This is a genomic window from Fulvivirga sedimenti (assembly GCF_020328055.1).
Genome location: NZ_JAIXNE010000001.1, coordinates 1 through 115343 on the forward strand (window position 1 = coordinate 1; position 115343 = coordinate 115343).

Consider the following 115343-nt stretch of genomic DNA (forward strand, 5'->3'; position numbering starts at 1 on the left):
CTTCGGCACGCACATTCTTGCGACTATGTTTTTCTACACACCGAGCGTACCTTTGGCACGCCGAATACCTGATTGTGGATTCCCTGCTCCGACCTTGTCTACACACGGTGCGTACCTTCGGCACGCACATTCTTGCGACTATGTTTTTCTACACACAGAGCGTACCTTTGGCACGCTGAATACCTGATTGTGGATTCCCTGCTCCGACCTGGTCTACACACGGAGCGTACCTTCGGCACGCACATTCTTGCGACTATGTTTTTCTACACACCGAGCGTACCTTTGGCACGCTGAATACCTGATTGTGGATTCCCTCCTGTGATCCTAAGGACAAAATTTTTATCCTCGGAACATCACCTGATTCCGGCAATAAACAATGCGTGCCGAAGGTACGCTACTTCCGTAGCACTGATATCATTTATTGTCGCGTGCTGAAGGTACGCTCCATATAATAAGGATTTGTCCGTGCCATTTTATTCCTTTAAAAGATGAGCGGTACATTCACACAACTACAAATACACATTGTATTTTCCGTCAAAGGGCGACAAATGCTAATAAACGAGTCTATCGAAGAAAAACTATACAAGTTTATCTCCGGGGTAATCAAAAATAACGGGCATAAATTGTTACAAATTAACGGAATGCCCGATCATGTACACATCCTGATTTCCATTAGTCCGAATCAATCAATTTCAGAACTAGTGAAATATATAAAACAAGGCTCAAGTCATATGATTAATTCCAGCAGGCTCATAAGGGATAAATTTAGCTGGCAATCGGGATATGCCGCTTTTTCATGTTCAAAATCACATTCATCCAAAGTGATTAACTACATTAAGAATCAAAAAATTCACCATCAAAAAAAATCATTCCTCCAGGAATATAAGACGTTCTTGGATGAAAATAACGTTATATATGACACTCGTTTCATCTAAACATTCCTGCCTCGCAGCAAATGTCCAAACAGACATTCAGATAAGCATTGAAACTATCGCTCCATTTCGCCCAGATCAATATTCAGGGCGCGGGTGCTGATCTGAATTTCATAGATTGAAATACCCAGGGAGATAAGAAGGGTAATGAGGCTGCCGCCGAAAATATAGTTGCCAATCAACGGATTTTCAGAGAACAGCATAAACATGCTCAGGACGCATAGAAAGAAGCTTACAACACCGAATATCTGCATATTACGGATTAGCAGCAGGCGGAGCTTCAGGTTGTTGATTTGAGCCACCAGGTTACGCTTCTCGGGGGACTGATGATAATCCTTGTTGAGATTCCGGATGAGGGTTGCAATGGCAAGGAACCTGTTGGTATAGGCCAGCAACAGCAATGAAATCGCGGGAAACAATAATGCAGGTGTGGTAATATTGATCTGCATATCTATTTCAGGTTAAAGAGGTCCTGAACACCCGGATAACGCTCTACTGTAAATCCTTCGCCATATTCAGCGCCAATAACATAACCAAATTCACGCGCACGTGATTCCAGAAATTTCATAAATCCCGGTTTTGAAATAAAGGTTTCAGGCTCATCACTCTCCGGGTCATAAAACTGTGATTTGAAACATTGAATTGCTTCAACCTTCCGATCCCAATAATCAGAAATATCCACTACGATATCAGGCTTGATGTAGAGACTTTGGATATAATGATAGACGGCATCCGGCCTCCAGGGCTCCTGCTTGTTGCCATCCTCGTCATGGGTCTCATACTTGCGTAAACCGGCAAGAAAAATGGCTTCCGTCACGAGCTTAGCTGCTTTCCCGTGATCGGGATGACGGTCATGAACGGCATTGGCAATTACAATACCGGGTTGATATTGGCGGATCTTGCAAACCACTTCATGTAAATGATGCTTGTCGACGGCAAAAAAGACATCCTCAAACCCCAGATTATCCCGCACGGAAAGTCCGAGTGTTCTGGCTGCATCAAGTGCCTCGTGATCACGTAATTCGGCGGAACCCCGGGTTCCCATCTCACCTCTTGTAAAATCAACCACACCTACCTTGTATCCTTTTGCAATATGGGCTGCCAGCGTTCCCGAACAGCTGAGTTCGGTATCATCCGGATGTGCCGCAAATGCCAGTATATCTAATTTCATGTCGATTATTTATAAAAAAAACCGGCCCTCAAGGCCGGCAAATTCAATTATGCTATTTCCATCTCCCGGGCCGCGAGGAATCGTTCTGCATCCAGGGCTCCCATACAACCTGTACCAGCGGCGGTCACAGCCTGCCGGTACACCTTGTCGGCCGCATCGCCGGTAACAAAAACACCTTCTACATTCGTTCGTGTTGAACCAGGCTGAACTTTAAGGTAGCCTGCCTCGTCCATCTCAAGATATTCCTTGAAGATATCCGTATTGGGCTGATGACCGATAGCCACGAAAAATCCGCTGATCTCGAGATCCTTTGATTCGCCTGTTTGGTTATTGCGAACACGTACGCCTTTAACTTCTTCCTCATCTCCGAGTATCTCTTCAGTCTCGGTATTCCAGAGAACTTCAATGTTCTTTGAATTCATCACACGCTGCTGCATGATCTTCGAGGCCCGCATTTCATCGCGGCGGACAAGCAGATAAACTTTCGGACAAAGATTCGCGAGGTAAGTTGCCTCTTCAGCGGCGGTATCTCCCCCACCAACAACAGCCACGGTCTTACCACGGTAGAAGAATCCATCACATACAGCGCATGCACTAACGCCCTTGTTATAATATTTTTCCTCTGACGGGAGTCCGAGGTATTTCGCACTTGCACCTGTTGAAATAATCACTGCATCGGCAATGATCTCATAATTATCATCGATTGTAGCTTTGTGGGGATATCCTGAGAAATCTACTGCTGTCACCATGCCATAACGGATATCGGTACCAAATCGCTCAGCCTGCTTCTGAAGATCAACCATCATTTGAGGACCGTTGATACCTTCCGGGTAGCCGGGAAAATTCTCCACATCATTTGTTGTCGTCAACTGTCCGCCCGGTTCACCACCTGTGATCAGCACAGGCTTTAGATTAGCACGTGCTGCATAAATGGCCGCAGTATAACCTGCCGGACCGGACCCGATGATCAATACTTTAACTTTTTCGCTTGATTCTTTCATGTTGCTTTCAATTTAATCCCTTGGGGATGGCCGAGTGCAAAAATACAAAAAAAAGGCCCCAAAAATCGAGGGGCCTGATAACTTTTACTGATGGCGTGATTGCTAGCCTAAATAGGGTTTTAATGCTTTGCTTCTGGAAGTGTGCCGTAAACGACGAATGGCTTTCTCCTTGATCTGACGTACACGTTCACGGGTAAGATTGAATTTTTCCCCAATCTCTTCCAGTGTCATGCTGTGTTCACCATTCAGTCCGAAGTAGAGTGTAATTACATCCGCTTCACGCTGCGTAAGTGTAGAAAGAGCCCGTTGAACCTCCCGGCGCAACGAATCATTCATCAATTCAGAATCCGGGGTTTCTTCCAGATCATTTTCAAGCACATCCAGGAGACTGTTTTCTTCTCCCTGAACAAACGGGGCATCCATGGAAACGTGCCGACCAGAGATTTTCATGGTATCCACTACTTCAGCGGTCGTAACTTCCAGCACCTCCGCCAGCTCATCCGGAGACGGCTCGCGCTCGAATTTTTGCTCCAGTTCAGAAAACGTCTTTGATATTTTGTTCAGTGAACCTACCCTGTTGAGGGGCAGACGAACGATCCGCGACTGCTCGGCCAGGGCCTGCAGGATAGACTGACGGATCCACCATACCGCATAGGAGATAAATTTAAAACCCCGGGTTTCATCGAAGCGCTGTGCTGCTTTAATGAGTCCGAGGTTTCCTTCGTTAATCAGATCTCCAAGCGATAATCCCTGGTTCTGGTACTGCTTTGCTACAGATACCACGAACCTGAGATTTGCTTTCGTTAACTTTTCCAGGGCCAGTTGATCCCCTTCCCTGATCCGCTGAGCAAGTTCAACTTCCTCATCGGGGGTGAGAAGATCCACCTTGCCGATTTCCTGCAGATACTTATCGAGAGATTGGCTCTCCCTGTTGGTGATCTGTTTACTTATTTTTAGCTGTCTCATTCAATAAACGTCGATTTCCCACCAACAATTATGCGGGAAATAAGGTAATGTTCCAAATAGGACAGCACGAAAATTATTAAAAATCTTTAAGAATTTTCTGTTTTCTTTTCAGGCTTTGGCAACAGAACCTTCCGTGAAAGGCGATATTTTCCTGTTTTTTTATCGACGTCGATCAATTTAACGGTAACATCTTCGCCTACTTCCATCACGCCGTCCATGCTCTCCAGTCGTTCCCATTTGATCTCACTGATATGAAGCAGACCATCCTTACCTGGCATGAATTCGATGAATGCACCAAATGGCATGATTGATTTCACTTTACCTTCATAAACCTCACCTACTTCAGGAGTCGCCGCGATCGCCTTGATCCGGTTTACTGCAGCATTCATGTCATCCTTATTCACTGCAAAGATGTTCACAACACCCTTATTATCAATCTCTTCAATAACAATCGTTGCTCCTGTCTCCTTCTGAATCTCCTGGATAACCTTACCACCTGGTCCGATCACCGCACCGATCATTTCACGATCGATTTTCAATACCACAGATCTCGGTGCATTTGGCTTCAGATCCTCACGGGGAGCTTCAATGGTCTTCTTCATTTCATTCAGAATATGAAGACGTCCCTGCTTTGCCTGATCCAAGGCTTTCTTCAATACTTCATATGACAAACCATCTACCTTGATATCCATCTGGGTAGCTGTAATGCCTTCTTCGGTTCCGGTTACTTTAAAGTCCATGTCACCGAGGTGATCCTCGTCACCAAGTATATCCGAAAGAATCGCATATTTTCCGGTTTTACTGTCGGAAATCATTCCCATTGCAATTCCTGAAACAGGTTTTGAAATCTGAATTCCAGCATCCATCAAAGCGAGTGAACCCGCACAAACAGTCGCCATGGAAGACGAACCATTTGATTCCAGGATATCCGAAACCACGCGAATAGTGTATGGGTTTTCCTTGGGCAACTGGCCTTTCAAAGCTCTCCACGCCAGGTTTCCATGTCCTACCTCACGACGGCCTGGACCGCGGTTCGGACGAACCTCACCGGTTGAGAAGGCAGGGAAGTTATAGTGCAGCATAAATTTATTCGAGCCTGAATACATGGCTCCGTCGATCAGCTGCTCATCCATTTTGGTTCCGAGTGTTACCGTAGTAAGTGACTGTGTCTCCCCACGTGTAAATACCGCGGATCCATGTGTCATAGGAAGGTAGTCGACTTCCGACCAGATCGGACGAATCTCGTCCATTTTCCTTCCGTCTAAACGAATGGTTTCGTCAAGTACCAGATTTCTTGCAGCCTCTTTCTGTATCTTTTTGAAATACTGGCTGATCATGAATTCATCGTATTCATGTTCCTCGCCAAGACTGGCAACAAAATCTTCTTTTATTTTCTTAATGCTTTCGGAACGTTCCGCTTTGTTGGGGTTAGCTTTCTGCACAACGGCATATACCTTATCGTACAATTCCTTCTGCATACGCTCCATGAGCGCTTCGTCGTTGTTCTCGTGATTGTATTCACGTTTTACCGTTTTACCGGCTTCCTTTTCAAGTTCTTTCTGAATCTGACACTGAACCTTGATAGCCTCGTGAGCTACTTTAATCGCTTCCAGCATGTCATCTTCCGATACTTCCAGCATTTCGCCTTCCACCATCAGAATGTTATCGATCGTCGCAGCAACGATCATATCGATGTCGGCTTCTTCCTTCTGTGCCATTGTAGGGTTGATCACGAATTCTCCGTTCACGCGGGCTACACGTACTTCGGAAATCGGACCGTTGAAAGGAATATCTGAAACCGCCAGCGCAGCAGAAGCTGCTAAGGCTGCCAATGAATCGGGAAGTGCATTTTCATCTCCCGAGATCAATGATATGGCTATTTGAGTATCCGCATGATAGTCATCCGGGAACATAGGCCGGATGGCTCTGTCGACCAGGCGGCTGATTAATATTTCATAGTCTGATAACCGGCCTTCCCGCTTAAGGAATCCACCCGGAACTTTACCTGTGCTGGCAAATTTTTCCTGGTAGTCAACCGATAATGGTAAAAAATCGACATTTTCCTTCGCATCCTGTGCGGATACGACTGTCGCCAGCAACATGGTGTTACCCATACGCACGACGACCGAGCCGTCTGCCTGCTTTGCTAGTTTACCTGTTTCAATAGAGATTTCTCGCCCGTCTGGCAGGCTGAATGATTTGTTAATAACGTTGAGTTGCATAAAAATTAAATGATTATTCTTTTTTTTCCGATTGGCCGCTTGCCCATACGTTCTTATACGTCGGGCATAAAGAAAAGGGGAACGCTAACGGTCCCCCTTCCACTGTTTTATTTTCTCAGATTCAATTCGCTGATGATCGCACGGTAACGCTCGATATCAACTTTCTGAAGGTAGTTCAGCAATTTTCTTCGCTTACCTACCAGTTTCAGCAATCCCTGCTGTGTAGAATAGTCTTTCCTATTCTTTTTCATGTGTTCTGTGAGGTGATTGATGCGGTAGGTAAAAAGTGCAATCTGGGATTCGGCAGAACCGGTATCCTTTGTTGACTTCAACCGACCATGATTCTCAAACAGCTCTACTTTCTTCTCCGTCGATAAATACATAGCTAGTCTTTTAAAATTAAAGCGCAAAGTTAGTAATCGGGTGAATAAGGAACAAGTACTTATCCTTTTATTTGAGCAGGTTTCCGGGTGAATTTCTTCTGCCACCAGGTTTTAAAACGCTCAATCTGAACATTATAGAAGTCGGAATCAAACAATCTCGCATCTAGTCTTGCTTGTCGCAGGAATATCAATCCAATAGGCAGAAGTATGAAATTGGCTGCCCAAATACCAGCCATTGGAGAAATCAGTTCAGCTTTAGCCCATTTCTCACCGATAATGCTAAGCACATAAAAGATGATGAAGAATACGATAGAGACAAGTACAGGTATGCCAAGCCCTCCCCTTTTGATGATCGAACCGAGTGGTGCGCCGATCAGAAACATCATGATACAAGCGAAGGAATTACTCAGGATCTTGTGCCACTGAATCTCGAAAATGATTTTCTCCTTTTCCAGGCGATCAATCCTGGACTCGTGCGAAAGTACACGCTGCTTGGCCTGTCGCGCGAGTGTGAGTGCCGACTGGACTGTGGTAAGTACCAGTGAATCATCCATCAGGTATTCCTTCAGTTCCGATTCTGTTGGAATACTGTCGAGTTTCAGTCTCGCCCGACTTCTGTCGATTCGCTGGTTGCGAATACGTTCAATCCGACGCTCTACTGCCGTTGGTGACTGACCAAGTCTTGTTGTCGATACAAGGGGTCCGCGGAGGCTGTCGGAACGCATACTCGTTGAGTCTGAATTTACCTTGAGTGAATCCTGTTTTATTCCTCTTGAATCTGCGGCCTGAAGAGAATCCGAAGGTATCGTCAGAACCGAGTCGGCCGTTTGCTGAAGGGTCATCCTGGCGGAGCGCACCGAGTCACGATAAAACTTATGGGAAGCCAGTTCAAACGGCATCCGGATCGTATCGTTTTTCATGTGGTAGAAAAAGGCAGTTTTGTTCAGGCGGTAGAGGTCAACCTGCTCATCCATGATATCCACATTAAGTGAATCAACATCTTCAACGAGTTCGTTCAGATTCCGCATGATTCTGTTGGTCTGAAACAGATTCTTATCAGTTCGGTTCAGCGCGAATGAAGACAGATCGAGGACGAACTGACTATATGAAAAACTGCTACGGGTTAATGGCTCGGCACTATTGTTCACTGTCCGCCCCGAAGTCGCATTACCCTCGATATAGGTATGTCCGTCATAAAGCTCAAGCTTCAGGTACCGTTCATTTAAAATTGTATACATCTTACCGGAATCGGCAAGCGTTACTTTCTTATTGCCACTTACATCCCGGTGGTCGTAGATGATGACATCCCCGATGGTCTGTCCGTCGGCGTATTTCTTATTCACCTTGATGCTGAAATCTGGAATTCCCTGGTAAAATACACCCTCCCTAAGATCCAGAGCGGGCTTTTTTTGTTTAATATCATAAAGAAGGCTGTAGGCTTCCAGGGCAGCTTTCGGCACGAGGTTGTTATTGGAATAGAAGGCCACGGCAGTGAGTCCAAGAACAAAAATAAAGATCGGCACAAGGGCTCGCACCAGTGAGATGCCCGCGCTTTTAATGGCGGTAAGTTCGAAGTGTTCCCCCAGGTTGCCGAAGGTCATCAGGGAGGAGAGAAGTACTGCAAGTGGAAATGCGGTGGGTGATACGACGATTCCAAAATACAGGAATAGCTGGGCCAGCAAGCCGTTGCTAAGTCCTTTCCCCATGAAGTCATCATAGTATTTAAGCATCTGGACGTTGAGCAGGATGAAGACAACGACCACGAAAGTCAGAAAAAATGGCCCTAAAAAGGAGCTGAGAATAAGCTTGTCGATCTTCTTCATGCCGGAGCTGCTACAAAAACATCGCCAAAATTATGGAAACTTTGGCTACCCCCCTACTGTTTCCTTGAGGTTATCAATGAGGCCTTCCCAAAGGTCATAAAGTTCTTCGTTATCATCCATATCGGAATAATCGATCACTTTGATGAAAACGCTTTGGGTGAGTTCATTCAGTTCGAGCCTGAGTTCGAAGTAGGAAGGATCATCTTCATCCTCTTCATCTTCGGGTAAAAATTCATACCGCACATAGTGATTCGTACGGTGTGACACCATGGTTGCGAAATGATCTTCTTCATCCCAGATGAAGTTATACACTTTATCCTCATTGATGGTAACGTCGTCGGCCATCCACTGCGCGAGGCCTGATGCCGAACTCAGATACGGGTAAAGCATTTTTTTTGAGGCGTTTATCTCAAAATCCGCAGTAAATAAATGCTTGCTCATAGGCTAATATAGGACTTTTGGGCACCTTTTCGCCCGGTTGGCTTAATATAAATAAAAATAATCAGGTATTGGAAAATAATTCACAAACTTCGTATGTTTGCGCTCCAATTCAAGGTTGGCTTGGATGGAAAAAGCCCTCCTCCGCCAAGGCTTCGGAGGGTAAAAGGCGAGGTAGCTCCCACCTTCGCTGAAGCTTCGGTGGACGAAGCAGTTGGTTAGGGAGAAATTATTTATTCCACATACGTTTCGCAAGTGAAACTACGGTGGATAAAAGGCGAGGTAGCTCAGTTGGTTAGAGCGCAGGATTCATAACCCTGAGGTCACGAGTTCAACTCTCGTCCTCGCTACGTTTAAAGGCCGTTTTTACGGCCTTTTTTCATTACAGGTACAACATAGGTACAGCATTTCTCCTGAACGCTGGATTCATTTCCGCCAACTCATTCTATCGAAGCAAGGCGAGGAAGGACGGCAGCTACCAAGAATGAGAATTCACCATCGGTTTTTAAAATAAAAAAGGGGACCTGTTAAGTCCCCTTTTTTTCTTAATCCTTCAAATGTTAATGGGACATCAACACACGTCTCGCTTCAGCCTCGAGATCCACATACGGAGTTCCCTCAACGGTTACACCCACAAATTGAATCTTTCCACCTTCAAATTCACCGGGCGACTCATACAGGTCACTTACCGCATCACCACTGTCATAACCAATACAAAGGCCATCCCCGGAAAGCGTAAATTTCGCCGGCTGTGTTTTCATCGGCCCCGAAGCTACGACCTCTTCGTCAATGTACAAATTCATTTTGCCAAGCGATTCACCGTATTCTCCGGCATCTTCCCGAATGAACTCCATACCAACCGTATACTTACCCGGCTTCAGCGTCACGTTTGATACGAATACCTGTTCCGGCTTAATTCCAAGAAAGTTATATACGTAGTAAAGCTTCTTGTCTTTAATGAAGAGTGAATGCCCCCCAAATCTTGACCCATGTGCAAAAATTACTCCGGACGCATTCGGGTCCTCAATCTCAACATTTGCCAGGATCTTGAAATTCCGACCTCTCACATTCACCGCCACCCCTTCAGGTACGGGCGCTGTATTCGGATAGTAAATATAACGATCACGCGGAGGTTCCTGCGCAGGCCTCTCAATTCCCAGCACTTCCGCAGCGCTTCGGTCATCCAACGGCAAAACCTTATTCTTTTCTGCTTCAGCAAACCATGCTGCTTTCAGTTCTTCCAATTTTTCAGGGTTTTCATCGGCGAGGTTTTTTGATTCGGAACGATCTTCCTCCACATGATAGAGTTCCCACTTGTCTTTATCAAAGTTACCTTTCCCTGTCAGTGGCGCATGAATAGCCACTGCTTTCCAGCCGTCTTTCCAGATACCGCGGGTACCAAGCATCGCATAATATTGAACATCCTTCTGCGTAGGCGCATTTGGCTCTGCATCAAAAGTATACGCCATCGAAACGCCAGACAACGGCGTCTGCTTTACTCCATTATATACCTCCGGCATTTCAATGCCGCATATTTCAAGCAGCGTAGGTACAATATCAACACTGTGATGATATTGGTTCCGGATTTCACCACGTGCCTTGATGCCCTTCGGCCAGGAAATGATCAGCGGATCATTCGTTCCCCCGGCAAACTGCGAGTAACGTTTGAACATCTTAAAAGGCGCTGAAAATGCTGCCGCCCATCCGGTGGGAAAGTGATTGTACGTCTCCGGTCCGCCCAGCACATCCAGGTACTTCAGATTCTCTGCCAGGTCGTCGGGATAACCGTTGAAAAATTTATTTTCGTTAACGGAGCCATTCGGACTTCCTTCTCCGGAAGCACCATTATCGGCAGCATAGATGATGATCGTATTTTCAAGTTGGCCGGATTCCTCAAGGTAATCAACGATCCTACCAATCTGAACGTCGGTATATTCAGAAAAGCCGGCATATACCTCAGCCATTCTTGCAAAGAGTTTCTTTTCATCCGCATTCAACTCATTCCACGGACGAACATAATCCGCTGGATTTGCCATTTCATCGGGCAACGGATTGAACTCAGTAATTTCTGTATCCTCCGGCAGAACACCTTTTTCAATCATACGCTTTACAACCCACTCCCGATAGGCATCATAACCGTCATCGAATTTACCGCGATATTTATCGGCATATTCCTTTGGTGAATGATGCGGAGCGTGGTTGGCTCCCGGGTTAAACCACATATACCATGGCTTTGAAGGGTTGGTGGCATTCTGATCACGCAACATCTCAAGTGCCTTGTCGGCAAGATCCTTCGATAAGTGGTATCCCTCCTCCGGTGTATAGGGTGCTTCAATGAAATTATTGTCTTCTACCAGATCCGGGTACCAGTTGTTGGTTTCACCCCCAAGAAATCCATAGAATCTGTCAAAGCCAATAGAAGTTGGCCATTCGGCACGGCTTCCACCTGGTGCCACGTCCTGTTCGGGAACGTTGTGGTTTTTACCAATCCAGAAGGTGCTCCATCCATTTTCACGGAGAATTTCAGCAAACGGAGCGCAATCATCAGGAATTCTCCCGTTAGATCCGGGGAAACCATCGGCCGCTTCTGTGATGGCAGCCATACCGTTGAGGTGATGATTTCTTCCAGTTAGTATGGTAGATCTTGTGGGCGAGCAAAGTGCCGTAGTGTGCCACTGTGTATAAGTCAGTCCATTGGCCGCAAGCTTATCCAGCGTGGGCATGTTGATACGCCCTCCATAGGGCGACCAGGCTGCGAGCCCGGTATCATCATATAGAATAAATAAAATATTTGGCGCATCCTTCGGCGCCTGTTTTGGCAGGTAAGGAGTCCAGTCGGCTTCCGAATCGCGAATATCAAGGGCAATCTTGCCTTTGAATTCAGAATCAGCTGCTGCTTCAGTTGTTTTTTCTTCCGTAGGCTGACAAGAAGAGACAAAAACAACCGCAATCGCAGCAAGAAAGATGTTGAAAAAAAACTTCATAGAATAGGGTTTGGTGATACGTGTGAACAATTAATAATTGAATAATTCGCGAAATGTACAATTACAACTATAATTCCTCCGTATGCGATTCAAAAATTTTGTTCGGAATTATCATTTCATCTGTGAAACCAATTTTAAGGGCATAAACCCCCTTTCATTTTTGTCTCCCTCGCCTCATTTACGCATACCCCCCTACCCCCTGTTTGGGGTAAAAAATAATAATACCCGGACAATCAACGTCCGGATAAAGTAATGCCAATATCCACCCATGTGATATCCCTACGGTACACTTAGGATGGGACAACCTATCACCTATTTCCTACTCCCCATTACTTCTTACCTGATCAACGTACCGTACCAAACGGCACGGGATCGGTAAATAATACCGTTTGCTACCAATACGCCGTCCCGATGGGACGGGACAGCCTATTGCCTGTTGCTTATTACCTAACACGTAACAGATCTGACGGCACGGATATCAATTTACAATTCAATATCTACACATGTGATGCCTCTTAAAGGGTCGGAATAAAATCTGTATAGTGCCTCTAATAGATCCCGGCCCGACTCCGTGCTACCACGGAGTTCCGCCGGGATGACGGCCTGAAGGAGAATCCCTATTCACTATTCCCTATTCCCTATTCCCTATTCCCTATTATTTATTTCCCTCCCGGTGGACAATGCGTCCTCAAATAATTGGTAAACAACGTGTTCAGGTGCGCGCGCGTACCCTCACCTTCGTAGATTCCATGTGACCTGTTTGGATACGGCATTACGCTGAATTGCTTACCATGTTTGATCAGTTCATCAATCAGCATTTCAGCATTCTGGTAATGTACGTTATCATCACCCGTACCATGAATGTAAAGGAGGTTTCCTTCCAGGTTTTTGGCATACGTAATTGGTGATCCGTTCACAAAATCCTCGCGGTTCTCCTGCGGAATACCCATGTAGCGCTCCTGGTAAATATTATCGTATGTAAGCTGGTTGGCAACGGCAGCTACTGAGATGCCCGTTTTGTATATTTCAGGATACTGAAACATCAGATTCAGGGTCGCTGATCCACCGCCGCTCCATCCATGTACCGCTACCCGTTCCGGATCCAGGAATGCATGAGTCTCCAATAACTTTTTCGCACCCATGGCCTGGTCACGTATGTTAACGATGCCTATCTTTCGGTAAATCGACTTCCGCCATGCACGTCCCTTGGGAGCAGGTGTTCCGCGGTTGTCCATCGAAATATAGAAATAGCCATCCTTAGCCATATCACCGTTGTAAAGACCATTGCGGCCTGCACCCCAGCGATTTTTTACCGTTGCGCCCGCCGGTTCAGAATACACATAAAACAACACCGGGTATTTTTTCGAGGGATCAAAATTCTCAGGATACGCCATATACCCATCCATCGTGACACCATCTTCCGTCGTTACCTGGAAAAATTCCACATTGGAATCTTTTCCTCCCTCAGGGTTATAATCTGCAGCAATACTCTTTTCCGGATCTGCCGGCTTGTGAGAAGGAAGCTGTACCCACTCCCGCATCGGACGCGTGAAATAATTTGAGAAACTGTGCAGCGCAAATTTGCCATCAGGCGAGATCTGGTAAGAATGTGTACCTGCCTGATCCATGGGAGTGATCCGCTCGGCCGATCCCTTTCCGTTGATCCTGCTGCGATATAAATATTGCTCAGTCGCATTATCAGGTGAAGCCGTGTAGTAGACATAGCCTCCCTTTTCATCGACCATCAGCGGCTCAATTACATCGAAATCACCTTTGGTAACAAGTGTTTCCTTACTCCCATCTCTGTTCACTGCATAAATGTGCCTCCATCCGTCTTTCTCGGTGATCCAAAGAAAATCCTTTCCTCCTTTGAGCCAATGCCAGCCGTTGCCACTCTCCCAGCTGCTTCGGATGCTTACCCATGCATCATCTGCTTCTTCATAAAAGGATGATACATTGCCTGATGCTACATCTGCATACATCAGCTTGCTTTGGTTTTGCTTCCGGTTCAGCTGCTGAAGAATCAGCTGCTCACTGTTACCCGCCCATTCCATGCGCGGTATGTAATTCTGACGGTCATCGCCGGGAACACTCATCCATTTCGTGTTTCCCGACTGCACATCCACCACCCCTAAACGGGCCGCAGCAGGCGTTTCCCCAACTTTCGGATACTCCACGGGTATCGTGTACGCATAAATGGAATCAGTGGTATTAATCATCAGGAAGTCGCGAATATTATTCGCATCGATCTGCCAGTAAGCGATCTTTTTGGAGTCCGGGCTCCAGCGAAACCCATCCAGACAGCTGAATTCCTCCTCATATGCCCAGTCGAATGTACCATTAATAAGCTTGGGAAGCCCCTTGCTGTCGGTAAGCTTACTGATCTGGTGCGTTGCCAGGTCTTCCACATATACATTGTGTTCACTTACGTAGGCAGCCATTGAACCGTCCGGCGAAATTTTCGCAAACATCAGCGATGATTCCGGTAAACTTTTTCCGAGCTGATCCAGATTTCCCGAATTCAGATCCAGTAACCAGTAGTCTCCGCGCGTATCATAGCGCCATACCCGCTTCGAATTGGTATAGATCAATACCTTCGACTGGTCCTCGGAAATTGAAAAATCACGGACCTTTAAGGCATCCCTGCCTGCTGGCTTAAGCTTGTCGGCCCCGATAAACACAGATTCCGACTGTGTTTTCAGGTCATAAAGGGTAATCTGATCTCCATTCGTTGAATAATAGCCGTCACCTTCAGGCGTCCAGTGGGTCTTGCTGCCTGGCTGTGCAACCGCCAGCACCGGTAAAAGAAATATGAGTATGGGAATTAAAATGCGCTTCATGAGTTGTCGATTAGTTAGGTTGTGCAATATCGGGAATACCGATTTGAAATGAAATTTTTAGGCCCAGGCTTTCCGCAGAAAACGAATCCAGTTTGCTCCGCAAATATTTTGAATATCTTCTTCAGCATACCCGCGATCCCTAAGGATCGGTAGAATTTTTTGAAGATCGGCAATGGTATCAATATCATGCGGACTTTGCTCCTTTCCGAAAGCTCCGTCCAGGTCTGAACCTATTCCCGCATGTTCCGAATTTCCGGCAAGCTGACATATGTGATCGATATGGTCAACTACCGATTCAAGTGAAACACCATCTTCCAGAGGGGTAGATATTTTGCGCTTCCAGGACGAAGAAAGCATCCAGGCGTCAAAAGCTGCTCCAATTACCGCTCCCCTGGATATGAGTTCCCTGAGCTGATCATCGTCAAATTGCCTGTGGTGGGGAACTAACGCCCGGCAGTTCGAGTGGCTTGCCCAAACGGGACCTTTAAACGCATCCAGGGCTTCCCAAAAACTATCATCACACAGATGGGTTGCATCCAGAATAATATTGAGTTCCTCCATCCGTTTCAACAAAGCCCGGCCTCGCTCACCGATTCCCCCCGTCGCATCCGTTCCCTGGGCATAGGTACCTGGTCCGTAATGTGCAGGGCCGATGGCGCGTAATCCACCTTCATAAGCAATATCCAGGTGATCAAGAGTTACAAGTGAATCTGCCCCTTCAAGGCTGCGGATCATACCTATCGCAGTTTGTTCCGGGGCATTTTTCCATGAAGTCAGGTGTGATTCCAGGGCAGGCAAATCGGTGATTTGAACCAGGTGCCCTTCAGCCTCCATGGCGCGGTACCAGGCAAGCTGACCCTGTGTATGTGCCCATGCCTGTTCCGGGGAATGCCAGCTGGCTCCGGGCATAGGATTGCTCCTCCGCGTATATCTCGCAATTTGGGTACCAACCACGACCGCTATATTTCCTTTCTTAAGTGCGGAAAAAGAAACCGTGCCGTTTCCACGGCCGGCCTTATCCGACATGCCGGCTTCCGATTCCCTGATCTCTTCCACACTCCACCGCAGGTCTCGGTTCCATTCCATGGCGTTCATTGAAAGGTCCAGATGAGCGTCGACAAATAAAACCTTTTCGTTATCGTTTTGCATATGCAGAAAGCAATCTATTTAAGCTGAAAAACCGCTTCAATCTCTACGGCAATATTTCCGGGCAGCATCATGCCTACGGCACTCCGAACACCCTTACCAAGGTCCTCACCCCAGAGTTCAACCATCAGATCACTGAACCCATTGATCACCGCAGGTTGATCATGAAATGAGCTCACACTATTGACCATTCCAAAAGTCTTCACAAGACGGTGAATTGAGGAAAGGTCTGCATGCTCACGTATGGTGGAAAGCATCGTCAGACCAACCTGGCGGGCGGTGAGATAACCCTCTTCCACATTGAGATCCATTCCCAATTTACCCTTCACAAGTGAACCATCTTTCCTGCTGGGTCCCTGTCCGGATACATAAAGCATTTTGTCAATGATCAGAACCGGGTGGTAAACGCCGCCTGCCGGCGGAGCCGGGGGGAGCTCCAGGTTCAATGCCGCAAGTCTTTTTTCAATTTCCGACATACTAAATTATTTGATTCAAAAGGAGCACACAAAGCAAACCAACCACCGACACGGTCGTTTCCATTAACGTCCAGGACAGGAGTGTTTCCTTTATGCTTACATTAAAATATTCTTTGAAGAGCCAGAAACCACCATCATTGATGTGCGAAAGTGTGATGCTGCCTGCACCTGTTGCCAGTACCAGGAGTTCGGGCGAAACACCTGTCGTCCCGATAAGGGGCATCATTATGGTGCCCGCGGTCAGGCCAGCCACTGTGGCAGAACCTACGCTCACCCGGATCAAGGCAGCAATAACCCATGCCATCAATAAAGGCGGCATACCGAGGTTACTAAGCGAAGCCCCGAGCTGCTCACTTATGTCGGTCTCAATCATTACTTGCTTCAATGCCCCCGCCCCGGCGATGATGAGCAGAACAACTGCCACTCCTGATACCGCCGTAGCCAATATCTTCATTACATCAACCATCTTTCTACCGGTTCTCACACCCAGAAAATACACAGCAGCCAACACAGACAACAGCATCGCTATCGCCGGATTTCCTATCACCTCTGTAAATAGGCCCGGACCAGTAAATACCTGAAGCAGCGATGCGCCGCCAATCAAAAGAACGGGAAGAAGGGCCACAAATAAGGCTGTACCTACAGAAGGAATTTTATAGCGCTCATCCGTTTCAGCCACATATTCCTTGAGATATGCAGGCTGAATTCGTTTCATGGTCCGTGAAAGCACGAGCTTTGCGACCAGAATGGCTGGAATACCACATATTATTCCATAGATCAGCGTAAGACCAAGATCGGCATTGTACATTTCTGCAATGGCTGTGGGTGCCGGGTGTGGCGGGAGAAAACCATGGGTCACCGACAGGGATGCCAGCATCGGCAGTCCTACATAGAGCAACGGAAGCTTTGTATTCGAGGCAATGGCAATCACGAGGGGAACCAGAATTACGAAGCCCACTGTGTAGAACATAGGAATTCCAACGATGAATCCGGTCACAATCAGGGCCAGTTGGATATGGCGTATGCCGAATTTCTTAACCAGAAAATTAGTAATAGTATTTGCAGCTCCGCTCTCGGCTACGAGTTTACCCAGCATCGCGCCAAATCCAAGAATGATTACCAGGGAGCCCAGCGTACTGCCAATCCCTTTTTGAATCGCATCAACAGATTCTGTAATGTTGAGTCCGCCCGTTACTCCTACGAACAGGCACACAAGAATGAAGGAAATGAATGTGTCCAGTTTTACAACCGTAACCAGCAGAACAAGCAGAATAATCCCTGCAATTAGGGGTAGAAAAACCATGTGTCAGTCGTTTGTCAAGGGTTATCATTAAGGACTGATAATTCAAACTCAGTTTTAATGACCGCGGAAAATACTAAATTAAAACGATCAACACCGCACGGGCAGGAAGTTTTTATACAGGCGGGTGGTTCGAGGCAATGCTAAGTCAGATTAGTTGCTTCTGCATAGTATTTATTCATGAACCGGTTTCAATTTTTGACCTGGATTTTGCGCTTTTTGGTTTCTGTTCCGCCTCCAGTTCGTCGATACGTTTCTGCAGTTCGGCTTCTTTACGGGCGAGTTCCTCCTGTGTAGCCTGAAGCTCTTCCATATTCTGCCGCATCTCCTCTTCCTGTGCCTGCATCTCTTCAGTATTCTGGTTGGCGGTCTGAAGGAGCCGTTGCATCTTCACAGCATTCTGGCTGGTAATCACTGCAGACGCAACAATCTCGCTTATCTTTTCCAGCAATTCGAGATGAATTTTTGTAAAAGGTTTCAAGGATGCGATCTCCAGCACTCCCACGGTTTCTTCATTAAATATCAACGGAATCATGATCAGGGTATTGGGAACTGCCTCTCCCAGACCAGAGGTGATATTGATATAGTTTTGCGGTATTTCCTTGAGGAGAATCGTTTCGCCTTCAAGGAATGCCTGTCCGAGCAGCCCCACATCCACAGGCACCTTTTTTTCAACAAATTTCTTCTTATCGTAGGCAAAGCAGCTCACCAGTTCGAGCATTGCTTCACCTTCATCCTCATTGAGAAAAAAGAGAGCACCCTGATTAGCTTTAAGATACTTAACCAGGCTCGCCAGTAACCGGTCACTCATCTCTACAAGATCGTCCTGATTCTTCCGGATCACCTCAGAGAAAGTTGATATCCCTTCTGAAACCCAGATGCGGTTCCCCTCATTTTCCTTCACTTTAACCATTTGATCCCGCATACTGATCAGTTCACCGGCAATGGTTTCTGTATTCAGATTCCGGTTTTCACGGCTCATTCCTTTCCATTCCACATCGAGGTTTCCACTGGTGATTGACTGAATAAATTCGGCCGCATGGCGGAGATTATCAATGAGGCGGGAAATGACCGTTTCATTATTTTCATTAACATCAGAATTGCTTCCATCATTAAAAACATATTGCTGATTGCTTTCCTTGATCCTTGAGAACAGGTTTTGAATTTTTTTACGGCTTTTTGACAATCGGTAAACCATAATACCCAGCATCATACATCCCATACAAACAAGTAAAAGCTGTGCAAAAAATGCATATTGAGTGATTCGCTGGTAACGTGAATAATTTTCATTTTCCAATTGCTCAAGAAAAAGCCGCATCGAAGTCTGGACTTTGAAGTACTTCGCCCAGAGATCATAGCCGGGATCATTTGCAAACAGGTCGACCGCCTCCTCAGGCTGCCCCTCTGAAATAAACATTACCCCCCGATCCGCCAGAGCGAAATATTCCTTCACCCAACGGTCTACCATGCCAATACTATCCATGTTGGAATAACCAAGGCTCTTCATCTGACTCTGCAGTGAATCCATGTTGGCATTATGTTGTTCCCGGGCAATTTCAAGGGGATTTTTGAAATTTTCCTTCGGAATCATATGATAGCCACGAAACCCGAGATCGATGAGATTTACATTCGTTCCAATCTGATCAATCTGCGCAAGAATTGCCTGCCGCTGCTTGATGAAATCATTGCGCTCGGTGAGTGCGTCGCGACTGATCAGCGCAACGACAAAGTTGTGGAGAATCAATATTACCACGAGGGCGATACCCACCTGGATCATATTTTCAGAACGGAAAAGCCGCTTAAAAAATGAAAGAATCATGGCTAAAAATTATAAATCCTTATTCTACAGTCAAATACCGTATTTTTTTCTACTTTAAATCGTTGATTTCACAACAAACATTCACTGTGTAAGATATTTGGATGAAAAGTGAAAATATTAAGTCACCACACCTGGCATTTCCTTCGAAAGGGTTTTGCCTTACCTTTGTCCTACTATGAAGTCAACACTCCTTTCTGTTCTTATCATCATTACCGGATTTCAACTGCGTTCCCAGCAATATTTCGATACCAACGGCATTCTTAATAAGCAATCATTTGTAACGGTTACTCCCGAAGATATCGGGATCAATGCAGACTCCCTTCACAACGGCATAGAACGTATCATCACTGAAGCCATAGATTCAGGTGCTTTCCCGGGATGCCAGGTTCTGTTGGTGAAAGACGGAATGATCTTCTATGAGCAGGCGTTCGGATACCATACCTATGACAGCCTGATACCCGTGCGAACCGATGATATTTACGACCTGGCATCGGTAACAAAAACCACGGCAGCAACACTTGCCCTTATGAAACTTTCAGATGAAGGCATTTTCGATGTTAACTCCACTTTTGGTGAAATCTTTCCTGACTACAGGCATACAAATAAAGCTGATCTGCCTATGCGTGATGTTCTGGCACACCAGGCAGGCCTCAGGGCATGGATACCCTACTGGTCGGAATCAAAAAGAAAGAATGGTTCATGGAAGCCGCACTCAGTATCGGAAGATTCATCCAAAAATTTCAATTACAAACTTTCAGATGCCAACCTGTTTCTTTACCGCAAATTCCGGGAAAAGAAAATTTATAAAATGATCCGGAAATCTCCCGTCAGCGATCAGAAAGAATACCTGTATTCAGGGTTAACCTTTTATCTGATTCCTGACTATGTGCAGCGAATGACGGCTCAACCATTCGATACATTCCTGGAGTCAAACTTCTATCGGCCTTTAGGCGCAGAAACTCTCGTGTTCAATGCGGGAGAACTGTTTCCCCTGGAGAGAATTGCCCCTACCGAGGTTGATAACTTCTTCAGAATGGATACACTGCACGGGATCGTACATGACGAAGGTGCCGCCATGATGAAGGGTGTTTCAGGCAATGCCGGACTGTTTTCAAATGCACGTGACCTGGGAAAGGTATATCAGATGCTCCTTAACGGGGGTACATACCATCACAGAAGATTTCTGTCGGAAGAGGTCATACATACCTTTACCCGATGCCAGTTTTGCGACTCAGGAAACCGGCGCGGACTGGGTTTCGATAAACCGCTGATCGAATATGACTCCCTGCGAAGCAGTGTGGCAGAAAAAGCAAGTCCGGAAAGTTTCGGCCATACCGGCTACACCGGAACGCTTGTTTGGGCCGACCCAAAAAACGATTTGTTGTTCGTGTTTATGTCGAACCGTGTATATCCCACACGTAATAACAGTACCATTTACAGGTTAAATGTGAGGCCGCGAATTCACAACCTCGTATACGATCTGCTGGATTAATTATTCTCCACCGGGCATGGGCATGGGAACCGTACTTACGGGAGCATCCCAAAGAATTTTCCAATCGCCATCAATCTTCTCCCAAAGAACGAGGTAGTTTCCCTCATCCATAAAAGCGGGCATGGGTGCACCTTCATTGGGTTCAAACCCAAGGGTGTAGGTACCGCGTTCGACAGCAAGATCACCACTTTTCTTTACTTCCTGAACCTGAAGATCGAAGGTCCACGAGCCCATCCCGATTGATTCCTTCCATCTGGCCTTATATTCCTCAATACCTGAAATGGGTGCATCATTCGGAGGAAACTGCATCACATTATCCGCAAAATGCTTTGCTGCCTCATCTATATTTCCTGCTTTATAGTGCGCCACAATTTCGGCATTCTTCGCATCAATAATTTTCATAATATCTGCAGCTGTCTCCTCTTCCATTACCTCTTCGATCACTTCCTCATTCCTGGATTGGTTGTTGCATGAGGTTATGAAAGAAACAATCAGGAATAAATAAATCAGTTTTGAAACATGTTTCATATGGGTTGGTATTAGGTTGGTAATATCTGGAATTTAATAATTTTCTTTAAAAAGAGGAAATCTATTGATTGAATCGCTCAACCTTCATCGCCGCCTCACCATGATCAGGTTTCACCGGAAATTGAAGTTTCCCATCCGTAACTTCAAGAACTTCTGCCATCAGGCCTTTACCCGACAAAGGTGATGTGATACTGATCGTATAAATACCATTGGGTACGCTGAGGGTAATTATTCCGTCATCCACACCAACTGCCTGGATATATCCAGCAAATCTCGTCTTTTCCTCATTCGATAAGGCATAGGTGAGAAACCCGGGTGCGGCCGCAACCACCGACGGATCAGGGTACATTTTCTCCAATGGAAAAGATTCGAGGAATTTTCTCAGTATGAGGAGTTGTGATCTCAGGTTCGTACTCCCTCCTCCCGGAGCCTTGTTCTCCGCTTTACCATCTTCATTTCCCACTGTAAATGAATAATCAAGGTTATTAAATAGTCCACCTCCACTCAGCATGAACCTCCATGCCTGCCGGCGGTAAACCTCATCATCAGAGCCCGCAAAGCCCGATTCATCAAATCCGATCACTTTATTGTAATGGTAATTCCACAGGGCTGCCTCCGGCCAGGCATAGTGAAAATTGATGATGGAAATGCGGTCACTCACTGCCCGAAGAGGTGCCTTGAAATTTGTGTAATTCTGGGCAATGAGGTGCTTCTTGGGTAACGACGATTCCGTTTCCTGAATTGTCTTTGCAATTGCCTCCTGCCAGGTTAACGACTCACTGTCGGCATAATCCGCTTTGTTTGTCCAGTCATTCTCCTTCAGCTCTTCTTTATTCACAATATTCAGGACAGGAACGGTTCGGTCTGACCATGGTTCATTCTGTATTTCAAAGAAGAGATTATTGAATTCATTTAATTCACGAACCACACGTTCCACATACCGTTGCTGCATCTTAAATACCGCCTCATTTTTCATGGTGTGAACATCTCTACGGTCCATTTCAGCTCCACCGGATTTCCAGTTTACCGGGTTTTGCGGGTTGATTTCCCAATGATCATCGGTATATATTGATGAGAACAGCGTTACTTCCACGATAATATCCAGTTCCTCGGCCTGGCGCATAAAATCCCTAAGCCTGGTGAAGTAAGCTTCATTCCATTCGCCTGTATTGTAAATACGCCTTGCACCAATTTCTTCCGATTTCCACGGAACATTGATGAATTCACCCCGCGGTGCCAGGGTATTCTTCGATATTCCAAAGCTTTGTCCGTAAATCTCGAAGTAGCTGCCGGCAAAAATCCGTGTGTAGTTCATCCCTTCTGCTGCCAGTGTTTCCAGGTACTGCACATAATCAAATTCCCTGTTCAATACAGCCCCATAGTGTTCTGCTGAAGTAACGAGTACTGTGGTTTTATCCTTAAAGAGAAAGTAATGACCATTTTCAGGGTGCAGAGTGAGCGGCCTGTTCTGGCCGAATCCGTTGGTAGTTAGCAGCATGACAGAAAGGAACAGAAGTGAAAAACTGGAAAATGATGGCATCGAATAATATTTGAGTGTGTAAAAACGATAAGAATAGAGTTGAACCGGTTCAAAACTTAAATTCCGAAACATCTGTAAAGATCACAATGACTGAACTGTTTATTTTCGGATTGTTCGCATGACGGCAACCGAATGTGGCAGGGATCGGTAAACCAATTTATTTACCGGTGCCATGTTTACAAGTGGAATAATATCATCCGGTGGTTCATTTGCCGTATCGATGAGTAAGCCCCAGCAAAAATTATCGTCCAGCTTTGGCAATTCAAAATCCAGCGCCTCCCAGTAAGAGTTTAATATGGCATAAAATCTTTCCTCCCGCCCTTCCTGGTATAGTTCCAGTGCGATGGCATGTGAAAAATGTCCGAAATCCGGTGAATCCGTTTTAACCCCGTGCCATATTACATCGGTTCCCCCGGGCGTCGACCAAAATGTTTTATCAGAAAATATAAAGCTGTTTTTTCGCTTGAATAGTAATTCCTTTACGAAACTGTATATTTCATCATGACGGTCCACCGCTTTCCAGTCAAACCAATTCTGCTTTGTGTCAAGCGTATAGGCATTGTTATTTCCCAGTAATGTCTTTCGAATCTCATCACCCATCGTTATCATCGGTGGCCCCTGGGACAACAGCAAAATTGTAAAGAAATTCTTGATCTGCTTTTTACGGATCATCGTAGTGACCGGATCATTGGCCGGACCTTCTGTACCGTAGTTATAGCTGAATTCGAGATTGTTCCCGTCCTGATTATTCTCACCGTTCTCCTCATTATGCTTTTCATTGTAGGATACGAGATCATTCATGGTAAATCCGTCGTGGGAGGTAATCAAATTAATACTCCGTTGTGGATCCCTGTCGGCATTTCCAAATAGACGTGCACTTCCGGTAATGACATCGGCCAGATCATGGACGGTGCCATCGTCACCCCGAACAAATTTTCTCACAACATCACGATAGTGGCCGTTCAGGACCGCCCAGCGATCACCCACAAAACTACCTACCTGGTAAAGTCCTGAAGCATCCCATGCTTCAGCAATGATCTTAGTATGAACAAGCCTTGGATCCGAATCAATCGACCAGAGTATCGGCGGGTCCTTCATCGGCAGCCCGTCCTCACCTCTTGAAAGAACCGATGCCAGATCGAAACGAAATCCGTCGATGTGCATTTCCTCCACCCAATAGCGCAGGCTGTCAAGGATCATTCGACGTACCACCGAGTGATTCGCATTGATTGTGTTTCCTGTTCCGGTATCATTGAGATAGGTTGCCGGTTCATCCTTTTTCAAAAGATAATAGCTAAGATTATCAATCCCGCGCAACGATTGGGTTGGACCAAAGGCATCTTCTTCCGCAGTATGATTAAAAACGACATCCAGAATCACCTCGATACCTTCCCGGTGCAGGGCCTTTATCATATCACGAAATTCATTCACAGGGCCCAGTGGATCCTGATTTGAACTATAGGGACGGTGTGGTGCGAAGAAATTGATGGGCTGATAGCCCCAGTAATTAATCTTACCCTCCGGGGCTGACTGGCGGTCAAACTGAAATACGGGCATGAGTTGCACACACCGTATACCCAACTCCTTCAGGTATGGTATTTTTTCGATCAGTCCGGCATAGGTTCCCCGTTTCCTCGCAGGAACCCTTGAACTGGCATCCCGGGTAAATCCCCGAACATGCATTTCGTAGATAACCGAATCGTTAAGTGGTCTGTTCAACGGCTCATCTCCTTCCCAGTCATAGTGGGAGGTATCTACAACGATCGACTTGAGTGCGCTGACTACATTATCCTTGCCATACACAGTAGCCATTTTCCTGTCATAGTGATCATCTATAATAGCCCTTGCGTAAGGGTCAACAAGCACCTTGGTTGGATCGAAGCGGTATCCCTTTTCGGGCTCAAACTGCCCATGAACGCGATAACCATACAACTGTCCATGCCCAATACCTTCGACAAAAATGTGCCAGTAATTTGTAGACTTGTTAATGTCGGGATCAAGAACCAGGGTATGCGTGGGTTCTGTATCACCGGGATTCCGGAAAAGAAGGAGTTCGACGCCTTTTGCGGTGTGCGAATAAATGGAAAAATTCACGCCGTTTTCACTGCAGGTAGCACCTATAGGGGCTGGTCTTCCAACCTCTGTCTTCAGACGATTTATTTTAGCCATGATATACCCTCATTCAAGATTTAGATCCTTTCGGGTCACTCTCAATTTACGATTTTTTCATGGATTGATATGCATAAAAACCCCGTTGTTTCACCATCCGGACACTTATGATTATTAACTATTCCGGACTATTAGTAACTTGTGCTTCAAACAACAAAATATGATGAAAAAGCTTTTCTTATTCGTTACAATTCTATCCGCATTTTCCTGTTCCTCAACACAGGAATCCGAAAAGAAATCACCCGAATCCCCAACACTTGCAGAATATCACCAAAGGCGTGATCCGGATCAGCTGCAAACGGGAAATATTAAAATGATACCGGTGAAAACACCCGTTGGAGAATTCAATGTCTGGACGAAAAGAACAGGAAATAATGAAAACATAAAGCTTCTTTTCCTGCATGGCGGACCCGGTGCGACCCATGAATATTTTGAATGTGCCGACAATTTTCTTCCTTCCGAAGGCATTGAATATTATTATTACGACCAACTTGGCTCGGCCTACAGTGATGAGCCTTCAGATACAAGTCTGTGGAACATCGACAGGTTCGTTGATGAAGTGGAACAGGTGCGTATCGCGTTGGGTCTCGATAAATCGAATTTCTATATTTTGGGTCATTCCTGGGGTGGCATGCTGGCGATTGAATATGCGCTTAAATACCAGCAAAATATTAAGGGTCTGATTATCAGCAATATGATGTCATCCATCCCGGAATACAACCAATATGCGCAGGAAGTGCTCGGACCTCAACTGCCAAAGGATGTGCTGGATGAAATTAAGGCATTTGAAGCTGCGAAGGATTATGGGAATGAGCGGTATCTTGAACTGATCACCACGTATTACTATCCTGAACATGTCCTGCGCATGCCGTTGGAAGACTATCCGGACCCTGTGAATCGCGGACTGGGAAATATAAATCCGGAAATTTATGTTTCCATGCAGGGCCCCAGTGAATTCGGAATATCGGAAGAGGCAAAACTTCGGAACTGGAGCCGGAAGGATGATCTTTCCCGCATCACCGTCCCTACCCTCGTTATAAGCGGTGAGTATGATACCATGGATCCCAGGCACATGGAATGGATGTCTAAACAATTCCCCGATGGTGAATATCTTTATTGTCCGAATGGATCGCACATGAGCATGTACGATGATCAGCAAACCTATTTCACCGGACTGATCCGATTCCTGAAAAATGTAAATGAAACGGAGTGATCCAATTGTTTAATTAAAATGAGGTCGTAATTTCGGCCCTGTCTAAAATCAACAGCTTATGTTTCCGAACATAGACCCAACAACTACATCCTCCTGGAAGTCGCTTCAGGAACATTATACCGGGATGCGCGAAAAGCATCTTCGCGAATTATTTATTGCGGATGAAAAGCGTTTTGAAAGTCTCAGTCTCACGTTTGAAGACATCCTGGTCGACTTTTCGAAGAACAGAATTGACAACAAGACGAGAGCACTGCTTATTTCACTCGCAAATGAATGCAAATTACCGGAGGCTATTCAAGCCATGTTCAGTGGGGAAAAGATCAACGGCACTGAAAAGCGAAGTGTACTTCATGTTGCCTTAAGAAACTTTTCGGGCAGACCCATTTTCGATGGAGACTCCGATGTAATGCCGGAGGTTCAGCGTGTGCTTGGGCAGATGGAGCGGTTTTCTTCCCGTATTATTTCAGGCGAATGGAAGGGTTACACCGGCAGGCCGATCCGTCACCTGGTGAATATTGGTATTGGAGGATCTGACCTGGGACCTGTGATGGTTACCGAAGCCCTGCGCCCCTACCGTCAGGGAAATATGGAGGTACATTTCGTTTCAAATGTAGATGGAACACATCTCGCTGAAACACTCAGAAACGTGGATCCGGAAGAAACACTATTCATCATTGCCTCTAAAACATTTACAACACAGGAAACCATGACCAATGCCCATTCTGCCAGGGACTGGTTCCTGGAATCGGGGGCTGGTGATGAAGACATTTCAAGTCACTTCGTTGCGCTATCAACGAACCGTGAAGGGGTAACTGAATTCGGCATAGATCCGGAAAATATGTTTGAATTCTGGGAGTGGGTTGGCGGCCGCTATTCCCTCTGGTCGGCCATTGGCTTATCAATCGCATGTTACATTGGTTTCGCCAATTACCGTGAACTGCTGATGGGTGCGCATGCCATGGATGAGCACTTCAGGACCACCGATCTTGATTCCAATATTCCTGTAGTACTCGGCTTGCTGGGGATATGGTATAATAATTTCTTCGGATGTGAAACCCATGCCATATTACCCTATGATCAGTACATGCATCGTTTTGCTGCTTACTTCCAGCAAGGTGATATGGAAAGCAATGGAAAATCGACAGACCGAAATGGCAAACACATTGATTACCAGACCGGTCCGATCATCTGGGGTGAACCCGGAACAAACGGGCAACATGCTTTTTATCAGCTGATTCACCAGGGAACCAAGATCATCCCGTGTGATTTTCTTGCACCTGCCATTTCACACAATCCGATCGGAGATCATCATGTTAAGCTGCTCGCCAATTTCTTTGCTCAGACCGAGGCATTGATGAATGGCAAAACAGAAGCAGAGGTTCGCGAGGAAATCGGCAACAATGAAGAACTGATCCCCTTCAAGGAGTTTGCAGGAAACAGACCGACGAATTCCATCCTCTTTAAAAAGCTGACACCCCGAACACTGGGCAGCCTGATCGCCATGTATGAACATAAGATTTTTGTACAGGGTGTGATATGGAATATTTACAGCTTTGATCAGTGGGGTGTGGAACTGGGAAAACAGCTGGCGAAAAAGATATTGCCGGAGCTGGAAAAACCTGGTGAAGTGTCATCACACGATGGCAGCACAAACGGCCTGATCAATGCCTGGAAAAAAATGAAGAGTTAATCAACAATTCTTTTGATACCCGGCTCAAGGTCGGTAAGGCTTGAAATGCGGATCGGGTTTCCTGTTTCTATGCTCGTTCTCGCCGCGATTCCGATCAGGATCGACATGGCGCCATCCCTGCTTCCGGCAGCCCGGTCAAACGGGTCCTTAATTTCGGGATGTTCAAAGATCTGTGCATGGAGCCGTTCATCTCCTCCGCCATGGCCGGATTTGTCGACCGGCACCCGTACTGTTTGAAAGTCATTCCAGAGTTTATGGGTAATGATGAATTCTTCCATGATCTCACCCTCGCCCTGCTGCATTTCCATCCGGTGCATTTCTTCCTGGGAGATTTTCAGGTCCCCCTGATAAGGAATATCAAGCCATGCCTCGATCCGCCCTTTCGTACCATTGAAGGCGACCCGCCACCCTTCGAACGGAGAATACGTGGTTAGCGAATAGTTTACAATTGTGTTGTTTTTGTATTTGATTTGAGCAGACATCTTATCATAAATGTCGATTTCTTCACGAAAGAGGCAGTTATCACGGATATAGCCATCATGTTGTTCGTGATCCACATAGAGATCTGTGAGGAATTGATCGCTCCCTATATCCCAGTAAAAATCACACTGATCCCGGAAGGAACAGGTACGGCAGTTCTTCCCCCGAAATGAATTATTCCTTCCGTAAAATTCAAGGTCACCATAGGCAAACACCTCTTCAGGATCTGAGTCTATCCACCAGTTGAGCAGGTCAAAATGATGTGTGGCTTTGTGAACCCAAAGTGTCCCTCCCATTTCACGCAACCCATGCCATCTGCGGAAATAGCTTGCCCCATGATAGGTATTCAGATACCAGTGAAAATCAACCGAGGTAATTTGACCGATCTCTCCGTTCATCAGAAGCTCCTTCACTTTGGTACTGTAAGGGCTCCATCGGTAGTTAAAGCCTACGATCAACTTCCTCGAGGATCGTCTTTCGGCCTCGAGTATGTCGCGGCACTTGTGCTCATCGGTAGTCAGTGGCTTTTCGGTAAGAACATCAATTCCGGCATTCAGACCCTTAATAATGAACTCATGGTGTGTGGCATCTACGGTCGTCACGATCAGCAGGTCGGGAGATGTCTCAGAGAGCATTTGATCAAAATCGGTAAAGACGGGACAATTCGTTCCGATGAAGGATCTCCCATATTCCAGCCTCCCCGGATTTATATCACTCAGTCCTACGAATTCGAGGATTTCAGCATATTGAGATTGAAGCCGCTTCCCCCAGAATGTAATGCCCCTGATTCCCGTACCCACCAAAGCAATTCTCAGTTTTCGGTTCATGTTGAATTGAAAGCCTGACAACGGAATGGCAGATGACGCAGCCAGCATACTGAGTGATCTGAGAAATTGCCTTCTTTTTACATTCATGGGTTTGAGATTATATCATACCACTCTTCGTATCGTTTATGTACAATTCACCGTTTTTCTTAACGGATATTTCGATACATGCACGACGAATATTTTCATCATTCAGGATGTAGATCACATAATCTGAGGGCTCCACTCCCTCCTTCATATCCACTGAATAGCCCATATCAAGAGTGATTTTCATCGGCCCTTTGATCTTCTTTGAATTCAATATTCTGCCAGCCCGGTATATCTGGATCTTCTTGTCGCCATCCTCAAATTGAGGAAACGTAAAATGCAGCTTAACGTAGGGTAAAACGTCAGCCCTGTTGGATGACTGCTTCTCATTGATATCATAGATCTGATTTGGAGATGGGGGTTTCTTTTTCAGGTAAAAATCAACCTCATAGGAATATTGATCCTCAGCCAGAAATGGCACCTTCGTTTCCTGAAAGAAGGGAATGACGCAGAAAAGTATGGCTATTATCAGCATACATTAAATTTAACGATTGCAAACCGATATAAAAAGCGGGAAACTGACATAAGTCATTGCCGTAAATAATTGGAGTCACCTAATTAGTGGCTATGTACGGCTAGTTTTGGGATTGACAAAATTTTGCCGGGATTAATTCATGCAAACCACATCTACTGTACGCTGTCATCATTGCGGAAGCAAGTGTGAAACCGATCTTCATAAGATTGAGGATAAGACATTTTGCTGCCCGGGTTGCAAGACCATTTTTGAATTATTCGCTGAAAGCGGGAATTCAGCATACTATGAGGGCCGGTCCCTTTCGACTGAGTTGGAGAAATACAGCTTTCTGGACAATTATGAGATTGCCCGGAAACTGATCAACTTTAGCTCAGCGGGCGTTAATCATATCTCCCTAAATCTTCCGGCCGTACATTGCAGTTCCTGCGTATATGTACTTGAGAATTTACCGAAGGTCCATGAGGGTGTGATACGTTTAACCCTTAACTTCACCGAAAAGAAAGCCAGTATCTATTACGATCCGGAATTAATTTCGCTGCGGCAGCTGGCTTCCCTGCTGGACAGCATCGGTTATCCGCCCAATTTTGACACACAGAAATCGGCAACAGAAAATGAAAGTTCCAGGTCACTGGTTATAAAAATCGGTGTGGCCGGTTTTTGTTTTGGAAATATCATGCTGCTCAGTTTTCCATCCTACCTGGGAATGGAATCTGCGGACCTGGATATGTTTGGTCCGTTTTTTCAATCGATAATGCTGTTACTGGCAGTTCCTGTTGTATTTTATGGTGGAAAGGACTACCTGGTTCAGGCATTTAAAAGTATCATTTCAGGGCATATTCATATTGATGTGCCGATCGCCCTGGGGATTATTACCCTTTTTGCCAGAAGCGCGTTTGAGATCATTACCCAGGTTGGAGACGGGTATCTGGATTCGCTTTCAGGACTTGTTTTTTTCCTGCTGTTAGGCCGATGGTTTCAGCAACGCGCCTACAGTCATCTTTCCTTTGAGCGTGACTATACATCCTATTTTCCACTGGCTGTTTTGAAAGAGGTTAATACCGGCGAAACCATTTCAATTCCGGTCGGACAAATTGAAACGGATCATATTCTCATTATTCGCCACAACGAGATCATACCTGCCGATTCTATTCTGCTCTCAGACCAGGCACGCATCGACTATAGTTTTGTAACAGGTGAAAACCGAAGTACCGAGCTTGAAAAGGGAGCATTTTTATATGCCGGTGGCCGTCAGCTGGGGCCTTCGATACGGGTTAAGGCCACAAAGCCCTGCTCACAGAGTTATCTGACCCAATTATGGAACAATCCCGCATTTGATAATCAAAAGGACAACTACCGGCATCTGATGATCAACCAGGTGAGCCGTTATTTTACCTGGATAGTGATTTTAATCGCGGTGGTCGCCGGAGTGGTTTGGCACACTGCCGACCAGAGCAGAATGTGGGAGATTGTCTCAGCGGTTCTCATCGTTGCCTGTCCTTGTGCATTAGCATTGGCTACCCCATTCACCAACGGCAACAGCCTGCGCATCTTCGGACGGAATCATTTATATCTGCGAAATTCAGATACAGCCGAGCAATTGGGTAAAACCGATGTGATCGTTTTTGACAAAACAGGGACCCTAACTTCAGCAGGTGATGGCAAGACCAGTTATGAAGGAAGAAGCTTATCTGTTCACGAGCAACATCTTATAAGCCAACTCGCTGCCCAATCCACCCATCCCATCAGCCGGAAGATCGCTGTCCATATGGTTGAACAGGAGTCTTTACTTCAAATCAAATCATTTGCTGAAATACCAGGCAAGGGCATTGAAGGAGAGGTGGACGGCCATTTTCTTCGAATTGGTTCTGAAAAATGGATTACGGGTTCCCAGCAGAACCGCGGCCGGGTTCTTGTAGAAATCGATGGTGATGTCGCCGGATACTTTCATTTTACGAGCCACCTCAGACCGGGCCTGCAACAGGCGCTGTCGCATCTGGGTAAAGAATATCCGATCATTGTTCTCTCTGGCGACAATGAACATGACAGGTCATGGCTGGCAGAAATCCTGCCCCAGGCAACCGAAATGCAATTTAACATGAGCCCGTTCGAAAAACTGGAATTTATCAAGCAGCTGCAGGTAGGTGGAAAACGCGTCCTGATGATAGGCGACGGACTGAATGACGCCGGAGCCCTTCAGCAAAGTGATGTGGGTTTTGCCGTAACCGAAGATGTAAGCCAGTTTTCTCCTGCCTCTGATGGAATTATCGAGGGCAGCAAACTTATTGACCTTCCCGATTTTCTGCAATTCAGTAACTGGAGTCACCGCATTATTGTATTAAGTTTCATTCTATCATTTCTTTACAACGCGGTGGGTATTTCTCTGGCTGTAGGCGGGTTTCTCACGCCGGTTATCGCGGCGATCCTGATGCCGGTTTCCAGCATTTCCGTGGTGGCTTTTACAACAATTTCGGGTAACTTTTTGGCACGTAAACTACAATTATAATATGTGGGTTCTATTTATTCTGATCAGCGTAAGTCTCCTGGTTGCTTCGGCATTTCTCATTCTTTTCATATGGGCAGTAAAATCCGGTCAGTTCGACGATACCCAAACCCCTTCTCTCAGAATGCTTTTTGATGAAAAAAGAAAATCCACTGATTCTGAGGAAAGTCATAAAACGGCTTGACCCCTCTCAGCCGCTGATTGAAGTCATTTTTACATTTTTGTAGCATGCTTCACCTGATCAGAAAGTATAACAAAGCTGTTCCCAGATATACCAGCTATCCCACTGTTCCGCAATGGAAGGAACCGCAAATGGATCTGGAAAGGTGGAAAGTGCTGCTTAAAAAATCGTTCGAAAAAACGAAAAGCGGTGGTATCAGCGTTTACATCCATCTTCCCTTCTGCGAACAACTCTGCACCTACTGTGCCTGCAATAAACGAATTACGAAAAACCATTCTGTTGAAGAAGGTTATCTGAAATCAGTACTGAAGGAGCTCGAACTCTACATAGAGGTTTTTGGAGAAAAGCCCGTAATTCGCGAACTGCATCTGGGTGGTGGAACTCCCACCTTTTTCCATCCGGAAAACCTTCGTTTTCTGATCACTGAGATCAGAAAAAAATCCGTTGTCCATGATCAGGCGGAAATGTCTTTTGAAGGACATCCGAATAATACTTCACGGGAGCATCTTGAGACTTTATATGAACTCGGTTTTCGGCGGGTAAGTTTTGGTATCCAGGATCTCAATGAAGTTGTACAGCGCGCCATCAACCGAATCCAGCCCTTTGAGAATATATTAAACGTTACGCGCTGGGCCCGTGAGATTGGATACGAGTCGGTAAACTATGATTTTGTTTACGGACTTCCGTTTCAAAATACCAAAAACCTGGCGCTTACCCTTCAGACGGCCCTTAAGTTAAGGCCAGATCGTATCGCATTTTACAGTTATGCCCATGTCCCATGGACAAGTGCCGGACAGCGCGCATATGATGAAAATGATCTCCCGGGAGACCTGGAAAAAGCGAACATGTACTTAATGGGACGAAGGATGTTCAAGGATCGGGGGTATATCGATATTGGAATGGATCATTTTGCACTTCCGTCAGATTCTCTCACCAAAGCGTTAAATGAGGGATTGCTGCATCGCAACTTCATGGGGTATACTGTTGCACCATCTGAGCTGCTTATCGGCTTAGGATGTTCCTCCATCAGTGATGCTCTCACTGCGTACAGCCAGAATGAAAAGAAAGTCGAAGATTATGAAAGAGTTGTAAATGAAGGCAATTTACCTGTTAGCAAGGGTCACTTTCTTACCGTTGCTGAACTTGCCACCCGAAGACAAATTCTTAAAATCGCCTGTGAACGAACACTCACCTGGTCTTCCGTCTCTGAAAAACAAAGAGCTCAGCTTGAGGAAATGGCGGAAGACGGAATCATCGTTCTTTCTGATAATTCATTGAAAGTTACCGATGCCGGTTTGCTTTTTCTTAGAAACGTATGCTCAGTTTTTGACAAACATTTAAATGATCGTCAGAATGAGCGCACGTACAGTAAAGCTGTTTAGACCTTGTAGTCCTCATACCAGCACTCATCAAAGGATTTATCTGAAGGCTTTCCGTCCTTTAAAATCCGTATGACCATCCATATTGTGAAAATATTCAGAATAACGAAAAGAATAAAAACCACCCCAAATGCCAGGTTGGTAAACACACTGATCAGGTAGAATAACAGGATCAGAGTGGTGATTCCTATGGGTTTGTAAATGTTTTCCATCTACAAACCAAAACAGGTCAGATCATAATTTTGTTCGCGGGGATATACATTATCGGACAGGAAAGTTCATGCAGAAGTGTGGAGTGCTGAATCTCACTTGAGACATCCATGATCTTTTCTATTTCTTCATCCAGGATTAGCAAATCAATATTCTGGTTCAAAATATTCGTCTGGATCCGGTCGAAGAGAAACCCTACCTCCAGTAAAAATCTGCAGTGAATCCCATTGTCACCCAAACAATTTTGCTGGATTAATTCCATTTTCTTTTGGGCTTGCTCCTCAAGATAACTGCGTATACTCTTTTTATCGCTCATGTGACTGGTATTTTCAATGAGCCTGTAGGTGATCAGGACATACAGCTGAGCACCCGTCCACCTGCAAAGCGAAACGGCATACGGGATGCTTTTAGAAATAGTGGGATTGAAATCCGTAGGCAATAAAACATTCTTTATCAATACATTATCAGTCATTCGCACATCCCATTTTTATAATATAAGTTTGATAACTAATTTAGATAGACCAATTATTCACATTCAAGATAGGAATCAGTATAAATTGTGATGTTAATCAGTATTTAGCGGTATGGACTACACCAGCGTAAGCGAATCAACTTATTACACTATTTTTGAAGCTTGTCAGGAAGGAATTCTTGTGGTTAACAAAGGTGGGGTCATAGAGATCACCAACCACGCACTCCGGGAGATGTTTGGATATGAAAAGAACGAACTGGAGGGAAAAACAGTAGAATCACTGATTCCAAGAAATTATCATTCAGACCATGTGACACACAGGGATCGCTACATTAAAAATCCGGTTCCACGCAAGATGGGGCACGGGCGGGATTTGGTCGGACTTCGAAAGGACAATACAATATTCCCCGTGGAAGCCAGCCTGAGTACAGTACAACTTTACGGTGAAGAGCATACAGTAGCATATATTATAGATATCACGCCGCGCAAGGAAATGGAAGACGCGCTGAAGCGCAGCGAAGAACAGTTGGTTGCATATGCCACGGAGCTGGAGAAGCGTGTCAAGGCACGAACTGAACAGTTATTAAGTGCAAATAAGGAGCTTGAAGAAGAAATGACTGTTCGTAAGCAAGCGGAAACCGAAGCCAAAAAAGCCCTTGAACGGGAGCGGGAATTGAATGAATTGAAGTCCAGATTTGTTTCGATGGCCAGTCATGAATTCAGAACACCACTCTCGACCATCAAGTCATCAGCATCCTTAATCGAAAAATACAAAAATTCCGACCTGGCCGATAAAAGGGAACGTCATGTACTTAAGATAAAGAATTCGATCGACCACCTGAATGACATCCTTGATGACTTTCTGTCACTGGCCAGACTTGAGGAAGGAAAGATCAGCACGACCTTTATCCCTGTAAACCTTAAGTCAATTCTGGAGGACATCAGCGAGGAATTGAACACGATTCTGAAACCCGGTCAAAAGATATCCATTGAAACCAAACTTACAGAGCCCGTTATCAGTGACGCCAAGATCATTAAAAACATACTGATCAACCTGCTTTCGAATGCAACTAAGTACTCACCGGATAATTCAGAAATTGTAATTGGTGCCCATCATACTGATAAAAACCTGGAGCTTCGCGTGAAAGATGCAGGTATGGGAATACCCAAAGAGGATCAGAGTCATTTATTTGAACGCTTTTTCAGAGCACATAATGCACTCAATATTCAGGGAACCGGTTTGGGGTTACATATCGTTCAGAAATATGTCGATTTGTTGGGCGGTATTATTACCTTTGAAAGTATTGAGAATGAGGGTACCACCTTTATTGTAACTATACCGAAAACATCACATGAGAAGAATTCTGATCATTGAAGATAACGCTGATATCAGGGAAAACATTTCAGAAATACTCGAGCTAGCCGGTTACGAGACCATTACCGCCCCCGATGGTAAACGAGGAATTGAAATTGCCCAGCAGGAGCTGCCCGACCTGATCATATGTGATATTATGATGCCGGAGCTTGATGGATATGGCGTTCTTCACATTCTGAATAAGCGGGAAGAAACCGCACGGATTCCGTTCATTTTCCTGACCGCAAAAACGGAACGTGCGGATATGCGCAAGGGTATGGTAATGGGTGCAGATGACTACATTACCAAGCCGTTTGATGATACCGAACTTATGGATGCGATCGAGGCCCGTCTCAAAAAACAGGATTTGGTTAAGAAGGAATATGAATCCGGAGCCGATGGAATCAAGGACTTCATCAAGGATGTCAAGGATCTGTTCCATTACATTGAAGATAAAGATTTACATAAGGTCAGGTCCTATCGCAAAAAAAATGATGTTTACCAGGCCGGAGATTATCCTCATCACCTGTATTACGTTCAATCCGGCAAAATCAAGACATTTCGAACCAACCTGGATGGAAAGGAACTGATTACAGGGATTTATTCCAAAGGTGACTTTCTGGGGTATGAAGCCATTCTTAAAAATGAATCCTTCTCCGACCATGCCATGGCACTGGAAGACAGCGAATTGCTGATTATCCCCCGTGATGTATTTCAGCAGCTCGTGCTGGCCAACCGGGATATCGCACAGAAGTTCATTGAATTATTGTCACAGAAAGTGGATGAAAAAGAGGAGCAGCTTCTGCACCTGGCATACAACACGGTTCGTCAACGCACGGCGGAAGCGTTACTTACTCTTTACAATAAAATGGATGATCCGGATCATACCTTAAAAATTTCCCGCGAAGACCTCAGCAATATGGTGGGAACAGCAACGGAATCGGTAATCCGTGTTATCTCCGATTTTAAGGACGAAGGAATTCTCGACTCCCAGGGCGGAAAACTTACCATTAAGGAAAAGGAGAAGCTCGAGCAAATCATGAAGTGGCATATCGCCCGTTAATCAGCGACAGATCGTCATTTCTTCCGGGATTCCGATCGATTGAAGCGCGGGACTGAGGTAGGGAATATCCAATGCCAGCCCACGCAGAATAAACAGTATACCGAATGCAATGGCGAGTACAGGTATGGCCCTGGCTGCTTGTACCCTGAATTTTGCCGGAAGAAATCCGGAAGATGCAACAGCTCCTGAAAGCCATGGAACCGTTCCCAGTCCGAAACCCAGCATGAATAAAAAGGCATTTCCACTATTTCCAAGGGCCAGTGATCCCGTCAGTGCTACGTAAACAAGTCCACAGGGAAGCATGCCATTCAGCATTCCACCAGCGATGGACTTAAAGCGGCCGGTGCGCTGAAGAAGAGTTCTGAATTTCTTAACCGGGTCATTTTGCAATGATATGGAGTAAAACCTCGCACGTGCCGCCGGCAAAACGGTAATTAAAATCATTACCACACCCATGGCAACCGATATCCAGCGCTGAAACCCAAACCAAGCCAGCCCGTCGCCAAGTGCCCCCACAAAAACACCCAGTAACACATAGACTGATAGTCTGCCGGCGTGATAAAGAAGGGTCTGCGTTACATTTCGTTTGGGCTGCAAGGCAAATACAACAGGTGTACACATTAGAATGCAATGCATACCTCCTACCAGACCAAGAATAAAGCCCGTTCCGAACATGTTTACAGGTTTACAATCTCTTCCAGATAAAAATCATCACCGGCTACTGACCAGCTCAGCTTTACTTTCCATAAGCCCTGCTCCCAGTCATTAACAGCGATATTCAATTTTCCAGACGCCGGAAATGACACACGCTTATCCATACTTGCATCCGAAGGTCTGAAAAACAAAATTTCACCGGAGTCGACCGTGCTGTCAAAAACATCAATAGTTATTACCCCGGAATTCCGGTCGAGAATGATTTCGGGCTGTTTTTCCAGTTTCCTGGTACGCTCCATCCGATCAATCTGATCCTGATAGGCAAGTTCCTGTTCGTAATAGTCGGCAGAAACCAGGCTAATATCCTGGTTCATGCTTATGACAACCATGGTAACAATAATGCCTATAAATATGACAAAACTGATTGCTATCTTATATCCCCAATTCATAGTTCGTGCGTTTTAATCCGACAAATTCGCCGGTCCCAAAAATTTAATGTTTTTTGTCTCAATTTCCTTACCGTTACCCATGACGGTCACCTTTAATGGAGTTTGCATTCCCTGCAGTCCGGATTTAGGGATGGTTATGAAAAAGATTCCTTCTGAAAGTTCATTCGGCGGGACAATCATCGTATCTCCACCCACTTTCTCAATTTTTGCCCCGGCAGCACCATCAACGATCAACTCGATCGTCATTTCCTCACTCGTCTTATTTATAAACTGAATATTAAAAAGATTTGAAATGTCACCATTTTCCTGTCGCTGGTACAGCTGACCCGGCACCTTGAGTATGGTAGCTTCTACCTCAGATCTTGTAAATAAAAAGAAACTCAGAACCGAGACAAGCAGGATTAACACAGCTGTATATGCTTTCACACGCGTTGTAAAGAGCTTTGTTTTACCCTGAGCGATAGACTCATGTGAGGCATAACGAATGAGTCCGCGTGGCCGGTCCACCTTATCCATTACTTCGTCACAAGCATCAATACAGGCTGTACAGTTTACGCATTCAAGCTGTGTGCCATTACGGATATCGATTCCGGTCGGACATGCGTGAACGCACAATTTACAATCGATACAATCACCCTTGCTTTGATCTGCTTCTTTGTTCTTACTGATCTTTCCCCTTGGTTCACCACGAAGCCAGTCGTAGGCGATAACGATGGATTTAGTGTCGAGCAAAACGCCTTGTAGCCGTCCATACGGACAAACAGCGACGCAGGCCTGTTCGCGGAAATAGGCAAAAACCCAGTAAAAAATCCCGGTAAAAGCCATCAATCCGATGAAACCGGTAAGATGTTCCGTTGGAGGCTGTGATACAATTTCCTTAACCTCTTCAATACCAATCAGGTAAGCCATCACAGTATGGGAGATCAGAATGGCGATCGCCAGAAAAATAACATGTTTTAATGTTTTTTTCCAGATCTTCTCAGTGTTCCAGGGGCCTTTATCGAGTTTCCGCTGCTTATTCGCATCTCCTTCTATCCAGTATTCAATCTTTCGGAATACCATTTCCATGAACAGGGTTTGCGGACAAGCCCACCCACACCAAATCCGGCCGAAAGAAACCGTAAAAAGAATGATAAAAACAAAAAGGGTAATAAGTAACAATGCCAGGAGGAAGAAGTCCTGAGGCCAGAAAATCTGTCCCAGGATCACGAACTTCCTGTCGAAGAAATTCAGCATCAGCAACGGCTCCCCGCCTATCTTAATGAAAGGCCCGGCAAAAAGAATTCCCAGTAACACGATGGTTACCAGGATTCTGTAATTATGAAAGCGGCCAGCCGGTTTTTTCGGGTAAACCCAGATGCGCTTACCCTCGGCATCAACCGTTGCGATGGTATCCCGAAACTCCTCGTCGAACTGATAAAGTTCCTCCGTTCCCTGGCTTTGATTCATATCTAACGTATCGCAACAGTCTGCACACTATCCGGCAAGGCCTCTTCTGTAGGTTCGCCGGCCCGGTACACCTCACCTTGAGGTGCTTTTGGATTAGGTGGATTTGTTCCTACCATGCTCATCACATATGAGGCAACATTCTGCATTTGCTCCGGCGAGAGCAATGGTTCCCAGGATATCATTCCTTTGGCAGGAACACCAACCTTGATTGTTGTAAAAATATCCTGAATTGAACCGCCGTGAAGCCAGTATTCGTCGGTTAGGTTAGGGCCAATACTCCCTCCCCCGTCGGAACGGTGGCACTGTGAACAGTTATTGTCATATACCTGCTTCCCGCTTGCCAGTGCCGCGGCGTCTTCAACATACTGAACAGTTGATTCATCAATTGCCAGTTTCGGAGAATCCTTCAACCTCATAGCCTTCAGTGCCTCAGCTTCTGCAATCTGATTATCATATTCCTCCTGTTGCAATGGCAGCGTATCGGTTACGTGATAAACAAACAGATAAACAACACCGAATGCGATGGTCATGTAGAACAACCATTTCCACCATGGCGGCAGGTGGTTGTCCAGCTCCTGAATACCGTCGTAGTTATGATCCAGCAATACAGTTTCCTCCTCCTCAATCGGGACTGCATCACTTGCCTTTCTCATGAAGCGGCTCCAGAATGAAACAGGTTCGGGTAATTCGATGCCCTGAACCGCTGCCTTTTTCTCATCCTCCTGGCGGACGATTGTCTTCAGCACCTGCAGTACTATCACGGCTACAACCAAAACCAGAACAGCCACAACCAGCACGAATCCTGCCATAAAGTATATGGCCGTGTCGGTTGAAATAGTTGCGTCCTGAGCCATAAGTGCTCCCGGAGCAAGAATCCCAAGGGTGAGCAACAGTCGTTTAATTGTATTTTTCATGAGTGTTCAGGGTTTTGATTAGTAATTTGACCATCATCCATCGGGAGCTGACGCATTTCATTTATATAATTCTTGTCGGCTCGAACCACCCATATGATCAGTCCTACAAAAAAGACGAAGAAGATGGTGAGCGAAATTATAGGCCATATCTCGACCTTATCTATTTGTTCAAAATAATGCTTAAACATGGCTTATTTGTTTGTATTTACCTGACTTGTCGCATCTTCCGCTTTAAGGGTAATATCAGTACCCAGACGCTGCAGATATGCGATCAGTGCTATTATTTCCTTTTGTTTTTCCGGCACAACCACGAGTTCGCCATCATCTGTTGCCAGGGTAACCTGATCCAGGTCCTCACTTAAATTGGCAACGATCAATTCGGCCTGCTCCATGAGCGCTGTGTTGGCAATTTCTTCAAATCCTTCCGCGTACGGAACACCAACTTTGCGAAGCGCCGTAATCTTTCCGGCCGTGGCATCCATATCAATGTCGTCTGTATACAACCATTGATAGGTTGGCATAATGGAACCTTCCGAAGTAAGAGAGGGCTGCCACATGTGTCTGAAATGCCATGAATTCAAATATTTGCCGCCGATCCTGTGCAAATCCGGGCCAGTTCGTTTAGAGCCCCAAAGGAACGGGTGATCATATACAAATTCTCCCGCTTTGGAGTATTCGCCGTAACGTTCTGTTTCAGATCTGAAAGGTCGAACCATCTGCGTATGGCAGCTGACGCAGCCCTCGCGGATGTAGATATCGCGTCCATGTAATTCCAGAGGCGAGTACGGTTTCACACTGGAAATCGTAGGGACGTTCGATTCAATAAGGAAAGTAGGAACCATTTCAATAATACCGCCGATAAGTATGGCAACGAGCGTCAATACGGTAAACAGTACCGGCTTACGCTCAAGCTTGCTGTGCCAGTGGCCATCCTGATGTTTCGGAGCACTTTCAAGTGCAGGTGCCTCAGCAGCTTCATTCGCAATGAATGAACCTTGTGCGGCAGTCTTAATCAGGTTATAGGTCATAATAATAGCCCCTGTGAGGTACAACGCTCCGCCAATCGCACGCAGCACGTACATCGGAAGAATCTGTACAACTGTTTCCAGGAAGTTTTTGTATTCAAGGAAACCATCTGCATTGAATTCTTTCCACATCAAAGACTGGGTAACACCAGCAACGTACATCGGAAGGGCATAAAAGATGATCCCGAGTGTTCCGATCCAGAAATGGACATTCGCCAGACGGGTAGAGAATAGTTTTGTGCCCCACATTTTTGGGATCAGCCAGTAGAGCATTCCAAAGATCAAAAATCCGTTCCATCCTAATCCACCAATATGAACGTGAGCTACAATCCAGTCGGTGAAGTGCGCAATCGCATTCACATTCTTGAGCGACAGCATCGGACCTTCGAAGGTTGACATACCGTAAGCGGTAACAGCAACCACCATGAATTTCAAAACCGGATCTTCACGAACACGGTCCCATGCTCCGCGCAGGGTCAAAAGACCGTTCAGCATACCTCCCCAGCTTGGGGCAATCAGCATCACCGAAAATACAACTCCAAGCGACTGTGCCCAATCGGGAAGTGAAGTATAGAGAAGGTGGTGAGGTCCTGCCCAGATGTAAATGAAAATCAGAGACCAGAAATGGATGATGGATAATTTATATGAATAAACCGGGCGGTTAGCCGCCTTGGGCAGGTAATAGTACATAAGTCCGAGGAACGGAGTCGTCAGGAAGAAGGCCACTGCATTATGACCGTACCACCACTGAACGAGTGCATCCTGAACGCCCGCGAAAGCAGAATAGCTTTTGAAAAGGGTTACCGGCATTTCAAATGAATTGACAACATGCAGAACAGCAACGGTGACAAAAGTGGCGATGTAGAACCAAATCGCCACATACATGTGTTTCTCACGCCGCTTGATAATGGTACCGATCATGTTAATCCCAAAAACCACCCAGATGAGGGTAATAGCGATGTCGATTGGCCATTCAAGCTCCGCATATTCCTTGGATGTAGTGATGCCCAGCGGAAGTGTGATGGCTGCAGCGACAATGATCAACTGCCAGCCCCAGAAATTGATCCAGCTTAACAAGTCACTGAACATTCGGGTTTTTAGCAATCGCTGCATGGAGTAATAGACTCCGGCGAACATCGCGTTCCCAACAAAGGCGAAAATGATCGCGTTGGTGTGAAGGGGCCTGATCCTGCCAAAACTGACATAGGAAGTGTCAAAATTAAAGACCGGATAAAAAAGCTGAATGGCCGCGGTAAGACCCACCAGCATGCCTACAAGGCCAAAGATTACCGTTGCGACGATAAAGTATTTTACGATCTTGTTATCGTAGCTGAACTGCTCTACTTTCATAATGCATTTTTTAAAATATAGTTGTTACGAAGGTAAAGAGCGGGCGCCGCACATGCTGATGACCGAGGTTAGCGCTAAACATGATTTAAATCATAGAGGAAGAATTAATAATTCCTGACATTCCATAAATACCAAATCGCGATGCTCGGAAAACTTAATTCTTTTCAATGTGAAAGACTTTTCCTGTCGGAAACCTATGGCAGGCTGGGTTGCCATTCGGAAGACCGAACCTACGTTATTCCGGTCTCCTATGTTTATTCAGATGGAAAAATTTACGGGTATACCATTGAGGGGCTGAAAATTGAAATGATGCGTAAAAATCCCAAGGTCTGCATCCAGGTAGACCATATCGAAGACCTGGCCCACTGGCAAAGTGTAATTGCATGGGGAGAATTCAGAGAATTGAAGGGCAAAGAAGCGGATGATGCCATACACCTACTTACCAACCGGTTGCATCCGTTCAGAAACTCATCTACTTCACGGCCTAAGCATGGCCTCGAACGCGTACAGGAATCTTATAGTCCGAATTCCCGAATGATTGCCTATGAAATAACGATCAGTGAAATGACGGGACGATTTGAAAAATCTCAATAATCAGCTTTTAACCTCCAGCAGTTCCACATCGCCCTCAGCCGGGATCAGTTTAATTTCCTTCATCGATGCCGGTATCAGGATCACGTCTCCCATACTCGCCGACATATGGTCATCCTGCCAATCCAGCTTCAACGAACCCCGCAGAATAATCAGGATTCGAAATGTCTGCCGGTTTATTCCCAAATGAATTGGTTGATCCAGCCAGAGTTTTGCCGTCGTAAAGTATTCACTATCTACGATTGTGTTTTCCTCATTGCGAAGATTCACATACCGGGTCTTATACTGGTCGTAAAGCATAAAATCCAGGGCTTCAAGTGATTGTTCCACATGCAGCTCCCGCTTATTTCCCATATCATCGGTACGGTCGAAATCATATATGCGGTAGGTTACATCCGAGGTTTGCTGAATTTCAGCCAGCAGTATACCCTTGCCGATGGTATGAATCCGTCCGGCAGGAATAAAAAATACATCACCCGGCTCGGCGGTTTCCCGGTTCAGGATTTCTTCGATCCTGCCTGTCTCCAGCATGGATTGAAACTTCTCCTTATCAAGCGGTTGGTTGAATCCTGTTATCAGTGTGGAACCCGGATCTGACTGAATGATGTACCACATCTCAGTCTTTCCCATTTGCTGATGACGCTCCCATGCAAGTTGATTATCCGGATGCACCTGGATGGAAAGGTCATCCTGCGCATCTAAAAATTTGATCAGTAATGGAAATTCATCCTTGTACCTGGCATATACCTTCTTCCCCAACAGGGCCGACCTGTATTCATGGATAAGATGATCCAGTCGCTTGCCCTTTAATGGACCCTCAGCCACAACCGATATATTGTTATCAACGGTTGAAATCTCCCATGATTCACCACATTTCCCGATATCACCGCATTTCTTATGCAGAATATCGTGTAATTTCCTTCCTCCCCAGATCTTTTCCTTGAAAATTGGGTTAAAACGTAATGGATATAAAGGTATCAAATCAATAAAGCCGTTCTCTTAAAAAACAGGTATCCTAGACACAAGACCGTCCTAAATAGTTAATTTTGTGCCATGAAAATAGCTAAACTTTCGGGAAATGCCGAAATATTTCATACCATCCAGGGCGAGGGAAAATCCTCCGGTCTACCCTGTATATTTCTCAGACTGAGTCTTTGTAACCTGCATTGTACATGGTGCGATACAGATTATACCTGGAATTGGGAAGGAACGCCGTTTTCACATGTGAACGATACTCAACCCGGATATAAAAAATTTTCGAAGGAAGAGCAGATCCTCGAGGCAGGAATTGAATATCTTCTGGAGGAAATCTCGAAATTCAATTGCCCGAATCTGGTGGTTACCGGGGGTGAGCCGCTGATGCAGCAGAAGGATCTGGCAGTGCTTCTGCAAGCCCTCAGGGAAGAAAAGATCATTGAACACATCGAAATAGAGACCAACGGCACCCTGATGCCGATTGCTGACCTGGACCTTCAGGTTGATCAATATAATGTTTCACCCAAACTTACAAATTCCGGCAACCCGGATAAACTGAGGATTCGCCCTGAAATCCTTGATTGGTTTGCGCGATCGCCAAAGGCTAATTTTAAATTTGTTTGCGCCGCCCCTAAAGATCTTTACGAAATAGAGGAACTGATCCGTTCCTTCGGAATTCCTTCAAATAAAGTTATCCTGATGCCCCTGGGGACGAGCATTGACTCATTGGATGAACGTGAGAAATGGCTGACTGAAATTTGCAAAAACAAAGGATTCCGATTCAGCGACCGAATGCATATCCGGTTGTTCGGAAACAAGCGTGGCGTATGACCCTATCTCAGGGAACCCTTGAATTCTATCTTGATCTTTAGCTGAAATTTTTCTATTACCTTGAATACTTCCTTGAGTGTGACCTGTTCAATTTTTGTAAGACTCTTTGGTTCAATAAAATTATTAGGCTCACCGATTTTTCTGATCACATTTTTAGCTTGCCGCTTCAGGCGCATTGCCATCATGTAATAGTAGGCCTGCATCAATTCGAAATGTTCCGCTTTGGTAATAATGTCCTGTTCATATAATTCCACCAGCCGCTCACCCGTATTCGTCTGGTAAATCCGATGCTTCAGTGCGTATAACCGAACCAGGTCAACGATCGGAGTCATGGCCTTTTTGATATTCAATACCTCCTGTTCACCCTGTGAAAAGGTTCTGAAATTCTTAAAAAAAGTAAGGGGCGGCTCGTACTGAAGCGCATTGTTGGCCAGCTGATAGAAGAACATGGCAGACGGGCTGGCAAGATGCTCATGAATAGAAGCGCGCAGTGATGCCATAAGGCTGATGTCCCCGTAAATCGCGCGGCAATCAAAAAAGGTTGAGAAATTCATCACCGATTCCGGCTGAGGTTCGCCAATCCATTTCTCATAATTGGATTTCCAGGCCGATAACGGCTGATTCCATTTAGGATTCCTGGCCATGAATCCACCTGTACAGAAATGAAAACCAACATAATTAAGATTTTCACTTACCTTTTCGGCCAGACGCATGAAATAGGCATGAACCTCCTCCTCCTTTCCTGCCTCCGGATCCTGATAAATAATGGCATTATCCTGATCGGTCTTTAGGGTCTGTTCCTTTCGACCTTCACTTCCCAGGGCCATAAAAACAAAGTTCACCGGGGGCTCACCAAATTCATGTAATGCCTCCTCAACGATTTTATGGGTAATAGAATCAGATACGGCGGTAATTACCTGATTTACGATTTCGGCCCGCACACCACGCGATAAGAGTTGAAAAACAATGTCAGGAACACGATTCCATTTCTTCTTCAGTTCATCCAGCGAAACCGCCAGCTTTACCGACTGGATAAAAACAAACGGGGAAGTCGCATAATCGGTGAGCAACTTGTTTCTGCTCACAACACCCTTATATCCTTTCTCATTAGTTACAAGCAGGTAACGGATCTTCGACCTGAACATGAGCAGAATTGCTTCGTAGATAAGGGCATCCTCGGAAATCTCCACAATCGGGTTTTCCATTATTTCCTGTACAGGATCTGAAATATTTATTCCGGTGGCAATTACCTTTTCACGAAGTGTGATGTCTGTCACAAAACCCAGAAGTTCATTGTTTTCCGCCACAAATACATAACTCGTTTTTTCACTCGTCATGTAGCGAGCCGCTTCCTGAATGCTTTTATCGGGCGATATGGTATGCAGCCTCTTTACCGGAATCGTCTTGAGTGATTTCGAAAAGAAATGATCAGACGCAATGTAATTGGCAACCTCATTACTCTTGACGCGCAGAAAACCCGCGTATTCCTCGTTCAGCATGTTTCGCCCAAAATCCGTAGAGAACCAACGGGCAAAATCCTCATATTTTACCGTAAGATCCTTGAAGATATTCCGGTCAAGGGTATAAATTGTTGTGTCCGGCTGAACTGTAACCGTCCGGATGCTTCGTTTTTTGTTAAATAGCACAGAAATTCCACCATATACCGATCCCGGACCGATCTGTTCAACAACCCGCTTATTGCGATCAGAGTCATAAAAATAGAGTTCATAGGATCCTTCTGCTATCAGATCGATACTCTTCATTTTTGTATAATCCTGGTGATAAAGGACCTTTTCCTTATCGAAATGATGCTTTTCCATGAGGGCCGCCAGGTGCACCAATTCATCTTCAGGAAGCATATCAAAGGGAATTGACATGCGCAGAACTTCTTCCGGTGTAATTACAGCACCCATAATTGAATTAATGTTAGTAGTATCAGGAATAAAGCAAGGCCGCACCCGGTTTTTTTCTCCTTATTTTCGGTCATTCTGTGCTGTTGCTGAATGATCTGGTCAGACACTTCCCCTCTTCTCAATAATTCGAAAAATACCTCAGCGGTAGCATTTACGTCCACCAAAGCATTATGTGCTCCCTGTAGTTTCCGCTTGAATAACATCTGATAAATTTCCCCAAGCTGTGGATAATGCCGGTTGGGCAGATGCATATATTCTGAAGTACCCCGCATTGTGCAAAAGGTTTGATATCCTGCAAGGATGTTCTTCATGCCAGCGCGTTTGAGCCCCATCTGAACCATGCGCAAATCAAGTTCGATAAAATGACCCACAATAAGCGGCTTGTAATGGCGCAGGTCTGTCGTAAACCGTCTGAGTGCCTCTTTTCTGGATATACCTTCCCGACTGGCAAGATCTTCAGAAATTCCGTGTATGTGCTCAGCCCGCTGTTTGATCTCAAAATCATCCGGCCGGATGATTACGTTTCGTTCAACAAGTTTGTTGCCCCTGAGATCACATACAAGCCATGCGGCCTGAACAATATAGGGCCACATCCGTTCATCTTTCGAATTCCAATTCTTTGGTTTATCGGAAGTTTCCGTATCAAGGAACAAGACATATTGATGCGAAAGCATAACCAAAGATACACCATTGCCACAGTTGGAAACAAACCATAATTATTGATTAACTTAGTATAATGTTCGACAGAATTGATGATGCCTCTGATATAGTCCTCAACAAGCTGCTTTCCTGGCGTGACAGCATCGTTAGCATGTTCCCCAATTTTGTGATTGCAATAATTGTAGTCCTGATTTTTTATGGACTGTCCCGGCTGATAAGGAAATTACTGCAGCGTGTACTTCACCGGTTTGTTGATAACAAATCGGCAATCGATCTTTTCCTGGCGATTTCTTCGATCATAATCATGCTCATAGGAATGATGATCGCGCTTAGCGTAATGGATCTGAGCAAAACCGTCACCAGTGTACTTGCCGGTATCGGGGTACTGGGGCTTGCCCTTGGACTGGCTTTTCAGGATGCCGCATCGAATCTTATAAGTGGCATATTTATGGCCTTTCAAAGTCCTATCAGCGTTGGAGATATCATTGAAACCAACGACATACTGGGTACAGTGAAGCAAATTCACCTTCGCTCCACCACAATATTTGATCCCCGCGGACAGGATGTGATCATTCCTAACCGAACCATTTTTCAGAATATATACCGTCACTATAACATCAACCGGGTTCGCAGAATAGACCTTGAATGCGGTATCAGCTATGGGGATAATCTGCGGAAGGTTCGGGAGGTTTCCATCGAAGCAATCAGCAAAGTTCCGACGATCAAGAAAGACCGTGAAGTAGAATTCTTTTTTACCGGGTTTGGTGACAGCTCCATTAATTTTGTTGTTCGGTACTGGATTGACTTCAAACGAATCCCTGATTACATGACAGCTCAAAGTGAAGGTGTTATACTTCTAAAGGAAGCATTCGATCAGAATGGCATTACCATACCATTCCCGATTCGTACACTGGATTTTGGAATCAAAGGCGGCAAGACGCTGGCCACAATGTTCCCCGATCAGAAATAGTGTAACTGTTCAGGGGCACCAAATCTGCTTTCATACATTCACTGTAGCAGACATAAGACTGAGCATGTGTTAATAGTACGTTGGATTGAAAGCGGCAATAAAAAAGGCCACCCGGTTGGGACGGCCTTTCGATTGGCAAGATCAGGATGGATCAGAATACCGCCTTTACACCCAGCATAAAGCTCCTTGGTAAACCAGGACGCAATCCTGCAGGCCTTCTCGCAACCAGGTAGACTTCATCGGTTATATTCCGTATCGATCCAAAAACAGAAATATTCTTGTTGATGAAATAGTTTGATGACAAATCGACTACAAACTGTGATCCAATTATTTGATTGTCCGGGATTTCACCCTGACCAGCAACGGTGCGCATGTCACTGATATATTTCGAACTGAGATTCACATTAAATCGTGTACTTTCAAGGGTAACATTTACTGCCAGCTGATGAGGCGCCATATAGGGCAGCTTATCTCCTTCCTGCACATTACCCCAAGGCTCAAATTCACTTTCAAATGTATTTCTGAACTCTCCGTCGGTGTAAGTATAGACCAGCTGAATCGGCAGTGCCAGTTTATTGTTAACCGGAAGGATATTATAGGTTAAATCCAGTTCCACTCCCTTCACAAGGGCTTGACCACCATTGAATTGATCCGGTGTACCGGCCCCTCCTGAGGCAGCAAGGTCACTACCGAGTAAATTACTGTAATCATTCAGGAACACAACACCATTAACTTCGAGTCCGGCAAACCCATATCTTCCGCCAAGCTCATAATTGATGCTCTCTTCAGGCTCAGTACCTTCACGCGATCCCGGAGGAGAAAATCCCTTGTGAACCCCTATAAATGTATTGAGCCTGCTGCTCAATTTATAATCAACCGACAGCCCCGGGATGAAAATACCTACGATGTTTTCAGAAACAGAAAGCGATGTGCCGGTGCGCTCAGGATCATTAGAGCCATAATCCTCACGCTTAACGCTTATATGTTCATATCGCAAGCCAGGTGTGAAGGTATATCTTCCATTACTCAGGGTATATTGGGCGAAGGTTGCTATGGCGTTTGCAGATTCAATCCGGTTGCTTTCCGTCCCGGGCTCGCCTGATTTGATGAGCTCCATGATTCCGTCACCCATGACATACTCATCAACCCACTGATACCGATCCATCTCATCCCGGTGAATTCGAATGCCCGCTTCGATATCATGCGTCCATTGGGGCGACTGGTACTGCAATCCAATAATCGACTGTACACCTTTGGAGTAGTAGGATCTGTTATTGGCCTTCACTAAAAGGGTATCCATACCCGATCCCCGGATGGTTGACATGGCACTTGTATAATCCCCTGGATTATCGAGTATTGAAGCAATACCTACAGAGGTTGAGCCATTCCCAGGGTCGTTGAATCGAACCTTATCCAGCTTATACCAGTTCCTGTCAAACTGAGTCATGTAAGCAGTTGTAGTCACATCAATATGGTTATTCGGACTAATCACATGCTGAAGACTGAATTGGCGATGACGTGTGTCCATCAGATCCTTCTGTGATCCGGCATATCGCCGGTAAGGCGTTTGATCAAAATCTTCCTGGGTAAGGCCAAGGTATGTCTCATTGGATTCACCGGTAGTCTGTCCGATTTTAAACATCAGAGCCTGGTAAACCGGAGCATCTGGATTGGTATTGATCCTGAATTTCGCAAGGTAATCACGTGAATCAAAACCAGTATCCCCTCCATTATCCAACTCCTTAAATCCGTCGGCCGACATCTGGTAGGTTTCAACCATGAACCCGCCATTCTTAAAGGACGTCCCAACATTGGCATGCACAGTACGCTGGCCGAAATTACCACCAAGTATATTGATTCTTCCCTCCAGTTCATTGGGGATCTGGGTAGAAATGAGATTTAATGCGCCTCCTGTGGTATACGGACCATATTTAATCTGACTGGAACCCTTCCTTACCTCTATTCCCTGCATCCTTCCAACAGTGGGAAAATAATATGCCGCAGGTGCGGCATAAGGTGCCGGGGCAATCAGTATACCATCTTCCATAAGGGTTATCTTGGAACTTCGTTCCACACCGGTTCCCCGCATTCCGATATTTGGACGCAGACCAAACCCTTCCTCTTCCTGAATATTGATCCCGGGTATACTTCTCAGAATGCGGTTGATGTCTGAATAGCTGAATTTCTCGAGTTCCTTTGGTGAAATATATTGTGCCGAACCCGGTACGGAATTCACTCCGGAGGCACCACCTGTCATGCTGGTTCCACGGATAATTACCCCTGAAATTTCTGTAAAGTTCTCAGATAACTTAAAATCAATTGAAACTTCACTTGACCCATCAAGGGTCAGGTTGAGCTTCTTGATATCATAACCCAACAGGCGTGCCACCAACACGTAATTACCCACGGGCACATTCTTTATTTCATAGTTGCCTGCTGCCGATGATGAGGATCCGAAAGATGTTCCTTCCAGGTAAACTGCCACTCCCTGCAATGGCATATTATCTCCCTTTTGATGTACCGTTCCGCGTATCGTAATTTCCTGTGAGATAGCACCGAATGCCAGCAGATACAACATCAGACCCAACAGTAAACGTTTTTGCATCTTATTTTATTTAGACTGATTAAAAATAATAAGGCAAAGATAGTTTTACCGTTGCAAGTCAAGCAAGCTTATTTAGAATTATTTTAAACGATTTCAGCGGAAACTGACGAAGATCATGAGTTGATTAATCCGGGAAATGATTGCGATAATCTTCCTGGCTCTTCCGGATCACTTCCTGGGCTTCTTCCAGTCCGTATATGTGGGTTATTTCAATGTGTTTACTCGCTTTTTCACCAGGAATCTGCTTATACGTCAGAAAATAATGTCGCAGGCGATCGATAAGTGAATCCGGGCATTCTTCTAACGATTTCCAGTGATGAAAAACCTCATCCCCTTTCAGAATGGCAATGATCTTATCATCCGCTTCCCCCCCATCAATCATTCGCAATCCTCCAATGGGTATGGCAGGTACGAGGATGTATCCACTGGCAATGTTTCGTTCGGTGAGCACGCAGATATCAAGCGGATCCCCGTCCCCGACAATATCAGTTTTACTGGATTTCTCCATACAATAGGATGCTACATGTTCGGCACAATAAGTCTGTGGGATGAATCCATAGAGCGCCGGCACGATATTGGAGAATTTCTGGGGCCTGTCAACCTTGAGAAAGCCGCTTTCCTTGTCGATCTCATATTTAACTGAATCGTTGGGTGTCATTTCTATAAATGCATTAACGATCAAGGGGGCATCCGGGCCGGCTTGGATTCCATGCCAGGGGTGTGCCATATGGATATGTTTATTCATCGATCAAGAAATTCTGGTCTGTAAAATTAGTTTTTCAACGGCTCGTCCTAAACGCCGGACATGAAAAGCAGTGGTTGATTTTTGTAAATTACTGAAATATAGTATATTCGTTGGGTTATCTGACCATTTTTTAATTTAACGAGTCAAACGGCCGTATAACGAAAATAAGTTTGTTTGGTAATTAAAAGGGTGACCTTCTCCGAATTGTTACCTAGATTTGCCGATATCAGGATTTTTTAACCTAATATACCCATGAGAACGACCATATTAGTACTATCTGCCCTCGTCTTATTTGCATTAGGAGCTCAAGCACAAACGCTGGATGAACAATTCCAGGGAATGAAAAAGAAAGCGTACTCTTATAAAGAGTATAAAAACATTAAGGAGACTGACCTTAATGAATTCTGGAAAGTTGTGCAGGATTCACTCAAGACAAAGGATCAGGCGTATGCCACGGCGCAGGGTACTATCACCGCCCAAAACCAGAAAATCAACGAACTCAACTCGACCATTACTACGCAAAAAGCAACGATCGATGAAAAAGAATTTGATACACAGCATATTTCAGTGCTGGGTATGGATATGGGCAAGGAATCGTACAAAATGTTTAATATGGTCTCTATCATCGCTCTTCTCTTTTTACTGGGAGTACTGTTTTATCAGTTCAAAAGCAGTCAGAAAATAGCGGTAAGCAAGAAAAAGGATTACGATAAGCTTTCTGAAGAATTTGAAGAGTATAAACGCAATGCACTGGAGAAGCAGATGAAATTACGCAGGGAGCTTCAAACAGAACGTAACAGGATTGACGATATCCGAAGCGCATAGAAAGAATACAAACTGACAGAAATAAAAAAAGGAGCGAAATCGCTCCTTATTTGTTATTAACTGACCTTATTCATTATCCCAGGTACGGGATCAACAATTCATTCTTAGGGTTTCTGGAAAGCTTACGTAGTGCTTTTTCCTTGATCTGACGAACGCGTTCCCGCGTAAGGCCAAGATTCTCCCCGATATCTTCCAGAGAAAGACTCGGCTGCTCATCCAGCCCGAAGTACTGATTGATCACAATCCTTTCACGTTCGGTGAGCGTCGACAACAATCTGCTTACTTCCCGTTTCAGTGAATCGTTGTATACCAGTGTATCAACTTCGTTGCTGTCCTCATCTTCCATCACATCAAGCAATGTACTTCCTTCGTCATCCGAGAAGGGCTTATCAATAGAAACCTGTTTTGTCTGTGAACGTACTGTAGTACGTACTTCATCCACTGTCATATCCAGTAATTCGGCTAACTCTTCATCAGTTGGTTCGCGCTCAAACTGCTGCTCAAGTATCGAACTTGCCTGATCAATTTTAGAGAGCGCACCGATTTTATTACTAGGTATCCTTACAATACGTGAGTGTTCTGCCAATGCCTGAATAATTGACTGGCGAATCCACCAAACCGCATACGATATAAATTTAAAACCCCGCTTCTCATCAAATCTCTTTGCCGCTTTCACCAATCCAAGGTTTCCTTCATTAATAAGATCATTCAAAGGAATCTTATTGGAATAATGATACTGCTTCGCTACTGAAACCACAAATCTTAAATTCGCCTTAACCAGCTTCTCAAGGGCCGCCTCATCACCTTCACGGATACGCTGGGCTAAATCCACCTCCTCTTCCGGCGTTAACAGTTCATCCTTAGAGATTTCATTAAAATACTTCTCTAAAGTACGACTGTCCCTGTTAGTAATGGATTGTGTGATTTTTAGTTGTCTCATTCTCCTTTGTTTATTGAATAATTATGATGTGAATATAACATGCCAGTAGTTAGAACATTTTATCTGGAAAAATGTTCCCAAACTATTGGAAAAAAGAATCTTTATTGGAATTTTTGTTGGTTTATACAAAGTTGTCCTTCCCGAAGGTCCATTTCCGAAAACTTCGCAATGTAGTAATTTTATCTGAATTGGAAAGTAACAAAAGTTACAAACCTTCAAATTTTGTCTGCGAAATGTCAATATTCAACAAGAACGGTATTTTGATCGAAAAAATTGCAATGGATTGGAAATATAAAATTCAACATTCTTTAGCTTTGGAATCAGCTCAATGCCGAATCGCATTTTAATGAAACAAATTCTGGCTTTACTTTTCTTGCTTCTCACCGTCTTTATTGCGAACGCACAGCAATCTGCTGATCAGCTTTTTGAACGGGGATACAATTACCTGACAGCCGACAGAAGTAAGGCAATAGAACTATTAAGTGAATGTATTAAAGAAGATCCTGCCTACGAGAAAGCGTATTATCACCGGGGCATCGCCTATTTCAAAAACGGGGAATATGAAAAGGCGCTGGCCGACTTCAACAAAGCCCAGGAGTTAAGTCCGAAATTATCCATACTCTGGATGTATAAAGGGTTCACCTACCGCAACATGGGCAAACTTGACGAAGCGGTTAACAGTTTTTCCAACTACATTTCAAAAAACCCGACGGACACAAGTGCTTATTCCTACATCCTTCGGGGCAGAATGAAATATGAACTCGGCGATTTTCAGGGGGCAGTGAAAGATTATGACCTTGCCATACGGCTACGCCCCTTCGAGGAAAAATATCAATATTATCGTTTTATTGCCCTGTACGACAACGGTCAGTATAAGGAGGCGCTGGAAGCGGTCCGAAGGCTTACCGTGCTGAACCAGGACTTTTATGGTTATTATTACTACAAGGGCAATGTATTTCAAAAGCTTGGACGGTACGACTCCGCTGTCTTTATGTACAATATTGCAATCCTTAAAAATTCACGGAATGCGGATTCATACTTTGGCCGGGGAAAAGCCTATCTTGAACTTTACCGACCGGACCGGGCCGAAGAGGATCTGTCAAAAGCAATAGAACTGGATCCGAAGGAACCCTCCTATTACGCCGAGCGAGGAAACATCAGGTATTCCGAGAATGACCTGGAAGGTGCATGTGCCGACTGGAATACGGCAAACAGTATGGGATATTACAAGGATTACTCTACCTTCAGGGAACGATGTGAGTAGCATTGGCATTATAAGTATGCCATTAAAAATCAGAATTAATTATGGAAAATAAACGAACCATCATCTTTGCGATCATTGGCGTAGTAGGACTCTTTATCCTGATCGGGTTATCATCGAGTATCTTTTACACCATTCAGGCAGGGGAAAAAGGCATCATCTTCAAAAAATTCGGAGGCGGGCTTGATAAGGAAAATGTAATATCACAGGGATTTAATTTTAAGGCCCCGTGGAATACCCTGTTTGTATACGACGTCAGGGAGAATTCGATTGAAGAATCCATGGATGTGCTGGATAAAAACGGATTGTCAATTAATGTAGATGTGACACTTCGCTTTCACCCCATCTACAGCCGTGTCGGATTCCTTCACGAAAATTTCGGGATTGGGTATGTATCAAATCTTGTTATCCCGGAAGTCCGTTCATCCGTGCGCCAGGTGATGGGCCGTTTCACAGCGGAAGAAATCTATTCAACCAAACGTGCTGAAGTGGAAGGAGCTATTAAGGAGGAAACCGCTGTAAGTCTCGGTGCCAATAACATCGAAATGAAAACCTTACTGATTCGCTCGATCAATCTGCCTGAACAAATCAAGCTGGCCATTGAAAATAAGCTAACCCAGGAGCAGGAGGCACTTGCGTATCAGTTCCGACTTGAAAAGGAAAAAAGTGAGGCGGAACGGAAGCGGATTGCAGCTGAAGGTGAGGCAGCAGCCAACAATATTGTAAACTCCAGTTTAACAAATCAATTGCTTCGAATGAGAGGTATTGAGGCCACGCTGGATCTGTCAAAATCACCTAATACAAAAGTGATCATCATCGGCAGCGGTGATGATGGATTGCCCATCATTCTGGGCAATAATTAGAAGTGTGAACAAGTTTTTATTAAAAGCGTTTTTTAAGTAATTTCACGGACGGTGAAATAAAACACGTTTTCAGAAAAATCTACGAATTATATGGCAGAACATGCTGAACTAAAATTTGGTGACAATACCTATAAGCTTCCCATTGTTGAAGGAACGGAGAACGAACTGGGTGTTGATATAGGCAAGCTCCGGGCTGAATCCGGGTTGATCACACTTGATCCCGGATTTAAAAATACCGGATCAACGAAAAGTGCTATCACGTTCCTGGACGGGGAAAAGGGAATACTTCGCTACCGTGGATATTCCATTGAGGAGCTGGCAGAGAAATCCAGTTTTATAGAGGTAGCCTACCTTTTAATCTATGGGGCACTCCCTTCATCGGAGGAACTTACAACCTTTCAAAATGAAATAAAGTATCATACCCTTGTACACGAGGATATCAAGAAAATCCTGGAAGGCTTCCCTTCAAATGCCCATCCGATGGGTGTATTATCTTCCCTGGTGACAGCACTGACCGCATTTTATCCGGAATCACTCGACCCAAACCGTTCTGGAGATGCAGTGAATCTGAGCATAATTCGTATCCTCGCGAAAATGCCAACATTTGCTGCCTGGGCTTATAAAAATGAAGTTGGCCACCCTGTTAATTATCCCGATAACCGACTGGATTATTGTTCTAACTTCCTGAAAATGATGTTTGCTCTTCCTGCTGCGGAGTATGAAGTGGATCCGGTGGTTGCAAACGCACTCGATAAACTTTTGATCCTGCATGCAGACCATGAACAAAATTGTTCAACAAGCACTGTAAGAATCGTTGGATCTTCACAGGCAAGCCTGTATGCCTCAATTTCTGCCGGCATCAATGCTCTTTGGGGACCTCTCCACGGAGGTGCAAACTCTGCTGTAATAAACATGCTGGAAAATATTCGCAAGGACGGTGGAGACACAAAAAAATGGATGGCAAAAGCCAAAGATAAGGATGACCCTTTCCGTCTGATGGGATTTGGTCACCGTGTATACAAGAACTTTGATCCACGGGCGAAGATCATTAAGAAAGCAGCAGATGACGTACTTGATAAGCTTGGCGTCAACGACCCTATCCTTGAAATCGCGAAAGGGCTTGAGCGTGAGGCGCTGGAAGATGAATACTTCGTGGAACGCAAACTCTATCCGAATGTTGATTTCTATTCCGGAATCATCTACCGTGCACTGGGCATTCCGGTTGACATGTTCACCGTAATGTTTGCACTTGGGCGACTCCCGGGCTGGATTGCTCAATGGAAGGAAATGCGGGAAAACCATGAACCGATCGGCCGTCCTCGACAGATTTATACCGGCGAGAATCTCCGGCCTTATGTCGATATGAGTAAACGATAAATAACAAAGGCTGAAATTAGTTTCAGCCTTTTTTAATGATCAAACTATGAATCAGGCTTTCGAAAAAGCTGCCGAAATGGCACAAGCGCTTCCACAGCGCCCCTCAAATGACGAACTTCTGCGGTTGTACGCATTATATAAACAAGCCACCGAGGGTGATGTAACCGGTGAGCGACCTGGTGGCTTCGATTTCAAAGGAGCAGCTAAATACGACGCATGGACCGCTTTGAAAGGTACCGGAAAAGAAGAAGCTGAAGAAGCATATATCTCCTTCGTGGCATCACTGCAGGAAAAATACAGCTGAATTATGTCGGTCTATTTCTATCAGCCGGGGATCCCTGATGGAAAGCACTTCCTGGAAGAGGAAGAAGCCAATCATTGTGCACGTGTTCTGCGTCATAAGCCAGGCGACATCATTCAGGTCATGGATGGAAAAGGAAGTCACTATTCCGTTCAGCTCACCACCGCTACAGCACGTCAATGCGACTTCAGTATCCTGGAAACACGTAATTTTCCACGGGATCCTTACATGGTACATTTAGCCATTTCCCCTACCAAAAATGCCGACCGTACCGAATGGATGGCTGAAAAGTGCGTGGAACTGGGCATTCATAAACTTACGCTCCTTACATGCGATCATTCAGAACGGACGCGCGTGCGTACAGACCGCGTATTAAAAAAAATGATTGCTGCCATGAAGCAAAGTATGCGGGCATATGCCCCGGAATTAGATGCGGAAGTTATAAGCATGGACGACTTCATCGACAAAATGCAGGATAAAATTCGCCTCTGCATCGCATATGTCGACATGAAGAACCCTCCGATGCACCTGAAGGATATTGTGATGGACCAGGACACATGCATCCTGATCGGACCGGAAGGTGATTTTTCAAACCGGGAATTGGAAGTCGCCCGAAATCATAAAATTCCATCTGTCAGCCTGGGCCCCTACCGGCTTCGTACAGAAACTGCCGGAGTTGCGGCAGTACATATCCTTCAATTGCTCCAGCAATAAACTTTTAGATTTCAATATTTTATCACATTTCGTTGCAGGAATCCTCAAAAACCGGCTTATTGCATAGTATCGATTTTTTTAACTTTAGGGTAAATTCCCATTTTTAACGTACCTCTACCTTGGCACTGAACTACATCTGGTTCGCATTTTTCATCATCGCCTTTGCCGTTGCACTGGTCAAACTGATTGTATTCCAGGATATGGAAATATTCCCGGCTATGGTCAACAGTACCTTTGACATGGCCAAGACCGGATTTGAAATCTCCATATACCTGTCGGGAGTCATGGCACTTTGGCTGGGCCTGATGAAAATCGGTGAAGAAGGTGGTATGGTAAAGGTTTTGTCAAGACTTGTGGGTCCTTTCTTTAGCCGCCTTTTTCCTGAAATACCCAAAGACCACCCTGCAAACGGAGCGATTATTATGAATTTTTCCGCCAATCTGCTGGGTCTGGACAATGCGGCGACACCGCTGGGGTTGAAAGCGATGCAGGAGATGCAGACGCTGAATACCAAAAAAGATACGGCTTCCAATGCCATGATCATGTTTCTGGTCCTGAATACTTCCGGACTGTCCATCATCCCGCTGACCATTATGGTGGACCGCTCCGTCGTGGGTGCGACCAACCCAACCGACGTTTTTCTTCCAATTTTACTGGCCACTTTCTTCTCAACCATAGTGGGATTGATTGTAGTGGCAATATACCAGCGAATTAACCTGCTGGACAGAGTGATTCTGGCATACCTGGGGAGCATAACACTATTTATCGCCGGGTTGCTTTATTATTTTTCAACCATTCCGCAGGAACAGGTAAACCTGATTTCCTCTGTTGCCGGAAACCTGATTATTTTCTCAATAATAATCTCCTTTCTGGTGCTCGGATACCGGAACAAGATAAACCTGTACGAAACATTCATCGAAGGAGCAAAAGACGGATTTAAAATTGCCGTAAAAATCATTCCGTATTTGGTGGGTATATTGGTAGGAATCGGGGTGTTCAGAACCAGTGGCGCACTGGATTACCTGGTTCAAGGCATGGGCTGGATTATCGGTAGTATTGGATTCGATACCGATTTTGTCGAAGCGCTTCCGGTAGCTATCATGAAACCGCTCAGCGGCGGCAGCGCACGCGGCATGATGCTGGAAGTAATGGAAACCAACGGCCCGGATAGTTTTGTTGGCCGCATGGCAAGTATTTTCAGAGGAGCAACAGAAACAACTTTTTATATCATTGCAGTTTATTTCGGATCGGTAAGCATACGTAAAACACGATATGCCATTACCGCCGGACTGATGGCAGACCTGGCTGGAATTCTGGCGGGCATTTTTATCGGATATTTATTTTTTCACTAACGAATTTTTTCAACTTAATAATAAACGTATGAGTTTGGATAAGCGTGCTGACATACAAAAGACCATTTATGATAATGCTAAATCGCATTTCCTGGGAAACTTCCCGGAAAACCTTCCCATAGAACAGGCTTACGTGCATATAGGGATCTACCTGGGATGGATCATCGACAATGAATTATATTCTGAATACTTCGAAGAAGAGGCAGAAGTGCAGATCCTACGGTTCAAGCGCAGGGAAATTTCCTGTACCATTCTGAGTGAATTATGGGATGGCTACCTCGGTTACGAGCTTTTCAACAAGCAGGGAAATATGTTTTCCTACTATTACTATGGAGGGGGTTTGTATCGCAGGGATTATGACCTTGTTCTGGTTAAGGAACTGCCATCGATTTACCATGTGAAGGATTCATGGGAAAATTATGAGTCCATGAGCAACCGTATTGATGTGCGCTTTTCAGACTGGAAAAAGATGATCAGTTAATTCCAAAACCCCGAATCCGGGGTTTTTTACTTACCGAATTTGTTCCGGAGGGCATTCAGCTTATCATGCATATCGCCACCTCCACGTGATTCCTCCCGTTTAGCTTTCTTTTGAGGTTTTTGCTTTTTCTCCCCGAAAGGCTCACTCTTCATGGAAAGTGAAATTCGTTTTCTGTTAATATCCACCTCAAGCACGGTAACAGATACCTGTTGCTGCACACTTACAACCTCAGCGGGATTGGAAACGAACTTGTCAGACAAGTGGCTGATGTGCACAAGGCCATCCTGATGAACTCCGATATCAACGAATGCCCCGAAATTTGTCACATTTGTAACGATACCCGGCAATACCATTCCCTTCTTCAGATCTTCTACTTCATGAACGGATTCATCGAAACTGAAGGATTCAAACTTTTCACGCGGATCACGACCCGGTCGGGACAGTTCCAGTAAAATATCCTGTAACGTGGGAAGGCCTACCTCATCCGTAATATATTTTTTGAGATCAATCTTTTTCCTGAGTTGTTCATCCTGCATGAGATCAGTCACAGCACATCCCAGATCGGCCGCCATTTTCTCAACAATATGATAACTTTCAGGATGAACAGCTGAATTGTCCAGTGGATTTTTTGAGGATTTAATACGAAGAAACCCCGCTGCCTGTTCAAAGGACTTCTCCCCCATTCGTGCAACCTTCAGAATTTCTGTCCGGCTCTTGAATGCGCCATTTTCATTGCGATACTTCACCATATTGGTTGCCAGCTGCGGACCCAGGCCGGACACATAGCTTAACAGCTCCTTGCTGGCTGTATTAAGCTCAACTCCCACCGAGTTTACACAACTCATCACCACATCGTCAAGGCTCTTTTTCAATTGATTCTGGTCTACATCATGCTGGTATTGTCCCACACCAATAGATTTCGGATCTATCTTCACAAGCTCTGCCAGGGGGTCCATCAGACGACGCCCAATCGATACGGCACCCCGAACAGTCACGTCATGGTCCGGGAATTCCTCGCGCGCGACTTCCGAAGCTGAGTATATGGAAGCACCGCTCTCATTTACCATAAGAATATGCATCTCCCTTGGCAATCCTATTTTCTTTACAAATGCCTCAGTTTCACGGCTGGCTGTACCATTTCCGATGGCCACCGCCTCGATGTTGAACTTCCTGGTCAGCTCAAGAATCAGTGAAGCCGCCGCTGCAGTCTGATTCTGTGGAGCGTTGGGGTAAATAGTCGTATTATGAAGTAATTTGCCCTGCTTATCTAAAACAACCAGCTTACATCCTGTTCGAAATCCCGGATCTAATGCCAATACATTATGCTGTCCGAATGGAGCTGCGAGCAGCAACTGGCGCAGGTTATCCGCAAAAACATGGATCGCATCCTCATCTGCCCTGCTTTTCGAAACAATTCGTATCTCGGTCTCCAGGGATGGATGCATCAAACGCTTATAACCATCAGCGATTGCCATCTTTACTTGTTCGGCCGAGCCGGATTGATTCTTCAGAAAATGCTGCTCAAGTTTAGTGATGGCCGCAGTATCGTCCGGGCCAATTTCCAGGGAAAGGATCATTTCTTTTTCACCCCGGCGCATAGCCAGCAAACGATGCGACGGAACCTGGCTGATCCTCTCACTCCAGTCAAAATAATCCCGATATTTCGCACCTTCCTCTTCTTTACCAGTCAGCACCCTGGAGGATATCACCCCTTCTTTCTCAAAAAGGGAACGCATAAATTTCCGCGCTTCCGCATCTTCATTGATCCGTTCTGCTATAATATCCCTTGCCCCTTGTAGTGCGTCATCGATCGTTGCGACACCAAGTTCTTCATTGATGAAATCAGCAGCCTTGGCTTCCGGATCAACACCAGGATCCTGTGTAAAAATAAGTTCTGACAAAGGTTCCAGCCCTTTTTCCCTTGCCTGTGAAGCCCGTGTCTTGCGTTTGGGCTTGTAGGGAAGATATATATCCTCCACCTCCGCGAGAGTCGTCGCCTTGCGAATTGAATTTTCCAGTTCCGGGGTGAGCTTTTCCTGTTTCTCGATCGACTTGAGGACGGCCTCCTTTCGGCTTTCCAATTCCTGCAGCTGCTCATAGCGGTCACGGACTTTCGCGATATCTACTTCGTCCATACTGCCTGTCCGTTCCTTACGGTATCGGGCCATGAAGGGAATGGTAGCCCCTTCATCAAGCATTGTAATCACTGCGGAAACAAATTTGTCCTGTAAGGAAAGTTCACTGGCAATCTGAGCTGAATATGTCATGTTCGGGTTAGAAAAATCGACGGCAAATAACTGACATAATTATTCACTTATCAAGTAAGCCGAGCATTTCTTCCTGATGTTTATCAATCCGATTTAAGGCCCCTATGATTATTTTAAGCCTGGCATAGCGCTGCGCAATCATATTCCGAAGTTCCAGTGAATTCTCTATCGTGACCGGCTGCCCGGAAATCTCGAATCTGATCCCATCTCCGACCCGGCTCCATAACCTCTCCTCATGACTCGCCAGGTCAATTCGGGTTCGCAGAAATGGGTATAGCTGATCTTCCACCAACGAAAATCCGGCTGATTCATCCTCAATGGCATCAAGTTTCATCCGGTTCCATGTCGTGAGTGATTTGATAAGTTCATTGTCATCGATCAGGTCAAGCTTCCCGGAGTTCAGGATCGAATTTATATTTCCATCGGCCGGATCAAAAGTGGCACAGATCAGCATGGCGTAATAAACCGTGTCCTGCATCGTCACCTCATTGCTCCCGGCTTTAAATGCCTCGAGCAGCTTCAATGCATTTGAGGCAGCCACCCTATGAATAATCAGTGTTCCCGATAGCTCATCCTGATTAAAGCGTACCTCTTCACGCAGATTTTGCCGAATTACCGTCAAAGACTTCTGTTCACGCAAATTCTGCCACCAGGAATTCAGAATGAACGCAATGAGAATGCCGACAATAACAATGAAAATTTCCCGGAGAAAATATCTCCATTTCTCCGGGAATTTTAACCTTTTTTTACTCATCGGCTTTCTGCTGAAGGCCGGTTAGGTTTTTTAAATGCGCTATTGCCATTGAGCTGTTTGAGTACTTCTGTAATAGCGGCCTCCAGCTGCGCGTCTGTTCCATCCGCAAGCTTCTGAAAATCCTCCACAACTTCAATATCCGGATCAACACCATGACCTTCCTTGAACCATGCCCCATCAGGATCATACATCCTGAATGTAGGAACTGTCACGGAACCGTTATCAATCAAGGACGGAACACCGGATATTCCGATCAATCCGCCCCAGGTGCGAGTTCCGATCAGCGGACCTAATCCAGCCTTCCGGAAATAATCCGGAAAAGCGTCCCCTCCGGAACCACTGAAACCGTTGATCAGCATTACTTTAGGGCCAAAATTTGCTACAGGAGGCCATGCCCAGTCTTTGCCGTCTCTAACGGCCCAAAACGCGAGTGGTTTGCGATTCAACAATTCAATAAAGCGGTCAGGAATCTGTCCGCCGCTGTTAAAGCGTTCATCGATGATCATACCGGCCTTGTCAATCTGACCGTAATACTGACGGATCAATTCATTTTGACCATCAATTCCCGTACTCCGTACATACACGTAACCGATCCTGCCATCCGTTGCCTCTTCAACACGTTTACGATTCGACTCAATCCATGCGAGATGACGTAATCTGGTTTCTCCGCTCATGGGTTCTACCAGCACCTTGCGGGCATCGGTCATACTTCCGGATTTACTTACGGCCAATTCAACGGTACTATTGGCCAGTCCCTGGAACCAGGCAAATACCGGCTTGTCGGCCGTCACGCGCTGCCCGTTTACCGCCATGATATAATCTCCTTCTGCCACATCCACGCCGGGTTTATGCAATGGAGACATAACCTCTACATCCCAGGGCGCACCTTTGATGATCTTGTCGATCCGATACAAATTTTTATCAACGCTAAAATCAGCCCCCAGGTAGCCCACGTTCATTTGACGGGTATCCTCCAGGTCTCCTCCTCCTTTGTATGTATGAGATGCATTGAGTTCACCGATCAGTTCACCCAGAATAAAATTCACGTCCGTTCTCGAATTGGCCTGCTCAATAAGGGCTCCATATCGCGTTTTCATGGCATTCCAGTCCACTCCGTGCATGTTCGGATCATAGAAATAATCACGTTCCAGCCGCCATGCATCATTAAAAATCTGACGCCATTCCTCACGGGGGTTAATCGTCATCATCATTTCCTTGGTTGGAACGGTCTTGTCCATCTTAGCCCCTTCAGAAAGTGGAATTACCGCCAGTGTACCGTTCTTCATGATTAGCAATTGCTCTCCATTAGCTGATAGCTGAAAATTCCCAACACCATCCATAACAGTCTTTACCTTACGGTCCTTAATATCATAAAACTTCAATGCCGACGAGCCATCCGCCGCGCCTGTATTCGGATAGTGGGAAAACACGAGTTTGTCTTTCGCAGCAGCCAGATTACCATAATTTCCTGCAGGTATATCAAGGAGCTCCGCCCTCTCTTCAAAACCAACAAAAGAAATTTTCACTTCTTCGGATTCCTTTGGAGGCTCTTCATCCTTCGACTTGCTGTTCTTACCTTTTTTTTCCGGGCTTTCCACTTCTTCCTTCTTAATTTCCACGGCATCATTCTTGGCTGCAAGAATGGACGGTGTTCCGGCATCTAATGGAATCACGGCCAGCTGGGTGGAATTTGCATAGATGAAGGTGTTATCCAAATCAGAATAACTGGGCTGAAAATTCCGCGAAGTTGCGAAGAACAGATACTTTCCATCGGCGCTGAAAACTGGAGACTGATCATTGTAGTAGCCAGATGTCACCTGGGTGGTCACTCCACTTTTAACATTGTATATGAATATGGCACTGGCTACCCTGGTGTAATCACGGGCATATGTAATCCACTGACTATCAGGAGACCAACTCACACTAAAACCCTGCAGCGGACCTTCGAACATGTAAAAGCCCTTGTCAATTGTACGAGCCAAACCTGATGTAACATCCATCACCTGAATTTCCATTGCCTGGTTCACATAAGCCACATGCTTGCTGTCGGGCGACCAGTAAATAGCATACCTGAATCCATCATTAAATGCGCTTACTGTTTTGGGTTGTGATGAACCCTCCATGTCATACAGCGTTAACTGGTACTCTCCCTGAGCATCACTCCAGCAAGCTACATACCGCCCGTCGGGCGACCAGGACGGATTGCGCTCTGCCGCACCTGAAGTCTGTGTCAGGTTCTGCACATACCCTTCCGAAGCAGGAAGAGAAAATAACTCTCCCCTGGCCTGAACGATTACCCGTTTGCCGTCGGGCGAGATGGTTGCCGACTGCATCATGGATGATACATTTTTTTGTACCGGCATCAGACCCATCTGATCTGTAATCACATTTACTTGCACGGTTGAATAATTCCCTGTGGCAATTGAGAGCAGATATAGCTGATCCCCGGCCTGAAATATTATATCATCCGGTCCGATCCCGGGAAAGTGGAGATCAAAATCTGTGAAATTTGTCATTTGGGAGGCCGTGCCGCTGGTTAAACTGTACTTCCAGATATTCGCCCGCTGTTCCGGCCCCTGATCTGAAAGAAAATAAATATCATCCCCGTGCCACATTGGAAGCTCATCGTTGGCGTCATTAGTGGTGATATTGGAGGTGGAATGATCATCGAGGTTGAAAACGTGAATATCGGGAGCCGTACCACCACGGTATCTTTTCCACGTACGCTGAACGCGGCTGCGGTCGGTATAGGCGAGCTGCTTTCCATCCGGAGAAAAACTGGCATATTCACCATACGGGACATCCAGTTTTTCCGGCGAGCCTCCATTTTTTGAAATAGTATAAAACTGATTATAGCGTTGCCGGCCACTTTCCCTCGATGAGGCAAACAGGATATGATCGCCATCGGGATGCCAGCCAAGTACGCGGTCTGTCATTCCATGGTAGGTGAGCCGTTTCGGAATTCCTCCCCGGACACTTACGACATATACATCATTGTTGCCTTCATAATTCGCAGTGAAGGCAATCATTTGTCCGTCAGGAGAAAACCTGGGAAACATCTCCTCGCCGGGAGGCGAACTTAGCTTAACGGCTGTGCCACCAGATTTTTCCACAAGCCAGATATCATCCCCATACACAAAGGTTATATGTGTGGCTGAGACATCCGGGTATCTCATCAGTCGGGCGTCTATTTGTGCGGAACAATAAAAAGCGATCAGCATGACCGCCAGGGAAACTAGCGTTTTTTTCATAATTGTTGGGTTGGGTTATTGGGACATAAAAGTTAGCCAAATCAATTGAAACATGCACCCTGTTCTTTAGATGCTTTTTTGAATGTCGCTATTGTTACATTTCTTTGGCTTTGTATGTCATACCTTTGTCAAATGAATAAACACGTAGTAAAATTCCTGAAGGAATGGGGTATTCCGCTTGGCATCTTCCTGGTGCTTTACTTCACAGGATGGTACAGGCCTGTAGTCGCATTTGGTCAGCGTATCATACTATCCACGGGGATCATCAAGCCAGACACCTCCATTGATGATGATGACAATTACCCGGTTACCGACTATCAGTGGACTCTTCAAACTCTTGACGGACAACCTGTTCCATTCGAGCAGTTCCGCGGCAAAGTGGTTTTCCTTAATTTTTTTGCCACCTGGTGTCCACCATGCATCGCCGAGATGCCCGGCATTCAGGCACTCTATGACTCCGAAGCATCTGAAGATGTCGTTTTTATTATACTTTCACGGGATGATTCAAGGGAGAAGCCGCGAAAATTTATGGCCGACAAAGGGTACACCTTACCTGTTTTTATGGCGGCAGGCCCAACTCCTTCCGTTTTCCAGGGGAATGTTCTTCCAACGACCTATATTATCTCTCCGCGCGGTGAAATTATTTCAAGACACAGCGGAATGGCCGATTACAATAATGAAAAAGTAAAGGATTTGCTTCGTCAACTTTCTGACCGGCTATAAATCGCCCAACATCATTCGCACCTTTTCCAGGCCTGTTGATGCTGGTTCCTCGATCATATGGAGGGATTCGAATGACCTCACGTCTGGCAGCGACGGATCTACAATGAATTTGGGTATTTCGGGACGGGCGAACTCAATAAGACCTGCCGCAGGGTAAACAAGCAGGGATGTGCCCACTACCATAAATATATCAGCTTGCTGCGCCTCATAAATTGCCTCTTCCATGGCGGGTACCATTTCACCAAACCAAACAATATTCGGCCTAAGCTGGGATCCCAGCTCACAGGTATCTCCCAGGTTTATTTTGTCCACTTCATAAATCAGTGAAGGATCTACCGTGCTTCTTGCCTGATTCAGGCGCCCATGCAAATGCAACACACTGGAGCTTCCTGCGCGTTCGTGGAGGTCATCAATATTCTGAGTGATGATCCGCACGTTGAAATCAGATTCCAGCTCAGCAAGAATTTCATGCCCTCGATTTGGCCTGGCCGAGCGCGCCACATTTCGACGCTGATTGTAAAATTCGAGTACCAGGGCGGGATCCCTTGCCCAGCCTTCAGGTGATGCCACATCCGTTACATCATGGCCTTCCCATAGTCCATCTGCACCCCGGAAAGTGGGAATCCCGCTCTCAGCACTTATCCCCGCACCCGTGAGTACGACAATCTTTTTCATTTGGCCTTCCTTCTGCTCTTTTTTTCAGGGGCCTTTTCGGCGAGTTCCAGGCATTCTTCCAGCGTCAGGTCTTCGGGCTTTTTATCCTTGGGAATCTTAACGTTTTTCTTTCCGGCCTTGATATACGGACCAAAACGACCGTTTAGTACCTGGATATCAGGATTCTCATCAAACACCTTGATGTATTTATTCGCATCCGCAATGCGCTTCTCCTTAATCAGCTCAATAGCCCGGTTAGCATCAATAGCGTACGGATCTTCTTCTTTGGGAATGGATACGAATTTATTGTCATGCTTTACGTACGGACCAAAGCGACCAATACCTACCTGCATCGGTTTATCTTCAAAATTACCCAGATCACGGGGCATTTTGAACAGATCAAGAGCTTCTTCCAGTGTAATGTTCTCGATAAACTGGCCATGACGGAGACTGGCGAATTTCTTGTCTTCATCATCATCCTCTCCCAGCTGAACGAGCGGTCCGAACCTGCCCAGTCGGGCAATAATTTTCTTTCCGGTTTTCGGGTCTATCCCGATTTCACGCGATTTGGGAACGTCAGACCGTTCAATATTTTCGGTAACCTCAACTTTTGAATGAAAGTCTTTATAGAAATCACCGATCATGATATTCCATTCTTTCTTTCCGTGGGCGATCTCATCAAATTCCTTCTCTACATCAGCAGTAAAACTGTAATTGGTGACATTCGGAAAATGATCCACCAGAAAGTCATTCACAACCATAGCAATATTGGTGGGGAAAAGCTTGTTCTTCTCGGAACCAGTGATTTCTGTTTCAACCCTTTCCTTCACTTCACTGCCCTTTAGTTTCAGCAGGTGATACTCACGCTCCTTACCTTCCCTGCTTTCTTTCAAAACATAATTTCGCTTCTGGATAGTGGATATAGTAGGTGCATACGTAGATGGACGGCCAATACCCATCTCTTCCAGCTTTTTCACGAGACTTGCTTCTGTATAGCGGGCGGGATGTCTGGTAAAACTTTCCCGGGCCTGAGCGGTGCCCAGGGTAAGTGATTCTCCAATGGTGAGCGGAGGCAGCATACCTTTTTGCTCCTCACCTTCCTCGTCATCCGTAGATTCCAGGTAGACCGAGAGGAATCCATCAAACTTAATTACCTCTCCACTGGCTGTCAACGTTTCCGGACGCGTGGAAATCTCAATGGTCGCCGTTGTTTTCTCCAACTCGGCATCGGCCATTTGCGAGGCAATGGCTCGTTTCCAGATGAGTTCATACAATCGCACGGAATTCCGGTCGCCATCCGGCTGAAGCAGTGCAAAATTTGTGGGACGGATGGCCTCGTGGGCCTCTTGTGCAGAATTCGACTTGGTCTTATAACGACGGACCTTTACATAATTCTCACCAAATTCCTTTTTGATTTCACTGGTGGCTCCCTGAATCGCCTCATCGGATAGGTTCACCGAATCTGTACGCATGTAGGAGATATTTCCAGATTCATACAGGCGTTGTGCAATCGACATTGTCTGTGCTACAGAGAACCCAAGCTTACGGCTTGCCTCCTGCTGCAACGTGGATGTCGTAAATGGCGGTGCGGGAGATTTCTTTGACGGTTTCTTTTGTAAATCGGAGATCTTGAATTCGGCACCGATCAGATCATTAAGAAATTCACGAGCATCATCCAATGCCGGGAACCGCTTCGATAGCTCAGCATGCAATTCCATCCCATCCTTCAACGGGAATATCGCGGTGATGCGGAAGGACGAAACCGCCTCGAATTTATCAATTTCGCGTTCTCGCTCCACAACCAGGCGAACGGCAACAGACTGAACCCTGCCGGCAGACAGACCTGTTTTAATCTTTTTCCATAGTATAGGGGAAAGCTCGAACCCAACCAGCCTGTCAAGAATTCGCCGCGCCTGCTGCGCATTCACCAGGTCGATATCAATACCACGAGGATTTTGAATCGCATTTTCTATCGCCTTTTTGGTTATTTCCCTGAAGACAATCCGACGGGTATTTGCGTCATTTAAATTAAGTGCTTCTTTTAAATGCCATGAAATCGCCTCCCCTTCACGGTCATCATCACTGGCCAGGTAGATGGTTTCCGCATCCTTCACAAGTTTCTTCAACTCCCTGATCACTTCTTTCTTATCGGCCGTGATTTCGTAGGTTGGCTTAAACCCGTTTTCCTTGTCCACTGCTTTATCTCCTTTGGGCAAATCCCTCACATGACCATAACTGGAGGTCACCTTATAATCCTTCCCAAGGTAGCTCTCAATGGTTTTTGCTTTAGCGGGCGACTCTACGATTACTAGATTCTTTGGCATATTTAACTTGGTCTGTTTCTTGACTCGGGCTCAAAGTTCATCAAATTTTTTACAAATAAAATTGCGATCCATTTTATTTAATCTGAATGACTTTCAGTACTTTGAGCACAGAATTCTACACTTTTTAACGGTTATAACAAAAAAAATGAGCAAAAGTCTATTCCTGCTACGACATGGAAGGGCCATGGAAAAACTTAGCGGTCAGAAAGATATCGAACGTGAACTCGATTCAATCGGACTACAAAATGCCAGCCGCATGGGCATGAAACTGCAGAATGACAAGACCCGATTTGATATCATCATTTCAAGTCCGGCCAGCCGCGCACTCAATACCGCCTCCCTGATCGCTGAACAGCTTGGATACGATCCGGGACGGATACACATCAACGATGAATTGTATGAAGCCTCGGTACGCACATTGCTTCAGGTAGTGAATAATCTAAAAGATGAATGGGAAAGCGTTCTCCTCGTCGCCCACAATCCGGCGATCTCCTATCTTGCTGAATATATTTCAGATGCAGAAACAGGAACAATGGAAACCTGCGGACTGGTAAATATCGATTTTGAAACAGCGCATTGGGAAGAAATCAGCCAGGGACACGGGAAATTCATCAGCTATATTTATCCGGATCTCCTGAATTTCTGATTTTATTAAAAAACGGCTTCACATCAATGAGAGCCGACTTTTTCGCTCCCTGCAAGGTATAATCAGCAAGTTTTAGATAAATGGTAGCAGACTTCATATGGTAATTTTTAATTTAGGCGCTTAGAAAATTTCAGATTTGGAAATAATTAATCAGTACATCGTCGATTTTGCGAACTGGATCTGGGGACTTCCCCTCCTGATCCTGCTGCTTGGAGGAGGATTATATTTCCTTTTTTATTCGAAGTTTGTTCCATTCATGCATTTCTGGCATGCGGTAAACGTCTTGCGGGGCAAATATGACAAGGCAGACGACCCCGGGCAGATCAATCATTTTGAGGCATTGAGCACCGCACTTGCGGCCACCGTGGGCATGGGTAATATCAGCGGCGTGGCTGTTGCGATCGCGGTGGGTGGCCCCGGCGCACTCTTCTGGATGTGGATAAGCGCTATTGTTGGTACTGCAACGAAATATTTCACCTGCACACTCGCGGTAATGTATCGGGGGAAAGATTCAGCAGGAGAATTACAGGGCGGTCCCATGTATGTAATTGTAGAAGGTCTTGGTAGGAACTGGAAACCATTGGCGGTCATGTTTGCCTTTTTCGGGATGATCGGATGTTTGCCGATCTTTCAGGCAAATCAGCTGACCCAGGCTTTTCGCGATATCATTTTTCTGCCCAATGGCATTGAAGGAACCGAGATCGATCTGGGTTTCATATCATTCATGGATCTGAATTTATACATCGGCCTGGGGATTCTCGTCTTTGTGGCACTGGTGATCTTTGGCGGAATTCAGCGTATTGGTAAGGTGGCAGGGAAGATGGTTCCGGCTATGGTGGTCCTTTATTTCGCATCTGTGGTGGGCATCATCTTTCTTAACCTGGATGAACTCCCCAAATACGTTTCAATGATATTTTCAAATGCTTTTTCAGCAGAAAACTATCACGGTGACCCCGCATTTGGAGGAATTCTTGGCGGCCTGATAGTATTGGGTACGCGCAGAGCCGCCTTCAGTAATGAAGCCGGTATCGGTACTGCACCGATGGCTCACGGTGCCGCCAAAACCATGGAGCCTGTACGGGAAGGACTTGTAGCCATGCTGGGGCCGATGATCGATACCATTGTTGTCTGCACCCTTACCGGACTCGCTATTCTCATAACCGGCGTATGGCAAACATCCGACACAAATGGTGTAACGCTGACTGCGACAGCCTTTACTGAGGCATTCCCGGGATTCGGACAATACCTCCTCATGTTGTGTGTACTTATATTTGCTATTACCTCCTTATTCAGCTATTCCTATTATGGCACTAAATGCCTTGGCTTCCTGATCGGGGCGGAAAGACAGCAATATTATAACTATTTTTATGTGATTTCGATCCTGTACGGAGCCATGGCGTCACTGGGCACAATCATTAGTGTGATCGATTCGGCTTTCGCCCTGATGTCCATTCCTACCATGATATCTGCGGTGATTCTTTCACCCAAAGTAATGCAGGTTAGCAAAAAGTATTTCAGCGAACTGAAAGCTTCACGGATCAGCGGCTAAAATCATGCTTGCAAATATGCCATTCCTGTTCGTACCTTTTCATTAAAGATCGGGCAAATGATTAATTATCATAATCGAAAATTCCGTCCAATTCACAACGATAGTGAAGGGGATGTTGATCCTACTTCCATATTTCATTATTACCAGGAAGGAAATATCGTTACAGGAACGTACTCCGGGAAACACATTCATTTTGGCCACCTGATTGCACTCGTTCAGGAAGATGGCTCACTTCGGATGCGTTATCACCATGTGGATGACAAGGGAGAATTAAAAACCGGCAAGTGTAAATCCAAGCCCGAAATCATGCCAAACGGTAAAATTAAGCTGCACGAGGAATGGCAATGGACATGCGGTGATGAATCGCGCGGAAGCTCCATTGTGATAGAGGTCTAGGTGAACCAGCCAGCCAGTACCTCTCCCACAAAATATGCAAAGACTGCTGCAAGCCCGCCGAGGAGCACTGTTTCCAGGACGCCCCGCACCCATGGTTTCTCGGTGACGTAACTTTTCAGATAGCCTACGATCATTAACGCAATACCCGTTGCAATACAGGATATCAGAAACAATCGTGATTCATTCAGATCGAATATCAATGCGATCACATAGGATAACAACGGGATAATTCCCACCACATTGAAAGAGACAAAAGTGGCGAAAGCAGTATTCAAAGGCGCCTTGGTCTCTTTCGACATCTCGAGTTCCTCCTTCATCATCGTATCCACCCACACATCCTTGTCGGAAGTAATCACTTTCACAACATCTTCAAGCAGCTGGCCTGTTAAACCTTTTGCCGCGTAGATTTCCCGGATTTCCTGAACCTCATGTTCCCTTAGGTGTTCAATTTCCCAGTATTCCACCTGCTTATGCTTTTCAAAATTGTCCCGTTCTGTCTTTACCGAGAAGAAATTACCTACCGACATGGAGAAACCATCAGCAATCAGGTTTGCAAAGCCAAACAGAAGGACATAGTAAATTTCAGCCTGGGCTCCCGCAGCCCCTGCCACCACGGCAAATGTGGTTATGGCGCCATCAATACCCCCGTAGACAAATTCACTGATATAGGCCTTGTCAAAGATCCAGATCTTGCCCTCTGAGTGCATTTTATCTTCTGTCATCCGTTTCATCTTATTTCAAGATAGGTAATTTCCAGGTTTTCCCGGGATTATATGAAATGTAGCCGCCGGAGACTTCAAGCGGACTCTCAATATTGTTGTGATAGAGCTGCCCGGTCCCAAGTCCCTGATGCCCGTTATAACCTTCAGATTCTGTGAGTTGACAAATGATATTCAACCCAATGTTCGATTCCAGTGCGGAAGTCATCCACCACCCAATTCCGTATTCCCGGGCAAGACTTATCCAATTTCGCGTGGATGCTATTCCGCCGACAAGTGTTGGCTTTAAAATAATGTAAGAGGGCTTGATAGTGGATAGAATCCTTCTGCGCTCTTCCTCGTCGTTGATACCAATCAATTCCTCATCCAGGGCAACAGGTACAGGCGATCTTTTACACACCTCTTCCATTAAAGACCATTGACCAGCCATTACAGGTTGTTCAATTGAGTGCAGGTTGAAGGCTGATAAAGCATCAAGCTTTGCAAACACATCCTGATCAGAAAATGCGCCATTAGCATCTACCCTTAGAATGGCGTCGGTCCTCATTCGAATGTATTTGAGGATTTCCAGCTCGCGCTGAAATTCAATGGCACCAATTTTCATCTTAAAACAGGTATAGGCATCGTGGTACTTATGATCGAATTGTTCTCTCATAAAGGACGTATCACCCATCCAGATTAGTCCGTTGATGGGGATCCGATGATTGCCGGAATAAAAAGTGCTGGAAATAACATCCCGCCGTCCACCGCGGAAAAGATCCAGCAACGCTGATTCCAGGGCAAACCGAACAGATGGGACACTGATATCACAGTGACGGGCAGCAAGTGCGAGACATTCCGGTTCGGATTCCGGCAGCTTCATTCCGGAGATGCTGGTGGTGATCTGTTGTAACTTTTCCGCTACGTCTGCCTGGGTTTCCTTACTCAAACCGGGCAACGGGCCTGCTTCACCCCACCCACTGAATTCAGGGTTCTCAGAATCAGAGAGAACCAGATACCAGGATACCTTGTTCCTCAGGATACCCCGGGAGGTTCCTGCATCAAACGTAAAATCAAGACGGTACGGGAAAAATTTTGCTGTTAACGACACATTCAAAAATATTGGATTCTATCATCATTTCCATCCTATATTTGCAACCTTATGAATAAGGCCGGAAAAATTCAACTGTCAGACTATACCTACGAGCTTCCTGCTCACCGTATCGCAGAAAAACCGCTGCCGGAACGGGATCAATCCAAGTTACTCATATATCAGAAGGGATATATTTCCCATCATATTTTCAATACACTTTCGGAACAACTACCGGATTCGTCATCACTGTTTTTCAATGACACCAAAGTGATCCCGGCCCGGATAATCTTTCAGCGATCCACCGGGGCGCTGATCGAGGTGTTTCTGCTGGAACCGGTCCTCCCGTCTCCCGATATAGCTACCGCAATGTCATGTACAGTTGAATCTACATGGAAGTGCCTGGTTGGAAATTTTAAAAAATGGAAAAACGATGAGATTCTGGAACTTTCTGTACCTGCAGCTACAGGAACCATAACCGTTCGGGCAAGTATCCATGACAGAACGGGATCGTTGATTACCCTAACCTGGAATGCACCGATTGCATTTTCTGAATTGGTTGAGCTGATCGGAAAAATTCCGTTGCCACCTTATATAAAGCGTGAAGCAGATCCGTCCGACAAGGATCGCTATCAAACGGTATACAGCCACGCAGCAGGTGCAGTCGCAGCACCAACCGCCGGATTACACTTTACCCCGGAAGTATTGAATTCACTCGAGGATCGTGGTATAAAAACCGATTTCCTGACACTTCATGTGAGCGCCGGCACGTTCATGCCTATCAAGGAGGATGACATTACCAAACATCAGATGCATGGCGAGCAGATATACGTAACACGAGACAACCTGTTGAATATTATGGCAAGTGCTACACTAATTGCTGTGGGAACCACATCCATGCGAACGCTGGAAAGTCTGTACTGGTATGGTGTGCTCCTATTTACCGGAAGATCTGATAAATTCATCATCGATCAGAATACCGCCTACGAGTTCAATGAGAAGGACTTGCCGGGCAGGAATGAAGCCATACAGGCGATTATTGATCATATGGACGCGGAGGGACGAACAAGCCTCGCCGGTCGTACTGAAATTTTCATTTATCCGGGATATACGTTCAGGGTATGTGACGGACTGATCACCAATTTCCACCTACCCGGCTCCACCCTCATTTTACTGGTGGCTGCTTTTATCGGAGACGACTGGAAAAAGGTATACCAGGAAGCGCTTGATAACAAGTATCGCTTCCTGAGTTATGGAGACAGTTCCTTATTGATACCTTAGAATTACGGCGCGGATATGCGTGCATGTCCTTCCAGCAGGATCACTTTCACTTCTACCCTACGGCTTTCTTCAGCGGATGATTTGTCGTCCTTGGTTTCACCATATCCACGGGCTACGATTCTTCGTCGCACCACTCCCTTGTGATTGAAGTATTCCAGCACAGCTATCGCGCGTTTGTTGGAAAGTTCACGGTTATAATCTTCATTTCCTTCCGAGGATGCATAACCGGAAATCTGGATACCCAACTCATCGTGCTCTTTGAGCAGCTTGAGAATATCATTCAGCGATGCGGAATACTTGGGATCAAGATTGCTTTTATCAACCAGGAAATAAATCTTTTCAGTTACATTCAAAACATTCGGGTCAATAGTCGCCGGCACATCTTTTTCATTAAGTTGTCGCTTCGCCACTTCCGTAACAGGTACTGATGGTAAAGAGAAAACGGTTTTGTCACCAACATTTTTCTGTTCGAATTTACTTTCATCACTCTCATCATAGTAGAAATAGCGAACCGCAACTTCAAGACGGGGATCTTCCCGGAAATTTACCTGCTCAATTGGATGTTCGGTGTTAATGAGTTCAAGAAGATAGTCTATCGCTTCTTCATCGCCTGCTGCTATCAGATCATTCATTAGCTCATAGACGTCCACATCACCGCTATGGATCAATTTGGCTTCATGCGTTTTCTTTTGATCAGCAACAGCTTCTTCATGGCTGTCGTAGAATGCATTCCGAACTTCAACACGCTGGCCGACTGTCACGTCGAACTGACGGATCGGCTCAAGCGAGATCTGCTGAAAGAGTTCATAGAAATATGTTTGCCCGGGCACGTTAATGTTAAGCGTATATGGCAAAAATCCTTCAGATTCAATGACCATATCATAATTCTTCGAAGGAGGTAATACGATCAGGTACTTACCCGTAGCAGGATCGGGCTGGTAAACAAAATCAAGTTTCTTGCCTGACTCCACATCGATCATATAGATGGTGGTTGCCAGAGGCTCACCCGTCTCCCTGTTGAATATGCGACCCTTGATCATGGTAAGCGGAATATTCGATTCCTCCTCAGGCATATCGATGCTGTATAAATCCTGGCCGCCCTGTCCGCCAACGCGATCTGATGCAAAATATCCCTTACGCCCGTCGGCACTGAGGGTGAAGTAATTATCGTCGAAAGTAGTATTGATCGGATAGCCCATATTTTCAGGAGTGGTCCATTCCTCATTGAAGAGACGACTCACAAAAATATCACGGCCACCCATTGAATTATGCCCGTCACTGGTGAAGAATAACGTCCATTTATCGGGATGGATAAAAGGTGCATCTTCGTCGTACGGTGTATTCACAGAAGGCCCCAGGTTAACTGGCGCGCTCCATTCCCCGGAGGGTAAAAGATCAGACCTGTAAATATCCAGTCCGCCCAGGCCTTGCGGACGGTCACTGGCAAAATAAATTGTTTTTCCATCAGGTGTCATGCTCCCGGTGGTTTCCCTGTATTTGGAATTGATCCTGGAGTCTAGGGGCTCGGGGTCTGACCAGCCATTGCCGGTTTTATGCAGGAAATACAGATCTCCGGTACCTTCCGCTCCACCAATAAATATCAACATGTGTTGCCCGTCAGGAGAAATGCCTGCCGTTCCAACATTATAGTCTGAAGCCACATCAATTACTTCAGGCTGTGACCAGTTTCCTGCGTGGTTATAGGAGATTTTGATTTCCTCAATATACTTTTCTCCGCTGCGATTCTTTCCGTCATTTGGTCTTAACGACGTGTAGGCCATAACACTTTCATCAGTTGCTACGACCGGGTTATATTCGGTAAGCGGCGAATTGATGATCGATCCCAGATTTTTGATCTTAGTATCGAGTGGCTGCTTCATCAATTTCTCTGCGTTATCAATCATCGCAAGTCTGCGATCGATCTCATTGATGAGCTTCTGATTGCTCTTAATGGTTTTTCTATAATTGGCATAATGTGCCCGGGCATCATTTAATTGACCATTTCGGTGATAAAGTTCTCCCAGGAGCATGGGCGTGTCTGCGGGAAGGTAATTCCCCGCCCCGGCCAATGCCTTCTCGAAATGGGGAATAGCTTTCAGCTTATCCGCGGTTGCATCCTGTTCGGTATAGCAATACGCCAGTTTATAATGGATCATGGGATCATCCACGCCGTTGCTAACAGCATCTTCAAAAAGCGGAAGGGCTTTATCGTAGCTTTTTAGCTTGAAATACTTATCTGCTGTCGCCAGATCACCTTGTGCATAGACCCCTGTAAAAAATAATACCAGGGTAATTCCAATAAAAAATCGCATCATAAGACAAATCAATTTTGCATGAATTGTCAATGATAAGATATGGTAACCTTAAAAAACGTGCGTTAATACCCGATTCCTTACACAGAGTGGTGAAAATAGCATTTAGAGGGCTATTCGAATCGCAAAGACTCGATCGGATCAAGGTTGGCTGCCTTGTTGGCCGGGTAGTACCCGCTTATAACGCCCACCACAACACATACAGCGAGTCCAAAGAACATCCACAGCCAGGGAATAACGAGACCTTCAATATCAAGCAGCCTTGAGATAAGGTTTCCGATAACAATGCCCAGAATAATCCCAAGGATACCCCCCAGCAGACAGATCACGACTGCCTCTACAATAAATTGTTGCCTTATTCGCATTGTGGTTGCACCAAGTGCCTTACGGACACCCACTTCACGGGTCCTCTCTGTTACTGAAACAAGCATTATATTCATGAGTGCCACACAGGCGCCAAGCAGGGTGACAAAGCTTATTCCAAATCCTCCAATTCTCAGGCGACCACTGATCTCTTCCAGCGTATCTGCAAGACTCTCGCTCTTTTCAATTTCGAAAGAATCTTCCGCACCGATGTCGTCCTGACGAATTTTCCGCATAGTTCCTGTTGCTTCCCCCATGGCCGCCTCAACTTGTGTGGGATCTGTAATGCCTACCTTTAAGCTGTAGGAAAGTTGTCTGCCCTTCGCCTGGTTATTAGCATTTACAATGGGAATGAAAATCGTATTATCCGGACCTCCTGAACCCCCGCCAAAATTACCACGCTCCTCAAGTACCCCTATCACACGATATTTCGTACCCAAAAACGCCACCTCCGTTCCGTTGATGGTGTCATTACTGTTATATAGTCCGTTAAAGACCTTTTTTCCAAGGATTGCCACGTTGGATCCATATTGAATTTCCAGTGCAGAAATATTCCTCCCCTTTTCAATATTCAGTCCTTCAAGGGCGATAAATTCCTCATTGATGCCAAGTACCGTAATATTCGGGTTTGTAATCTTCGACCCGCGCTTAACCTCTGCTGTACCCGTTAACGTAGTACCCATGGCAAGGGTGGCAGACGGCCAGTCATATTCCTTTGCAAAACGCATTACCTCCTTGTACTTGATAGGAGGATAATTCTTCTCGCTCACTCCGCGACGCCGACCCCGAAAATTATTCTTACTTTGAATGGAAAAGGCATTCACACCCAATTCAGCTAAACTGTCTGTAACAGAATACTGAATACCATCGATGGTCGTAAGGATTCCAACCAGCGCCATGATACCGAATGTAACGATGAGTGCGGTGAGAACCGTTCGAAGCATATTGGCTTGAATTGACCGTAACCCTTCCCTGATATTTTCCGTGAGATTCATAGAATTGCTTTACCGGAAACTAATTTAGCCATATCTGTCGTTATCCCCGCAAGAAATTGTGGGATTAGGCGAAATCACGTTTTATCGGTAAATTAGATGGCTGAATAACATGAAAAAGCGGGTTGTATTTATTCTTCTTTTAAATCTGATCATTGTTTCAGGTTTCGCTAACTATATTCTGATCCCCATGGATCAGAAACAGTCTGATCATCTTAAGGCATATGGAATTGCATACTGGGTGCTGCAGCAGGAGATCGAGGTAGACTGGTTACTCAATTACCGCGGCGGAAGTTTCATGTGCAAATACAGCCAGAAGATTGAAAATGAAATGATCATCCGGGGAGTGAGTTACTCTGTTATTTCAGATGCCCAGTCTTCCCAAATTATTGCCGAACTCGCCAGTCCCTCTTCCAATACCGACGTGATGCGTCTTGATAAATACCCGCGGATTGCTGTTTATTCACCAAAAAGCAAGCAACCCTGGGATGATGCGGTAACACTTGTGCTTACATATGCTGAGATTCCCTATGATGTTATCTTCGATGATGAGGTTCTGGATGGGTTGCTCCCAAAATACGACTGGCTTCACCTGCACCACGAGGATTTTACAGGACAATACGGCAAATTCTACAGGTCATACCGAAATTATCCGTGGTACATCCAGCAACAAAGTGAATTTGAAGCGTCAGCGCGAAAGCATGGATTCTCCAAAGTAAGTCTCCTCAAGCTTGCTGTTGCAAAACGTATACAGGCTTTTGTGGGTGGCGGCGGTTTTCTGTTTGCCATGTGCAGTGCTACCGATACCTACGATATCGCTTTGGCTGGTGAAGGTGTGGATATGGTTGAGCGGATGTACGATGGTGATGCCGCAGATCCCAACGCGCAGCAGAAACTGGATTATTCCAAAACCTTTGCCTTCGAAAATTTCATCCTGGAACAGGACCCGTATGAATATGAGTATTCGAATATCGATAATAACTTCGCTGAACGGGGGCTGAGAGAAGAAAATGATTATTTCTCACTTTTTCAGTTTTCTGCCAAATGGGACCCGATACCTACTATGCTCACCCAAAATCATGAAATGGTCATCAAAGGGTTTTATGGCCAGACCACAGGGTACAAATCACGTCTGATAAAACCGGACGTTGTGATCCTGGGTGAAAATAAATCAATTGGAGAATCAAAATATATTCATGGTGTTTTTGGTAAAGGATTCTGGACATTTTATGGAGGCCATGACCCCGAAGATTATCAGCATCTGGTGAATGAGGAGCCTACCGACCTGAACCTGCATCCGAATTCGCCCGGTTACCGTCTGATCCTGAATAATATTCTCTTCCCTGCAGCCAAGAAAAAAAAACAAAAAACCTAATGCATTCGATCTCCCCTGGGTGTGATCTGCTTCATAATTTCAGCTTCCTTGCGAAGGATTTCCCGCCATCGTTGCTCCACATGTTCTTCAGGCATGTAGGTCTTGGCCAGGGATAGGAAGTTCTTATAATGGCCTGCCTCAGAGACCATCAGTTCATAATAGAATTTGCTTAAATCCGGGTCACCTATCTCTTTCCATAACAGCCTGAAACGTTCACAGCTGCGTGCCTCGATCAGCGCATTCATCAGCAGCTTCTCAACCAGCTGTTCATTCCGGCTTCCACCTTTCTTTTCGATGGCTGCCAATGCGGCTACATACTCATCTTTGCGTTTTGGGCCCAGGGTTATGCCCCGTTTTTTCATTTCTTCGAGAACCCGCTCAAAATGAGCCCATTCTTCCGCTACAACCGGAGTAAGCATATCGACAAGCGCTTCCTTTTCCGGAAATTTCACAATTAGCGAAATGCACGAGCTGGCTGCTTTTTGTTCACAATAGGCATGATCTATTAAAATTTCATCCAGTTGCATTGAAGCTATATCAACCCAGCGGGGATCTGTTGGCAGCTGCAATCCTAATACTTGTTTTTCCATATCAGTCGAAGAAAATCCAGTCAATGCCAAAATCCAGAACGGTAGCCTGTCCGGGATAGTACGGCGTGGCAAAATAACCTTTACCACGGATCAGCTCCGTCACATTATTCAATTTCAGGAACCATCGTCCGCGATTAACCTTGGCATTGATAAATACATCTATTAACGGATAACTGTAAACCTCAAATTGATCCTGTACATAATATTGCATAATAGCAGGATCATAACCCATCGCGTAATAGTCCGACCTCCACAGAAAATCAAAACCTACCTGTATCTCCAGGTTCCCGTCGAAAAGGATATTATTATAGGAAAGCTGCGAAAGATGAAACAATTCCGGAACCTGAATAGCATCGGCAGAACTTCCTGATACATTGGTGAAACGGGTGGTGGAGCTGAGTAAAAGTCGCTTCCACAGGGTAATGGAAAAGGCCAGTTCTGCATAAAGAACAGAAATATCTCCGGCCGCCTGAAATGGTGCCACCAGCAGTAGACTGTCGGCGTTGTAATACTGCCTGAAGTTAATATAGTTTGTCAGCAATGAATAACCCGCAGATGGCTGGAATTGCAGCCATGAATTACTCAGACTCACCCCTCCTGAAATACTTGTTGTGATAGAAGATTCAAAATCATTCGACCATTCATGATGACTGCCGCGATATGCCTGCTGCATATAGGTCGGAGCTGTTCTCTGACTCCTCGCCTCGGCATGAAACCAGGTATTTTGGAGTCGCCCGCCAATCAGGTAATTCCCCCTGGTTTCCACCTCACCGTAGGCCTCAATATAGCTAAGGCTGTCATTCCCGAAGCGGAGGTTTACACCACCAAAATGTTCCAGGTCATTGGTGGGAACCGAAAGCGTATCAGAATCGAGGTATTTGTAATTCTGATTCAATTTCCGCGCCTTGTAATAGAAATTATAGAATGTTTTTCCCACATCTCCCTTGACACCAAACTCATTCTTTAGAACGTTAAACTTGGTTCGGTCATAATCCTGAACTGAATCCACCACATCAATCGGCCAAAACGCGTCATCCACGGGTGAATCACTGAAGCGATTCAATTGCTTATATCGGTCGACCGAATGGTAAACCTGTACAAGCCTGGATAGCTCATACTGATGATACAGATGATAATTTGTTCGAAGGTCTGATGTTTGGGCGTCCGTTAGATTAACCTGCCGGTTATCTGAAAAAAATATATCATCCATCGGGTCGTTGGTCGTACTCTGGATCCCTCCGTAATCGGATGCGACATGACGGTTTCTGTTAAAGTAGGCCAGTGCGACATATTTCCTGTTCTGTGAGACATAGCTCCCATGCAAATGATAGTAAACCCCCTGAACATTCCTGTCACCCCGCCCCTGCCTGTTGATCTGTTTATCAATGAAATAACCCCTGTATTCAAAACCAAAATTGATCCGTTCATTGATATTTCGCGTGTAATTGGCTTCGGTTAATGCGCGGCCTCCTCCTCCCCAGATGATTTTGAAGCGGCTGAATGGAGATAATGTATTATAATATTTGATATCGTCCGGGGTTTTGTAATAGGGGTCGTATGCAGTAAATCCTGTCATTTTCCCGATTTCATTGGCATTTTCAGGAAAAATCGGGTTTAAAGCAGTTCCAATATTTCCAAGGTCCTGATACATAAAGCCCGAGGCGGGGACATAATGAAACCGGTGAAAATTCCGGATTAGGGTATCAATTGTAAAGATCTCAAGATTGTTATATTTCAGATATTTCTCATAAGTATAGCGGGTATCCTGTGGCCCGAAAACCTGTTTGGTGGAATCATCAATGATGGAGGACCCTCTTCGGTCCTCTTCCTGGTTCTGCTTATTGACATCAATTACCTGTGACCATCCCCCGGAGGCTGAAAATAGCATGGCAAATAAGAAACAAAAAAATATATGCAGTCTCACGGCGCTAATTTACATATTATCCTTCAGATGCATGAAGTTGAACCGCATCTACCACCATCTTATCAAATTCCCTACCATTTTCCAGAAACGTCGTCTCAATAGGAATATAAAAAAGGCCGGTTTGTTCCCCGATTAATCCACGAAGAGAGTTATCCAGGCGCATATAGTCCTTTTCCGTAGTGATAATATCGGCATTCCCGTTTATCGCCCTCTCAAGTATACGTTTAATGTCATTTTCACGAAACTGATGATGATCTTTATACCGGAAGATTTCAACCACATCATACCTTTCCTGAACATGCCGAATGAATAGTTCAGGGTTCGCAATGCCCGTTACTACAACGACTTCTTTCAATGGATTCCGCAGTCCAGTGGGCTCGCCATATTTGATCCGTGAGTAAAATACCGGCACCTTTGGTGCATAACGGTGAATAGCCCTTTCCATTTCACCTTTCCGGATGGAGGAAATGTCATCGGGGCACTTGGTCACCACAATCACATCAGCCCTGGCCGCACCCCTGCGGGATTCCCGCAATCGGCCTGCCGGTAAGACATAATCATCAAAAAAGGGCTTCTGATATGAAGTAAGGAGTATATTCAACTGAGGTTTAACAGGTCTGTGCTGAAAAGCATCATCCAACAAAATGACACCCGTATCCGGAAATTCGGCAAGAATGAAGGGAATGGCAACAGCCCGCTCCTCACCCACGGTAACAGGTACATTGAACTTGCTGTAATACTGCATTGGTTCATCCCCTATCGTAACGGCAGTGTCAGATGAACCGGCGATTCGAAAACCACTTGTTTTTCGTCCATAACCCCTGCTGAGCGTAACAACTTTTTCGGTCGATTGCAACAAACGAATCAGGTATTCCACCATGGGAGTTTTTCCCGTACCCCCCGCACTCAGGTTTCCGACAGAAATTACCGATCGGTCAAACTCGAACGAAGTTTTATAGCCACTGTCGTATAAATAATTACGCATACGTGTCGCCAGGTCATACAACCAGGCAAAAGGTAAAAGAAGAACCTGGAAAAACTTCATGTCAGGGCGCCGGAGTAAATTATTTCTGTTATTTTGGCAAGCAAAATTGGGTAAATATGATGAAAATAAAAGACATCATTCAACATTTGGAGCAAATCGCCCCGCCATCCTACCAGGAATCCTATGACAATTCCGGTTTGCTTACCGGTAGCCCTTCAGATGAAGTCTCCGGAATTCTGGTAACACTGGATGTAACTGAGGCTGTGGTGGACGAATCGGTGGCAAAGGGCTGCAACCTGATTATTGCACATCACCCCATCATCTTTACGGGACTTAAAAAACTGACCGGAGCTAATTATGTTGAACGGACGGTAATAAAAGCAATCCAAAATAACATCGCCATTTACGCCATTCATACAAACCTTGACAATGTGCGATGGGGAGTTAATAATAAAATTGCCGACAAGCTCGGCCTCATTAATCGAAAGGTACTGGCCCCAAAAGAAGGGTTGCTGATGAAGCTTGAAACGTATGTACCCAACGCACAGAAAAAGGCTGTACTTGAAGCCCTGTTCGAGGCCGGTGCCGGAAAGATCGGTCAATATGATGAATGCAGCTTTCAGATCAAGGGGGTCGGAACCTTCAGGGGCAGTTCAGCTTCAAATCCTTTCATCGGAAAACCCGGTATCCTCGAAGAAGCAAATGAAATAAAAATTGAAGTAATATTTCCAGCTTTCAGGAAACCAATGATTATCAGCGCATTACGCGACAGTCACCCCTATGAGGAAATCGCCTATTATTTAACCTCACTCGAAAATGCATATCAGGATATTGGCTCCGGGTTAATTGGAATGCTAAAGGAGCCCATGGAACCAATTGACTTTTTAAATCATTTGAAAGATAGTATGAACCTGAAAGTCTTGCGCCATACTCCAATCACCTCGTCCAGGATTAAGAAAATCTCGATTTGCGGAGGAAGCGGAGGTTTTCTATTGAAAAAGGCAATGAGCGTTGAGGCAGACATATTTATCACCTCAGACATGAAATATCATGAGTATTTTGATGCTGAAGGTAGGATCATTATCGCTGATATCGGACACTATGAAAGTGAGGTATACACAAAAGAACTTATTTATGATACTTTAACTGAAAAATTTTCTAATTTTGCAGTCAATTTGTCGGAAACTGTAACTAATCCCATTAGCTACCTATAATACATGGAAAACAACACTGTTGCACAAAAACTGGAAGCCCTTGTTAAATTGCAGGCGATTGATTCGGAGCTTGATTCAATCAAAAAATTAAGAGGTGACCTTCCGGATGAAGTACAAGATCTCGAAGACGAAGTTGAAGGATACAAAACACGGCTGGCCCGTTTCATCAACGACCTTGAGGAGCTCGACCAAAAAATTAAAGATCACAAAACATCGATCAAGGAATCTGAAAAACTGATTCAGAAATACGAAGCACAGCAGATGAATGTTCGTAACAACCGGGAGTATGATGCCATCTCCAAGGAAGTGGAACTTCAGCAGTTGGAAATCCAGATCATGGAGAAAAAGATTCGTGAAGCACACGAAGCCATCGATCGGAAGAAAGAAGAAATCGAAGCAACGGAACAGCTTGTTTCGGAGCGGAGTGCAGATCTTGACAGCAAAAAGAAGGAGTTGGATGAAATCCTCAACGAGAGCAAGGAAGAAGAGGAAAAGCTGATGAATGAGCGTGCCAAAGCCTGCAAGAAGATTGAAGACAAGCTTTTGAAGTATTACGAAAAGCTTCGGAAAAACTTATCGAACGGACTGGCCGTAGTAAGCGTTAAGCGAGGAGCGGCAGAAGGATGCAATATTGTTATTCCTCCTCAGAAAATTGCTGAGATCCGTGAGAAAAAGAAGATTGTTATCGACGAACATTCGGGACGAATTCTGGCAGACGTTGACATGGAGTCACTGGAAGACGAAACCAAGAAAAGAACAACCCGTCGGAAAAAGAAAGAAACCAAGTAATTACAAACCCCGGAATTTCCGGGGTTTTTTATTTCTTTTCAGATATTGATACATTCGCTGAAGGCACAACCGCACGGCAGAATGGTACGTGAATCTCTAATTCTAATTTTCTTAAATTTATTGCTGGCAGTTTTATTGCCATGTCAACTTCCGGCTCAGGAAATTAGTCCCTCAGAATTTCTTGCGTACAAAGCGGTTATTGGCAGAAGCGGGTACGATCGTGGCTCATACAATCTAAGGCCCGAAATTGAAGCTTACCTTGAGAGCTACGACGCCTTCCTGCATGCGCTCCTTACGGGCACACCAACCTCTCATGAAAAGTTTGAGGTAATTGCCGAACAATCCGCCAATCGTATCGGCGAGGATCAACTCCCCCTTCACCTGTTCCTTCAAAATGAAATCGGTCTTCAGCGCGCTTTTGTGAAGCTTAAATTTGGCCAGGAACTGGCATCGCTTTGGCAAATGCGGCAATCATACCGCATTGCCAGGGAAAACATCACGTTATACCCTGATTACATTCCTTTCCAGCGGACCTGGGGACTGCTGCAAATTCTGGTCGGTGCGATACCTGATAATTATCAATGGGTGCCGCGAATATTCGGATTTACGGGATCTATTCATGACGGCCAGGAATTATTACAGAAAGTTCCCGGGGATCACTGGCTTTACGGTGAATCCCAGGTAATTCTGCAGCTCACTTCCAGCTATCTTCTGGAAGATTCAAAGCACGCCGTACAGGATTTTAGGAAACTGATCAATAGCGGCTGGGACAGTCCGATGTTCAGCTATCTCTACATGACTGTCCTGATCAGAAATCATCAGGCTGCCGAAGCCATCCAACATTTCAACGACCATAGACCTCACATTCCTCTTGCTTATTATCTGGCAGGAAATGCCTATTTACAGGCAGGAGAATATGCGATGGCAACCAAAATTTTTAAGCAGTTTGAGGGAGAGTATGCGGGGGAGGATTTCCGGAAGGATACTAAATATAAATTGTTCCTTTCCTCCTATTTATCGGGTAATAAAACCCTTGCAGCTGAATATTTTAGTCAGATCAGCATTATCGGCAGTATATCAACAGAATCGGACCGCTATGCCGCAAAAGCGGTGGAATCGGGTTATCCAAATGCTACCATCATGCGCATAAGGCTTGCCACTGATGGCGGTTTTTACAGGAAGGCAGAAGAGCTCGTCACTCAGTCCCCCCTCGAAGATTTCAAAACAAAAGAGGAACAGGTCGAGCTGATTTACCGAAAAGCTCGCCTTTATCATTTTACAAATAAACCCGACAAGGCGATTCAGGCCTATCTTCAAACCATAGAAATGCAGGATAAAGAAAATTGGTATTTTGCTCCAAACTCCTGTCTTCAGCTTGGTTATTTATACCTGGATAAAAATGAGCGCAGCCTGGCGCAGGAGTATTTCAGAAAAACCTTCGATTACCGGGCGTATGAATATAAGAAAGGCATTGACCGGAAGGCGCACTCAGCGCTTGTTACCTATTTCTGAAGGCACCAAATGATTGGTATCGTTAAATCTTTCCACGGTAAACATGCTTCCGGTAAAATTGAGAAGATACAGGCAAAGATTCGAATGTTCAAATTCATCCATGCAATGCAACGGGTAATTGAGGACCTGGCATAACAAGACCCGCATCGCTCTGCCGTGCATGCAAATTAAAATGTTTTCCTCATCTTCATGCGACATGATATGTTCAACGGCCAGTTTCTGCCGGTCATAAACATCTTGCGGACTTTCTCCTCCTTCGATAGGTAAGGTGGTATTTCCATTCTGCCATTCACGAATAACCCAGTGATAATACGCATCCTCTTCAGGGGTAATCACCTGACCTTCCCGGGTTCCCCAATTAATCTCATTAAGACCCGACAACATTTCATGGGGAATGCCCAGGTTGATAAAGCCTTCGACAGATTCAGTTGTCCTCTTCAGCTTGCTTGTATACACTTTATCGAAGGGAACATCTTTATACGCATCAAAAAACTGCCTGCTCTGTTCCCTGCCCCTTTCGTTCAGTGAAGAATCAATTCCACTCCCCTGGACAATTCCTTTCAGGTTGTAATCCGTCTGACCGTGCCGAACCAAATATATTTTTTTGCTTTTCAAATTGTCCCTATTTTAGAAGCTGCAAAAATAACTTTTTTTATAAAACGGCATGATAAAGCTGGAAACATCTACTGAAGAATTGAATGCAATGTGCAGAAATACCATCATGGAGCATCTGGGCATTGTTTTTAGCGAGGCAGGCAGCGACTATATTCGCGCCACCATGCCTGTAGATCACCGGCATCATCAGCCATATGGCATTTTACATGGCGGTGCATCAGTAACGTTAGCTGAAACATTGGGAAGTATGGGGGCCCATATTTCCTTAAAAGACTCCGGCATGAAGTGCGTTGGTCTTGAGATCAATGCGAATCATTTACGAAGTGTACGATCCGGAATGGTGACAGGCACAGCACGTCCCATACATGCAGGCAGATCAACCCAGGTGTGGGAAGTACACATTGAGGATGAACAGCATCGTCTTGTATGTGTTAGTAGAATAACAATGGCAGTGCTGAAAAATGATTGAGACGAAGAACGCCACACCCCCACAACCCGGCAAGATCAGGGATCTGCAGCTGACAGACCTTCTGGATTTTTGCAAAAATAATGGTTTCGCGTTGGCTGTCTGGAGGCAACCCGGCAAAGAAATTCAGGGTATCATTGATACAGGTAATACACATTGCCAGGAGATCGACCTTGAAAGCAGTGAGCCAGGATACCTGTTTCATCCCTTTTCCGATAAAAAGATAAAACATTTTATCAGGGCCCAGATACGATTTACTGTTTCGGATGGAACGGTGGCATTTGACCCTTATAATAAACAGCAGCATAAAGATATGTTGCGTAAAATTTCCTCTTCGGACAGTAGCTCCGGGTTGGATAAAAAAATGATGATCTTCGAAGATCATCCTGTTGAACAGGAGAAGCCATTCATTGAGTTGGTCAAAAAAGCCATCAAGGAAATCAGGCAGGGACATTTCCAAAAAGTGGTTCCCTCGAGGATCAAGGCCATTCGAATTGAAGGGTTTGATCTCAAGACGGTATTTCAGCGGCTGATCAAGAATTACCCGAACGCATTTGTATCCGCGACCTTCGTACCCGAGGCGGGCCTGTGGATTGGAGCGTCCCCGGAAATATTGGTAAACACGGAAGGCAAACGCATATTTCAGACCGTAGCGCTGGCAGGGACCCAGTCCTATGATGGATCCCGGTCATTGCAGGATATTGCCTGGACGCAAAAGGAGATTGAGGAGCAGGCCTATGTTAGCCGGTATATCATTAACTGTTTCAAGAAGATACGCCTTAGGGAGTTTGATGAGATCGGTCCTAAAACGATTATCGCGGGAAAATTGATTCACTTAAAAACCACTTTCAGGGTGGATATGGAGGCTGTTAATTTTCCGCAACTGGGTACGGTGATGATGAAATTATTACACCCAACCTCGGCCGTTTGCGGAATGCCCCTTGAGACGGCGTCCGCATGGCTGGAAAAAAACGAAGGGTATGACCGCGAATTTTTCAGTGGATTTCTGGGGCCGGTTAACCTTAATGAAAACACGAATCTCTATGTGAACCTCCGCTGTATGAAACTGATTGAAGACAAGGCATGGGTTTATGCCGGAGCCGGAGTTACTGAGGATAGCCATCCCGAAAAAGAATGGATGGAAACTTCAATAAAAATGAACACCTTGCTGGACGTAATTCATTAAGATTGGATCTTCAACCCATATATAATCTCGCTGAAATTTGCCATAAATCAGGCATTACACATGCAATTCTTTCTCCGGGCTCCAGGTGCGCACCTTTAGTCCTGGCATTTTCAAGGCATCCCGGGATCCAATGCCTCAGCATTCCCGATGAACGTTCGGCTGCCTTTATCGCACTGGGAATCGCTCAGCACATAAAAAAGCCTGTTGTTTTGATTTGCACATCCGGTAGTGCCGCTTATAATTATGCCCCTGCCATAGCAGAAGCCTATTTTCGGCAGGTACCTCTGCTTGTACTAACTGCCGACCGGCCGCCGGAGTGGGTTGGGCAGCTCGATGGTCAGACCATCTGGCAGGATCAGCTCTATGGAAAACATGTCCGCTTCAGTGCTTCGGCACCGGTTGACCTCACCCATCAGGATGCCCGCTGGCATCTTTATCGCATAATGAATGAGGCCATCCGAATAGCCCAGGGCGAGCCCGGCGGACCATCCCATTTGAATATACCGTTTCGTGAACCATTCTATCCGGAGTCAGACAGCGATACGTTTTTCGAATCTGACGTGCCATATCATTCGGTTTCCCCGTCTAAAAGTCGGCTGGAAGATAACACTCGTTCCATGCTTCAGGAGAAATGGAGTCAGGCATCCAGGAAAATGATCCTGACAGGTCAATCAGCGCCGGATGATACACTTACCGCCATTTTAAAACGGGCTTCATCTGAACATCATATACCCGTCGCAGGAGACATCATCAGTAATATCCATCCAATTCCAGGTGCCATCACCCGGGCAGATGTGTTCCTGAACCGGGAGCATCCGGATCTCGATAATTTTCATCCGGATTTGCTCGTGACCTTCGGACTCTCCTTGCTGTCAAAAAATCTCAAGAATTTCTTCAGGGAGCGGCCTGCTGCTGAACACTGGCACATTCAGGCTGAGGGTGAGGTGGCAGACCCGCTAAAATCAATCACCCGTATAATACGATGCGAGCCGGAGGATTTTCTGAGTGAAATGCTGGATACGGAATCTCCCGGTAATTTTGAGCGGCAGAAACAGGAAAACTTTTTCCAGATCTGGAATATAGAGAACGGCAATTCTGCTAATAAACTGGAATCATTTTTTGCATCAGGTGATCACTTCGGCGAATTTGAGGTAGTGTTCGAAACGTTGAAGCACCTCCCCGGGAATAGTAACCTGCACCTTGCCAACAGCATGGCAGTACGATATGCCAATTACTGTGGATTGAATGATCATCCCTCCGGCGTGGTTGTTTATTCTAACAGGGGTGCCTGCGGCATAGATGGCTGCACCAGTACGGCGGTTGGTTCAGCTATAGCGGATCCTTCAAGACTTAATATTCTCATTACCGGGGACGTAGGATTTTTCTACGACAGAAATGCTTTTTGGCACAAGTATACACTGCCCAACCTGAGAGTGGTTTTACTCAATAATCATGGTGGAGGTATATTCAGAATGATCCAGGGCCCGTCTCAACTCGCTGAACTGGAAGATTTTTTCGAAACAGAACAGCGGCTGAATGCAAAAAATCTATGTGACGAGTTTGGATTTGAACATCTCAGGTGCGACAAACGATCAAAACTGAAGCACTTTATTGAAGAATTAATGATACCCGATTCGCGTACCAAAATCCTTGAAGTCGAAACGGAAAGTGAACAAAATAAAAACATACTGGTTGATTTTAAAAAGTTGTTCAGGTAATCCCTTAAAAAGATCATAGAACCACTTATACAGAATCACTTAACTACTTAAGCCACGACCATTATATTCGGAAATGAAAAAGTCTGTATTTGCCTTTTATCTTCTCGCTTTAACGCTCGCGGGATGTAAATCAACTCAACAGGCCACGACTTCAGAGGCCGATCAGAGCACGCAAAAAAAATCACCCTACGAAAAGATTGTTACGTCCGGAACGATTTCCGACGAGGGCCTATTTCTTGTTCACAGAAATAAGGACGAGATATATTATGAAATTCCAGATTCGTTGCTGGGAAAGGAAATGCTTTGGATCAGCCGTATTGCCGCACTGCCTGCAGGGTTCGGCGGAGGGTATATCAATGCTGGCTCGAAGACAAACGAACAGGTAGTACGCTGGGAAAAAAAATATGACCAAATCCTGCTTCGCACTGTTTCCTATTCCGCCATTGCAAGTGACTCCCTTCCGATCCAGAAGTCTGTGGTGGCCAATAACTATGAACCTATTCTATATTCTTTTAAAGTCGAAGCCGAAAATCCCACAAAGACAGCCACTGTAATCCGGGTTGACGACCTCTTCACCAAGGATGTTTCAGCAATCGGACCGCTTAGGAGTTTTCTGAGAAAAGAGTATCAGGTTAGACGACTCGATGATAAACGTTCGTTTATAGAAAGTGTCAAAAGCTTTCCGCAGAATATAGAAGTCCGGCACGATCTCACCTTCGATGCAGGAAACCCTCCGGGTGATGAACAATTGGGGACCCTGTCCATACAAATGAACCAGTCCATGATATTATTGCCCGATGTATTGATGGAAAAGCGGGCGTATGACGAACGTGTAGACTGGTTTACCATTGCACAGATCGACTACGGAAGTGAAGCACTGAAAGCGGATCAGAAACGATACATCCGAAGGTGGCAGCTGGTTCCAAAGGACCCTGAAGCCTATGCACGCGGGGAACTTGTTGAGCCCGTGAAACCAATCGTATATTATCTCGATCCGGCAACTCCACTTAAATGGAGACCTTATTTCAAAGCCGGCATTGAGCTTTGGCAACAGGCATTTGAATCGGCTGGATTTAAAAATGCCATTATCGCAAAAGATCCGCCGACAGAAGATGAAGACCCCGATTTCAGTCCGGAGGATGTCCGTTATTCGGTGGTCCGCTATGTAGCCAGTACAACCAGAAACGCGGTAGGCCCCAGTGTTTCAGACCCCAGAACAGGAGAAATTATTGAAAGTGACATAATCTGGTATCATAATCACCTGCGATCATACCGGAACCGTTATTTGCTGGAGACTGGCGCAGCTAATCCCCGCGCACGTACGCTGGATACTCCGGATGAAGATATCGGGGAAATGATGAAAATGGTGATCGCACATGAAGTGGGACATGCATTGGGTTTACCTCATAATATGAAAGCCAGTGCAGCATATCCTGTCGACAGCCTCCGTTCGGGAACCTTTACCCAGGAATTTGGAATCGCCGCGACTATTATGGACTATGCCAGGTATAATTATGTGGCACAACCAGGGGATGAAAACATCCGGTTTATCAGGCAATTAGGTCCGTATGACCACTATGCCATCAACTGGGGTTATCGCTACCTCTCTCCAACCCTACCGGAAGCCGAGAAAAAAAGAACTTTGAACTCATGGATCTCTGAAAAGGAAGGAGATCCCAGGTACATGTTTGGCTCGGGCCGTGGTGGTTATGATCCTACTTCACAGACTGAGGGAATTGGTAATGACCCTGTGAAAGCCAGTGAATACGGAATGAAGAACCTGAAATACGTGGCAGCACATCTTATGGAATGGACAACCACTGAAGGTGAGAACTATGCTGATCTCGAGGAGCTTTACGGTGAGATGCTGGGAGTTTGGTCAAGATACACGGGGCATGTGGTGACCAACGTCGGCGGTATTGTGGAAACGCGGAAGACGGCTGAGCAGGAAGGCACGGTTTATCAGCCTCTGTCAGCCGAGGATCAAAAGAATGCGGTTAACTTCCTCCTCGAGGAATGTTTCAGTGACCCTTCCTGGATGGTAAATACAGACATGGTACGTCGCATGCAGGCTGAAGGAATTCTTGAGCGGATCCAGTCGCTCCAGGCCCGACATCTTACCAACCTCCTGTCTGTTTCACGAATAAACCGCATGGTAGAAATAGAACTCCTTGATGGGATTCCCTATGGAGCAGATGACATGATGAATGACGTAAGAAAAGGTCTGTGGTCTGAATTGAGAACCAGCACATCGATATCCCCATATCGCAGGAATCTGCAGCGGGCCTATGTGGATCATCTGTCGGAGCTTGCCTACGGCGAGTCAAATAACCGGAGAGGTCCCTCAGCATCAGCTACGGACGCGCAGGCAATTGCACGAGCCTCCCTGAATCAACTTAAATCTGATATTCGATCGGGAAAGGCCAGAATGAAGGATGCAATGACCATTTACCATCTAAATGATATTATTTCCCGAATAGACGATCTGCAGGAAGGCAGATGATAAAATGTCACAAGGCATTACCATTAATGACCGATTTATACCCTGGACAGCCATTCCCACCAGCGCGGGTAAAACAATTCAGGAGCAGGAAGCCATCTCCTTTATCAGTCGGTGGTTAACAGGCACATCCGAATTTGAACTAAAAACTTCCGGATCCACCGGCACTCCTGGTACAATTATCGTATCCAGGGAACAAATGGAATTAAGTGCCTTGCGCACATTAGACCATTTCGGACTCGGCCCTGATGATCATGCGCTTGTCGCTATGAATACAAAATTCATTGCCGGAAAAATGATGCTCCTCAGGGCACTTCTGGGAGAAATGCATGTGACGGTTCAGGAACCTTCCAGATTGCCCAATCTTGAACATTCTGCTTTTACTTTTCTGGCAATTACGCCCTTGCAATTGCAGGAAATTCTTGACAAAATGAACTGGAGGCTATTGACCAGCTATAAATGTATTCTTGTTGGTGGCGCCCCTGTATCTGCTTTCCTTCGGAAGGAATTGTCGAAACTGCCTCTGAATATTTTCGAGACATATGGCATGACTGAAACGGTCTCCCATATTGCTGTCAGGAGATTGGGTGGCCCCTCAGCGGAAACCCTTTTCACGTGTATCCACGACCTGGAATTAAAGACGGATACGCTTGACCGGTTACAGATAAAGGGTGCTATTACCAGCCATCAATGGTTACAGACAAACGACCGCGTATTATTGCATGGAAAATTGCAATTCGAATGGCTGGGTCGTTCTGATTGGGTCATTAATTCGGGGGGCATAAAGATTCAACCGGAAAAACTGGAGGAAATCCTGGAAGGCATATTCAGCGAGCAAGGTTGGAAAAATTCATTTTATATTCACGGGTGGCCACATCATGCATACGGTGAGGTGGCTATTCTCATTATTGAAGGAAATCTGCCGGCACCCGAGATTGAAATAAAGGAGATATTGCTACGGGTAATAGACCGCTATGAAATACCAAAGAAGATCGTTTCGCTTCCGTCTTTTATCAGGACCGAAACCGGAAAAATCCAGCGAATCCGGACAGCTGAATTACTCTCCCCCCTGACTTTTTAATTTTACAATTTCCTTTTGAAGGTCCAGCACAATTGATGCCAGCTGTTCGGTAGATACCTCATTCTTTTCATTGGCATCGGGGAATTGGACACTGATATATGCCTTGGCTGACCATACTTCCAGCACATCTTCAACATCCATCTGATACGGCGCATACTGCCGGTTATCCGATACAAGGAACAACTTACCGTTATCATTGATGTAGTTGAATACACGCTTATAAACAATGCCGTCCGTGCGGGTTACCAACACATAGGTTTTGCCATTTTTTACGTCACGGATATCCTCCACGAAAGATCCAATCACAATGGTGCCGGGCAAAATGGGCAGCATCGAATCACCCACAATTTCAAAGGCCCTGTAGGTCGCATTCTGAGGAAGGATGGGGAGATTAAACCGGGGAAGCTCCTGGATATATTCCGGATCGGCATAACCATTGAGGTATCCGGCAGCCGCTTTCTGTGGGACCAGTTCGATGTTCTCGCGACCATCATTACTTACAGTAACGGCCAGAACTTCTTTCCCGCGTTTGAATTTACTCACAATGAGATCAGATGCCTTCAGCTTTGAGACATCCTTGCTGATAAGAATATCTACGGATGTACCGAAGGCATTGGCCATCGTAGTTAGCGTTGTAAGCCTTGGGTCGGCTCTACCTTCCTCATACGCACCCAGCAGCGATCTCTTGATGCCGATCTGCTCTGAAAATTGCTCCTGTGTTAGCCCTAATTTTTTGCGTAAATACCGTATGTTATCACTTATTAAACTCATGATGCATTATAAACTAAGAATTGTTCATTATTAAACGTACGCTGCTGTAAATTATAAAGATGGGAATGATAAAACATTTCAGGATTATCCCGGTTTTTCAACCGGTTTTCGATCTGTTCAACCACCTGGCGTAATGTACACCCTGCATCCGCGAGCAGGTACCCGTAACACGACTTAGAGTCATGCGGAGCAGAAACGGTGAACTTGATCTGGCACCGTCCCGACTTCAGACGTTTACTGGTTAACTGCAATTTATATCCCCTTCCTTGCATGCTGCTAAATTATTTAGTTATTTCGAATAAAGAAAGAATATTCTCTTCAGAATAACAAATAAATTACTAATTATTTTAGTATTTAATGAAATCTCCAAATCCCGGACTTTTTTAGATACACTTTTATATTTTCGCAGTTGAATGGAAGACAGCTACAAACACAAGGGAATGCGCCGGTCACTGGTGCGTAAATTACGGGAAAAAGGAATCAGGGATAAACGGATACTGGATGCGATAGGCAAAGTGCCCCGTCACTTTTTTTTTGAGAACGCGCTGATCAGTCACGCATACCAGGACAAGGCGTTTCCGATTGGTGAAGGTCAGACTATTTCTCAGCCTTACACTGTTGCATTTCAGACCGAGAAATTAAAAGTTGAACCGGGGAATAAGATATTGGAAGTAGGTACGGGTTCGGGTTACCAGGCCTGTATTCTGCTTGAACTGGGTGCAGAAGTTTATACGATAGAATACAACAAAGTCCTGTACGAACGCACCCGAAAATTCCTTCCGTTAATGGGCTACCGTCCCAAGTTTTTTCATGGCGACGGTTCGAGGGGATTGCCGCGCTATGCTCCCTATGACCGGATCATCGTAACAGCAGGAGCGCCGTCGGTACCCAACAGTCTCATTGAGCAGCTTAAAATCGGTGGTATACTGATCATTCCCGTCGGCGATTCAGAGCGGCAGCAGATGTATCGCATCACCCGAACCGGTGAGCGGCAGGTTAGCCGCGAGACGTTTGATTATTTCAGTTTTGTTCCCCTGAAGGGGGATGAAGGCTGGGGTAAAGGATGAGCTTTTCAAGGAAATTAAGTTCCTTCTTCCGATCTTTGAGAATATTCAAGCATTAACCTCATGGCACGAAAACCCAAACACCCGAAGGATTCATTTGTCAACATGACCGAACTGGTTCTTCCCAACGATACCAACACACTGAATAACCTTATGGGCGGACGGCTCATGCACTGGATGGATATCGTATCGGCCATCGCAGCCCAGCGTCACTCGAACCGCATTGTGGTTACGGCATCAGTTGACAACGTAAGTTTCACCCATGCTATACAGTTGGGAAATGTTGTGACCCTGCGGGCCAAGGTTACACGCGCATTCAACTCATCAATGGAAGTACATATTGAGGTAGAAGCAGAAGACATCCCTTCCGGCAAAAAATTTATGAGTAATTCGGCGTTCTTTACTTTCGTAGCTGTTGATCAGACCGGCCGTCCTATCGACGTACCGGAAGTTGTCCCGGAAACAGAGGAAGAGGTACAGCTCTATGAAGGGGCTTTACGCCGCCGTCAGCTCAGGCTGGTGCTTGCCAAAAGGATGAAGCCCAAAGATGCTACAGAGCTTAAATCGATCTTTGACCCCCAACATTACCTGAATGATGAATAAACCAAACCATGAATGGCTTGCGGGTCTGTTTCAGGAAGGCATATACATTGTGCCAGGGGAAAACAAGGTATCAGCCGGAGTATCCGATTCACCTGAACCGGATGAAAAAGACACGGATTCGGTCGAACCGCAAACTGTATCAGAGCAAAGTCCGCTTACTATGCCCGACTTCCGCGGAGGAAACAAAAAGCACATACTGATACTCACCGATTCAATTCCGGATTCAACCGAAGAAGCATTACTTACCAATATCATGGGAGCCACCGGACTTACCTGGGATGACATTGCGCTTATCAACTGGTATGACCAGCCCAGGCCAGATTTGCTGAGCAAACTCGAATCTCACGTGGTAATCAGTTTTGGGCTGGAACATGATCCATGGTGTGATACCGACCCATACCAGGTTCACCATGCCAATGGAGTAACACACCTCCGATCAGATGCGCTGCGATCCCTCAATTCACAAATCGACCAGAAAAGAAAGCTTTGGTCGGCGCTCAAGGAAATGTTCGGGGTATAGCCTATTGATTAAAATTGTTTCATTTATAAGATAGGTTCTTATATATTTGCGCAAACTTTTAAATAACCACACCCGGTGTGGTTTTTCTTTGCCGGTTAACGGCATGCAAACTAATAACCTAAACTATTGATTATGAACAATATTGCTTACGTTATTCCCCTGTTAGGTCTGGTGGGTATTGTGGTGATGATCGGTAAATCGATCTGGGTAAGTAAACAGGATGCGGGTAATGAGAACATGAAGCAGCTCGCCGGCTACATTGCAGAAGGTGCAATGGCGTTCCTGAAAGCTGAGTGGAAAGTACTGTCGTACTTTGTGGTCATTGCTGCATTGTTACTCGCTTATTCCGGAACTTTGGTAGAAGATTCACACCCACTTATTGCAGCGGCATTTGTTGTTGGAGCGGTTCTGTCGGCTTTTGCCGGCTGGATTGGCATGAATATCGCCACCAAAGCTAACGTTCGTACAACCCAGGCAGCACGTACAAGTCTTGCCAAAGCACTGCAGGTATCATTCACAGGCGGAACTGTGATGGGTCTTGGTGTAGCCGGACTGGCGGTATTGGGATTAGGCAGTTTGTTTTTAATATTCGTTCAAATCTTTGTTCCGGAAGGCGTTGCCGTAACGGGCATTGAGATGAAAACCGCAATCGAGGTACTGGCCGGTTTTTCGCTTGGCGCGGAATCGATTGCTCTTTTCGCTCGTGTTGGTGGAGGAATTTACACAAAGGCAGCAGACGTCGGAGCTGACCTCGTGGGTAAGGTTGAGGCAGGAATTCCGGAAGATGATCCAAGGAACCCGGCTACCATTGCTGATAACGTAGGTGATAACGTAGGTGACGTGGCTGGTATGGGAGCCGACCTGTTCGGGTCTTATGTGGCAACGATCCTGGCTACAATGGTATTAGGTCAGGAAATTTCATCGGCCGATAATTTCGGTGGCATGGCCCCTATCCTGCTGCCCATGCTTATCGCAGGAATGGGACTTATATTTTCAATCATTGGCGCAAGTGGTGTTCGTATCATCAATGAACAGGGTGATGTTCAGCAGGCGCTGAACCTGGGTAACTGGGGATCGATTATTTTAACGGGTATCGGATCCTATTTCCTTGTGAACTGGATGCTGCCTGATACCTTGTCGATCCGTGGATACGAATTTACTTCAATGAATGTGTTCTGGGCAATCTTCCTGGGTCTGGTGGTAGGTGCACTCATGAGCATCATAACTGAATATTATACCGCTATGGGCAGACGACCTGTTCGTTCAATCGTGCGACAGTCATCGACGGGTCACGCAACGAATATCATTGGCGGACTTGCAGTAGGTATGGAGTCTACGGTAATGCCAATCATCGTACTTGCTGGTGGAATTTATGGATCCTATACCCTGGCTGGTCTTTATGGTGTGGCAATCGCGGCTGCAGGTATGATGGCTACAACAGCCATGCAGTTGGCCATCGATGCTTTTGGTCCGATTGCAGATAACGCTGGCGGTATTGCCGAAATGAGTGGTCTGCCTGACGAGGTTCGTGGCAGAACAGATATCCTGGATGCAGTAGGAAACACCACAGCAGCCACAGGTAAAGGATTCGCAATTGCTTCCGCTGCCTTAACGGCGCTTGCTTTATTCGCGGCCTTTGTAGGAATTGCAGGCATCGACAGCATTGACATCTATAAGGCGGAGGTACTTTCCGGGTTATTTGTTGGGGCAATGATACCGTTCATATTCTCATCCCTCGCGATTGCGGCGGTAGGACGTGCAGCCATGGCCATGGTTGAGGAGGTTCGCCGCCAATTCAAGGAAATCCCTGGCATCATGGAAGGAAAGGTTCACCCTGAATATGACAAATGTGTGGAGATTTCCACTCAGGCATCAATCCGTGAAATGGTTCTTCCTGGTGCAATAGCCCTGGTAGTTCCTATCATCGTTGGTTTCGGATTCGGTCCGGAAGTATTGGGCGGCACACTGGCTGGAATTACAGTTTCAGGTGTTCTCATGGGAATGTTCCAGAACAATGCCGGAGGTGCGTGGGATAACGCAAAGAAATCCTTTGAAAAAGGCGTGAACATCAATGGTAAAATGGAATATAAGGGTTCGGATGCCCACAAGGCTTCGGTTACAGGAGATACTGTTGGAGATCCTTTCAAGGATACATCCGGGCCGTCCATGAATATTCTGATCAAACTAACTTCGATTGTCGCCCTGATTATAGCACCGCATATTTCAGTGAACCCGGCACATCATGCCGATGCTGAACTTAATTCAGTTGAAACAACTACAGCAATTGAGGTTGTTGAGGTTCAGCAGGATAGTGAAGAATTATAATAAATGACGAATTAAAACAAAAGCCCCTGTTCGGGGCTTTTTTTGTTACCTTTAAATCCGATATATTTAAGCAAATATTTTTTTATGACGAAGTGTTTCTTATCCCTTCTTCTGTTGTCTCTCCTTACCAGTACCGGGGCCTTCTGCCAGAATGAGATTTTTGGGCGCTGGAAAACCATCGACGATGAAACGAATGAACCAAAGTCAATTGTCGAAATATACAAAAAAGGAGATCAGCTTCATGGTAAAATCGTAGAGCTTATTAATCCTCCTGCGGATGATCCGGATCCGGTATGTGATGAGTGCCCCAAAGATGACCCTCGCTATAATCAAAAGGTTATTGGCATGGAGATCATTCGGGATATGAAAAGGAATGGAGACGAATTTGAAGGAGGCACAGTCCTGAAGCCCGATGAAGGAAAGATTTACAAATGTAAAATCTGGCTGGAAGACGGCGACCTGAAAGTACGGGGATACTGGGGAATTTTTTATCGCACTCAAACGTGGATACGTGCAAATTAACTGGAAAATCTTGGTTAAAATCGGGCATTTTGTCAATTTGTCTGTTGATTATAATAGAACCTATGAACAAAGGGTTACCTGAAGTGGTATTTATGTATAAAAAGTTAAGTCCGGCATGACAGATCAGGAAATTTTTGAGCAGGTGTGTCAGGGCGACGAGAAAGCACTGGAAGTTCTTTATAAAAAGTACTACCGGATGATGACTAAATTAGTCATTTCAAACAGCGGTACTGAAGAAGAAGCTAAGGATATATATCAGGAGGCCCTGGTAGTTTTTTGGCAGAAGGCTGTAAGTGGAAACCTGGTGCTCACCTCGAAGATCAGTACATACGTGTACAGTATCTGTCAGAATTTATGGCGAAAGGAGCTCGACCGGAAAAAACGGTTATCCAATGAGGAAAAGGACGGTGTCGAATACACTGATTACGATTCAAAGGAAAGAGCAAAAATCATTCAGGAATGTATCAATGACCTGGGTGATACCTGTCGAAATGTACTGATGTATTATTATTTTGATGGTTTGTCGATGCAGGATATCGCAGATAAACTTGGATTTGCCAATACAAATACGGCGAAAACAAAAAAATATAAATGTAAAAAGAAACTAGATGATTTGGTCAAATCCCGCTACTCGGAGAAAGACTTTCTTGACTAACTACTACCATGACGAATACGGAACTAATTAACGCTTATCTTGACAACGAACTGCCGGAGGCAGAACGGAACCGGTTTGAGGAACGCCTCGACAAGGAACCGAAACTGCAACAGGAGTTAGGTTTGCATAAGGATATTATTGAGGGCATCCGCAATGCAAGAATAGCAGACCTGAAACACCGTCTTGATAATGTTCCCGTTGGCGGGGCTACTGGTTGGTCTACTGCGAAAGTACTTACCGCCGTTGCCGTGGTAGCGGTTACGGCTGTTGCCATTTACTTCCTTTACCCAGAGGCAGGTACTACCGACAAGGCAATGTCTGATTCGTCAGCTGTTGAACAGGCAGAAACACCTTCGACTGTTCCTAATACCATTCAGGAACTGCCCGAACAAAAGAATATCGAAGAGCAGCCGGTGGAAGAGGAAAATATTATTCCCGCAGAAACCGAAAAGTCTGATATCAAAAAGCCTGCAGAGGAAATTGCAAAGCAGCCAGAAAACAAACGGCCTGTGATTGCCCCTTCATTTGAAAACGAAGAATCCCAGCGAACTGAAGTGACAGCACCTGATGGCGCTGTACTGGGCGAAGTGGTAAGCGGTGCTTCAAATGTTGAAGTTGAGGTTGACAGAACTATGAAGAATCTTGATTTCCACTATGCATTCGACAACAATACACTGAAGCTGTATGGAAATTTCGATGACGACCTGTATGAAATACTTGAATTCAATTCAAATAAAGGAAAGCGCTGGTTCCTGAGTTATCAGGATAAGTTTTACGGACTGGATTCTGCTGCTTCCGGAGTAACACCGCTGCAGGAAATTACAGATCAGAAATTATTGAATGTCCTGAAAAGCATTCAGTAGATTTCACAATGAAAATACAAACCGCCCCAAAAGGGCGGTTTTTTTATTTCCCCCTGTATACTATTTATTTCATTGTACCCGTTGCCCGTTAAAAGAATTCCTTAAATTTGATCTTGATTTTTTGAACGTGAGTACACATCAGATTAAAAACAGGAAGAAAAAGAAGCTGGGCAGCTACCCCTACGTGAGTGTTGTTTTCAGTATCGCACTGGCCTTATTCGTTATTGGGCTGTTCGCCTTACTCATACTCCATTCTAACCGCCTGGCCACATGGATTCGTGAAAACGTGGAAATCCAGGTTTACCTTGATAAGGACATAACCGATAATCAACGGATTCAGATACAGAAAACACTTTCAGCAAAACCATATGCGGCACTCAGCGACGGTGAGGTACAAATCCGTTTTACATCCAGGGAGGAGGCTGCACAATCCTTTATCGAGGAAACCGGTGAGGATTTCAGTGATTTCCTTGGCCAGAATCCCTTACGCGATGCGTACAGCCTGCGAATAAATCCCGAGTACCATGTGACAGACAGTATGCAGCAGATTCGTACTGAAATTGAAGCCATGAGCGGTGTTTTCGAAGTGGATTACGTGGAAAATCTGGTAGAGGAAATCAACCGGAATGTTACTTATATCAGCCTGGCTATGCTGGGGATTGCCCTCCTGCTTCTCATCGCTGTGGTACTCCTGATCAACAATACGATAAAACTTGCACTATTTTCACAACGGTTTCTCATCAGAAGTATGCAACTCGTAGGTGCCCGGCCCGGATTTATTCAACGTCCGTTCCTGTGGCGTTCCATTTTACACGGACTGATTGCCGGACTCATCGCAAGCCTGCTGCTGTACCTGGTCATACAATTCGCAAACCGGGAGATTGACGGTTTGTCCCAGTTGCAGGATCCGAACCTTATCGGCGCCATCTTCCTGGCACTGCTATTCCTGGGAGCCGGAATAGCCGTACTGAGCAGCTATCGGGCCATAAAAAAATATCTTAGGATGTCACTTGATGAACTTTATTAATTATGGATAAAAACGAATTGCCTTTTTCACGGATCAATTATAAACTCATGCTCATTGGTGTGGCATTACTGGGTGCAGGCTTTATCATTATGAGTCTGGACCAGCAGGAGTTTGGTTTTGGGTTTCTGGGCCTTACACTCGGGCCGCTCGTTGTCATGGCAGGCTTTCTTGTTGAAATTGCCGCAATCCTGAAATCCCCAGATAAGAAAGATTAATGAATACGCTCGAAGCGCTGATCCTTGGTATTGTCCAGGGACTAACGGAATTCCTTCCCGTAAGCAGCAGCGGACATATTGAACTTGGCACCTATCTGCTGAATGTGCAGTCGTCGGATAACCTGATCTTTGCCATCCTCGTTCATGGTGCAACCGCTCTTTCAACCATTGTGGTTTTCAGGCGTGATATTTTAGATTTATTACGCGGACTGTTGAAATTCTCGTGGAATGAGGAAACCCAATTTGTTGCTAAAATTGTAATATCCATGATCCCGGTAGGTCTGGCGGGCGTATTATACGAAGATGAAATTGAACAACTCTTTGGAGGAAATGTCGTTTTTGTAGCCCTTATGCTGCTCGTTACAGGCACATTGTTGCTAATCACCTGGTTTACCAAAGACCGCGATGGAAGTGTGACCTGGTGGAAAGCGCTGATCATTGGAATTGCCCAGGCCATCGCCATTTTACCAGGCATCTCCCGTTCCGGAGCTACCATTACCACCGCGCTCTATCTGGGGGTTGAAAAAAATAAGGCAACCCGCTTTTCCTTTCTCATGGTCCTGCCTCCTATTATCGGTGCCATGTTGCTTAAATTTAAAGATATCGCAGAAGCCCCTGAGCTGGCCACCAACATCCCGGTAAGTGTATTGATTACAGGTTTTGTCGCGGCGTTTGTTGCCGGACTAATCGCATGCCAGTGGATGATCTCCATTGTCCGCAAAGGAAAGCTCATCTATTTCGCGTATTACTGCTACGCCATAGCCATTATAACCCTCATCTTTTATTTTATTTCCTGATGGAGCCCGAAGAAGGAAGCGTATTACTTGTTGACAAGCCCCTCACATGGACCTCCTTTGATGTGGTGAAAAAACTCCGCTATGCATTGAAAGTAAAAAAAATAGGACATGCCGGAACGCTGGATCCGCTCGCTACCGGCTTGCTGATTCTGTGTACGGGCAAGATGACAAAGCAGATCGATTCCTTTCAGGCAATGGAGAAGGAGTACGAGGGAGAGATTGTTTTGGGTAAAATAACTCCTTCCTATGACCTTGAGACGGACGTACAGGAGTTTGGCGACACATCCGGAATTACGGAAGATCAAATAGAACAGGCGCTGAACAAATTCAGGGGAACCATCTCACAGGTACCTCCTCAATTCTCAGCCATCAAGGTCGACGGAAAACGCGCGTACGAAAGTGCGCGAAAAGGAAAAAAAATAAAAATGGAACCACGCCAGGTCGAAATCAAACAGTTCGATCTTGAAAAAATCAGCACCGACAGATATAAATTCACAGTTGTTTGCTCCAAAGGCACCTATATCAGAAGCCTTGCACATGATTTTGGACAGGCACTCGGTACCGGTGCATATCTGGCTGCCTTGCGAAGGACCCGAATCGGCAACTTTCATGTAAAGGATGCGAGTACAATTGAAGCACTGACGGCATTATGAAAATTTACCATGGCATAGAAGACTTCAAGCCCTTGCGAAATGCGGTTGTAACCAGCGGCACATTCGACGGGGTACACCTTGGCCATCAGCAAATCCTGAAGCGCCTGCGCGAAGTTGCCGGTAAGGTTGATGGGGAAACGGTTCTGATCACATTCTGGCCCCACCCCCGCCTCGTTCTTTTTCCCGACCAAAAAGACCTGTTGCTCCTGAATACATTTGAAGAGAAAGCCGCCCTCCTTCGTGAATTCGGCATTGAACATTTACTTCGCATCCCCTTTACGCGGGAATTTTCTAAAATGAGTTCGGATGAATTCATCCGTAAAATTCTGGTAGATACGATCGGAACCAAAAAACTGGTCATTGGCTATGACCACAAATTTGGAAAAAACAGGGAAGGAAGCTTTGAGCACCTCAAACAGCATGCACCGGAATATGGCTTTGAGGTGGAAGAAATACCACGCCATGAAGTGGATCACCTGGTGGTAAGTTCAACAAAAATCCGGCATGCTCTGCTGGAGGGCGATATGGATACCGCAACGGAACTATTGGGCAGACCTTATGGCATTTCCGGCCGGGTAGTTCGCGGACAAAAGATCGGACGTATTCTGGGTTTCCCTACAGCAAACATTGAAATTGATCACGCCAACAAGTTAATCCCCTCGTTTGGCGCATATGCAGTGAAGGTAATGTATGAAGGAACAGCCTATAATGGCATGATGAACATCGGTATGCGACCTACCGTTGGCGGCACAACCCGGACCCTTGAGGTCAATATCTTTGATTTCGACAGGGATATTTACGGAGATACACTTAATTTACAGTTCATCGCCAGAATCAGAAGTGAGATTCCTTTCCCTGATATTGAATCTTTAAAAAAGCAACTTTTATCAGATAAGGAGGCTGCTCTGAAGCTGTTAACCAACTAAAAACTGCGTTTTTATGGATCATCCGAAACAATTATGGAAACCTACCCAACAATTTAAGGATGAAGCCGGGTTAACAACCTATATGACATGGCTTCAAAAAAACTATCATCTTTCCTTTTCCGGCTATCAGGAGCTTTGGTCGTGGTCCGTTGAAAATATTGCAACTTTCTGGGAGAGCCTCTGGAAGTACTTTGATATCATCAGCGGATCCCCCTATGAACAGGTTATGACCACCGACCCCATGCCGGACACCCGGTGGTTCACCAAATCAAGCATCAATTTCGCCGAGCATATCTTTCGTAAATATTCAGATGACCGACCGGCCATACTCTTTTCGAATGAACAAGGTGTATCAAAGGAAATCAGCTGGTCGGCACTCAAAAACAGCGTCGCCTCCCTACAACACAGCCTTAAAAAGTGGGGAATGAATCCTGGTGACAGAATGGTCGCGTTCCTTCCCAACATCCCCGAGGCCACCATAAGCTTCCTCGCAGGTAACGGATTGGGAATGGTTTGGTCAAGCTGCTCACCTGATTTTGGAACAACTGCCGTAATCGACCGGTTCGCACAGATCGAACCCAGGGTGCTTATCACGGTTGACGGTTATCATTATGGCGGAAAAGCATTTGATAAACGTGCAGAAGTAGCAGAAATCGTCAAGGCGCTTCCGACAGTCGAAAAAGTCATCGTGATCCCCTATCTCAATACAGGTCTTGATGTACCTCAACAGGTAATGTGGGACGAAGCCGTTTCTTCAGAAGCTATAGATCCAACCTTTATCAAAATGCCGTTTGATCACCCAATATGGGTGCTTTATTCCTCCGGCACCACAGGAATCCCCAAAGCGATTACACACAGCCAGGGAGGGGTACTGATGGAATTGTTAAAATACCTCACCTTCCATAATGATGTTAAGGAAGGAGACCGTTCCTTCTGGTACACCACCACCGGATGGATGATGTGGAATTATTTACAGGGAGCACTCCTTTGCGGCGCGTCTATCGTCCTTTATGACGGAAGTCCGGCGTATCCGGAAATCGATCAGTTATGGAATCTGGCTGATAAATTTGGAATCACCCACCTGGGCACCAGTGCCGGATATGTGGTGGCCAATATGAAAGCATCCGCTCAACCAGGAAAGAAATTTGATCTCAGCGGATTGGTAAGTATCGGTTCAACAGGCTCTCCCCTTCCGCCAGAGGGTTTCGACTGGATATATGAAGAAATAGGATCCGATATATGGCTAACCTCTATCAGTGGGGGAACCGATGTATGCAGTGCATTTGTGGGCGGATGTCCTCTCTTGCCAGTCTACAGTGGAGAGATTCAATGCCGCGCCCTCGGCTGTGATTTGCACGCCTACAACGAAGAAGGTGAACCTGTTCTTGATGAAGTTGGAGAAATGGTGATCACCTCTCCCATGCCTTCCATGCCGGTTTACTTTTGGAATGACCCGGGTAAAGAACGCTACAGAGCCAGCTACTTCGAGGAATTCCCTGGTGTATGGCGGCATGGCGACTGGATTCGCATTACTCCCCGGCAGGGTATTGTAATATACGGCCGTTCAGATGCCACGCTCAACCGGGGCGGAATTCGTATCGGAACCAGTGAAATTTATCGCGCAGTGGATGCGGTGCCTGAAATAGCCGACAGCCTGATCGTTTGTATTGAACGCGAGAAGGGGGAATTTTATATGCCATTGTTTGTGGTGCTCCGACAAGGTGAAAAACTCGATGAGACCCTGATAAAAAAAATCAACTCTACAATCCGGTCTGCCTATACGCCCAGGCATGTGCCCGATGAAATTCTGGTCATTCCTGAAATACCTTATACAATCAGTGGCAAAAAGACAGAAGCTCCGGTGAAAAAGATCCTCATGGGTAAGGATCCAGCCAAAGCCATAAAGAAAGATGCCCTGCGAAACCCACAGGTACTTGAATATTTTATAGAACTAGCGAACAAAATAAATGAAAACAACATCAGAAATTAACTTCAAAATTGAGCTGGATGCAGACCGTATTCCGGAAAAAATCCTTTGGGATGCCACTGAAAAACCTGAAGACGCCGCACAGGAAACAAGTGCAATCAATATTTCTATCTGGGACCCCAGTGTGAAAAATACGATGCGCATTGACCTCTGGACAAAGGAGATGCCGGTTGATGAAATGAAACGATTTTATATCGACTGCCTTGGTGGCATGGGACAGAGTTTACTCAATTCAACAGGAGATGAATTCATGTCGTCAGAAATTAATATGCTTTGCGATAAACTTGTTGAATATTTGAAGAAAGAATACGGAAATTGACCAGTTATTGAATTTTTTTTATTAATCCGGCTTTCTATCTCAAATATTTCAACAAATTCTTGTACATTCAATCAATTTTATGCGTTTGCATGACTTAAAAGCAGTTTGAACATAACCGTGAAATTATTATGATCAATTTTTTACAGAAGTCATTATGTATTACCATAATGCTATTTTTTATTGCTGCGGTACCAATATTCGCCCAGATTTCTATCTCAGGGACGATAATTGACCAGGGCACAAATGATCCATTGGCAGGCGTTAACGTTGTGGTGAAAGGGAAAGTAATCGGAACCATTACCGACGCAAATGGCAATTTCAGCCTGGATGTGGATGATAACCCTCCGATTACCCTCGTATTTTCATTCATCGGTTTTGAAACCCAGGAAATGGAAATCACGCAAAATAACGTGACCGGGCTTACAGTGAACATGATCGAACAAACCCTGCTGGGTCAGGAGGTTGTGGTTTCAGCGAGCCGTGTCGAAGAAAGTATTCTGGAGTCTCCTGTTTCGATTGAAAAAATGGATATCCTCGCTGTACAGAATACATCGGCAGATAACTACTACAAAGGAATCGCCAACCTGAAAGGGGTGGATGTTGCCACCAGTAGTATCAATTTTCAAATTATCAACGCCCGTGGATTTGCCTCTACAGGTAATACCCGATTCGTCCAACTGACCGACGGAATGGACACCCAGGCACCCGCTTTGAACTTCCCGATCGGTAACCTGAACGGACCGAGTGAACTGGATGTTGAAAGTGTTGAATTGATTCCCGGAGCTGCTTCTGCGCTGTACGGCCCGAACGCTTTTAACGGAATCCTGCTGGTAAACAGTAAGAGTGCCTTTGATTATCAGGGGGTTAGCGCATTTGCCAAACTTGGTGTGAATCATATCGGAAGTGAGGCAGATCAGGATGCATCCCCCATGTACGAAGCATCACTTCGGTATGCAAAGTCATTTAATAACAAATTTGCCTTCAAGGTGAATTTCTCCTATATGCGGGCTGACGACTGGCACGGAACAAGCGATTTCGACCGCAATGCCGATTTGAATCCATTTGCTGCAGTTGGCGGTCCGAATCCCGGCGCCGACAGACTGCATTTTATGGGTGATGAAGCCAGCATCAACCTTGCAATTTTCCCGCTTAGCTCAGCATGGCGAGCCGCTGCTCAGAATGCCATCTTTGCTCCGGGTCTGAGTGCGCTGGATTATGCTGATGCCGGTGACCTTCCAAGCCATGTGGTTTCAGTTACCCCATACGAAGAAGTAGACCTGATCGATTATGGAGCTGAGAACATCAAAACCAATGTGGGACTATATTACCGACTGAACGATAAGCTCGAACTAAGTTACCTGTTCAATGCAGGCTGGGGAACCAGTATTTATACCGGAGCCCAGCGATACTCGCTATCCAATTTTGGTATTATGCAGCACCGTCTGCAGCTGAGGGGAGATAACTTCTTCATTCGCGGTTATACAACACGGGAGAACTCGGGAGATTCATATATTACCGAATTCCTCGCGAAACGTATGTATGATATCAGCTCAGGCGGTGACGTTTCTACCTGGCTTGCCACGTATGGTATCGGTTATATCGCCGCCCTTAATGGCGCTGGTTTAATGCCTGGTGATATCAATAATTTGCCTGCAGATCAAAGAACTCAAATTCAGCTGGCTGCCCATAATTTTGCCAGGGGACTATCCGAATCCCAGTTTACCCTAACTCCGGGCACTCCGGAATTTGAAGAGGCCAAGCGACGCGGTCTCCAGGGAGTAGTTCCGTTCGGACCGAAATTCAATGATAAGTCGAACCTGTACCATCTGGAAGGACAGTATGATTTCAAGAATGAGATCGACTGGATGTCACTTCAGGTAGGTGGTAATTTCAGAATGTACGAGCTTAACTCCAATGGAACCATCTTTGACGATGAGGGAGGACTTACCATTAAAGAATATGGTGCATATGCCCAGGCATCGAAGCGTATTTTGGCTGAGAAGCTTAAGCTCACTGCTTCACTTCGATATGATAAGAATGAGAATTTCGACGGACAGTTTTCACCCCGTGTCTCAGCAGTATGGTCGATCGCAGAAAATCATTTCATTCGCGGTTCATACCAGACCGGTTTCAGAATTCCAACAACCCAGGGTCAGTTTATCGACCTGAACATCATTACAGCCCGATTGCTGGGTGGATTACCGGAGATTTATGAGAAGTATGATGTAGAGACAAACTCTTACACACGCGAGTCGGTTGCGGAATACAGCCAGGCGGTATTTGATGGCGGTGCCACACCCCAGTCTATCCTCGGAAACCTGGACAAGCTTCGTCCATTTGTTTATGATCCTGTTAAACCTGAGCGTGTGAATTCATTCGAAGTAGGTTACAAGGGTTTGCTGGGAAATAAACTATTGATTGATGTTGCTTACTACTACAACCGTTACCGCGATTTCATCACGCAGGTACAATTCAGAAAAGCACCTATCGATCTGCTCAACCCTCCTACCTCAGATCCTAACGTACTCGTGCCTGCTGCCGCTTCCCTGCTGAATGGTTCAGCATTAACAGTGGCAAGCGATGGAACGATCTCCGGAAACACGGCACAGATCTATACGAATTATGATCAGGAAATCAGCTCACAGGGGGCTGTCGTTGGACTTACCTATAACCTGCCTCGTAATTTCACGCTTTCAGGTAACTACAGCTGGAACGTACTGAACGATGAAATTGTGGGTGGTCTTTCAGAATACAATACACCTGAACATAAATACAATATCAGCTTTGCGAACCGGAAGCTTACAGATATCCTTGGGTTCAATCTGACTTACCGTTGGCAGACAGACTTCATCTGGGAGTCTTCATTTGCACGCGGACCAGTACCGTCATACGGAACACTGGATGCGCAGGTTAGCTTCAAGATGAAAGGTTTGAAATCTATGCTGAAAGTGGGAGGATCGAACATCCTAAATAAATACTACATTCAGAGTCTTGGCGGCCCGAATATCGGTGCCATCTACTACGTATCCATCACTTTTGATGAATTGATGAACTAATTGAAGAATCTCTTAATAGCCAGGGCGTCCTTTCGGGGACGCCTTTTTTTTATCCCGAATCTTACGTATTAAAGAAACCTGAATAATTCCGATAGAAATAAATATAACATCCCCACATTCCAGGGATGCCGGGATTTAAGTCTGGTCACCAGAATCCAATGGTGTGCCCATTATTTAACCGTATCCGTTGCAATAAATCTTATCAGAATTCAGAGCGGTTTAAATGAGCCAGGAACAACTCATTGCCATAAATGAATGCGGGGTTGGATACAAATTGAGCCCCAGAATCTAACCTGGAATCAGCGATTCAGACCAGTAAAGCAGGAGAATCACGAACATTCCATGGCTTGCACATTGGTCCGGGAATGCCGGGATAACCGGGCAGTACATATTCGGCTGTTTCAGTCAGACTATTTTCCTGCCGGACCAAATCAGCCTCATGCATGCAACCATTTGAAAATTATAGTGCGGGTTCCCGGGTATCCTGCTGAGCGGCCTCATCAATACATGTCTGACTTACGGAAATTATTTTATTAAGCCATTTTATGATAATACAGGTATAGGTCCTCAATTTATACTCAATCCTTCACAAAACGTACATCTCTGAAAATAGCCTGATTTGGACTGCAGAGGAATTTTCGATAGGTTCAATCATTCGGGACGTTGTATTTTTTACGAATGAGAATTTTTTTAACTGTACTGGTTTTATTACTGTTTCTCTCCGGTATTGACGGCCTTGCGCAAACGTATAAAAAATGGATGCACAAGGGCGATCGTGCTTACCGTATTGAAGACTACGAAAGCGCCATTTCTTTTTATAAGAAAGCCCTTAAGCTAAGAAAAGGTAACACCAAGGCAACCTATCAGCTGGGACTCTCCTATCTGTACAGCTCCGACAAACTGCCTGCACTCGAACAGATAGCTAAAGTGTATGCACTCTCTCCTAAAATTGACAAGCACATCGAATATCAGCTGGGTCTGGCGTATATCTATCATGAGAATTTTAAGGATGCATTACGATTTTTCGAATCCTACAGTAAAACCCCACAATCAAAGAAATCGAATGTCTACGAACGTATCGCGCAATGTATATCAGCGGATTCACTGAAACGAAATGAAATCAACGCGTTGGTTACACCCGTAGATGCATTAAATTCAAAATTCCATGATTATACCCCGCTGGTCTATGGACAGGGCACGAAAATGATTTTTACTTCCAACCGTCCGGGTGGTAAGCGAAGCAGGGATGGCACATATTATGAAGATATTTACTGGGCATCCTTTGAAAATGGGGAATGGACAGATATTCAGCGTATGGGTCCTGCCATAAATGACTCATACCACGATGCGGCAGGAACACTTTCACCCGATGAAAGAAGTCTGTTCGTTTATTACGAGTATGACGGCGGCAATATCTACGTCTCTAAAAACGAAAAAGGCACCTGGGGACAACCTACCCCATTGGATGAGTCTGTGAATACCATATTCTGGGAAACGAGTGCAACCATCACTGCAGATGGTAATACACTTTATTTTGCTAGTGAGCGACCGGATGGTATCGGCGGACTGGACATTTATAAAACCGAATTAGGTGACAACGGACAATGGAAAAAGCCTGTTAACCTGGGGAAGGTAATCAATACAAGATACAATGAAGACGCTCCATACATCACCCCGGATGGATCAAGATTATACTTTGGATCTGCCGGGCATCCGGGAATGGGTGCAGAGGATATTTTCTACAGTGATATCATCAATGGCGAACTGCAACCACCGGTGAATCTTGGTTACCCCATCAACAGTATATACCTGGATAATTACTTCATACCGAATACAGATGGAAAATCAGGGTATCTGGCTTCGATGCGACCAGGTGGAAAAGGAATGGCGGATATATTCTATGTGGAATATGACCTCACACCTGTGAATAAAAAGCCGCTCATCGCCTCTGCTGAGCCTGTGAAACAGAATACTCCTGCAAAGGAACCTGTGAAGGCCATCAGTAAACCTGAACCTGTAGTTGAGCAAATCAAGGAAACGAAACCTAAGATCGCCACCGTATTGAAGGGTAAAGTGATTGACTCCAAAAGTGGAGAACCATTGTTAGCTGAAGTAAAGCTGGTTGATAATACCAATAACGTTGTTCTGTCCCGCGTACAGTCTGACGCCGCCGGTGACTTTGAACTCATCATTCCCAGGGGCGGAAACTACGGGGTGTCAACGCGGCTGGATGGGTACCTTTTTAATTCACTGAATTTTAACCTTCCGGAGTTCACTGAAAACCAGGAAGTGGATACCCACATTTTGATGCGGAAGGCAGAGACCGGCTCAAAAGTAGTACTAAAGAATATCTTTTTCGATTCCGGGAAATCAGAACTGCGGACGGAATCACTGGGTGAACTCGACAGGATTAAAGAACTGCTGGAGGATAATCCTGGATTGGTTGTTCAGATCAACGGGCATACCGACAATGTGGGCAACGCCATCGCAAACAAGATACTCTCCAAAAAACGAGCTGATGCAGTTGTACAGTTTCTAATCAATAACGGGATATCTGCCAACCGCTTGTCGGCCAAGGGATTCGGCGAGGAACGTCCACTGGTTTCGAATGACGATGAGGTTGACGGACGTGAGATCAACCGCCGTACGGAGATTGAAATTATCCGTACAGGAATGGAAAGTTCAACAAGTCCATAGAAACGCACGGATATATCAGGACGATGTATCCATTGGGTCCAGATATGTAATCTGATAAAAGTTTGAATCAACCAATCTCTGACGCAATAAAAAAAGCTGTCCCAAACGAGACAGCTTTTTTTTATTATATCTAGGGATTAGTTACAGAATAACTCCACCAATAGGATAAGTTATACCATTTCCAGCAGGAAGACCTTCTGCTACCACAGGGATAGCTGCATCGTTTCCTGAACCCTGAACAGTTCCAAGATTGCCATTTGGTGCAGTTGTCGTTAAGGTTACACCGGCATTAACAGTTGCGATACCTGAAGCATCTGTCAAAGGTGACAATGTTGCCGGAACGGCATGACCACGAATGATCGCATCCCACTCCTCAGCAGTATATGTATCTACTGTAATTCCTGCTCCATTAAATACAGCATCTACCGGGGCAAAAACAGTGATATCATCAAGTCCAACCATTGCGCCTACGATTGTCTGCTCTACAGGCTTACCTGCATCTGCCTTCAAAATACCTGAAGCCAGGATTGAGAAATCTTCTGCAAGAAGTATTGGCTGAGCAACGGTACCCAAAATACCTACAATCTGCTCACCCAACAATGGCGGAACAAGTACAACATCGATCACATGAACTACTCCGTTAGTAGCTTCAATGTCTGTTTCAATGAAACCTGCATCATTGGTA

At 45.5% G+C, this 115343-nt stretch carries 100 protein-coding genes and 1 tRNA gene (1 of these 101 running past the window's edge); 52 read left to right on the forward strand and 49 right to left on the reverse strand.

Annotated features, from left to right (window positions below; translation table 11 throughout):
- Positions 1 to 488: 488 nt before the first annotated feature.
- Positions 489 to 935, forward strand: coding sequence for an IS200/IS605 family transposase (gene tnpA / locus LDX50_RS00005; RefSeq protein WP_225696345.1), 447 nt, complete (start codon positions 489 to 491; stop codon positions 933 to 935).
- 53 nt (positions 936 to 988) lie between these two features.
- Here the strand turns inward: tnpA and LDX50_RS00010 are convergent, their stop codons facing one another.
- The 8 genes from LDX50_RS00010 to LDX50_RS00045 all read right to left on the reverse strand — a co-directional run bounded on the left by LDX50_RS00010 (position 989) and on the right by LDX50_RS00045 (position 8939).
- Positions 989 to 1381 carry a DUF2721 domain-containing protein gene (locus LDX50_RS00010; protein WP_225696346.1) on the reverse strand — a complete coding sequence of 131 codons (393 nt, stop codon included), beginning with the start codon at positions 1379 to 1381 and terminating at the stop codon, positions 989 to 991.
- Between the two features lie 2 nt (positions 1382 to 1383).
- A complete protein-coding gene (gene bshB1, locus LDX50_RS00015) occupies positions 1384 to 2103 on the reverse strand; it encodes a bacillithiol biosynthesis deacetylase BshB1 (protein ID WP_225696347.1) in 720 nt (239 codons plus the stop codon).
- A gap of 47 nt (positions 2104 to 2150) precedes the next feature.
- The gene (trxB, locus tag LDX50_RS00020) at positions 2151 to 3104 is read right to left on the reverse strand and encodes a thioredoxin-disulfide reductase (RefSeq protein WP_225696348.1); all 954 of its coding nucleotides are present in this window, start codon (positions 3102 to 3104) and stop codon (positions 2151 to 2153) included.
- A 102-nt stretch (positions 3105 to 3206) separates the two neighbouring features.
- Entirely contained in the window at positions 3207 to 4070 is an 864-nt protein-coding gene (locus tag LDX50_RS00025; protein WP_225696349.1) for a sigma-70 family RNA polymerase sigma factor, read from the reverse strand.
- 86 nt (positions 4071 to 4156) lie between these two features.
- Positions 4157 to 6292: a polyribonucleotide nucleotidyltransferase gene (pnp, locus tag LDX50_RS00030; protein ID WP_225696350.1), complete on the reverse strand. Its 2136-nt coding sequence runs from the start codon at positions 6290 to 6292 to the stop codon at positions 4157 to 4159.
- Positions 6293 to 6399: 107 nt separating this feature from the next.
- Positions 6400 to 6675 (reverse strand): 30S ribosomal protein S15, encoded by a 276-nt coding sequence (gene rpsO / locus LDX50_RS00035; RefSeq protein ID WP_225696351.1) that lies wholly within the window; start codon positions 6673 to 6675, stop codon positions 6400 to 6402.
- A gap of 59 nt (positions 6676 to 6734) precedes the next feature.
- The gene (locus LDX50_RS00040; RefSeq protein WP_225696352.1) at positions 6735 to 8498 is read right to left on the reverse strand and encodes an LptF/LptG family permease; all 1764 of its coding nucleotides are present in this window, start codon (positions 8496 to 8498) and stop codon (positions 6735 to 6737) included.
- 45 nt (positions 8499 to 8543) lie between these two features.
- On the reverse strand, positions 8544 to 8939 hold the full coding sequence (locus tag LDX50_RS00045; protein ID WP_225696353.1) for an START-like domain-containing protein: 396 nt from the start codon (positions 8937 to 8939) through the stop codon (positions 8544 to 8546).
- Positions 8940 to 9032: 93 nt separating this feature from the next.
- Between LDX50_RS00045 and LDX50_RS30710 the strand changes: the two genes are divergently transcribed.
- Positions 9033 to 9158, forward strand: a complete 126-nt coding sequence (locus tag LDX50_RS30710; RefSeq protein ID WP_255647306.1) for a hypothetical protein — start codon at positions 9033 to 9035, stop codon at positions 9156 to 9158.
- A gap of 54 nt (positions 9159 to 9212) precedes the next feature.
- Positions 9213 to 9286, forward strand: a tRNA-Met gene (locus tag LDX50_RS00050).
- A 210-nt stretch (positions 9287 to 9496) separates the two neighbouring features.
- Here LDX50_RS00050 and LDX50_RS00055 read toward each other — a convergent pair.
- From LDX50_RS00055 to LDX50_RS00080, 6 genes are all read right to left on the reverse strand, one after another.
- Positions 9497 to 11920 (reverse strand): arylsulfatase, encoded by a 2424-nt coding sequence (locus tag LDX50_RS00055; RefSeq protein WP_225696354.1) that lies wholly within the window; start codon positions 11918 to 11920, stop codon positions 9497 to 9499.
- 659 nt (positions 11921 to 12579) lie between these two features.
- A complete protein-coding gene (locus LDX50_RS00060; protein ID WP_225696355.1) occupies positions 12580 to 14760 on the reverse strand; it encodes a S9 family peptidase in 2181 nt (726 codons plus the stop codon).
- Positions 14761 to 14817: 57 nt separating this feature from the next.
- Complete coding sequence (locus LDX50_RS00065; RefSeq protein WP_225696356.1) at positions 14818 to 15909, reverse strand: dipeptidase; 1092 nt, start codon at positions 15907 to 15909, stop codon at positions 14818 to 14820.
- A gap of 14 nt (positions 15910 to 15923) precedes the next feature.
- Positions 15924 to 16382, reverse strand: coding sequence for a RidA family protein (locus tag LDX50_RS00070; protein ID WP_225696357.1), 459 nt, complete (start codon positions 16380 to 16382; stop codon positions 15924 to 15926).
- A gap of 1 nt (position 16383) precedes the next feature.
- Positions 16384 to 17685, reverse strand: coding sequence for a gluconate:H+ symporter (locus LDX50_RS00075; RefSeq protein ID WP_225696358.1), 1302 nt, complete (start codon positions 17683 to 17685; stop codon positions 16384 to 16386).
- 175 nt (positions 17686 to 17860) lie between these two features.
- The gene (locus tag LDX50_RS00080) at positions 17861 to 19501 is read right to left on the reverse strand and encodes a GAF domain-containing protein (protein WP_225696359.1); all 1641 of its coding nucleotides are present in this window, start codon (positions 19499 to 19501) and stop codon (positions 17861 to 17863) included.
- A 175-nt stretch (positions 19502 to 19676) separates the two neighbouring features.
- On the opposite strand from LDX50_RS00080, the gene LDX50_RS00085 reads away from it, so the two are divergent.
- Positions 19677 to 20993, forward strand: coding sequence for a serine hydrolase domain-containing protein (locus tag LDX50_RS00085; RefSeq protein ID WP_225696360.1), 1317 nt, complete (start codon positions 19677 to 19679; stop codon positions 20991 to 20993).
- Here the strand turns inward: LDX50_RS00085 and LDX50_RS00090 are convergent, their stop codons facing one another.
- From LDX50_RS00090 to glgX, 3 genes are all read right to left on the reverse strand, one after another.
- Complete coding sequence (locus LDX50_RS00090; RefSeq protein WP_225696361.1) at positions 20994 to 21521, reverse strand: YybH family protein; 528 nt, start codon at positions 21519 to 21521, stop codon at positions 20994 to 20996.
- Positions 21522 to 21582: 61 nt separating this feature from the next.
- Positions 21583 to 23061: a hypothetical protein gene (locus tag LDX50_RS00095; protein ID WP_225696362.1), complete on the reverse strand. Its 1479-nt coding sequence runs from the start codon at positions 23059 to 23061 to the stop codon at positions 21583 to 21585.
- A gap of 99 nt (positions 23062 to 23160) precedes the next feature.
- Complete coding sequence (gene glgX, locus LDX50_RS00100) at positions 23161 to 25230, reverse strand: glycogen debranching protein GlgX (protein WP_225696363.1); 2070 nt, start codon at positions 25228 to 25230, stop codon at positions 23161 to 23163.
- Between the two features lie 163 nt (positions 25231 to 25393).
- On the opposite strand from glgX, the gene LDX50_RS00105 reads away from it, so the two are divergent.
- Entirely contained in the window at positions 25394 to 26443 is a 1050-nt protein-coding gene (locus tag LDX50_RS00105) for a proline iminopeptidase-family hydrolase (RefSeq protein ID WP_420828560.1), read from the forward strand.
- A 58-nt stretch (positions 26444 to 26501) separates the two neighbouring features.
- Positions 26502 to 28133, forward strand: coding sequence for a glucose-6-phosphate isomerase (gene pgi, locus LDX50_RS00110; RefSeq protein WP_225696365.1), 1632 nt, complete (start codon positions 26502 to 26504; stop codon positions 28131 to 28133).
- Here pgi and LDX50_RS00115 read toward each other — a convergent pair.
- Positions 28130 to 29527: a Gfo/Idh/MocA family oxidoreductase gene (locus LDX50_RS00115; RefSeq protein WP_225696366.1), complete on the reverse strand. Its 1398-nt coding sequence runs from the start codon at positions 29525 to 29527 to the stop codon at positions 28130 to 28132. The two genes, pgi and LDX50_RS00115, sit on opposite strands and share 4 nt — an antisense overlap.
- A gap of 10 nt (positions 29528 to 29537) precedes the next feature.
- A complete protein-coding gene (locus tag LDX50_RS00120) occupies positions 29538 to 29999 on the reverse strand; it encodes a hypothetical protein (RefSeq protein ID WP_225696367.1) in 462 nt (153 codons plus the stop codon).
- Between the two features lie 139 nt (positions 30000 to 30138).
- Between LDX50_RS00120 and LDX50_RS00125 the strand changes: the two genes are divergently transcribed.
- The 3 genes from LDX50_RS00125 to hemN are packed head-to-tail and all read left to right on the forward strand — an operon-like array spanning position 30139 to position 34062.
- Positions 30139 to 32502 (forward strand): heavy metal translocating P-type ATPase, encoded by a 2364-nt coding sequence (locus LDX50_RS00125; protein ID WP_225696368.1) that lies wholly within the window; start codon positions 30139 to 30141, stop codon positions 32500 to 32502.
- A gap of 1 nt (position 32503) precedes the next feature.
- Complete coding sequence (gene ccoS / locus LDX50_RS00130) at positions 32504 to 32683, forward strand: cbb3-type cytochrome oxidase assembly protein CcoS (protein WP_225696369.1); 180 nt, start codon at positions 32504 to 32506, stop codon at positions 32681 to 32683.
- Positions 32684 to 32727: 44 nt separating this feature from the next.
- Positions 32728 to 34062 carry an oxygen-independent coproporphyrinogen III oxidase gene (hemN, locus tag LDX50_RS00135; RefSeq protein ID WP_225696370.1) on the forward strand — a complete coding sequence of 445 codons (1335 nt, stop codon included), beginning with the start codon at positions 32728 to 32730 and terminating at the stop codon, positions 34060 to 34062.
- Here hemN and LDX50_RS00140 read toward each other — a convergent pair.
- Positions 34059 to 34271, reverse strand: a complete 213-nt coding sequence (locus tag LDX50_RS00140; protein WP_225696371.1) for a hypothetical protein — start codon at positions 34269 to 34271, stop codon at positions 34059 to 34061. The genes hemN and LDX50_RS00140 overlap by 4 nt on opposite strands.
- Positions 34272 to 34288: 17 nt before the next feature.
- Entirely contained in the window at positions 34289 to 34741 is a 453-nt protein-coding gene (locus LDX50_RS00145) for a universal stress protein (protein ID WP_225696372.1), read from the reverse strand.
- A gap of 112 nt (positions 34742 to 34853) precedes the next feature.
- Between LDX50_RS00145 and LDX50_RS00150 the strand changes: the two genes are divergently transcribed.
- Positions 34854 to 36116 carry a PAS domain-containing sensor histidine kinase gene (locus tag LDX50_RS00150; RefSeq protein ID WP_225696373.1) on the forward strand — a complete coding sequence of 421 codons (1263 nt, stop codon included), beginning with the start codon at positions 34854 to 34856 and terminating at the stop codon, positions 36114 to 36116.
- On the forward strand, positions 36094 to 37158 hold the full coding sequence (locus LDX50_RS00155; protein ID WP_225696374.1) for a response regulator: 1065 nt from the start codon (positions 36094 to 36096) through the stop codon (positions 37156 to 37158). Before LDX50_RS00150 ends, LDX50_RS00155 begins: the two co-directional genes overlap by 23 nt.
- Here the strand turns inward: LDX50_RS00155 and LDX50_RS00160 are convergent, their stop codons facing one another.
- The 6 genes from LDX50_RS00160 to ccoN are packed head-to-tail and all read right to left on the reverse strand — an operon-like array spanning position 37159 to position 42999.
- Positions 37159 to 37833, reverse strand: coding sequence for a sulfite exporter TauE/SafE family protein (locus LDX50_RS00160; protein WP_225696375.1), 675 nt, complete (start codon positions 37831 to 37833; stop codon positions 37159 to 37161).
- 2 nt (positions 37834 to 37835) lie between these two features.
- Complete coding sequence (locus tag LDX50_RS00165) at positions 37836 to 38261, reverse strand: FixH family protein (protein ID WP_225696376.1); 426 nt, start codon at positions 38259 to 38261, stop codon at positions 37836 to 37838.
- 12 nt (positions 38262 to 38273) lie between these two features.
- Positions 38274 to 39710: a cytochrome c oxidase accessory protein CcoG gene (ccoG, locus tag LDX50_RS00170; protein WP_225696377.1), complete on the reverse strand. Its 1437-nt coding sequence runs from the start codon at positions 39708 to 39710 to the stop codon at positions 38274 to 38276.
- Between the two features lie 2 nt (positions 39711 to 39712).
- Positions 39713 to 40624 carry a cbb3-type cytochrome c oxidase N-terminal domain-containing protein gene (locus LDX50_RS00175; RefSeq protein ID WP_225696378.1) on the reverse strand — a complete coding sequence of 304 codons (912 nt, stop codon included), beginning with the start codon at positions 40622 to 40624 and terminating at the stop codon, positions 39713 to 39715.
- Positions 40621 to 40812: a cytochrome C oxidase Cbb3 gene (locus tag LDX50_RS00180; RefSeq protein ID WP_225696379.1), complete on the reverse strand. Its 192-nt coding sequence runs from the start codon at positions 40810 to 40812 to the stop codon at positions 40621 to 40623. Before LDX50_RS00180 ends, LDX50_RS00175 begins: the two co-directional genes overlap by 4 nt.
- Before the next feature lie 3 nt (positions 40813 to 40815).
- The gene (gene ccoN, locus LDX50_RS00185) at positions 40816 to 42999 is read right to left on the reverse strand and encodes a cytochrome-c oxidase, cbb3-type subunit I (RefSeq protein WP_225696380.1); all 2184 of its coding nucleotides are present in this window, start codon (positions 42997 to 42999) and stop codon (positions 40816 to 40818) included.
- Between the two features lie 141 nt (positions 43000 to 43140).
- On the opposite strand from ccoN, the gene LDX50_RS00190 reads away from it, so the two are divergent.
- Positions 43141 to 43593 carry a pyridoxamine 5'-phosphate oxidase family protein gene (locus LDX50_RS00190; RefSeq protein ID WP_225696381.1) on the forward strand — a complete coding sequence of 151 codons (453 nt, stop codon included), beginning with the start codon at positions 43141 to 43143 and terminating at the stop codon, positions 43591 to 43593.
- On the opposite strand, the gene LDX50_RS00195 is transcribed toward LDX50_RS00190, so the two are convergent.
- Entirely contained in the window at positions 43594 to 44571 is a 978-nt protein-coding gene (locus tag LDX50_RS00195; RefSeq protein ID WP_225696382.1) for a type I phosphomannose isomerase catalytic subunit, read from the reverse strand.
- Positions 44572 to 44643: 72 nt separating this feature from the next.
- Between LDX50_RS00195 and LDX50_RS00200 the strand changes: the two genes are divergently transcribed.
- The gene (locus tag LDX50_RS00200; protein ID WP_225696383.1) at positions 44644 to 45396 is read left to right on the forward strand and encodes a 7-carboxy-7-deazaguanine synthase QueE; all 753 of its coding nucleotides are present in this window, start codon (positions 44644 to 44646) and stop codon (positions 45394 to 45396) included.
- A 2-nt stretch (positions 45397 to 45398) separates the two neighbouring features.
- Here LDX50_RS00200 and LDX50_RS00205 read toward each other — a convergent pair whose 3' ends face one another.
- Entirely contained in the window at positions 45399 to 47309 is a 1911-nt protein-coding gene (locus LDX50_RS00205) for a DUF294 nucleotidyltransferase-like domain-containing protein (protein WP_225696384.1), read from the reverse strand.
- Positions 47297 to 47983 carry a 3'-5' exonuclease gene (locus LDX50_RS00210; RefSeq protein ID WP_225696385.1) on the reverse strand — a complete coding sequence of 229 codons (687 nt, stop codon included), beginning with the start codon at positions 47981 to 47983 and terminating at the stop codon, positions 47297 to 47299. The genes LDX50_RS00205 and LDX50_RS00210 overlap by 13 nt, the downstream gene beginning before the upstream one ends.
- Before the next feature lie 62 nt (positions 47984 to 48045).
- Between LDX50_RS00210 and LDX50_RS00215 the strand changes: the two genes are divergently transcribed.
- Positions 48046 to 48939 carry a mechanosensitive ion channel family protein gene (locus LDX50_RS00215; RefSeq protein ID WP_225696386.1) on the forward strand — a complete coding sequence of 298 codons (894 nt, stop codon included), beginning with the start codon at positions 48046 to 48048 and terminating at the stop codon, positions 48937 to 48939.
- Between the two features lie 151 nt (positions 48940 to 49090).
- On the opposite strand, the gene LDX50_RS00220 is transcribed toward LDX50_RS00215, so the two are convergent.
- Both LDX50_RS00220 and LDX50_RS00225 read right to left on the reverse strand, forming a co-directional pair.
- On the reverse strand, positions 49091 to 51544 hold the full coding sequence (locus LDX50_RS00220; protein WP_225696387.1) for a TonB-dependent receptor domain-containing protein: 2454 nt from the start codon (positions 51542 to 51544) through the stop codon (positions 49091 to 49093).
- A gap of 124 nt (positions 51545 to 51668) precedes the next feature.
- Positions 51669 to 52289 carry an inorganic pyrophosphatase gene (locus LDX50_RS00225; RefSeq protein WP_225696388.1) on the reverse strand — a complete coding sequence of 207 codons (621 nt, stop codon included), beginning with the start codon at positions 52287 to 52289 and terminating at the stop codon, positions 51669 to 51671.
- A gap of 252 nt (positions 52290 to 52541) precedes the next feature.
- Here LDX50_RS00225 and LDX50_RS00230 point away from each other — a divergent pair, with 252 nt between their 5' ends.
- Complete coding sequence (locus LDX50_RS00230) at positions 52542 to 53114, forward strand: hypothetical protein (RefSeq protein ID WP_225696389.1); 573 nt, start codon at positions 52542 to 52544, stop codon at positions 53112 to 53114.
- A 73-nt stretch (positions 53115 to 53187) separates the two neighbouring features.
- Here the strand turns inward: LDX50_RS00230 and LDX50_RS00235 are convergent, their stop codons facing one another.
- Positions 53188 to 54054 carry a sigma-70 family RNA polymerase sigma factor gene (locus LDX50_RS00235; protein WP_225696390.1) on the reverse strand — a complete coding sequence of 289 codons (867 nt, stop codon included), beginning with the start codon at positions 54052 to 54054 and terminating at the stop codon, positions 53188 to 53190.
- A gap of 346 nt (positions 54055 to 54400) precedes the next feature.
- Here LDX50_RS00235 and LDX50_RS00240 point away from each other — a divergent pair, with 346 nt between their 5' ends.
- The 7 genes from LDX50_RS00240 (at position 54401) to LDX50_RS00270 (ending at position 60403) form a co-directional block, all read left to right on the forward strand.
- Positions 54401 to 55318: a tetratricopeptide repeat protein gene (locus tag LDX50_RS00240; RefSeq protein ID WP_225696391.1), complete on the forward strand. Its 918-nt coding sequence runs from the start codon at positions 54401 to 54403 to the stop codon at positions 55316 to 55318.
- Positions 55319 to 55359: 41 nt separating this feature from the next.
- Positions 55360 to 56178: a prohibitin family protein gene (locus LDX50_RS00245; protein ID WP_225696392.1), complete on the forward strand. Its 819-nt coding sequence runs from the start codon at positions 55360 to 55362 to the stop codon at positions 56176 to 56178.
- 90 nt (positions 56179 to 56268) lie between these two features.
- On the forward strand, positions 56269 to 57555 hold the full coding sequence (locus LDX50_RS00250) for a citrate synthase (RefSeq protein WP_225696393.1): 1287 nt from the start codon (positions 56269 to 56271) through the stop codon (positions 57553 to 57555).
- 46 nt (positions 57556 to 57601) lie between these two features.
- Positions 57602 to 57859 (forward strand): acyl-CoA-binding protein, encoded by a 258-nt coding sequence (locus LDX50_RS00255; protein WP_225696394.1) that lies wholly within the window; start codon positions 57602 to 57604, stop codon positions 57857 to 57859.
- Between the two features lie 3 nt (positions 57860 to 57862).
- Entirely contained in the window at positions 57863 to 58570 is a 708-nt protein-coding gene (locus tag LDX50_RS00260) for an RsmE family RNA methyltransferase (protein ID WP_225696395.1), read from the forward strand.
- Between the two features lie 119 nt (positions 58571 to 58689).
- Positions 58690 to 59922 (forward strand): nucleoside recognition domain-containing protein, encoded by a 1233-nt coding sequence (locus LDX50_RS00265; protein WP_225696396.1) that lies wholly within the window; start codon positions 58690 to 58692, stop codon positions 59920 to 59922.
- Between the two features lie 28 nt (positions 59923 to 59950).
- Positions 59951 to 60403 (forward strand): DUF7832 domain-containing protein, encoded by a 453-nt coding sequence (locus tag LDX50_RS00270; RefSeq protein ID WP_225696397.1) that lies wholly within the window; start codon positions 59951 to 59953, stop codon positions 60401 to 60403.
- 26 nt (positions 60404 to 60429) lie between these two features.
- Here LDX50_RS00270 and LDX50_RS00275 read toward each other — a convergent pair whose 3' ends face one another.
- From LDX50_RS00275 to LDX50_RS00285, 3 genes are read right to left on the reverse strand one after another with little or no spacing between them, the layout of a single operon-like run.
- Positions 60430 to 62670 carry a Tex family protein gene (locus tag LDX50_RS00275; RefSeq protein ID WP_225696398.1) on the reverse strand — a complete coding sequence of 747 codons (2241 nt, stop codon included), beginning with the start codon at positions 62668 to 62670 and terminating at the stop codon, positions 60430 to 60432.
- A 43-nt stretch (positions 62671 to 62713) separates the two neighbouring features.
- Positions 62714 to 63424, reverse strand: coding sequence for a hypothetical protein (locus LDX50_RS00280; RefSeq protein WP_225696399.1), 711 nt, complete (start codon positions 63422 to 63424; stop codon positions 62714 to 62716).
- Entirely contained in the window at positions 63421 to 66675 is a 3255-nt protein-coding gene (locus LDX50_RS00285) for a S41 family peptidase (RefSeq protein WP_225696400.1), read from the reverse strand. The genes LDX50_RS00280 and LDX50_RS00285 overlap by 4 nt, the downstream gene beginning before the upstream one ends.
- Before the next feature lie 132 nt (positions 66676 to 66807).
- Between LDX50_RS00285 and LDX50_RS00290 the strand changes: the two genes are divergently transcribed.
- Positions 66808 to 67398: a TlpA family protein disulfide reductase gene (locus tag LDX50_RS00290; protein WP_225696401.1), complete on the forward strand. Its 591-nt coding sequence runs from the start codon at positions 66808 to 66810 to the stop codon at positions 67396 to 67398.
- Here LDX50_RS00290 and LDX50_RS00295 read toward each other — a convergent pair.
- Both LDX50_RS00295 and topA read right to left on the reverse strand, forming a co-directional pair.
- Complete coding sequence (locus LDX50_RS00295) at positions 67393 to 68073, reverse strand: SIR2 family NAD-dependent protein deacylase (RefSeq protein WP_225696402.1); 681 nt, start codon at positions 68071 to 68073, stop codon at positions 67393 to 67395. The two genes, LDX50_RS00290 and LDX50_RS00295, sit on opposite strands and share 6 nt — an antisense overlap.
- Positions 68070 to 70376: a type I DNA topoisomerase gene (gene topA, locus LDX50_RS00300; RefSeq protein WP_225696403.1), complete on the reverse strand. Its 2307-nt coding sequence runs from the start codon at positions 70374 to 70376 to the stop codon at positions 68070 to 68072. Before topA ends, LDX50_RS00295 begins: the two co-directional genes overlap by 4 nt.
- A 145-nt stretch (positions 70377 to 70521) precedes the next feature.
- On the opposite strand from topA, the gene LDX50_RS00305 reads away from it, so the two are divergent.
- From LDX50_RS00305 to LDX50_RS00315, 3 genes are all read left to right on the forward strand, one after another.
- Entirely contained in the window at positions 70522 to 71022 is a 501-nt protein-coding gene (locus tag LDX50_RS00305) for a SixA phosphatase family protein (protein ID WP_225696404.1), read from the forward strand.
- Positions 71023 to 71167: 145 nt separating this feature from the next.
- A complete protein-coding gene (locus tag LDX50_RS00310) occupies positions 71168 to 72571 on the forward strand; it encodes an alanine/glycine:cation symporter family protein (protein ID WP_225697559.1) in 1404 nt (467 codons plus the stop codon).
- A gap of 57 nt (positions 72572 to 72628) precedes the next feature.
- On the forward strand, positions 72629 to 72967 hold the full coding sequence (locus tag LDX50_RS00315) for an avidin-fold protein (protein ID WP_225696405.1): 339 nt from the start codon (positions 72629 to 72631) through the stop codon (positions 72965 to 72967).
- Here LDX50_RS00315 and LDX50_RS00320 read toward each other — a convergent pair.
- Both LDX50_RS00320 and LDX50_RS00325 read right to left on the reverse strand, forming a co-directional pair.
- Positions 72964 to 73689 carry a VIT1/CCC1 transporter family protein gene (locus LDX50_RS00320; RefSeq protein ID WP_225696406.1) on the reverse strand — a complete coding sequence of 242 codons (726 nt, stop codon included), beginning with the start codon at positions 73687 to 73689 and terminating at the stop codon, positions 72964 to 72966. The genes LDX50_RS00315 and LDX50_RS00320 overlap by 4 nt on opposite strands.
- 10 nt (positions 73690 to 73699) lie before the next feature.
- The gene (locus tag LDX50_RS00325) at positions 73700 to 74776 is read right to left on the reverse strand and encodes an o-succinylbenzoate synthase (protein WP_225696407.1); all 1077 of its coding nucleotides are present in this window, start codon (positions 74774 to 74776) and stop codon (positions 73700 to 73702) included.
- A 51-nt stretch (positions 74777 to 74827) separates the two neighbouring features.
- On the opposite strand from LDX50_RS00325, the gene LDX50_RS00330 reads away from it, so the two are divergent.
- Complete coding sequence (locus LDX50_RS00330) at positions 74828 to 76036, forward strand: S-adenosylmethionine:tRNA ribosyltransferase-isomerase (protein ID WP_225696408.1); 1209 nt, start codon at positions 74828 to 74830, stop codon at positions 76034 to 76036.
- Between the two features lie 2 nt (positions 76037 to 76038).
- On the opposite strand, the gene LDX50_RS00335 is transcribed toward LDX50_RS00330, so the two are convergent.
- Positions 76039 to 78351 (reverse strand): OmpA family protein, encoded by a 2313-nt coding sequence (locus tag LDX50_RS00335; RefSeq protein WP_225696409.1) that lies wholly within the window; start codon positions 78349 to 78351, stop codon positions 76039 to 76041.
- Positions 78352 to 78461: 110 nt separating this feature from the next.
- Positions 78462 to 79655 (reverse strand): ABC transporter permease, encoded by a 1194-nt coding sequence (locus tag LDX50_RS00340; RefSeq protein ID WP_338029986.1) that lies wholly within the window; start codon positions 79653 to 79655, stop codon positions 78462 to 78464.
- Between the two features lie 160 nt (positions 79656 to 79815).
- Here LDX50_RS00340 and LDX50_RS00345 point away from each other — a divergent pair, with 160 nt between their 5' ends.
- A complete protein-coding gene (locus LDX50_RS00345) occupies positions 79816 to 81078 on the forward strand; it encodes an asparagine synthetase B (protein WP_225696411.1) in 1263 nt (420 codons plus the stop codon).
- Here LDX50_RS00345 and LDX50_RS00350 read toward each other — a convergent pair.
- From LDX50_RS00350 to lpxK, 3 genes are read right to left on the reverse strand one after another with little or no spacing between them, the layout of a single operon-like run.
- A complete protein-coding gene (locus LDX50_RS00350) occupies positions 81075 to 81668 on the reverse strand; it encodes a MiaE family protein (RefSeq protein WP_225696412.1) in 594 nt (197 codons plus the stop codon). The genes LDX50_RS00345 and LDX50_RS00350 overlap by 4 nt on opposite strands.
- Before the next feature lies 1 nt (position 81669).
- Positions 81670 to 83556 (reverse strand): putative porin, encoded by a 1887-nt coding sequence (locus LDX50_RS00355; RefSeq protein WP_225696413.1) that lies wholly within the window; start codon positions 83554 to 83556, stop codon positions 81670 to 81672.
- 52 nt (positions 83557 to 83608) lie between these two features.
- Positions 83609 to 84637: a tetraacyldisaccharide 4'-kinase gene (gene lpxK / locus LDX50_RS00360; protein WP_225696414.1), complete on the reverse strand. Its 1029-nt coding sequence runs from the start codon at positions 84635 to 84637 to the stop codon at positions 83609 to 83611.
- A gap of 56 nt (positions 84638 to 84693) precedes the next feature.
- On the opposite strand from lpxK, the gene LDX50_RS00365 reads away from it, so the two are divergent.
- The 3 genes from LDX50_RS00365 (at position 84694) to LDX50_RS00375 (ending at position 88092) form a co-directional block, all read left to right on the forward strand.
- Positions 84694 to 85791 carry a Nif3-like dinuclear metal center hexameric protein gene (locus LDX50_RS00365; RefSeq protein WP_225696415.1) on the forward strand — a complete coding sequence of 366 codons (1098 nt, stop codon included), beginning with the start codon at positions 84694 to 84696 and terminating at the stop codon, positions 85789 to 85791.
- Positions 85792 to 85794: 3 nt separating this feature from the next.
- Positions 85795 to 86580, forward strand: a complete 786-nt coding sequence (locus LDX50_RS00370; RefSeq protein ID WP_225696416.1) for a zinc ribbon domain-containing protein — start codon at positions 85795 to 85797, stop codon at positions 86578 to 86580.
- A gap of 81 nt (positions 86581 to 86661) precedes the next feature.
- Positions 86662 to 88092, forward strand: a complete 1431-nt coding sequence (locus LDX50_RS00375; protein WP_225696417.1) for a tetratricopeptide repeat protein — start codon at positions 86662 to 86664, stop codon at positions 88090 to 88092.
- Here LDX50_RS00375 and LDX50_RS00380 read toward each other — a convergent pair.
- Complete coding sequence (locus LDX50_RS00380) at positions 88069 to 88707, reverse strand: histidine phosphatase family protein (RefSeq protein ID WP_225696418.1); 639 nt, start codon at positions 88705 to 88707, stop codon at positions 88069 to 88071. The genes LDX50_RS00375 and LDX50_RS00380 overlap by 24 nt on opposite strands.
- 49 nt (positions 88708 to 88756) lie before the next feature.
- On the opposite strand from LDX50_RS00380, the gene LDX50_RS00385 reads away from it, so the two are divergent.
- From LDX50_RS00385 to LDX50_RS00405, 5 genes are all read left to right on the forward strand, one after another.
- On the forward strand, positions 88757 to 89176 hold the full coding sequence (locus LDX50_RS00385; protein ID WP_225696419.1) for a hotdog fold thioesterase: 420 nt from the start codon (positions 88757 to 88759) through the stop codon (positions 89174 to 89176).
- Positions 89169 to 90359, forward strand: coding sequence for a chorismate-binding protein (locus LDX50_RS00390; RefSeq protein ID WP_225696420.1), 1191 nt, complete (start codon positions 89169 to 89171; stop codon positions 90357 to 90359). Before LDX50_RS00385 ends, LDX50_RS00390 begins: the two co-directional genes overlap by 8 nt.
- Positions 90308 to 92077 (forward strand): 2-succinyl-5-enolpyruvyl-6-hydroxy-3-cyclohexene-1-carboxylic-acid synthase, encoded by a 1770-nt coding sequence (gene menD / locus LDX50_RS00395; RefSeq protein WP_225696421.1) that lies wholly within the window; start codon positions 90308 to 90310, stop codon positions 92075 to 92077. The genes LDX50_RS00390 and menD overlap by 52 nt, the downstream gene beginning before the upstream one ends.
- Positions 92078 to 92150: 73 nt before the next feature.
- Positions 92151 to 94580 (forward strand): zinc-dependent metalloprotease, encoded by a 2430-nt coding sequence (locus tag LDX50_RS00400; protein ID WP_225696422.1) that lies wholly within the window; start codon positions 92151 to 92153, stop codon positions 94578 to 94580.
- Positions 94581 to 94584: 4 nt separating this feature from the next.
- The gene (locus LDX50_RS00405; RefSeq protein WP_225696423.1) at positions 94585 to 95658 is read left to right on the forward strand and encodes an AMP-binding protein; all 1074 of its coding nucleotides are present in this window, start codon (positions 94585 to 94587) and stop codon (positions 95656 to 95658) included.
- Here LDX50_RS00405 and LDX50_RS00410 read toward each other — a convergent pair.
- Positions 95635 to 96429 carry an XRE family transcriptional regulator gene (locus LDX50_RS00410; protein WP_225696424.1) on the reverse strand — a complete coding sequence of 265 codons (795 nt, stop codon included), beginning with the start codon at positions 96427 to 96429 and terminating at the stop codon, positions 95635 to 95637. The genes LDX50_RS00405 and LDX50_RS00410 overlap by 24 nt on opposite strands.
- 413 nt (positions 96430 to 96842) lie before the next feature.
- On the opposite strand from LDX50_RS00410, the gene LDX50_RS00415 reads away from it, so the two are divergent.
- From LDX50_RS00415 to LDX50_RS00485, 15 genes are all read left to right on the forward strand, one after another.
- Positions 96843 to 97496, forward strand: a complete 654-nt coding sequence (locus tag LDX50_RS00415) for a protein-L-isoaspartate(D-aspartate) O-methyltransferase (protein ID WP_225696425.1) — start codon at positions 96843 to 96845, stop codon at positions 97494 to 97496.
- Between the two features lie 60 nt (positions 97497 to 97556).
- Positions 97557 to 98096, forward strand: coding sequence for an acyl-CoA thioesterase (locus tag LDX50_RS00420; protein ID WP_225696426.1), 540 nt, complete (start codon positions 97557 to 97559; stop codon positions 98094 to 98096).
- A complete protein-coding gene (locus LDX50_RS00425; RefSeq protein ID WP_225696427.1) occupies positions 98086 to 98616 on the forward strand; it encodes a hypothetical protein in 531 nt (176 codons plus the stop codon). Before LDX50_RS00420 ends, LDX50_RS00425 begins: the two co-directional genes overlap by 11 nt.
- Before the next feature lie 132 nt (positions 98617 to 98748).
- Positions 98749 to 100941, forward strand: a complete 2193-nt coding sequence (locus tag LDX50_RS00430; RefSeq protein ID WP_225696428.1) for a sodium-translocating pyrophosphatase — start codon at positions 98749 to 98751, stop codon at positions 100939 to 100941.
- Between the two features lie 84 nt (positions 100942 to 101025).
- Positions 101026 to 101463, forward strand: a complete 438-nt coding sequence (locus LDX50_RS00435) for a DUF2147 domain-containing protein (RefSeq protein ID WP_225696429.1) — start codon at positions 101026 to 101028, stop codon at positions 101461 to 101463.
- Between the two features lie 115 nt (positions 101464 to 101578).
- Positions 101579 to 102118, forward strand: a complete 540-nt coding sequence (locus tag LDX50_RS00440) for an RNA polymerase sigma factor (RefSeq protein WP_225696430.1) — start codon at positions 101579 to 101581, stop codon at positions 102116 to 102118.
- A gap of 8 nt (positions 102119 to 102126) precedes the next feature.
- Positions 102127 to 102981: an anti-sigma factor family protein gene (locus tag LDX50_RS00445; RefSeq protein WP_225696431.1), complete on the forward strand. Its 855-nt coding sequence runs from the start codon at positions 102127 to 102129 to the stop codon at positions 102979 to 102981.
- Between the two features lie 127 nt (positions 102982 to 103108).
- Entirely contained in the window at positions 103109 to 104008 is a 900-nt protein-coding gene (locus LDX50_RS00450) for a cell division protein FtsX (protein ID WP_225696432.1), read from the forward strand.
- A 2-nt stretch (positions 104009 to 104010) separates the two neighbouring features.
- Complete coding sequence (locus LDX50_RS00455) at positions 104011 to 104223, forward strand: DUF3098 domain-containing protein (protein ID WP_225696433.1); 213 nt, start codon at positions 104011 to 104013, stop codon at positions 104221 to 104223.
- The gene (locus LDX50_RS00460; RefSeq protein ID WP_225696434.1) at positions 104223 to 105020 is read left to right on the forward strand and encodes an undecaprenyl-diphosphate phosphatase; all 798 of its coding nucleotides are present in this window, start codon (positions 104223 to 104225) and stop codon (positions 105018 to 105020) included. The genes LDX50_RS00455 and LDX50_RS00460 overlap by 1 nt, the downstream gene beginning before the upstream one ends.
- Positions 105020 to 105673, forward strand: a complete 654-nt coding sequence (gene truB, locus LDX50_RS00465) for a tRNA pseudouridine(55) synthase TruB (RefSeq protein ID WP_225696435.1) — start codon at positions 105020 to 105022, stop codon at positions 105671 to 105673. Before LDX50_RS00460 ends, truB begins: the two co-directional genes overlap by 1 nt.
- The gene (locus tag LDX50_RS00470; protein ID WP_225696436.1) at positions 105670 to 106599 is read left to right on the forward strand and encodes a bifunctional riboflavin kinase/FAD synthetase; all 930 of its coding nucleotides are present in this window, start codon (positions 105670 to 105672) and stop codon (positions 106597 to 106599) included. The genes truB and LDX50_RS00470 overlap by 4 nt, the downstream gene beginning before the upstream one ends.
- A 13-nt stretch (positions 106600 to 106612) precedes the next feature.
- Entirely contained in the window at positions 106613 to 108589 is a 1977-nt protein-coding gene (locus LDX50_RS00475; RefSeq protein ID WP_225696437.1) for an acetoacetate--CoA ligase, read from the forward strand.
- Positions 108567 to 108905, forward strand: coding sequence for a gliding motility protein GldC (gene gldC / locus LDX50_RS00480; protein ID WP_225696438.1), 339 nt, complete (start codon positions 108567 to 108569; stop codon positions 108903 to 108905). The genes LDX50_RS00475 and gldC overlap by 23 nt, the downstream gene beginning before the upstream one ends.
- Before the next feature lie 128 nt (positions 108906 to 109033).
- Positions 109034 to 111961 carry a TonB-dependent receptor gene (locus tag LDX50_RS00485; RefSeq protein WP_225696439.1) on the forward strand — a complete coding sequence of 976 codons (2928 nt, stop codon included), beginning with the start codon at positions 109034 to 109036 and terminating at the stop codon, positions 111959 to 111961.
- A 307-nt stretch (positions 111962 to 112268) separates the two neighbouring features.
- Here the strand turns inward: LDX50_RS00485 and LDX50_RS00490 are convergent, their stop codons facing one another.
- Positions 112269 to 112406, reverse strand: a complete 138-nt coding sequence (locus tag LDX50_RS00490) for a hypothetical protein (RefSeq protein ID WP_225696440.1) — start codon at positions 112404 to 112406, stop codon at positions 112269 to 112271.
- Between the two features lie 233 nt (positions 112407 to 112639).
- Here LDX50_RS00490 and LDX50_RS00495 point away from each other — a divergent pair, with 233 nt between their 5' ends.
- A complete protein-coding gene (locus tag LDX50_RS00495) occupies positions 112640 to 114658 on the forward strand; it encodes an OmpA family protein (RefSeq protein WP_225696441.1) in 2019 nt (672 codons plus the stop codon).
- Positions 114659 to 114799: 141 nt separating this feature from the next.
- On the opposite strand, the gene LDX50_RS00500 is transcribed toward LDX50_RS00495, so the two are convergent.
- Positions 114800 to 115343, reverse strand: the 3' portion of a protein-coding gene (locus LDX50_RS00500) for a fasciclin domain-containing protein (RefSeq protein WP_225696442.1). It continues 443 nt past the right edge of the window; 544 of the gene's 987 nt are visible here — the last part of the coding sequence; the start codon falls outside the window, past its right edge — the gene reads right to left on this strand; its stop codon occupies positions 114800 to 114802.

Coding starts and splice junctions, on each gene's coding strand:
- LDX50_RS00065 (WP_225696356.1), bottom strand. CDS start 15,909: ATGCAAAACGATAACGAAAAGGTTTTATTTGTCGACGCTCATCTGGAC.
- LDX50_RS00370 (WP_225696416.1), top strand. CDS start 85,795: ATGGAAAACAACACTGTTGCACAAAAACTGGAAGCCCTTGTTAAATTG.
- lpxK (WP_225696414.1), bottom strand. CDS start 84,637: ATGAAGTTTTTCCAGGTTCTTCTTTTACCTTTTGCCTGGTTGTATGAC.
- menD (WP_225696421.1), top strand. CDS start 90,308: ATGGATGGAAACTTCAATAAAAATGAACACCTTGCTGGACGTAATTCA.
- LDX50_RS00190 (WP_225696381.1), top strand. CDS start 43,141: ATGCTCGGAAAACTTAATTCTTTTCAATGTGAAAGACTTTTCCTGTCG.
- LDX50_RS00125 (WP_225696368.1), top strand. CDS start 30,139: ATGCAAACCACATCTACTGTACGCTGTCATCATTGCGGAAGCAAGTGT.
- LDX50_RS00385 (WP_225696419.1), top strand. CDS start 88,757: ATGATAAAGCTGGAAACATCTACTGAAGAATTGAATGCAATGTGCAGA.
- LDX50_RS00245 (WP_225696392.1), top strand. CDS start 55,360: ATGGAAAATAAACGAACCATCATCTTTGCGATCATTGGCGTAGTAGGA.
- LDX50_RS00160 (WP_225696375.1), bottom strand. CDS start 37,833: ATGTTCGGAACGGGCTTTATTCTTGGTCTGGTAGGAGGTATGCATTGC.
- LDX50_RS00010 (WP_225696346.1), bottom strand. CDS start 1,381: ATGCAGATCAATATTACCACACCTGCATTATTGTTTCCCGCGATTTCA.
- LDX50_RS00225 (WP_225696388.1), bottom strand. CDS start 52,289: ATGAATAAACATATCCATATGGCACACCCCTGGCATGGAATCCAAGCC.
- LDX50_RS00080 (WP_225696359.1), bottom strand. CDS start 19,501: ATGATTCTTTCATTTTTTAAGCGGCTTTTCCGTTCTGAAAATATGATC.
- LDX50_RS00055 (WP_225696354.1), bottom strand. CDS start 11,920: ATGAAGTTTTTTTTCAACATCTTTCTTGCTGCGATTGCGGTTGTTTTT.
- LDX50_RS00235 (WP_225696390.1), bottom strand. CDS start 54,054: ATGAGACAACTAAAAATCACACAATCCATTACTAACAGGGACAGTCGT.
- LDX50_RS00335 (WP_225696409.1), bottom strand. CDS start 78,351: ATGATGCGATTTTTTATTGGAATTACCCTGGTATTATTTTTTACAGGG.
- LDX50_RS00180 (WP_225696379.1), bottom strand. CDS start 40,812: ATGTTTAAGCATTATTTTGAACAAATAGATAAGGTCGAGATATGGCCT.
- ccoS (WP_225696369.1), top strand. CDS start 32,504: ATGTGGGTTCTATTTATTCTGATCAGCGTAAGTCTCCTGGTTGCTTCG.
- LDX50_RS00105 (WP_420828560.1), top strand. CDS start 25,394: ATGAAAAAGCTTTTCTTATTCGTTACAATTCTATCCGCATTTTCCTGT.
- LDX50_RS00250 (WP_225696393.1), top strand. CDS start 56,269: ATGGCAGAACATGCTGAACTAAAATTTGGTGACAATACCTATAAGCTT.
- LDX50_RS00085 (WP_225696360.1), top strand. CDS start 19,677: ATGAAGTCAACACTCCTTTCTGTTCTTATCATCATTACCGGATTTCAA.
- LDX50_RS00045 (WP_225696353.1), bottom strand. CDS start 8,939: ATGAGCAAGCATTTATTTACTGCGGATTTTGAGATAAACGCCTCAAAA.
- hemN (WP_225696370.1), top strand. CDS start 32,728: ATGCTTCACCTGATCAGAAAGTATAACAAAGCTGTTCCCAGATATACC.
- LDX50_RS00365 (WP_225696415.1), top strand. CDS start 84,694: ATGATGAAAATAAAAGACATCATTCAACATTTGGAGCAAATCGCCCCG.
- LDX50_RS00420 (WP_225696426.1), top strand. CDS start 97,557: ATGGCACGAAAACCCAAACACCCGAAGGATTCATTTGTCAACATGACC.
- LDX50_RS00285 (WP_225696400.1), bottom strand. CDS start 66,675: ATGAAAAAAACGCTAGTTTCCCTGGCGGTCATGCTGATCGCTTTTTAT.
- LDX50_RS00350 (WP_225696412.1), bottom strand. CDS start 81,668: ATGGAAAAACAAGTATTAGGATTGCAGCTGCCAACAGATCCCCGCTGG.
- LDX50_RS00120 (WP_225696367.1), bottom strand. CDS start 29,999: ATGCTGATAATAGCCATACTTTTCTGCGTCATTCCCTTCTTTCAGGAA.
- LDX50_RS00215 (WP_225696386.1), top strand. CDS start 48,046: ATGTTCGACAGAATTGATGATGCCTCTGATATAGTCCTCAACAAGCTG.
- LDX50_RS00495 (WP_225696441.1), top strand. CDS start 112,640: ATGAGAATTTTTTTAACTGTACTGGTTTTATTACTGTTTCTCTCCGGT.
- LDX50_RS00405 (WP_225696423.1), top strand. CDS start 94,585: ATGTCACAAGGCATTACCATTAATGACCGATTTATACCCTGGACAGCC.
- LDX50_RS00155 (WP_225696374.1), top strand. CDS start 36,094: ATGAGAAGAATTCTGATCATTGAAGATAACGCTGATATCAGGGAAAAC.
- LDX50_RS00295 (WP_225696402.1), bottom strand. CDS start 68,073: ATGAAAAAGATTGTCGTACTCACGGGTGCGGGGATAAGTGCTGAGAGC.
- bshB1 (WP_225696347.1), bottom strand. CDS start 2,103: ATGAAATTAGATATACTGGCATTTGCGGCACATCCGGATGATACCGAA.
- LDX50_RS00275 (WP_225696398.1), bottom strand. CDS start 62,670: ATGACATATTCAGCTCAGATTGCCAGTGAACTTTCCTTACAGGACAAA.
- gldC (WP_225696438.1), top strand. CDS start 108,567: ATGAAAACAACATCAGAAATTAACTTCAAAATTGAGCTGGATGCAGAC.
- trxB (WP_225696348.1), bottom strand. CDS start 3,104: ATGAAAGAATCAAGCGAAAAAGTTAAAGTATTGATCATCGGGTCCGGT.
- LDX50_RS00260 (WP_225696395.1), top strand. CDS start 57,863: ATGTCGGTCTATTTCTATCAGCCGGGGATCCCTGATGGAAAGCACTTC.
- LDX50_RS00205 (WP_225696384.1), bottom strand. CDS start 47,309: ATGGGTGCTGTAATTACACCGGAAGAAGTTCTGCGCATGTCAATTCCC.
- LDX50_RS00455 (WP_225696433.1), top strand. CDS start 104,011: ATGGATAAAAACGAATTGCCTTTTTCACGGATCAATTATAAACTCATG.
- LDX50_RS00230 (WP_225696389.1), top strand. CDS start 52,542: ATGAGAACGACCATATTAGTACTATCTGCCCTCGTCTTATTTGCATTA.
- LDX50_RS00355 (WP_225696413.1), bottom strand. CDS start 83,556: ATGCTATTTTCAGCCTCCGGGGGATGGTCACAGGTAATTGATGTCAAT.
- LDX50_RS00460 (WP_225696434.1), top strand. CDS start 104,223: ATGAATACGCTCGAAGCGCTGATCCTTGGTATTGTCCAGGGACTAACG.
- truB (WP_225696435.1), top strand. CDS start 105,020: ATGGAGCCCGAAGAAGGAAGCGTATTACTTGTTGACAAGCCCCTCACA.
- LDX50_RS00290 (WP_225696401.1), top strand. CDS start 66,808: ATGAATAAACACGTAGTAAAATTCCTGAAGGAATGGGGTATTCCGCTT.
- LDX50_RS00400 (WP_225696422.1), top strand. CDS start 92,151: ATGAAAAAGTCTGTATTTGCCTTTTATCTTCTCGCTTTAACGCTCGCG.
- LDX50_RS00060 (WP_225696355.1), bottom strand. CDS start 14,760: ATGAAGCGCATTTTAATTCCCATACTCATATTTCTTTTACCGGTGCTG.
- glgX (WP_225696363.1), bottom strand. CDS start 25,230: ATGGCTAAAATAAATCGTCTGAAGACAGAGGTTGGAAGACCAGCCCCT.
- LDX50_RS00280 (WP_225696399.1), bottom strand. CDS start 63,424: ATGAGTAAAAAAAGGTTAAAATTCCCGGAGAAATGGAGATATTTTCTC.
- LDX50_RS00240 (WP_225696391.1), top strand. CDS start 54,401: ATGAAACAAATTCTGGCTTTACTTTTCTTGCTTCTCACCGTCTTTATT.
- LDX50_RS00425 (WP_225696427.1), top strand. CDS start 98,086: ATGATGAATAAACCAAACCATGAATGGCTTGCGGGTCTGTTTCAGGAA.
- LDX50_RS00375 (WP_225696417.1), top strand. CDS start 86,662: ATGGTACGTGAATCTCTAATTCTAATTTTCTTAAATTTATTGCTGGCA.
- LDX50_RS00430 (WP_225696428.1), top strand. CDS start 98,749: ATGAACAATATTGCTTACGTTATTCCCCTGTTAGGTCTGGTGGGTATT.
- LDX50_RS00115 (WP_225696366.1), bottom strand. CDS start 29,527: ATGAATGTAAAAAGAAGGCAATTTCTCAGATCACTCAGTATGCTGGCT.
- LDX50_RS00175 (WP_225696378.1), bottom strand. CDS start 40,624: ATGAAAAATACAATTAAACGACTGTTGCTCACCCTTGGGATTCTTGCT.
- LDX50_RS00445 (WP_225696431.1), top strand. CDS start 102,127: ATGACGAATACGGAACTAATTAACGCTTATCTTGACAACGAACTGCCG.
- LDX50_RS00025 (WP_225696349.1), bottom strand. CDS start 4,070: ATGAGACAGCTAAAAATAAGTAAACAGATCACCAACAGGGAGAGCCAA.
- LDX50_RS00210 (WP_225696385.1), bottom strand. CDS start 47,983: ATGCTTTCGCATCAATATGTCTTGTTCCTTGATACGGAAACTTCCGAT.
- LDX50_RS00440 (WP_225696430.1), top strand. CDS start 101,579: ATGACAGATCAGGAAATTTTTGAGCAGGTGTGTCAGGGCGACGAGAAA.
- pnp (WP_225696350.1), bottom strand. CDS start 6,292: ATGCAACTCAACGTTATTAACAAATCATTCAGCCTGCCAGACGGGCGA.
- LDX50_RS00490 (WP_225696440.1), bottom strand. CDS start 112,406: ATGCATGAGGCTGATTTGGTCCGGCAGGAAAATAGTCTGACTGAAACA.
- LDX50_RS30710 (WP_255647306.1), top strand. CDS start 9,033: ATGTTTGCGCTCCAATTCAAGGTTGGCTTGGATGGAAAAAGCCCTCCT.
- tnpA (WP_225696345.1), top strand. CDS start 489: ATGAGCGGTACATTCACACAACTACAAATACACATTGTATTTTCCGTC.
- LDX50_RS00090 (WP_225696361.1), bottom strand. CDS start 21,521: ATGAAACATGTTTCAAAACTGATTTATTTATTCCTGATTGTTTCTTTC.
- LDX50_RS00270 (WP_225696397.1), top strand. CDS start 59,951: ATGAGTTTGGATAAGCGTGCTGACATACAAAAGACCATTTATGATAAT.
- LDX50_RS00415 (WP_225696425.1), top strand. CDS start 96,843: ATGGAAGACAGCTACAAACACAAGGGAATGCGCCGGTCACTGGTGCGT.
- LDX50_RS00470 (WP_225696436.1), top strand. CDS start 105,670: ATGAAAATTTACCATGGCATAGAAGACTTCAAGCCCTTGCGAAATGCG.
- LDX50_RS00095 (WP_225696362.1), bottom strand. CDS start 23,061: ATGCCATCATTTTCCAGTTTTTCACTTCTGTTCCTTTCTGTCATGCTG.
- ccoG (WP_225696377.1), bottom strand. CDS start 39,710: ATGAATCAAAGCCAGGGAACGGAGGAACTTTATCAGTTCGACGAGGAG.
- LDX50_RS00390 (WP_225696420.1), top strand. CDS start 89,169: ATGATTGAGACGAAGAACGCCACACCCCCACAACCCGGCAAGATCAGG.
- LDX50_RS00315 (WP_225696405.1), top strand. CDS start 72,629: ATGATTAATTATCATAATCGAAAATTCCGTCCAATTCACAACGATAGT.
- LDX50_RS00485 (WP_225696439.1), top strand. CDS start 109,034: ATGATCAATTTTTTACAGAAGTCATTATGTATTACCATAATGCTATTT.
- LDX50_RS00145 (WP_225696372.1), bottom strand. CDS start 34,741: ATGACTGATAATGTATTGATAAAGAATGTTTTATTGCCTACGGATTTC.
- LDX50_RS00070 (WP_225696357.1), bottom strand. CDS start 16,382: ATGTCGGAAATTGAAAAAAGACTTGCGGCATTGAACCTGGAGCTCCCC.
- topA (WP_225696403.1), bottom strand. CDS start 70,376: ATGCCAAAGAATCTAGTAATCGTAGAGTCGCCCGCTAAAGCAAAAACC.
- LDX50_RS00410 (WP_225696424.1), bottom strand. CDS start 96,429: ATGAGTTTAATAAGTGATAACATACGGTATTTACGCAAAAAATTAGGG.
- LDX50_RS00345 (WP_225696411.1), top strand. CDS start 79,816: ATGAAAAAGCGGGTTGTATTTATTCTTCTTTTAAATCTGATCATTGTT.
- LDX50_RS00255 (WP_225696394.1), top strand. CDS start 57,602: ATGAATCAGGCTTTCGAAAAAGCTGCCGAAATGGCACAAGCGCTTCCA.
- LDX50_RS00475 (WP_225696437.1), top strand. CDS start 106,613: ATGGATCATCCGAAACAATTATGGAAACCTACCCAACAATTTAAGGAT.
- LDX50_RS00330 (WP_225696408.1), top strand. CDS start 74,828: ATGAATAAGGCCGGAAAAATTCAACTGTCAGACTATACCTACGAGCTT.
- LDX50_RS00200 (WP_225696383.1), top strand. CDS start 44,644: ATGAAAATAGCTAAACTTTCGGGAAATGCCGAAATATTTCATACCATC.
- LDX50_RS00435 (WP_225696429.1), top strand. CDS start 101,026: ATGACGAAGTGTTTCTTATCCCTTCTTCTGTTGTCTCTCCTTACCAGT.
- LDX50_RS00150 (WP_225696373.1), top strand. CDS start 34,854: ATGGACTACACCAGCGTAAGCGAATCAACTTATTACACTATTTTTGAA.
- LDX50_RS00340 (WP_338029986.1), bottom strand. CDS start 79,655: ATGCTTCGAACGGTTCTCACCGCACTCATCGTTACATTCGGTATCATG.
- ccoN (WP_225696380.1), bottom strand. CDS start 42,999: ATGAAAGTAGAGCAGTTCAGCTACGATAACAAGATCGTAAAATACTTT.
- LDX50_RS00075 (WP_225696358.1), bottom strand. CDS start 17,685: ATGGTTTTTCTACCCCTAATTGCAGGGATTATTCTGCTTGTTCTGCTG.
- pgi (WP_225696365.1), top strand. CDS start 26,502: ATGTTTCCGAACATAGACCCAACAACTACATCCTCCTGGAAGTCGCTT.
- LDX50_RS00220 (WP_225696387.1), bottom strand. CDS start 51,544: ATGCAAAAACGTTTACTGTTGGGTCTGATGTTGTATCTGCTGGCATTC.
- LDX50_RS00040 (WP_225696352.1), bottom strand. CDS start 8,498: ATGAAGAAGATCGACAAGCTTATTCTCAGCTCCTTTTTAGGGCCATTT.
- LDX50_RS00305 (WP_225696404.1), top strand. CDS start 70,522: ATGAGCAAAAGTCTATTCCTGCTACGACATGGAAGGGCCATGGAAAAA.
- LDX50_RS00140 (WP_225696371.1), bottom strand. CDS start 34,271: ATGGAAAACATTTACAAACCCATAGGAATCACCACTCTGATCCTGTTA.
- rpsO (WP_225696351.1), bottom strand. CDS start 6,675: ATGTATTTATCGACGGAGAAGAAAGTAGAGCTGTTTGAGAATCATGGT.
- LDX50_RS00320 (WP_225696406.1), bottom strand. CDS start 73,689: ATGACAGAAGATAAAATGCACTCAGAGGGCAAGATCTGGATCTTTGAC.
- LDX50_RS00165 (WP_225696376.1), bottom strand. CDS start 38,261: ATGAATTGGGGATATAAGATAGCAATCAGTTTTGTCATATTTATAGGC.